The organism is Blastomonas ursincola, from assembly GCF_013607875.1.
Lineage (GTDB): Bacteria > Pseudomonadota > Alphaproteobacteria > Sphingomonadales > Sphingomonadaceae > Blastomonas > Blastomonas ursincola.
This window is the reverse complement of record NZ_VDES01000001.1, coordinates 111781-225099: the sequence shown is the minus strand read 5'-3', so window position 1 is coordinate 225099 and position 113319 is coordinate 111781. Positions and strand designations below refer to the sequence as shown.

The following is a 113319-nucleotide window of genomic DNA, read 5'->3' as shown; positions in this document are numbered from 1 at the left end:
TTGATCCCGCGGTCCGCTGCTTCGGGGTTCTGATAGACCAGCAGTTCCATGCCGCTTTCGCGCGCCATGGTGTCGCGGAGCTTGTACATGTCCTGGAACTTCCAGGTCGTATCGACATGCAGCAGCGGGAAGGGCGGGGGCGACGGGAAGAAGGCCTTGCGCGCGAGATGCAGCATCACCGCGCTGTCTTTGCCCACCGAATAAAGCATCACCGGCTTTTCCGCCTGCGTCACCACTTCGCGCATGATGTGGATCGCTTCGGCCTCGAGGCGCTCGATATGGGTGAGGGTGCGGGTCATCGGGATAGCTCCGTCTTGGGATGCAGCGCACATGGCATAACGGACAATGGCTTGAACCTCCCAAATGGGAGGGTATAGCAGATCCATGCGTTTCGACCCCGGCCTGCTCGAATCCCTGCACGAGGGCATGTTCCAGACACCTTTGTGGGACGACTTTCTTCGACGGCTGCGCGCCAGCACCGGTTCGGCCATGACGTTGCTCGCCATCCGCCCCAAGGGACAGAGCGATGTCGCGGAGTTGGTGGCAGGCGATGGTCCTGCGGGCGCTGCCCGGCGATTGCTCGTCGGCGGACAGATGCGCGAGGGGCGCGGCTATGCTCTCGAGGAGCTTATCGAACACGCGGCTGCGGCCGATCATGAGGCGCTGGCGGATGCCCCGATCAGGGCCCTGCGCGCGGTGCGCGTCACCGAGCCGAGCGGGGTGGATGGCTGGCTTGCCTGCGCCGGGGGTTCTGCGCTCGGCTCTTCGACAGGTGCGCTCATCCTGGCGCTTGCACCGCATCTGCGTATCGCGCTGCGCAGCTTTGCGGCGCTCGAACGCGAACGCTTCCGCTCGGCTGTCACGGGCGAGGCTTTCAACCGCCTCAATATCGGCTGGCTGACGCTCGACACGCAGGGCCGCATCGTCGAAGCCAGCGAAAATGCCGGGCTGATGTTCCAATGGGGCAGCCTGCTGAGGCGCGGGCGTTATGACCGGCTGGTGCCTGCCGACCCGGCGGTGGACCGTCAGCTTGCCGGCTTTCTCAAGCAGGTCGCCGCCGGGCGGTCCGTGCGTCCGCTGGCGATCAATCTCAGCCGGGACCCGTGGCTCGACATGCTGGTGGCACCGCTGCAGGGCGACACGATCTCGGGCCATCGCTCGGCCAGCGTGATCGTCTATGTCAGCGGGGACCGGCGCAGCCAGGCCGATCGCTGCGAACAGTTGGTCGACATGTTCGGCCTATTGCCCAGCGAGGCGCGGCTGGCCTGGCTGCTCGCCCAGGCGACCAGCATCAGGGACGCGGCCGCGACGCTCGGGCTGAGCGAGGAAACCGCGCGCAACTATTCGAAGAAGATCTATGCCAAGACCGGCGCCAGGGGCCATGCAGAGCTGGTGCGCGTGATCATGACCAGCGTGCTGGCGCTGAGCTGAATGCCAGCCTTGCCGTGAGCGTTACATTTCATCGCAAATCGAAGCGCCGGGGCATTGACCACCATGCAATAGTATCACATGCAAGCAGCCTGATCGTTCAGGGGCGATAACGCCCTGAAAAGGGGGTTGTCTTGCGCCGTTTTTCCGCCGTTTCCGCTTCGCTGCTCGTGCTCGCCATCGGTGCGGCTTCTACAGCTGCCATTGCCAGCCCGGTCGAGCAGACCAAGGGCAGCTACGAGGACAAGTTCCGCCAGCTCGAGGGCGAGGAATGGCCGACTCCGACCGATTATCGCAACGCTTCGGGCGCGCCGGGCTATCGCTACTGGCAGCAGAAGGTCGATTATGACGTCCAGGCGCGGCTCGACGAGGCGAAGCGCACGGTCAGCGGCAGCCAGACGGTGCGCTATGTCAACAATTCGCCCGATGCGTTGCCTTATCTCTGGCTGCTGCTCGACCAGAACCAGTACAAGCGCGATTCGATCGAGGCGATGACCGAAACGGTCTCGGGCGACAAGATCAGCCTCGCCGAAGTCCGCCGGCTCAAGCGCCTGAAGGAATGGGAGGGCGGCTTTACCATCACCGCCGTGCGCGATGCCAGCGGCAAGGCGCTGCCCTTCACCGTGGTCGACAGCCTGCTGCGTATCGATATGTCCCAGGCGGTCGCGCCCAATGGCGGCGAGACCAGCTTTGCGATCGAATGGTCGTTCCCGATGGCCGAGAACAAGGTCGTTGGGGGGCGATCGGGCTATGAGTGCTTCACCCAGCCGGGCGAGGACGGCAACTGCATCTTCGAAGGCGCGCAATGGTTCCCGCGGCTTGCGGTCTATTCGGACTATGAGGGCTGGCACAACAAGGCGTTTCTCGGCTCGGGCGAGTTCACGCTCGAATTCGGCGACTATCGCGTCGCGCTGACCGTGCCCGCCGACCATGTGGTGGCGGCGACCGGCGTGCTGCAGAACCCCGACCAGGCGCTGAGCGCGGCACAGCGCCAGCGGCTCGAACAGGCCAAGTCGGCCACCAGCCCGGTCTATGTCGTCACTCCCGAAGAGGCGGTGGCGGCCGAGCGCGGCAAGGCTTCGGGCGAGAAGACCTGGGTGTTTTCCGCCACCAATGTCCGCGATTTCGGCTGGGCGAGTTCGCGCAAGTTCGCCTGGGACGCGATGGGCGTGAAACAGGATTATGCCGAGCAGCCGCTGGTCATGGCGATGAGCTTCTTCCCCAAGGAAGCCCGGCCGCTCTGGGATGCTTATTCGACCAAAGCGATCGCGCACACCATCGACGTCTATGGCAAGTTCGCCTTCCCCTATCCCTATCCGGTGGCGCAGTCGGTCAACGGGCCGGTCGGCGGGATGGAATATCCGATGATCACCTTCAACGGCCCGCGCCCGGTGAAGGACAAGAAGACCGGCAACCTCACCTATACCGAGCGCGCCAAATACGGGCTGATCGGCGTGGTGATCCACGAGATCGGCCACAACTGGTTCCCGATGATCGTCAATTCGGACGAGCGGCAATGGACCTGGATGGATGAGGGGCTGAACACCTTCCTGCAGTTCCAGGCCGAGCGGTTGTGGGACAAGGACTATCCGGCGCGGCGCGGCGAGCCCAAGGATATCGCCGAGTACATGCTGTCGACCAACCAGATGCCGCTGATGACGCAGTCGGATTCGGTGCTGCAATTCGGTGCCAACGGGTACGGCAAGCCGGCCACCGCGCTGACGATCCTGCGCGAGACGGTGCTGGGCCGCGAACTGTTCGACCGCGCCTTCCGCGAATATGCCAACCGCTGGCGGTTCAAGCACCCGACGCCGTACGACTTCTTCCGCACGATGGAGGAAAGCTCGGGCGTCGATCTCGACTGGTTCTGGCGCGGCTGGTTCTATTCGACCGACCATGTCAATATCGCGCTCGACAAGGTGGTGCGCGCGACGCTCGAACCTGCCGATGCGACTGCCGCTGCGGCCGAGCGCAAGAAGCGGCGCGATGCCGAGCCGGGATCGCTCACCGCCGCGCGCAATGCCGGGCAGCAGACGGTGGTCGAGCGCGATCCTTCCACCCGCGATTTCTATGACAGCATCGACCCGCTCGACGCCACCGCCGCCGACAAGCGCAAGGCGGCGGAGGCCTTTGCCGACCTGACCGCGGAGGAAAAGGCGGCACGCCAGGTGACCGACAATTTCTATCGCTTCAGCTTCTCCAATCGCGGTGGCCTCGTCATGCCGGTGATCCTCAAGATGGATTTTTCCGACGGCACCAGCGAGACCGCGCGCATCCCGGCAGAGGTCTGGCGCTACAACCAGAAGGCAGTGACCTGGCAGTTCGTGACCCCCAAGACGCTGACCCGCGCCGAGATCGATCCGCTCTGGGAAACCGCCGATGCCGACCGGTCGAACAATGTCTATACCGGCCAGATCGATCCCAAGACGCTGGGCATCGAGACGCCCGAGGAAACCAAGAACCGGATGAAGGATTCGGACGTCAAGGTGCAGCCCGATTCGCTGCGCACCTTCGGCGCGCCGAAATGATGCGACGGGTTCTGGCCATCGCGGTGGCGGCGGCGGGCCTGGTGCTCGCACCGCAGGCAGGCGCGCATCGCGGGCACGATGCGATGAGCGTCGTCACGCTCGAACCCGATGGCAAGGTCATGGTCTCGCACCGGTTCGAGGCGCATGACCTCGAACCGGCGCTCGCCGAAATCGCGCCGAACGCGCAGACGAGCCTCGACGATCCCGATGCGATTGCTGAGCTCAAGACCTATCTGCTCGCGCATTTCAAGCTGCGCGCCGATGGGGCGGAGGTTCCGCTGGCGGTGTCGTCCGTCGATATCGGCGTACGTGAGGTGCGAATGAACTATGCGGGTCAGGTGAAGGGCCGTCCCAAGGCGGTGGCGATCCAGACCACCATCCTGCGCGACATCTATCCGCGCCAGGTCAACCAGGTCGAGGTCAAGCGCGGTACATTCGCGCGGACGCTGCGCTTCGGTGGCGACGAGGTCCAGACGGTCGCGCTGCCCTGACAGGTCATGCCCCGGTGACCACAGGACCACCGGGGAGGACATGACCTGCTATTGGAGCGGGCGGCTCATCCGCGCTCGGGCGTGCGGCCCTTGGGGTCGTGCCAGCGCAGCGCCGGATCGTTCATGAAATCCTCGAGCGGCGTGTGGGTGAGGTGGTTGGTATAGTTGCTGATCACCTTCGTCGCGATGATCGTCACCACCTCGAGCACCTGCGCCTTGCTGAACCCGGCGGCGAGAAACGCGTCGACCGCGGCATCGCCGGCAAAGCCGCGCTGCTCGGCCACCATCTCGGCGAAGACGCGCAACGCCTGCAGCCGGGGATCGGCGATCGGCCGGAGGGTGCGGATCGCCTGGATCACGTCCTCGGGCACGCCGGCCTTGCGCGACAGGAAGGTGTGGCCCGAAGCGCAATATTCGCAGCCGTGGAAGACGTTGATCGCCTGATAGACCACCTGCTGTTCGGCGGGGCTCAGCGTCGCTTCGGCAGCGATCAGGCCGAACAGGTCGTCATAGGCCTTCAGTGCCACCGGGCTCTCGGCGAGCGTCGCCTGCAGCTTGGGGATGAAGCCCCAGCCTTTCTTGACCGCAGCCATGCGGTCCTTCGATCCTTCGGGGGCGGTGTCGATGCTGTGAATGGTGAACGTGGTCATGTCCCTGTCTCCTTTTGGCCGGGCCGTCGGTGGCTGCGGTCGAAAGAGGAATTAGGCCATTCCTGATTCTTGCAGTAGATAGGTATGGGAGCTAACATCCATTCCTGAAGGGAATGAGTGATGGACCGGCTTCAGGCGATGCGCCATTTCGTGACGGTGGTCGATTGCGGCTCGTTCTCGGCCGCCGCGCGCCAGTTGCGCATCGGCCAGCCTGCGCTGTCCAAGTCGGTCGCGCTGCTGGAAGACCGGCTCGGCATAAGGCTGATCGTGCGCAGCACCCGAAGCCACAGCCTCACCGAAGCCGGCCAGCGTTTCTATGACGGCGCTCGCCTGGCGCTCGACGAAGCCGATGCCGCCGAAGCCGCTGCGCGCGACGAGGCTGGATCGCTGAGCGGAAGCCTGCGCATCGCCGCCCCGCCGGTCTATGCCAGCCAAGTGATGATCCCACTGCTGCCCGCCTTTCACGCGCTGCACCCCGACATCCGCATCGAGCTGATCCTTGATGACCGCCGCATCGATCTGGTCGAGGAGGGGGTCGACCTGGCGCTGCGCACCGGCGTGCTGGGCGACAGCAGCCTGCTCGCGCGCCGGATCGACAGCGCAAGCCGGATGCTGGTAGCGACGCCGGGCTATCTGGCCGCGCACGGCATGCCCGGCCATCCCACCGATCTGGTGCGGCACCGGATCATCAGCTTCACGTCTTTCGACAATCGCGAGGCCTGGACCTTCGAAAAGGTTGGCGAGCGCTGCTCGGCCTATCCCGCCGATCCGATCCTGCGGGTAAACTCTGCCGAAGGACTGCGCGCAGCGGTGCTGGCGGGGATGGGGATCGCGATGGTCACCAACCGCATGGTGGGGGCCAGTCTGGCGATGGGCGAACTGGTCCCGCTGCTGCCCGGCTGGACCTTGGGGGGCAACGATATCTGGGTGATCTTTCCCGAGGGCAGGCGGGTGCGTCCGCGCGCGCGGCTGTTTGCGGACTGGCTGGCCGGCGCGGTTGCCGGGCTCGGCTAATCCCCCAGCGCCGTGAAGCGGAAGTCGCGGAACTTCGCCTCGCCGGGGCCGGCGGCATAGAGCCCTGGGCGGAGCATCAGGAAGCCGCCGCGGACATTGTGGTGATAGCCCGAGACTTCCATGCCCCGGTCGAATTTCAGCCAGGTCCTGCCGTCATCGCCCGAGGTGTGGAAGCTCACGATATGCTTCCGGTTGGTCACCCGGATGCGCATGCGGCGGCCGTGCGGGTTGGCGGGACGCCCGCGCTCGATGCCGTACTGGTGAGTCACGAAGCGCTCGGCATCGAAGCCGAGCCCCGCATAGAGCTTGTCGTCATAGAACAGCACCAGTCCCGCCGTGCCGCCCGGGGCAAGCTCGATATCGCATTCGAACCGGTACGAAGTGTCGCCCGCGATCACCAGCAGCGGTGATCCGGTAGAGGGGGCGAGGCCCTTGCCCTTGAGAAACAGCGTGTTGTCCGCGACGCGGGCGCGGCTGCTCTCGTCCGGGTCGGGGCGGAAGAACGACCATTTGGTGCCGAGCGCGAGCGTGCCGAAATCGTCAGACAGCGCCATGCCGTGCGGCAGCGCCGAGCCACCCCCGGGCTTGGCGATCGGTGCGGACAGGTCACCGCCGGTCATGCGGAACCAGCCGTCGGGGGTGAATTCGACCGGATCGAGCAGGCATTGCCGCCCCAGGGTCCAATAGCCGTTCTCGAACCCGTGATAGAGGCTCCACCAGCTCTTGTCAGGTGCCTGGACCAGGCTGGCATGGCCACGCGACCACCAGGCCTCGCGTGCGCTTTCGGTCCGCACCAGCGGGTTGCCGGGGTGCTGCTCCCACGGGCCGTGGATCGAACGCGAGCGGGCTGCGATGACCATATGGCCCGTGGGAGGCCCCGCTGTCCCTCCGACAGCGGTAATCATGTAGAACCAATTGCCAATATGGTGAATCTTCGGTCCCTCGGGTGCGAAGCCCTCGACATCCCATTCCTCGGGATAGCGCCATGGATCGTAGACATGCTCGACCTCGCCGATAACGCGCATACCGTCATCGGATAGCCGCACCCGGTCGCCGCCCGAGAGGAACAGCCAGCGCGATCCGTCCTCGCCCACCGCATGGCAGGGGTCGATATGCTTGTGCAGACCCAGCGGCACGGGATCGGACCACGGGCCGTCGATATGGTCGGCCCAGATCACGTAGATGTCGTTCTGCGGGCTGGCCTTGACCGGGATGTAGAGGAAGTAGCGGCCCTTGTGCTTTTCCAGGCTGACCGCCCAGACCGATCCGATATTGCGGGTCAGCGCCGGCTTTCGGGGTTGCCAGTTCACCAGATCGCGCGAATGCCAGATCAGCAGGCCGGGATAGGATTCGAAGCTGGAAAAGGTGAGATAGTAATCCTCGCCGTCCTTGAGGATGGCAGGGTCGGGCCGGTCGCCCGAAAGCACCGGGTTGAGAAAGCGGCCATCGCCCAGATCGGCAATGCGCTGATGGTCCAGACCCCGGCGCCAGCCTGGGGAGGGTTTCGGCGCCGGGGAAGGGCTTGCGGGCAGAGATGTTGCAAGCCCCAATGTCGAAAGCGCACCCGCGGCCATAACGCTGCGGCGGCTGAATTTCGGCGAGCGGCGGGTCATAGCGCCAAGCCCGTAGTCCGTGCCCAGGCGCGCCACAATTCGGGCCAGGCCTCGACCGGCTTGCCGATGGACTTGCGCAGCCCGAAGCCGTGCCCGCCATGTTCGAACAGATGCGTCTCGACGCGCACGCGCTTGTCCTTCAGCGCGGCGCGCAGCAGCAATGCGTTGTTGACGGGCACCACCTCGTCATCCTCGGCATGCAGCAGGAAGAAGGGCGGGGCGTTGGTCGGCACGTTGCGATGCGGCGAATGCGCGGCTTCGAGCGCTGGCGTCGGCGTCTTGCCGAGCAGCAGGTCGCGCGAGCCGGGATGTGCATCGGGCGGGGTCATCGAGATCACCGGATAGATCGGTGCGGCGCTGTGCGGCCTGGCCGAAAGCGTGTCGGCAGCATCGACGGGTTCATAGGCTTTCGCATCGAAGCGCGTGGAGAGGTCCGCGCACAGATGCCCGCCGGCGGAAAAGCCCATCGCCGAAACGCGTTCCGGATCGATCGCAAAATCGCGGGCACGGTGGCGGATAAGCCGCATCGCCCGCTGCGCATCGGCCAGCGCGACATTGGGTCCCGTGGCCCAGCCTTCCCCGGGTAGCCGGTAGAACAGCACGAAGGCGGTAAAGCCGCGTGCTGCCAGCCAGCGGCCCATTTCATAGCCTTCCTTGTCGACCACCACCCAGCGATAGCCGCCGCCTGGCGTGATCAGCACCGCTGCGCCATTGGGCCGGTCGGGCCGGAACACGGCCATGCGGGGTCTGGAAATACCGAACACCGCGCGGTCGGTGACCAACCGGTCGGTCGAGCGTTCCTGCACGGTTTCGACGAGCGGTTTCGCGGGAGAACCCGGCGCGCCGCCGGGCCACAGATCGATGGTCTCGGACGGCTGGGGCAGACCGGGGGGCAGCGAACCGCCTGGAACCTGAGGTACCGGCGTCTGTGCTTTCGCGAGGCTGGCGAGGCCCAATGCAAGCGGAGCCGCCATGAGGGATCGGCGATCGATCGGCATGGCGGCTCCTTTGCGTCGGCAGTGCGGGCAGCGGCGAACCGCTGCCCCGGTTGTGATCAGTATTTGAAGCGCGCACCAAGGAAGAAGGTGCGGCCGAAATGGTTGTTCTCGTAGTTCCGGTCCGCATCGAAATCGGTAAAGCGATAGCGATAGGTGTCGGTCAGGTTGTTGCCTTCCAGCGAGACTTCGAGCCATTCGGTGAACTTGTACCGGATCGAGGCGTCGAGGTTGAACTGGCTGCCAAAGCCCTCGAGAATGTTTCCGGTGCCGCTCGCGCCTTCGTGCCAGCGGCTGCGATAGGTGCCCATCACGCGCGCCGAGAACTTGCCGTCGTCATAATAGAAGGTACCGTTGTAGGAACGCTTCGAAACGTTGGCGAGCGCTGCCCTGCGGGTCACGTTGACCAGCGCGCCACCGGGCGTGGTGGCCGGACCCTGCACGATGAAATCGGCATTGCTGTCGATGAACGTCGCGTTGGCAAGGATCCCGAAATTGCCGAAGAACCCGTCGGTAAAGGCGCTGAACGGGATCTGCGCGGCGATTTCCACGCCCTTGAGCTTCGCACCGGTGCCGTTGACCGGAGTGGTCAGCGTCCAGATCGGCTGCGTCAGCAGCGCCGGGTTGAGAGCGGCAGGCGAGGAGGGGTTGAGCACCGAAACCGGCAGGCCGGTCTGCGCGAAGGTTGCCTCGGTGATCGCCGCTGTCTGGGTGAAGCTGTCCACGTTCTTGATGAACCCGGCGATCGAGAGCAGCGCCTGAGGTGCGAAATACCATTCGATCGCGAGGTCATAGTTCGTCGCGCGGAACGGCTCGAGGAACGGGTTGCCGCTGTTGACGCGGAAGTTGAAGCCGTCAGCCGAACCGCCGGGAGTCAGCGAGCCGAGCGTCGGGCGGGTGATCACCTCTGCCGCAGCAGCACGGATGATCAGGTTCTGCGTCGGGAAGAAGGCGATATTGGCCGAGGGCAGCCAGTCGTCATAGCTGCGCTCGATCGTCGCTTCCACCGCGCCGACCAGGCCGTAGGACGACTGTTCGGTCTTCACATAGCGGATGCCGCCGTTGAACGCATATTCCAGTCCGAAAATGTCGCCCTTGGCGTCGAACTGCAGATAGCCGCCCTTGGTGGTTTCCTGCACGCCGCGATTGTTGCCCGCGTCCAGCGCCAGCGGGCGGCTGTACAGCTTGGTGAATTCGGTGGTCGCATCGAGATTGGGGACCAGCCAGCTGTTCGTATTGCCCGCCGGTTGACCGGCATTGCCCAGTTGGAACAGCTCGGAAAGCTGCGCCGTCACCGGGAAGCCATAGACGGCGGTCGGGCCGAACAGGCTGGTGGGCGAGCAGGTGATCGTGCCCAGCACTCGGTCCAGGCCGCCATTGCCGCAGACCGCGGTATCGCGGGTGAACGCCACGGTGTCGAATTCGAACCGGCGCCACATCACGCCCGCCTTGACCGTGAAGTCTTCGGTGACGTCCCATTCGGTGCGCAGCTGCGCGGTCTTGAACTGGTTGACGATCTCGGAGGGACGGTCGCGGATTTCGGCGAGCTGGAACACGGCCGGATCGGTGACGCTGGTGCCGAAGGTCAGCTTCGGACGCTTCATGTCGGTATAGTCGTAGCTATAGCCCTGCGCATCGCGGTCATCGAACACGATGGTCGTTTCCACCGGGATGTCGGCGGTCGATTTCGAGATGCCGCCCAGCAGCGTGAAGCGGAAGCTGTCCGACAGGTCCTGATCCCAGGTGCCGCCGACCTGATAGAATTCGGTGGTGCTTTCGCGCAGATAGTGTTCGGTGCGGACCCAGGCATCGTTGAACGTGCCGCTGATCATGTTGTTGTTGGCGTCGTACACCGGGTTGATGACGTCGATCGAGCGCTCGTTCGAGCGGAACAGCACCTCACCCCAGCGCTCGCGCCGGTCGCTGTTGAAGCGCGAGAACAGACCGTCGATGGAGAACTTGGTCATGTCGGTCGGCGCGAACTGGATCGATCCGGTAATGCCCAGACGCTCGCGATCGTGCTTCACCTCGCCATAGCGCGGGATGCGCGGGTGGAAGGACAACGCCGCCTGGTCGCAAGCCGCGTTGCGGCCATTCACATAGACGCCTCCAGCGTTGCGGACCGGGGTCGTGTTCGTCGCACTCTGCTGGAAGCAGGGGGTGCCGTTGACCGAGTCGAAGCGCGCCTGCGCCCAGCGCACGGTGTTGTTGCCGAGCTCGAGCACCTGGGTCTTCTGATAGGCCGCGGAAAGCGACACGCCGAAGGTGCCGGCATCGTTACGCCAGCTCAGCAGCCCTGCGAGGCGCGGGCCGGCATATTCGGACAGGTCGTTATAGCTGACCACAGCCGAGCCCACCGCCGTAAAGCCCGCCTTGGCCGCAAGCGGGTTGCCGGTGTTGAGATCGACCACCGCACCCAGCGAGCCTTCGTCGAGGCTCGCCTCGGCGGTCTTGTGCACAACGATCGAGCTGAACAGCTCCGAGGCGAACACGTTGAAGTCGAACGCGCGGTCGCGGTTGGCCGAAGCGCCATCGGTCGATGTCGCGACGGTTTCGAGGCCGTTGACGCGGACGCGGGTGAACTGGCTCGACAGACCGCGCACGGTGATCGCGCGGCCTTCGCCGGCGTCACGGGTGATCGAGATGCCGGGGATGCGCTGCAGCGATTCCGCGAGGTTCTGGTCGGGGAACTTGGCGATATCCTCGGCGACGATCGCGTCGATCGCGCCGACCGAGGTCCGCTTCAGGTTGATCGCGGCTTCGAGCGACTGGCGAAAGCCGGTGACGACGATCTCGTCCGCAGCCGGAGCTTCGTCCTCGACGGTGGTCGGTTGTTCGCCCTCGGCGACCTGCGCCTGCGCGGTGCTGGTCGCGGCCAGCGCGCACCCTGCGAGCAGTGCCGCCTTGAAAATGGAATGGCCGGTTGCCCGGTGCGTGTTCTGACGGCGCATGTCTGTCCCCTCCTGATCGCCTTATTTCAGGCAATTGCTACCGGTGTCAAAGGAGAAGATGCAGCATGCATCCGATACGCCCTGACACCCTGACTCCCGACTTCCGAGGCCTCGCCGGAGCGGGCATCGCTGTTCTTTCCGATGATCCATGGAGCGTGCCAGTGAGGCTGACCGTCCAAGGTAACCGGTGTCATTATGTATTGCCCTCTCGCTGCGGCTCTGTCAATAACCATGGCAACGGGAGAGAAACCATGCGCAAGACCTTGCATAAAGCCGCGATAATCGGGGCTTTTGCCCTGGCCAGCCTGAGCCACGCCGCCGCCGAGCCGCACCCGGGCGATCCAACGAAAGGCGGGGCAGGGGGGCGAATCATCCGCGTCACCACACTCGCCAAATCGGGTCCGGGATCGCTGGCCGAGGCACTCGCCGCCAAGGGGCCGCGCACCGTCGTGTTCGAGGTCGGCGGGGTGATCGACCTCGGGCGCAGCACGCTGGAGATCAGCGAGCCCTATCTCACTATCGCCGGCCAGACCGCGCCTTCGCCGGGCATCACGATCATCAAGGGTGGCATTGATTTGCGCACGCACGACGTCGTCGTCTCGCACATCCGCGTGATGACCGGCGCGGATGGTCAGGCGCGCATGTCGGGCTGGGAGGCCGATTCCTTCTCCACGGTCGCCGCGCACAATGTCGTGGTCGAGCATTGCAGCTTTCTCTGGGGCGTGGACGAGAACATGTCCGCTTCGGGCCCGCGTTTCACCGGCGACACGGTCGAGCAATGGCGCGCGGGCACCAGCCACCATATCGTGTTCCGCGACAATCTGGCGGCGGAGGGCCTGGCCGTTTCGAGCCACCCCAAGGGCGAGCACAGCAAGGGCTCGCTGATCCACGATAATGCAACGAATATAATATTTTACCGCAATGTCTGGGCGCACAATGTCGAGCGCTCGCCGCTGGTCAAGGGCGGCGCGCAGGTGGCGATGATCAACAACCTGATCTACAATCCCGGCCACCGCGCGGTGCACTACAACCTGATGAATCTCGAATGGCAGGGGCATGAATATGTCACCGGCGAGATCACCGCCATCGGCAATGTCATGCGTGGCGGCAACGACACCAATGAAGGCCTCCCGTTCCTGATGCTCGGCGGCGACGGGGACCTGGCCTATTTCGGCAAGGACAATCGCGCGGTCGATCGCCACGGCAATCCGCTGCCCCAGTTCGGCCGCTATGGCGAGACGCGCGCAAAGCTGATCACCGCCAAGGCGCCGCTTGCGCGGATCGATGCCTATGCCGTGCTGCCCTCGGGCGAGGTCGAGACATCGCTGCTGCAGACCGCAGGGGCGCGTCCCTGGGACCGCGCGCCCGATGACATCCGCGTGCTGTTCTTCGTCGCGGAAGGCCGCGGCGACATCATCGACGACGAGAGCGAGGTCGGCGGCTATCCCGCGCCGGTGGCGACCTTCGCCCCGTTCAGCGAGGCCGATTGGGATCTCGAGACGATGACGCCGAAATCGGGTCGCTATCCCGGCCAGAAGGGCGGGGCGCAGGAGCGTCTTTCGACACGCGATCAGCAGATGCGGACGACCCAGCCATGAGCGCGCTCATCGCCCTGCTGCTCGCTGCTGCGCCGCCCATGGCGATCGTCGACGAGCTCGATACGGTCAAGCGCGAGCCGCCGCCGCATGGCGCGATCGGGATGAGCACCGCCTGGCGGATCAGCGACCATGTGCCGCAGCCGCGCCGCATGGAATTCCGCCGCCGCACGCTCGATATCGGTGCGGCGATCGGCGAACATCCTATCGCGCATGACGAGGTCTATTATGTGCTCGACGGCGAGGGCGAGGTGGTCTCGGACGGCCAGCGCGCGACGCTCAGGCCCGGCATGACCGCCTATCTCTACGATGGCGCGGTGGTCGGCATCTGGCAGCGGGGCGACAGGCCGCTCGCGCTGGTCATCGCCTATCCGGTCAAGGAACCGGTCAGCTGCCCGGCTGAATGTACGGCCCCGTCGCCCACAGCTCCCGCTCGAACCGACGGGGATCGTTGACGAGCGCCGCCGCGCCATCGCCGACAACCAGGGTCGCGCGGTCGGGCAGGGTGTAGGGAGACCAGCTCTCCAGCCCAGGTTTGCCGGTCTTGGCGAGGCCAGTGAAGGCCTTCATTATCAGGTCGCGCGTCGCCTGCGCGCGCGCGTCGGTGCCGCTATAGCTGCCCGGCGCATCCAATGTGCCGAAGACATAGGGAATGTCGTCGGTATGCGCCGCACCGCGCGCAGGATCGATCGGCGAGGGGCGGTCGAGCTGGTAGACCCATGTCGCTTTCGCGCCTGCCTTGGCACGCTCATCCGCCTCGATGACCTGGCCGGGCCAGGACCGGCCCGCCGTAGTCGCCGCGTAGAACAGTCGCTCGGGCGACCAATCGGGGAACTGCGTGCGATAGCGGGCGACGACCCATTCGGGGTCGAGATCGATCTTCACCTCGGCAGCGATGCGCGGTGCGATGTTGCTCCAGTCGAGCCCCTCGAGCTTCGGCCCCTTTGGGTCGATGAACGCGCGCGTTTCCTGAGCGGTGTTGCCGAGGATCATCGGGATGGCGAGCGATTGCGGCGCGGCAACGGGCCAGAACGGGTGGCGCGGCAGGTTGGTCATGTCGAGCACCGGCCCGAAATAGACTGGCCCGCCGATCACCGGATCGGTGGCCGTGAGCGCGTCGACGATGGCCCTGGCAGGCGCGGTGCGCAGCCCCTCGACGTCATCGGGCGCGAGCTTCATCGCCGCCATCAGCGCTTGCGTCCGTTTCCAGGCATTGCCGGGGCCGCTCGCGGTGACCTGCTGCCCGCTCATCGTCGCTGCGCTATGGAACAGGCCGCGTGCCGCCGGCATCGCCATCAATGTCGCGATCTTCGCTCCGCCACCCGACTGGCCGAACACCATCACCCGCGCCGGATCGCCGCCGAAACTGGCGATGTGATCCCGCACCCATTGCAGCGCGAGGATCAGGTCGAGCTGGCCCAGATTGCCGCTATCGGCAAAGCGCGGACCAAAGGGCTTTAGCCAGGCATAGCCGAAGGCGTTGAGCCGCTGATTGACCGTGACCACCACGACATCGCCCTGCGGCGCGAGCCGGTGGCCATGCGTCAGTGGATCGGTGACGGTGCCGTTGCTGTACGCGCCGCCATGGAAATAGACCATCACCGCGCGCTTGGCCTTTGGGTTCGCCTCGGGCGTCCAGACGTTGAGCAACAGGCAGTCTTCTGATTGGGGAAGGTCGGGATTGCCGCGCTGCGGGGCGATCGGCCCGAATTGCTGCGCGCGAAGGGCGGGGCCGTCCCAGGGCTCGGGCGATGGCGGCGCAAAGCGTTCGGCGCGGCCATAGCGGATGCCCTTGAACGCAAGCACGCCATTCTCGCGCAGGCCAGTATAGCGACCGACGCGCGGGTCGGCAGAGCGGGCGAGGCCAGGGGCCGCGATCAGCGCCGCGCCGCTTCCGATCAGCGCGCGGCGCGTCAGTTCAACGCCGTACATCGCCGCCTTGCGCCGAGAAAGCGGCAAGCTCGGCGGGTCCGATCAGGCAGAAATCGCCGGGCAGGCTGTGCTTGAGCGCGGCGAGCGCCAGCCCGCATTCGGCCATGGCTTGCGCGTTGCCGCCGTGCAGATACTGGTGCAGCACACCCGCCGCAAAGGCATCGCCGGTGCCGATGCGGTCGACGATGCCGGTCACCTCGATCTCGGCGGTCTGGTGCTTGGATGCGCGGGTGTCGACGCGCGCGGCGATGCGGTGATGATCGCTGCTGACGACATGGCGCGCGGTCGATGCGACTAGCTCGAGATTCGGAAAGGCATCGAACGCGGCCTCGACCGCCTCGCGCCGCCGTTCCGCGCCGTCGCCGGAAAAGGTCTTGCCGAGCAGCAGCGAGATGTCGCGATGGTTGCCGATGAGCACCTTGGCCGAGCCCACCAGCCGGGTCAGGATCGCGCGCGGATCGCTGTCCCACGCGTCCCAGAGCAATGCGCGGTAATTGCCGTCGAAACAGATCGGCACGCCCGCCTCCTGCGCGGCGGTCACCGCAGCCTCGGCCAGCGCGACGCCGCCAGGGCCGAGCGCGGGCGTAATGCCCGACATGTGGAGCAGCGCGGCACCTTCGAGCGCGCCCTTCAGGTTCAGCGCCTCGGGCCCGGCCAGCGCAAAGGCCGAGCCTGCGCGGTCATAGGTGATCGAGGAGGGGCGCAGGCCCGCGCCGGGCTCGAGGAAATAGAGGCCCATGCGACCGGGTGCGCGCCCGATGAAGCGCGTGTCCACGCCCGCCGCGCCAAGCTCGGCCTTGGCCTTGTCGCCCAGCGGCGAGCTGGGCAACAGCGTCACCATCCGCGTCTCGTGGCCGAGCGCGGCGAGCGCGGCGGCGACATTGGCCTCCGCGCCGCCCACCACCATGTCGAGGCTCTGCGACTGCACCATCATCCGCACGCCGGGCGGCGAGAGGCGCAGCAGCATCTCGCCGAAGCAGACGACCGGCCCCGTCACCGCGCGAGCCATCCGCCATCGACCGCGAGCACATGGCCCTGGACATAGTCTGCAGCGCTGCTCGCCAGGAACACCGCCGCGCCGCCGATATCGGCAGGATCGCCCCAGCGGCCTTCGGGAATGCGCTCCATGATCTGGCGGTTGCGCGTCTCGTCGGCCTGCAGAGCGGCGGTGTTGTTGGTGGCGATATAGCCGGGCGCGATCGCGTTGACGTTCACGCCCTTGGCCGCCCATTCGCAGGCGAGCAGCTTGGTAAGCCCGGCAACGCCGCTCTTGCTCGCGGTATAGCTCGGCACGCGGATGCCGCCCTGGAAGCTCAGCATCGAGGCGATGTTGATGATCTTGCCGCGCCGCCCCGTTGCCTCGCGCTGAGCGATCATGTGACGGCCTGCCGCTTGGCTGAGGAAGAACACCGACTTGAGGTTGGTGTCGACCACCGCGTCCCAATCTTCCGCGGTAAAGTCGACCGCATCGGCACGGCGGATGATGCCGGCATTGTTGACCAGGATATCGAGCCCGCCCAGCGCTTCGAGCACCTGGTCGACCACGGCCTGGACCGGAGCGATGGTGCCGAGATCCGCCGAGACAAGCTCGCACCGGCGGCCCAGCGCGCGCACCTTGGCGGCGGTCTCCTCGGCAGGCGTGCGGCCGACAGCGGCGATGTCTGCGCCCGCCTCGGCCAGTGCCAGTGCGATGCCCTGGCCGATGCCGGTATTGGCGCCGGTTACCACCGCGACGCGGCCCGAAAGGTCGAATAGGCTCATGGTTCCGCTCCCCTGTCGGCCGGGTCGATCAGGCCGAAAGGCCGCGCAGATAGTCGGCGATCGCCTCGTCCTGGCAATTGGCATAGAACAGTTCGGCGAACTTCTCACCAGCGATCGCCGCCTTGAGCAGATCCTGGTCGACCGTCTTCAGCACCGTGAGCATGTCATGGCAGCTCGCGGCCTTGAGGTCCTTCAGGATGCCGCGGTTCTTGGCCATGATCGCGGCGCGCTCCTTGGGATAGCCCAGACCGCGCTCGCCGTCGAACAGCTTGGCATAGCAATCGCGCAGATTGAGCTCCGCCGCCCAGCCAAAGCCCTTGGCATAGGGCATCGAGATCGCGTTGCCGTCGTTGATCTGGCCGAACAGGAACGCATCGGTCGGGTCGATCACCAGCCCGCAGAACACGCCGGGCATCGCGTTGCACGCCAGCATCGATCCCATGCCGGTGCCGCAGCCGGTGACGACGAAATCCGCCGCGCCCGAATTGAGCAGGATGCCTGCGAGCAGGCCGTTCATGACATAGGTCAGCGAGGCCGAATCCTCGGCGGTGTACATGCCGTAGTTGAACACCTCGTGCCCCAGCGGCAGCGCGATATCGGTCAGCGCCTCGTGGATGATGCCGTTCTTGGCGGCCTGGCTGTTCTCGGTGATCAGGGCGATCTTCATCATGTCTCTCCTGTCCGGGCGGCGGTGCTCGGCGAGTCCGGCCCGATTGGGTTCGGGGGAATATTGGCTCGCTTGGTAACCGGTGTCATTGATCGGTGCAAGCTCTATTGCGGGGTGGTTGGATTGGTTCAGAGCGGTGCGACGGAGGCGCGCTCGATCAGGTCGGACAGGAAATGGGATGGCTGATCGCGCGCCTCGACCGGATCGATCAGCTTGATCGCAGCGGCCTTGGCCATCGCCTGGATCGGCCAGCGCACCGTGGTCAGCGGTGGCCAGATGTGCGCGGCGATCGCCGTATCGTCGAAGCCGATGATCGACAGGTCCTCGGGCACCGACATGCCGATGCTGCGCGCGGCGTGCAGCACACCGGCGGCCATCTCGTCGTTGCTGGCGAAAATTGCGCTGGGGCGAGGCGAGGCGGCGAGCAGCTTTTCTCCCGCGGCGATCCCGGTCTCGAAAGTATAGTTGCCCTCGGCCATGATCGTCTCGTCGATGGCAACGCCTGCGCTATCGAGCGCGTCGCGATAGCCCAGCGCGCGCTCTGCGGCAGAACGGAAGCCTTCGGGGCCTGCGACGAATCCGATGCGACGATGCCCCTGGCCGATCAGATAGCCCACGGCCTTGGCGACGGCCTCGCGGTCGTTCGACGCGACCATGTGCACGTCCTCGTCCAGCCGCACCGACCCCATCCGGACATAGGTGACGCCTAGTTCGTCGCACAGTTGGGCGAGCGCGTCATTTTCCGAAATCGGCGGGAGGAGCAGCACGCCGAACAGCCGCTGCTGGTCCAGAAACGTGCGCACATCGTCGAGCATGTCGGGCGAGCGGCGGTTGACCGGGCGGACGACCAGCGCGAATTCGGTATCGCGGATCGCCGACAATATGCCCTCCTGTACGCCCAGCACCATCTGCGCATTGGGGTTGTCGTGGATCAGCCCGATCAGGAAATTGCGGCGCAGCGCCAGCGCGCGCGCCTGCGGATTGGGCACATAGCCGAGTTCAGCAATCACCGCCTCGACCTTTTCGCGCGTTTGCGCATTCAGCAGCGGGGAACGGTTGATGACGCGGCTCACCGTCTTCTTCGACACTCCGGCCAGACGGGCCACATCGTTGATTGTCGGCTTGCCGTCCTTTGCCCTGGCCACGTCCGTCTTGCCCCCATTCGCGATGCTACACCGGTGTCAGTGCAAGGCACTTCCTAGCCACATGTTTGCGTCAAACGCAATCCCGGCGGGATTGACACCGGTTACCATAGCGCTATGCCTATCCGGAACGACCGTTCCAGAGTCGTGACGCGAGGGGAAACACCACATGTCCGATGCGATGCAGGTGCACGCCGCAGACACGGTGGCAGTGGCATTGCGTCCGTTACGTGCGGGCGAACAGGTGGCTCTGGCGGGGGCCAGTCATGTACTCGCCCAGGACATTCCCCAAGGGCACAAATTTTCGCTCAAGGCCCATCGGGCAGGCGACCGCGTGGTGAAATACGGCCTGCCGATCGGCCGTGCCTCAGCCGCGATCGCACCGGGCGAGCATGTCCATAGCCACAATCTGGTGACCGCGCTTGTGGGCGAGGAGCAGTATGTGCCAGGCCGGGCTTCGCTTTCGACCGGGGCCGCAACCTTTGACGAAGAGCCGGTCTGGCAGGGCTATCGCCGCGCGGATGGCCGTGCAGCCACGCGCAACGAGATCTGGATATTGCCGACGGTAGGCTGTGTCGCTTTGACGGCCGAGCAGATCGCGCGATCGGCGGAGCAGCGTCATGCCGCGCTGATCAGCGCCGGGAAGATCGACGGCATCATTGCCTATCCGCATCCGCACGGCTGTTCGCAGCTCGGCGACGACCTGGCGGGCACGCGCGCGCTGCTGGCAGGGCTGGCGGCGCATCCCAATGCGGCGGGCGTGCTTCTGCTGGGACTGGGCTGCGAATCGAACCAGCTCGCGGCGCTGATCGACGCGATCCCGCTGTCCGCACGAGCCAAGGTGCGCAGCCTGTCGTCGCAGGCGGCGGGGGACGAGCTGGCCGAAGCGGGCGCGATCATCGATGCGATGGTGGCCGAGGCAGCGCAGGCGCAGCGCGAACCGCTGCCGCTGGGTGCATTGGTCGTGGGGCTCAAATGCGGCGGGTCCGACGGCTTTTCCGGGCTTACCGCCAATCCATTGCTCGGCCGGTTCAGTGAGACGCTCGCTGCGGCGGGCGGTACGCCGATTTTGACCGAGATCCCCGAGATTTTCGGCGCAGAGCAGGCGCTGCTCGACCGCGCGGTCGACGCACAGGTCTTCGGTGCCGCCGCGACGCTCGTGAACCGCTTCAAGCGCTATTATCTGGACCAGGGCCTGCCCGTCTCAGAAAATCCCTCACCCGGCAATATCGCAGGCGGCATCACCACGCTCGAGGAAAAGTCGGCGGGCGCAGTGCAGAAGGCCGGGACCGCGCCGCTCACCAGCGTGATCGCCTATGGAGCGCAAGCTGACCGGCCCGGACTCGCGCTGCTCGAAGCGCCGGGCAACGACGCAGTGTCGTCGACCGCGCTGACCGCCGCAGGGGCGACGCTGGTGCTGTTCACTACCGGACGCGGGACGCCGCTCGGTTTTCCCGCGCCGACGGTCAAGATCGCCTCGAACCGGGCGCTCGCGACCAGCAAGCAACACTGGATTGATTTCGACGCCTCGGCCGCGCTCGAAGGCACTGTCGAGACGGTCGATCGCGCGTTTATGAACAGGTTGATCGCGATCGCCAGCGGCGAACGGACGGCGGCAGAGCGGGCAGGGCAGCGAGCGATTGCGATCTGGAAAAAGGGTGTGACGCTCTAGAGGAGCGGGCGGCAAACACGCCGCCCCTTGCGGATGACACCGGTTTCCTCTAGGCATCGGAATTGAGAGAAGGACGACAGGATGGGGATGGAATTGCAGGTCAGTGCACAGGTGGACGCGGTGGCGCAGGCCTTTGTCAGCGCGCGGCGCGAAGCGAGGGCGCTGAGCGATTATCCGGGCGTCGCCCCCGCCGCGCTGGACACAGCTTATTCCATTCAGGATCGTGCCATCCATTTCGATGGCCGCGCGGTGGCGGGCTGGAAGGTCGGGCGGATCAATCCGCCGCTCGACGGCACGCTGGGCGCAAACCGTCTTTCAGGGCCCATTTTTGCGGACAGCATCGTCGATGCCGCCTCGGGCGCCGAGCCCGAGATGCCAGTGTTCGAAGGCGGCTTTGCGGCAGGCGAGGCGGAAATCCTGCTGCATGTCGCGCCCGGATTTGCCGGCCCGGTCCCAACCGATGATGATGGCACCCGCGCAATCCTCGACGATGTGCGGCTCGGCATCGAGATTGCCAGCTCGCCTTATGCGCGGATCAATCTGGATGGCCCGGCGGTCACTGTGTCCGATTTCGGCAACAATGCCGGCGTGGTGCTCGGTGCAGAGCTGACCGGTTGGCGCGAGGTAGATCTGTGCGCCATTCTGGTGCGCAGCGAGATCGACGGCGCAGAGGTTGGCCAGGCGACCGCGGCGACCATGCTCGATGGGCCTTATGGCGCGGTGCGCTTTCTGCTGGCGAACCTTATCCAGCGCGGATTTGACGTTTCGCAGGGGCTATGGGTTTCGACCGGTGCGATCACCGGCGTGCACGAGATTGCGGTCGGGCAGAGTTTCCGCGCCGAATTTGTCGGACATGGCGATGTGCGCTGCCGCGTGGTGGCGGCGCAACCACGCTGACGGGACAGAACGGAGGCGGATCGGTAAAGGCCGGGCGCTGCTTTGGGAGAGCTGAACATGGTTGAATCCGCCGCAACTGCGACACGGCCCCAGGCGCTCGACGCCGCTGCGGGCAGGGCAGGGCGCTATCGCTGGGTGATTGTCGGCCTGCTGTTCGCGGCCACCGCGATCAACTATATCGACCGCCAGATGATCGGCGTGCTCAAGCCGACTTTGGTCGCCGAATTCGGCTGGACCGAGACCGACTTTGCCGCGATCGTCTTCTGGTTCCAGGTTGCCTATGCGATCGGCTATATCGGCTTCGGCCGCATTGTCGACGTGATCGGGGCGCGGTTGGGCTATGCGGTCGCGATCGTCATCTGGACCGCCGGGCATATGGCGCACGGGCTCGCCACCGGCGTCACCAGCTTCGCCGCCGCGCGCTTCGGCCTCGGCATCGGCGAGAGCGGCAACTTCCCCGCCGGCATCAAGGCGGTGACCGACTGGTTCCCGCAGCGCGAGCGCGCCTTTGCCATCGGGCTGTTCAATGCCGGGGCCAATGTCGGCGCGATCATCACCCCGTTGCTCGTGCCTGCGCTGGTCCTGTGGTTCGGTTGGCGCGAGGCCTTTTATATAACCGGCATCTTTGGCCTGGTCTGGCTGGCCGCGTGGTGGGCGATCTATCGCCACCCGACCGAGCACAAGAGCGTTTCGGCGGGGGAACTCGCCTGGATCCAGCAGGACCCGGCAGACCCGGTCGAGAAGATCGGCTGGGCCAAGTTGCTCACCGTGCGCGAGACCTGGGCCTATGCGCTGGGCAAGTTCCTGATCGACCCCATCTGGTGGTTCTTCCTGTTCTGGCTGCCCGGCTATCTGTTCGAGCGCTATGATATGGACCTGAAAACCTTCGGCCTGCCGCTCGCCGCGATCTATCTGATCTCGGACGGTGGCTCCATCTTCGGCGGCTGGATGTCCTCGCGGCTGATCAAGGCGGGCAAGACCCCCAATTTCGCGCGCAAGTCGACGATGCTGGTCTGCGCGCTTGCCGTCACGCCGATCTGGTTCGCGCAAGGAATTGACAGCGTCTGGGGTGCGGTGCTGATCATCGGCCTGGCCACGGCAGCGCATCAGGCTTTCTCGGCGAACCTTTATACCCTGCCGTCGGACGTGTTCCCGCGTGGTGCGGTGGGCTCGGTCGTGGGCATCGGCGGTACCGTGGGCGCGCTCGGCGGGATGGGGATGGCGCTGTTCACCGGTTATATTCTCGACAGCACCGGCAGCTATGAAATCCTGTTCGCAATCTGCGCCAGCGCCTATCTGGCGGCGCTGCTGGTGGTGCACCTGCTCAGCCCCAGGCTGGCTCCGGCCAAGGTCTGATCGTTCAGCAGGCCAGCGCCTTGGTCCATTGGCCGAGGCGCTGGTCGCGGGCTGCGCTGTCCATTCGCGGGTCGAACGTCTGGATGGGCGATACCATCGCGCGCGCCTCTTCGAGCGAGCCATAATGGCCTGAACCGATCGCCGCGAGGATCGCCGCCCCGCGTGCCGTCGTCTCGACATCGCTGGGGCGTTCGCACGGGATATTCAGCACATCGGCAATATCCTGCGCGATCCAGTCGTTCGCGCTCATCCCACCATCCAGCCGCAGCACCGACCACGGCGCGCCATCGGCACCAAAGGCGCGGCCGAGATCGTGGAACACATTGGCGACCGATTCGAGCGAGGCGCGGACGATATGCGCGCGCGTCGTCGCGAACGAGAGCCCGGTGATCGAACCACGTGCATCAGGCAGCCAATAGGGCGCACCAAGCCCGGACAGGGCAGGGACTACGACCACGCCGCCGCTGTCCGGAACGGAACGCGCCAGCGCCTCGCTCTCTGCCGCATTTCCGAGCAGGCCGATGCTGTCGCGCAGCCATTTGACCAGGCTGCCCGCGACGAATACCGATCCTTCGAGCGCGAAGCTGCGCGTGCCGTTCACCTCGCACAATACGGTACCGAGCAGCCGGTGCTCGGATCGCGGCGGGTTCTGGCCCATGTTCGCCAGGATAAAAGCGCCGGTGCCGAGCGTCGCCTTTGTCTGGCCGACATCGAAACAGCCCTGGCCGATGGTCGCCGATTGCTGGTCACCCGCCAGACCCGTGATCGGGATCGGGCCGCCGAACAGTTCTGGCTTCGTCGTTCCGAACGCGCCGGTGCTGGCCACGACTTCCGGCAGCGCCGCGCGCGGCACGCCGAACAGGTCGCACAGGCCATCGTCCCAGCTCTGCCCGGTCAGCGCGAGCAGGCTCGTGCGGCTGGCGTTGGAAACGTCGGAAATGTGCAGCCCGCCGGTGAGGTTCCACACCAGCCAGCTTTCGATCGTGCCGAAGGCGAGCCGGTCGCCCAGTGCGTCCGCACCCTCGATGTTGCGCAGCATCCACGCCATCTTGGTCGCCGAAAAATAGGGGTCGAGCAGCAGCCCGGTGGCCGATTGCACCGCCGCCTCATGGCCGCCCGCGCGCAATTGCTGGCACTGTTCGTCGGTCCGCCGGTCCTGCCAGACGATCGCCTTGCCCAGCGGCTGGCCGGTCGCCTTGTCCCACGCAACCACGGTCTCGCGCTGGTTGGTGACGCCGATCGCGGCGATCCGCTCGGCCCCTCCGGCGCGCGCGACCATGGCCTGCGCACAGGCAAGCGTGCGTTCCCAGATTTCGGTCGCATCATGTTCGACCCAGCCGGGCTGCGGATAATATTGCGTGATGTCGTGCTGCTCGGTCGCGATCCATTCGCCCGCCAGCGTATAGAGCATCGCGCGGGTCGAGGTCGTGCCTTCGTCGAGCACCAAGATCAGCTTGTCAGCCATGCGCGGCCTCCGTGCCTGCATCCTCGCCGAGCAGATCGCCGATATCCGCGATCTCGAGCTCGAAGCGTTCGACCAGATCGGCAATGTCGCCGGGGCGCGCCATCTCGCCATCGTCGCGCATGATCGAGCAGATGACTGCCGCATCGCCGCAACCCGCGCGGCGCGTCAGTTCGATCGCGGCTTCGGCAGCCGCCGCGCGTTCCTGCACGCCGCCGGGCGAGCAGATCAGCGGGAAAATATGGCCGGGCGAGACGATGTCATCCGCGGTCGCCTCGGGCGCGACTGCAACCTTCACGGTCTGCGCACGGTCGGCGGCGGAAATGCCGGTGGTGACGCCCTCGGCCGCCTCGATCGAGCGGCCCAAAGGCCTGCCCGATTGCCGGTCCTTGCCCGGGTTCATCAGCCCGATGCCCAGCCGCATCGCGCGGTCCTGCTGCATGGCCAGGCAAATCAGCCCGCGCCCGTGCGTCGCCATGAAGTTGATCGCTTCGGCGGTCGCATGCTGCGCGGCGACGGCGAAATCCATGTCGCCCCGGCGGAAGCGGTCGCCGGTGATGATGATGACCTTGCCCTGTTTGAGGGCCTCCACCGCGCCTGCGATGCTCATGCGGCGGGCCTCGCCATCGCGCTGAGGCTGGTCGCGCCCTGCACGACCTGCTGCCCGACCATGTCGAGCTGCATCCGCGCGCGATCATCAAGACACTCGCCATCGGGCGAGAACAGGCCGGGATAGGTGCGGATCGTCGCGCCCATCGGCGTCGGCCAGCCGCGCAGCGCATGGACGATGCTGCGCAGCGTCTGCATCGTGCTCATGGTTGCCTGGTCGCCATAAGCCGTGGCGATCAGCCCGACCGCCCGGCCGTCGAGATAGGGGCGCGTGTCCTTCGACAGGTCCTCGAGATAATCAAGCGCATTCTTGACCAGCCCCGAAATCGTGCCGTGATAGCCGGGAGCTGCGAGCAGCACGCCATCGGCGGCGCGGACAGCCTCGACCATTTCGCGGCCTTCGGCTCCAGCATGGGCGCTGCTGCGGTAATGCGGGAGCGCGGCGAGATAGGCCCCGTCGAACAGCTGCACCTCGGCCCCGTGCGCGGCGGCGCTGGCCATCGCGGTGCGCAGCGCCAGCTCGGTGGTGCTGCCGATGGATACGGTGCCGCCAATCGCGACGATGCGGGGTGTCATGCTACGGGTTCCTTCTGGAAAAAGCGTTCAAGGGCGGCCTGCTGATCGGCCGAGAGATGCAGGCCCAGCTTGGTGCGGCGCCACAATATGTCCTCGGCGGTCATGGCCCATTCGTTCTCGATAAGGTGCCGCACTTCTGCCTCGGTCAGGCCATGGCCGAAATGCTCGCCGCAATCGGCGAGCGTCCTGGCATCGCCCAGAAAGCGCGCTGCCATGGTGCCATAGGTGCGGATCAGCCGCTCGGCCCAGGCTGCTTCGAGGAAGGAATAACGCGCCCGCAGACCAGCGATTTGCTGCGCAACATCGTGCACGCCGAATTCGCCACCAGGCAGCGGCTTGGAATGCGTCCAATGGTCACCGCGCAAGGCCGGGACGCGGCTGGCGAGCTTGTCGACCGCTTCCTGGCTCAAGGTACGGAACGTGGTGATCTTGCCCCCGAAGACCGAGAGCATCGGCGCGCCCTCATGCTCCTCCGTCAGGTCGAAGCGATAGCCGCGCGTCGCCGCTTCGGGCTTGCCCGACCCGTCATCGACCAGGGGGCGCACGCCCGAATAGGTCCACACGACATCGGCGGGTGTCACTGGCTTCGCAAAGAAGCGGCTCGCGCCCTCGCACAGATAGGTGATTTCCTCCTCGCTCGCGACGATCGGTTCGTCCGGCTGCTGGTCGCGATCGGTGGTGCCGATCAACGTGAAATCCTGTTCATAGGGGATGGCGAAGAAGATCCGGCCATCGGGCAGCTGGAAGAAATAAGGGTGCGGGTGATCGAACAGCTTGCGCACCACGATATGCGATCCGCGCACCAGGCGGATCGACTGTTTGGGCTGCTCGCCCGACTTGCCGAGGATGCCGAGCACCGAGGGGCCGGCGGCGTTGATGATCGAGCGCGCAGTGAAATCGCCTTGCGGCGTCTCGATGTGCCAGTGATCGCCGACGCGCTCCAGCTTCGTCACCGGGCAGCGCGTATGCACCTCGGCGCCACGATCGGCGGCATCTCGGGCGTTGAGCACGACGAGCCGCGCATCATCGACCCAGCCGTCGGAATAGACGAAGCCATGCACGAATTCGGGCTTGAGTGGGTTGCCCGCAGGGTGCCGGTCGAGCCGAATCGTCTCGGTCGCGGGCAGCAGCTTGCGCGCGCCGATATGGTCGTAGAGGAACAGCCCGAGCCGAAGCAGCCAGCGCGGCCGCAGACCCTTGACCCAGGGGAGCACGAACCGCATCGGCCAGATGATGTGCGGCGCGATGCCCCAGAGGATCTCGCGCTCGCCCAGCGCCTCGCGCACCAGGCCGAACTCGTAATGCTCCAGATAGCGGAGGCCACCATGGATCAGCTTGCTCGAATTGGACGAGGTGCCGCTCGCCAGATCCTGCGCCTCGAGCAGCAGCACCCGTGCGCCGCGCCCGGCGGCATCGCGCGCAATGCCGGTGCCGTTGACGCCGCCGCCGATCACGGCGACGTCGAACAGATCGGCGTCAGGATGCGGCGTCTGGTCCATCAAATCTCGAGCGGCCCGTGCTGGATGTGCGGCAATACGTAGCGGGCGAACATATCGGCTTCCTGCACATGCGGATAGCCTGAGAGGATGAACGCCTCGATGCCTTCGGCCTGATAGGCGCGCAGCTTGGCGAGAACCTGATCGGGCGTGCCGACGATCGCAGCGCCGCAGCCCGAACGGGCGCGACCGATGCCGGTCCACAGATTCTCCTCGACAAAGCCGTCGCCATCGGCCGCGCCGCGCAGTTCCTGCTGGCGCTGCACGCCGTAGTTCTTCGCATCGAGCGACTTTTCGCGGATCGCCTTGCCGGCTTCGTCATCGAGCTTGGAGAGCAGCCGGTCGGCATAGGCGCGTGCCTCGTCCTCGGTTTCGCGGACGATGACGTGCACGCGATAGCCGAACTTGAGCGTGCGGCCGTATTTGGCGGCGCGCGCCTTCAGGTCGGCGATGTTCTCGCGCACCTTGTCCATCGTGTCGGGCCACATCAGATAGACGTCGCACGCCTCGGCGGCGCATTCGCGTGCCTCGTGGCTGAGGCCGCCGAAATAGAAGGCGGGGCATTTGCCGGACAATGTGGTTATCCGCGGCGGATCGAGCTTCAGCTTGAAGAAATCGCCCTGGAAGTCGAGCGCCTCGCCGTTGAGCAGGGTGCGGACGATCTTCATGATCTCGGTCGCCCGGGCATAGCGGGGGCCGGATTCGATCTTCTCGCCCGGCATGTCGGACGAGATGATGTTGACGTTCAGCCGTCCGCCGGTACCCGAAGCGTTGGGACCGAGAATGCGGTCGAGCGTCGCGATGCGGCGGGCGAGCTGCGGCGGCCAGTCCTCGCCCATGCGCGTCGCCCAGAGCAGCTTGATGCGGCGGACCTGGGTGGCGACAGCCGCGGCGAACGCGGTGGTATCGAGCCCGAGCGAGTAGCCCGACGGCAGCAGGATGTTGTCGAACCCACCTTCCTCGGCGCGCAGCACGATGTTGCGGCAATGCTCCCAGCTCGACTGCAGATAGGGGTCGGGAACGCCCAGGAACTCATAGTCATCGTCGCACAGCGCCGAAAACCAGGCGATTTCGCAATTCTGTTCAGCCATCTTGGCTCTCCTTCACAGCGGCGGCCCGCAAGGCCGGCCGCGTCAATTCCTCGTGTCAGCGATCAGGGCAGGGGCTCGCCGCGCGCTGCCACCAGCACCGCGTACCAGTCCTGCCGGGTCCAGCGCACCTTGAGCGCCGCTGCGCCCTCGGCGATGCGTTCGGCCTGCTGCGATCCGATGATCGGGATGATCCCCGCCGGGTGCGCCATCAGCCAGCTATAGGCCGCGACACTGCGCGACACGCCCTGCGCCTCGGCCACGGCATCGAGCGCCGCGGCCACCAGCCGGTCGCGCGCGGTCTCTGCCGCTGCCAGGCGTCCACCGCCCAGCGGCGACCAGGCCATCGGCGTCAGGCCCATCATCATCGCCTGATCCAGCTCGCCATTCTCGAAACAGGTGATGCGCAGCGGGCTGATCTCGGGCTGGGTGGTGACCAGCTTGCTCGCCAGGAAGTGATCGAGCGCCGCGATCTGGTGCACGGTGAAGTTCGACACGCCAATCGACCGAATCTTGCCCGCGCTCACTGCATCGTCGAGCGCGCGCGCGACCTCCTGCGGGTGCGCAAGGATATCGGGGCGGTGGATCTGCCACAGATCGACCATATCGACCTTCAGGCGGCGCAGCGAATTGTCGATCGCGGTGCGCAGATAGTCGGCGCTCTGGTCATAGGGCAGGGGGGGCAGGATGCCCCCCTTGGTCGCCAGCACCATGCGGCTGCGCAGGGCCGGGTCGGCAGTGAGCACCTCGCCCAGCAGCGCCTCGGCATCGCCAAAGCCGCCCGAACCATCAAAGCCGTAAATGTCCGCCGTATCGAGGAAATTGATCCCGGCATCGAGCGCGGCATGGACCAGACGCGCCGCCTCGGCAGCGGTGCGGCCATTTTCGGCCAGGCGCCACATGCCCCAGGCGATCGGGGAAACCATGATGTCACTTCCGCCAAGGGCGCGAAAGGCGGGAGGCAGGGGCAGTTCGCTCATGAAAAGGTCCTGTTTGGGGGCGCTACCGAGGCGCGTTCGACAAGTTGATGGGGAAGGCGGCGATGGGTGATGTCGCCGCCTGCAATGAGAATCTCGGTCGCGGTCCGCGCCAGCTCCGCCATGGGCTGGTGGATCGTGGTGAGCGGCGGCCAGACGGTGCGCGCGAGCGTGGTGTCGTCGAACCCTGCGACCGACAGTTCGGCGGGAACGTCCATGCCGCGATCGTGCGCCACAGCCAGCACGCCGGCGGCCATGTCGTCGTTCGAGGCGAAGATCGCGCTCGGCCGCTGCGGCAGATCGAGCAGCGCACGTCCGCCGCGCACGCCCGAATCGAAATCGAACTCGCCATCGCAGACCAGCACCGGATCATAAGGCAGGCCGGCGCGGTCGAGCGCGCGGCGATAGCCGAACAAGCGGTCGTCCGATGCCATGTGATTGGGATGCCCCTTGATGAAACCGATGCGGCGGTGCCCGGCATTGATCAGATGCGTGGTCATGTCGTCGGCGGCCTGGGCATCGTCCATGAACACCGAACTCGTCAGCGCATGGTTGGTGCCCGGCGAGATGCGCACGAACGGCACGTCGAGCGCCTCGAGCGCGCGCAGCACCGGGTCGCAATCGGTGACCGGCGAGGAGAGGATGATGCCATCGACATGCGTTTCGGTGACCAGCCCACGCACCTGTTCGCCCACCTGCGGGTCGGCGACATCGACCGGCTGCGCGAGCAGACGGATGCGGTTGGCGCGGCAGAAATCCCAGCAGCCGGTCTGGATCTGGAACATGTAATAGGGGCTGTGATTGTCATAGATCAGCGCGATCTGGTTCGACTTGCCGCCCGACAGGATGCGCGCCGCGACGCTTGGGCGAAAATCAAGGTCGCGCATCGCCTCTTCCACCCGATCGCGCGTCGCCTGGCTGACATAGGGATGGCCGTTCAGCACCCGGCTCACGGTCTTGACTGCCACACCCGCCTTGGCCGCGACATCGCGGATATTCGCCCGTTCGCTCATCGCTACAGCACCCCGTTCAGGCCCGCGAACAGCGCCGCAAAGGCGCTGTCGGGGCGATAGAAGACCGGTGGCTGGCCGATCGGCGCAGCGATGCGGTGCGTGCCGGGCGCATAATCCACGCCGCTCCACACGTGCCGCCACACGCCTGCTCCAGGGAGGATCACGTCGCGCGCATCTGCACCCTGTTCGACCACCGGGGCCACCAGCATGTCGGCACCGTAGAGAAACTGGTCCTGCACCGTAAAGAGGGCGGGATCGTGCGGGAAATGCAGGAACAGCGGGCGCTGCGCGGGAAGGCCCTGCGCGCTCGCTTCGCCGCACAGGTGGCGGACATAGGGCGCGAGATGCGCGTGCACCCGGCTCCAGCGCGCAAAGCAGGCCATCAGTTCGGGCGTCGAATCAAATTGCAGATTGTCGTCGGGTCGGTTGCCTTCATGGCTGCGCATGACCGGCGCGAAGGCGGCGAGTTCGCACCAGCGCCGCATCAGCTCTTCGGTGCGGACATTGCCGTGCAGCGAGGTATAGCCGCCACAGTCCGAATGGCTGTAGGCATTGCCGACCAGGCCCGCAGACAGCGCGCCGGTGATCACCGTGCCGATGCCATCGTGCCGCGTGAAATCGACCGACTGGTCGCCCGCCCAGAGCAAGGGGCAATGCGCCTGCACCCCGGAAAAGCCGGCGCGCATGAAGAACACCGCATCGCCGGTTCGGCCCCGGCTTTCGACCGCGCGCGCGTTGACCTGGGCCCAGAGCACCGGCCAGCGATTATGCGCCTCCATCGGGTCGGAGCCGTCCGCGAGGCGCAGGTCGGTGGGCAGATACTCGCCGAAATCGGCCATCCAGCCGTCGATGCCGATATCCAGCATTTCGCGGCCCAGCACGCGCTCGGCGAACCAGGCGCGCGTTTCGGCGCGAGTGAAATCGACCACGCCACAGTCGAACTCGCCGAAATCGACGAGATGCACGTCGTCGCTGTCGGTACGCAGACAAAAATGGCCGCCGCCTGCCGCTTCGGCGAACAGGTCGCCATCCACGGCAATATAAGGATTGGCATAGGCCATGAACCGGATGCCGCGCCGATGCAGGTCTGCAATGCGCGACTTCAGGTCCGGATAGCGCTGGGCACTGCGCTCTCCGTTATGCCAATCCCAGAACAGGCGACGGCCAAAGCTGGTTTCGCGGATTCCCGCCCAGTCCTCGCACCAGAGGGCGGAGACGGAGGTGCCCGCGTCGATAAAGCGTTCGAGCCTCTCGAAGCTCGATGCGCCCGATTTCAGCCCGACGATCGCGCCGCCGATCGCCCAGTCGGGCAATTCGGGCTGGCGACCGAAGCGCTTCGACAGCGCGGAGACGAGTTCGATCGGGCCATCGGCGGCGAAAAGTTCGAAGTTCGCGGTGTCGCTCCACACGTCCACCGCGTGGAAGCCGGGATCGGTAAAGTCGAGCACGCTGTAGCAACTTGCGTCGAGGTGCACCGCGATCCAGCGCGACGTGAGGAAGGTGGGCTGCGGGTAATTGGTGTTCCAATAGTCGCCGCCCGCCATGCCCTCGGAGTCCATGATGCGGGTGAGTTCGGTCGACTTGTCGCGGCCCACCCCGGGCTCGCTGGTCCAGATCGGGAAAGCGCGGCCATTCAGCGCCAGATAGCTCATCTGCTCGCCGCCGCCCCAGACGCATTCGCCCGGCTCAGCATGAAAGCGCACGCGAAGGCGATCATAGCCGGGAAGCAGTGCGTTGATCGTTAGCTCATGGCCCTTGGTCGAAAGGCGCGCGACCGGCACGCCATCGTGCAGCCATTCGATGCCGCCATCGGCCATGCGCCATTCTGCCGGAGCGATCTCGTCGGCAGGCGAGTCGGAAATGCGGAAATTGCCGCGAAACATCGTGATATCGGGGTTGCCCCGCGCCATGACCACCGCAGGACAGGGGATGTGGTGACGCAGCACGATCCGGTCTCCGAAAAGGAGATCGAACCCGTCATTCTGGGCGTGCACCCGCAGTTTCAACGCGATTTTCCTCACCCTTGCTCGCACTGTGGCGAAATGGCCGCAGCCATCGTCCGTTTTTCTGACACCGCTTGACATATCGAGCCAGTCATAGCAGATCAAGCGCCAATCGCGGCGACCATACCAAGGGGCAGCAAGCCCCCGCTACGACCGCATTCTCGCAGGGAGAGGGTATCATGAAGCTTTCCAATCTATTGTCCGTCCGTGCCGCCGCGCTGTCCGCGACCGCGCTTTCGCTCGCGTTCGCGATGCCCGCACACGCGCAGGACGCTGCCGCCGATGACGATCAGGGCGGCATCACCGAAATCGTCGTGACCGCGCAGAAGGTCGCCGAGAACGTGCAGGATGTTCCGATCGCGATCACCGCGATCACCTCCGAACGGCTCGAGACCACCGGTGTCACCAGCCTCGAAGGCCTGACCCAGCTCGTCCCGTCGGTCTCGTTCCGCAAGGGAACGACCAGCGCCAACAGTGCCATCGTGATGCGCGGCGTCGGCACCATCACCTTCTCGATCGCAGCCGAGCCCAGCGTCTCGACCGTGGTCGACGGCGTGGTGCTCAGCCGCTCGGGCCAGGCGTTCATGGATCTGGTCGATGCCGAGCGTCTCGAAGTGCTGCGCGGCCCGCAGGGCACGCTGTTCGGCAAGAACGCGTCGGCCGGCCTCGTGAATATCGTCTCGAAGGGCGGCACTGATACGCTGCAGGCCGAAGCGCGGCTCGAAGCGTTCGACGATGACGAATATCGCCTGCGCGGCGCAATCTCCGGACCGCTCGCCGAAAACCTGACCGGCCGCATCACCGCCTTCTACGGCAGCTATGACGGCAACATCACCAATATCAACGGCGGTCGGCGCAACCGCATCAACGGCTACGAGCATTACGGCGCGCGCGGCATTCTCGATTACAACAACGGCGGCACGCGCTTCCGCTTCATCGCCGATTATTTCGAAGCCGATGACGATTGCTGCGCCGATGTCACCGGCGTCAGCCGCGGCGCTGTGCTCGATGCCGAACTGGGGCTGCCCGGCGGCGTGGCGCGCGGCGTCAACCAGCGCTTCGTCAACCACAACCTGGTCACGCGCACGCTCGACAAGCAGTGGAGCCTGACCGCGAGCGCCGATTTCGACGTGCTGACCGACCATGTGCTGAGCGCGATCGTCGGCTATCGCAACTGGGAAAATACCGAAATCCGCGAAGGCGACTTCCTGCCGCGCGCGATCGTCGGTACCGGCGAACTGCACGACAATGGTCAGGTGCGTACCGAGCAGCTGTCGCTCGAGGTGCGGCTCGCGTCGGACCAGAGCAAGCCCTTCTTCTACCAGGTCGGTGGCTTTATCTGGGGCTCCGACAACGAGCAGGACTTCACCCGCCGCAACATCACCTGCGCCACCTCGACCCTGCCGATCGATCCGATCACCGGCGGCCGTCCGTGCAACGTGAACGATCGCACCAACACGCTGTTCCCGACCGCGACCTCGTTCAGCGCGGTGGAATCGCGCAACTATGCGATCTTCGGCCAGGCAACCTATCGCCTGAGCGACATGTTCGCGCTGACCGGCGGCCTGCGCTACACCTGGGATGACCTGAGCTTCATCCACACCCGCGCGCCGGGCGTGAATGCCACGACCGGCCTTCCGGCGACCGGACCCGGCGTCTCGGGCGCGCCTGCGGGGGGCACGATCGCCTCGGGCGGCAACGGCACCAACACCTCGCGCGGCGACAGCTCGAACGGCAACCTTTCGGGCCGCGCGGTGCTGCAGTTCACGCCCAGCGAGGACGTGATGCTCTATGGCAGCTATACCCGCGGCTACAAGGGCCCGGCGTTCAACGTGTTCTTCAACCACACCGCGCCGACCAACGCGATCCCGATCGACGAGGAAACCTCCGACGCGTTCGAAATCGGCCTGAAATCGCAGTTCCTCGACAACCGCGTGCAGTTCAACCTGTCCGCCTTCACGGTCACCTATGACGGCTTCCAGGCGAACAATTTCGTGCTGCTCAACGGCGCGGTTGTCTCGAACCTGACCAACGCCGGTTCGGTGAAGAGCGAAGGCTTCGAAGTCGATCTGCTCGCGGTGCCAGTCGACGGCTGGACGCTGCGCGCGAGCGGCGCCTATGCCGATGCTACGGTCAAGCGGTTCAACCCGAATCCCGCGACCAACGCTCCGGACGCCCGCAACGGCACCCAGCTGCCGCTGGCGCCCAAGTTCACCTGGACCATCGGCACCAGCTACGAACGCGATCTGGGCGGCTTCAAGATGTATCTGGATACCGATTTCCGCCATGTCAGCCGCCAGTTCTCCGATCTCGGCGAACAGGGCCCGATCGCGGCCTATGGCATCTGGAACGGCAGCATCGGCTTCTCCGATCCGGACGACAATTATCGCGTGAGCTTCCTGGCGCGCAACATCACCGACAAAGCCTATGCGCTGCTCAACGTGAGCGCCGGCCAGCGCCTGCAGATCCCGCGCGATGCGGACCGCTATTTCGGCATCAGCCTGCGCGCACGCCTGCGCTGATCGATCGGCAAGTTAAACAAGAAGGCCTCGGACGCAAGTTCGGGGCCTTTTTGCGTGCAGCGCATGGTCGGGCTTCAAGTGGAGCAGGCCGTCGCTGCCCATTGTCCCGCAACTGAGGAGATGAGATGGTGAACGGGTGGAGCGACTCGTTGACCATGCTATGCGGCTGGCGGTTCCCATCGAACGCCTGAAGCCTGCCATCACATTGGTGGGCTGGGTGGGCTTTGCGCTGGTAACCGCCGATTATGCCGGTTTTATCGATCTTCCGGTGCTCATCCAGATACCACTCTGGCTGGCGATCGTGACGAGCATCTGTCGCTGGGCTTTATGGGAGGGGTTGATCAAGCCGAAGCTCACGGCTCCGCCCGAGAAGGCCTTGGCTCCTGACGAGCTGAAAACCTCTCGCGACGATGAGTGCTGAAGCGCAGCGCGTTTCTCCGCCGCGCGACGCAGCGCTTGAAGCTCTGGCTTTTGACCTTTGCCCGACAAGGATGGGATGCTAGCCCTGCTTCAATGAAGACCCTTGTGCACCGCCATCTGATGACCCTGCAACTCGAGGTCGATTTCGGCCGCACCCGGCGCATCGGTGCCATTGCTTCCGGCTATCGCGGCATCGCGCAGGTGACCGGCGGGTCGTTCACCGGTGAGCGGCTCAGCGGCAAGGTCGAATCCGGCGCTGACTGGTATGTCATCCAGCCCGATGGCACGCTGCTGATCGATGTCCGGCTGAACCTGAACGGCGAGGATGGGGTGCCGATCTATCTGACTTATCAGGGGGCCATGCGGGGCAGGGGCGATGCTATGGCACGCTTTGCCAAGGGGGCACTGCTCGACCCGGACGAGTATAGCATCGTCGTCAACGCGCGGCTGGAGAGCGGCGATGCGCGCTATGCGTGGCTCAACGCGCTGACCCTGGTCGGCACCGGGACGCAGACGCTGTCCGGGCCGATCTACGAGATTTTCGAGATCGGCGAGAGCTTGACTTAACGGGCGTCTGCTTCCTCTGCGAGCCTGAGCCGCGGGATCATCAGGTGGATGAAGGCCAGCGCGACCAGATAGGCGCTGCCGCAGATCGCGAAGAGCGGCACATAGCCCATGCCGCTGCCCAGCGAATAGCCGGCAAATTCGATGATCGCCGTGCCTGAAAGGTTGCCTGCGACCGCGCCCAGCGCGATCACGCTCGCGACGCGGGTGGCGGGGATGATGTCGGCGGTCATGCCGAAGACATTGGTCGAAAAGCCCTGATGCGCGAACAGGCCGAGGCCGATCAGCACCGCCGCGATCCAGGGGTTTCCGGTCTGCAGCGAGAGCGGCATGGCGAGCACGACCAGCGCATAGAACAGCATCGACGTCTTGCGCGCGCCGTTCACGCTCATGCCCCGGCTGAGCAGGATCGGATAGAGCCCGCCAGAGGTGATCGCGCCCAGCGCGGCGAGGGTGAAGATGATCGCGATCGGCCAGCCGAGCTCGCCCTGCGAAAGGCCGAACTGGCGGTTGAAGAAATCGGGCATCCAGAACAGCACGAACCACCAGACCGCATCGATGCAGAATTTCGCGCCGATCACGGTCCAGGTCTTGCGGTCGGCCAGCAGCGTGCCCCAGGGTACGCGGGCGCGCTCGGGAATGTCGCCCAGCGGCTTCAGATTGCGGGTGCCCCACCACCATCCGGCGAGCCAGACGAAGCCGAGCGCACCGGTCACCCAGAAGGCCGCCTGCCAGCCGAAGGCGAGAGCAAAGGGCGGAATCAGCAGCGGGGTGAGGATCGCACCGATATTGGGCGCGGTATTGATCAGGCCGATGGCGATGCTGCGCTGCTTCACCGGCAGATAGGTCGCCGCCGCCTTGAGCCCTGCCGGCGTGCTGACCGATTCGCCCGCAGCCAGAATGACGCGCGCGGCGACGAATTGCTGCACCGTCTGCGCCAGCGCATGCGCCATGCCCGCGGCGCTCCACACCGTCACTGCGATGGCATAGGCGACGCGCACGCCCAGCCGGTCGACGAACCAGCCGACGAACAGCAAAGTGCCTGCCGCCGCGATCTGGAAGGAAGAGCCGAGATGCGCGTAATCGGCGTCGGACCACCCGAATTCGGCCTCCAGCGTGGGCTTGAGCAGCGCCAGCACCTGGCGATCGACATAATTGAGCGCATTGCCCAGGAAGAGCAGGACGACGAGCGCGATCGCCGCGCCGCGTGCCATGCCCTGTTGCCGTGCCTCGTCCATTGCCGATCCTCCCGCTGCCACGCGCCTGTCTACGACGCTTCGGGCTTGCACGATAGCCGCTCGCACGCGTAAGGAAAGGGGAATATGACACCGAAGGACATATCTCGGGGGCGAGGGGAGCGGCGATGAACGGCAAGCGGCAGGAAATCGACTGGGACTCGCTTCCCGCAGCGGGCGACCTGTTCGGCGAGATGTATCTGGCCGAGGCCGCGCCCAAAGCCGATGCCGCCAAGCCGCGGGACACGATCTTCCAGGGGCTCGCGATCTGCGCGATTGCCGCCGGGGCTGCGGCCTGGTTGTCCGAACATTATAATTTCCCGATCATCCTGCTCGGCCTGCTGATCGGGCTGTCGCTCAGCTTCGTCGCGCGCGATCCGCGCAGCCACAAGGGGCTCGATTTCGCCTCGCGCACCTGCCTGCGCTTCGGTGTCGTGCTGCTGGGGCTGCAGGTGACGTTCGAGCAGATCGGCTCGCTGGGCGTGCAGCCCTTTGCCGCGCTCGCGGCGATCATGACCGTCACGTTCCTGGCAGGTATCCTCGGCGCGCGGCTGGTTGGCCAGTCCAACTATACCGGCATCCTGGCGGGCGGAGCGACCGCGATCTGCGGCGCGAGCGCGGCGATGGCGCTCTACGGCATTATCGGGCGCGAGCGATTGAACCAGTCGCAATTCGCGATCACCCTGGTCGTGGTCTCGCTGTTCAGCGCGCTGGCCATGTCGCTCTATCCGATCCTTGCCGAATATCTGCAGCTGACCGACCAGCAGGCCGGGTTCCTGATCGGCGCGTCGATCCATGACGTCGCGCAGGCGATCGGGGGCGGCTATGCGTTTTCCGAAAGCGCGGGAAGCTATGCCGCGATCGTCAAGCTTTCGCGCGTCGCGATGCTCGCCCCCGTCGTCATCATCACCGGCCTTGCCATCGGCAATGCCGATCAGGCCGAGGGCAGCCCCTTGTGGAAGCGTTTGGCGCTGCCCTGGTTCATCGTCGCGTTCTTCGGCGTGGTGCTGGTCAATTCGCTGGTGGCCATGCCCGATCCGGTGCGCGACTCGGCGCTCAGCCTGTCCAAGGGGCTGCTGCTGATCGCGGTGATCGCGACCGCGATGCGCAGCCGCATGGACTTGTTGATGGAAACCGGAATCCGCCCCGCGATACCGGTGCTGATCGCGACTTTGACCAGCCTTGCGGCCTCGTTCGCCGTGGTGATCCTTCTCTTCTAGCCGAACCGTTCAGCGAGCAGCTTGGCGATCGCTTCGGCATCGCCCGGCGCGACCGGCGCGCCATAGACCTTGACCATCTTGGTCACCTCGTCGTGCCAGAATTTCTCGCCCATGCCGCGCGGCTGGGTGGTGACATATTCCAGGCTGTGGCACGCGGTGCAGTTGTTGACGACGATCTCGGCACCGGCGTCGGACAACTCGGCGGGAATTGCCTCTTCGGGCAGCTGAAAGCTGACCGGCTCCATCCGCGCGGCGACGATATCCGGCCCTGCGTCGCGATCCATCAGCGCCCAGGTCGCGCCGCCAGCGGTTACCGCAAGCAGGCCAATTCCGATGATCACTCCCTTGGCGTTCATCACACGGCCTCCACGTTGGTCGTCTCGACGACATTGCGCATATAGCCCGCAGGCTGCCAGCGCGGCTCCATCGGCTGGGTCTCGCCGCCTGCCGTCTCGGCGCGAATGCGCAAGGCATGCCGACCTGACGCAAGCTTCAGCCCCAGCTTCCATTCGCGGAACGAATAGCGGCCCAGATCCTCACCCAGTTTTGCCTCCTGCCAGTTCCTGCCGTTATCGGGCGAAACGAGCACGCGCTTGATCGGATCGCCGCCGCTGAAGGCGATACCGCGCAGCTCAGTCGTCTGGCCTGCACTGACCTTCGCGCCATCCTGATGGCTGGTCAGGAACGAACGGACGTTGAACCGGGAGATCGGTACGGTCTTGTCGGGCTTGGTGCCCGGCTCGACGCAGCGGCAGTCATTGTCGGGAATGCGATAGGCGGTCTTCATCCAGTAGCCGTCGAACTCCTTGTCGACGACGGTGATCTCGCTGAGATGCTTGACCCAATAGGTGCCGAAATGGCCCGGCACGACCAGGCGCAGAGGATAACCGTTGAGGAAAGGCAGTTCCTCGCCGTTCATCGCGAACGCGACCATCACCTCGCCATCGAGCGCATGATCGATATCGAGCGCCTTGACGAAATCGGCCACGCCATCGGCAGGCGGATTATCGAGTCCGTTGAAGGTGACCTGCGCAGCGCCCGCGCGCACTCCGGCCTTGGCGAGCAGATGCTTCAGCGCCACGCCCTGCCAGCGCGCATTGCCCATCGCGCCATTGCCCAGCTGGCCGCCCGCGACACGCGGCGTCACGAAGCCGCGGCTATTGCCCGAACACTGGTTGACCGCAACGATGTCGCTCACCGGAAAATCGCGGCGCAGCGAATCGAGCGTCAGTTGCAGCGGCGTTTCGACATGCCCGCCGATGGCGAGGCGGAAGCTGCGTGGATCGATTTCGGTGGGAAGGCCGGACAGGTGATATCGCACGAAAAACGCGTCATTGGGCGTGAGCAGGCCCTGGTCGAAAACGGAAAACGGCGTTTCCAGCTGCGGCGGGCGGCTGGTCAAAAGGATCATCTCGCGCTTGCCGGGCAGCGTCACCAGCGGACGCTTGCCATTGGCGAAGGGCAGGGTGAGCGTTCCACCCGAAGACTTGCCCACCGCGCCCAGCAGGGCCGCGCCTGCACCTGCCACGAAAAACCTCCGGTCGATGCCGCTCATCTCCGCTCCCCCGATCCATGGCGCCAGCGCCTATCGCCGCGCCATCGTGTCTCTATGTCCACCGTTAGTCAGAAACCTGTGATCACGCAAGAAAGGCAGCATATTGGGTCCGCCAGGCCGCCACTTCTGCTGCAAGCTCGGGTGGTGGCTCATCGCCCGACAGAACCAGCTCTGCCACATCGGCTTCGGGGTGCATCAGCATCTTGCGCTTGCCGTCGCTGAACCAGACCGCCACCGGCCGATCGCAAATGGCGTCGAGCACCCGTGCCGCCATGCCGCTGGCGATCGCATCGCTGCCGGGCAATGCCAGCACGGTGAGGGCAATGGCTTCGAATGGATGGCGCGCCTCGCGGTGAAAACTGACCGAGACGATCAGGCCCGAGCGATCGGGGCGTGCTTCATCGGGCAAGGCGGCGAGCCTGCGCCAGGCGCAGAACCAGGTCCGGCAGATCGTCGGTCGCACCGCATGAATGCTGCACCCGTTGGCGGTCAGCTGCGGGCAGGGCGTGCCGGCAGCCTTTGCTAGATCGGGCGTGTCGACCTTGAGCGTCACGCAGCACGCCGTGCAGCCACCGCATTCGCGGTTCGCCAGCACCGGGCCCAGCAACAGGGTCTCAAGATCCGTGGGGTCCGCCATATGCAAAGCTGTGACGGTCGGCGGGGATGATTGCAAGCGGCCCGGCGATCAGCGCCAGTGAATCCACTCGCCATAGGGATGGCAGGTCGCGAGGAACCGCTGCTCACCGCTTGGCCAGCACGTCAGCGACAGCCGCACCTCGCTGCGATCGGGCGTCCATTCGAGGCTGATCCACGCTAGCGGCTTACGCTCGGTCGCGAACTGGCCCGACTGCACGATGATCTCCGCGAGGCGTGCGCGCTGCGGCTCGGGCAGATACTGGCGGAACATCGAATGGAAGACGACACGGCAGGTGTCGGCCGATTGCGGTGCCGCCAGCTTCTGCGCGATCCAGTCGAGAGCCTCGGCTTCCTCGATTTGGGGCGGGTGCGCGCGGGCGATATCGAGCGCATGCTCGAGCCGCGCGATGCGGTGGTGTTGGTCCGCCCAGATGAACGCCAGTAGCCTTTCGCAGCTATCCGCATCGCGGGCGTTGAGCGGGTGCAGATCGGCCCCGCTGGCCGACAGGATGCTGACCGGCGCGGCGACCGGTTGCGGGCCGCGCCACTCGGGGGCGATTTGCAGCGCCGACGCAGGGTCGCCCGCCTTCACTCCGCCCAGATCAAAACCATAACGGCCAAGATTGAGGTTGAGGCCGCAACTGGTCCCCAATTCGAGCAATTCGAACGGCAGGCCATAACGGTCTGCGGCCACCATCAGCGCTGCCATGAGGGCGGCGGAGCGGCCGACTTCGTTGGTCTGGGTCGGATCGCGCAGCCATTGCAGAATGAATGCGTCGGAATGCGCCAGCCCAATCGCCAGGGCGCGATCGAAATCGGCATGTTCGCCCCGGTACAATGCGCTGAGCTCGGGGACGGTGCCGCGCCGGGCCACAGCGTGGAGCGCGCCGTTCAGCCGCATGGCGAGCGCCGCTGCGGCGCGGTCGCCCGGCCAGGTCGCGATGACCGCTTCGGTCATCGGGGCATGGGAAAGCTGGCGTTCGGCGGCCTCGAGAACGCGGGCGACGAAGTCCGACCCTAGGCTCCGGCAGACGGCAGCCTGACGCGACAGCTCTGCATGTACGGGTGCCAGTGCCAAGGGCGCGATAGGTGTTATCGGAGATGCCTTGGCCCGCGGCGGGTGCGTCGTTCCGGCGATATTCTCTTTGGAAATGAGTGCAGACATGATTCTCGCCAACGAACAAGTCGGCAAACACTCCCGACCCCCGTCCAACTGGCTAGGTAATCAGCGTAAACAAGTGGTTAACAAAGTCGGGATGGCGCGTCACGACTTGACCTGTTCGGCATAATGCGAATCGTTGATTGGCTGGTCGAGGCCCGGCGAATCGGAGCGCGGTCAGCAGGGCAAGGGCATCGAGACCGATAAGGCGGCGCCAAATTGCCCATTCTTGCTAATTTTGCAATCATGATCGCAATAATTGCAAATATCGAAAAATCAACACGTTATATTTTATGCAAAGGTTCGCATACAAACATTGCGGGGCGAGCGATCAGAGGGTCAGTATCGGGCGAACCGTTGGATTTGAGCCACTTTCCCCCCATTTCTGGGCTATGTTTCAAGCTTAAAAAGAGGGAAAGGGCAAGTATTCGCTGAGCGCAGTGCGTTTAACTTTGCTTTAAGCATGCAAACCTAACCGCTGGCCCATCCAATAGTTTTGGGGGGCTCAAAGTGAAATCTCTTACTACTGCAATCTATAGCTGTGCATCGACTGTCGCGATCGTTGCTGCGTTTGCAGCGCCGGTGGCGGCGCAGGAAGACAAGCCGCAAACTGCCTGGGAGGCCAGCCGCACGGTCGATGAAGGCGATGTCGTTACCACGGGCGTGGCGCGCGGCCGCGACCGTCTGAACAGCGCCACGTCGACCAGCGCGATCAAGGAGAACGACATCGTTCGCCTGGCGCCGCGGTCGCTGGCCGAGCTTTTCCGCAACATTCCGGGGATCCGCGTCGAGGCTGCGGCCGGCGAGGCGCAGAACAACTATACCGTCCGCGGGCTGCCGATGGTCAATGGTGCCAGCAAGTACATCCAGATCCAGGAAGATGGCCTTCCGGTGATGGAATTCGGCGATCTGATGCGCCTGACGCCCGATATCTTCGTCCGCGCCGATTTCAATGTCGGCCAGGTCGAATCGATCCGCGGCGGATCGGCCTCGACCTTCGCCTCGAACGCGCCGGGCGGCGTCATCAACCTCATCTCGAAGACCGGAGAGGTCGAAGGCGGGTCGGTGATGGCGACGGTGGGTGTCGACTTCGAAAGCTATCGCACCGATTTCGACTATGGTGGCCAGCTGGGCGATGGCTGGCGCTTCCATGTCGGCGGTTTTTACCGTGAGGGCGAGGGAATCCGTGAAACCGGTTTCAACGCCGCGCGCGGCGGTCAGGTGAAGTTCAACGTCACCAAGCAGTTCGATGGCGGCTATATCCGCGTTTATGGCAAGCTGCTCGACGACCGCGTACCGACCTTTACCGGCACCCCGCTGCTGGTGACCGGCACCAATGCCGATCCTTCGTTCCGCGATCCTGCCGGGGTCAGCAGCCGCACCGATTCGCTGCTTTCGCCGACGCTGCCGGTCGTGCTGACGCTCGGCTCGTCGGGTCAGGTCCGTCGCCGCAATTTCACCAACGGTGTCGAGGCGAATGCCAAGACGCTCGGCTTCGAAGCGCAGTTCAGCCTGGGTGACTGGACCGTCACCAACCGCTTCCGTTACGCCGATCAATCGACGCGCAACACCACGCTTGTCGTCTCTTCGGCAGCGCCGGCTGCGCAGTTTGCCTCGCGCTTTGGCGGCGCTGGCGGAGCGTTCCGCTATGCATCCGGACCGCGTGCCGGGCAGCCGTTCAGCGCTGCGGGCGGCAATGGCCTGGTCGCCCTGTCGTTTTTCTCCGACAATGACGCGCCTGATGTCAGCAACATGACCAACGATCTGCGCATCAGCCGGGTCTGGCCCGTCGCTGGTGGCGATCTGACGACCACCGCGGGCCTGTATCGTTCGAACCAGAAGTTCATCTCCGAAATCGGCTTTGCCACGTTCTTCCAGGACGTTGTGGGGGGAGGCCAGGCGGTGCCGCTCGACCTCGTCACTGCGGCAGGCGCTCTGGTCACCGATGGCGGCTATCGCAATTTCGGTGGCCCGGGCGCTGCGGGCAACATCCGCGACAATGCCGTGACCTATCAGACCACTGCACCCTTTGCCTCGGTCAACTTTGCCAAGGGCAAGATCGCTATCGGTGCCTCGGTGCGCTGGGATAACAGCCGGGCGCGGGGCAATGCGATGAACGACAGCGGTGTCCGCACCTTCGACATGAACGGCAACGGCGTCATTTCGGCACCCGAGCGCCTGGTGTCTTTCGTCCCTGTTGGCGTGACCCAGCCGGTCCGTTACAGCCACGACTATCTGTCTTATTCGGTCAGCGTGAACTATCGCATCGCCGAGCCTTTTGCGATGTTTGCCCGTTACAGCCTGGGTGGCCGCGCGGCTGCGGACAAGATCCTGTTTACCTCGGCCATCAGCCCGACAACCGGCGGGCTGCTGAACCCGGCGGCAGGCGATGACAGTGTGCGTCAGGCGGAGATCGGGCTGAAATACCGCAAGGATGGCCTGGTCCTCAATCTGACGGGCTTCCACGCCAAGACCGACGATACCAACTCGCAGATCCTGACCAATCCCGCCACGGGCCAGCTCGAGCTGCTCTCGGTCACGCGCGGCTACGAGGCCTATGGTCTCGAATTCGAGGGCGGTTTCCGCCGCGGTCCGTTCAGCATCACGGCGCACGCGACCTATACCGAAGCGGAAATCAAGAGCGCCGAGAATCCGGCCCTGGTGGGCAACATCCCGCGCAACCAGCCCAAGCTGCTGTTCGGGGTTACGCCGCAATTCGACACCGACCTGTTCACTGTCGGTGCCAACATCATCGGGGTGACCGACAGCTTCAGCCAGGACGTCAACCAGCTGCGCATGCCGGGCTACACCACGGTTGGCCTGTTCGCTCAGGTCCGTCCGATGGAGCGGCTGGAGCTCAGCATCAACGCCAACAACGTGCTGAACGAGCGCGCGATCACCGGAATTTCCGAAGGAGCGATCCCGGCATCCGGCGTGGTGATGGCGCGGCCGCTTTTCGGCCGTTCGATCTCCGCATCGGCGCGCTTCTTCTTCTGATCGGTGCGCTGACGGCTCGTCCCTTGTCTGCTGGCAAGTCGCCAGCGGCAGGGGGCAGCCGGCGACAAGTTTGTGGCGCTCGCGGGGCTGTTAAGCGTCGCGGGCGCCGCGCTGTGTCAGGCGCGCAAGGGGCTCGCGGAAACCCCTGATTTTCGGGCGTTTCGCGTCAGACAACATTTCCCGGCAACTTGGTCAATCGGCGTTAACCACGCTTTAATTGGAATCAAATAGGCCGGTTGGGAAAGTGTTTTACAGCAGGGGCAATTCATGAATTTCTTCAAATATCACGGTTCGACTTGCACGGCCGCCGTCGCCATCGCGATGGTCGCCATGGCCACGCCGGCCCTGGCCCAGGAAGACAAGCCGATGACGGCCTGGGAGGCGAGCCGCACCGTCGATGAAGGCGATATGGTCACTACCGGCGTGGCACGTGGCCGTGACCGTCTGAACAGCGCGACCTCGACCAGCGCGATCAAGGAAAACGACATCATCTCCATCGCGCCGCGATCGCTGGCCGAACTGTTCCGCAACATTCCCGGCATCCGCGTCAACGCTGCGACGGGCGAGGGCGGAAACAGCTATACCGTGCGCGGCCTGCCGCTCGTCAACGATGGCGCCAAGTACATCCAGCTGCAGGAAGACGGCCTGCCGGTCCTCGAATTCGGTGACCTGCTCACCCTCACGCCGGACATCTTCATCCGCGCCGACCTCAATGTCGCGCAGGTGGAATCGATCCGTGGCGGATCGGCATCGACCTTCGCCTCGAATGCTCCGGGTGGCGTGATCAACCTGATCTCCAAGACCGGAGAGGTCGAAGGCGGATCGGTGATGGGCACGGTCGGCATCGATTTCGAAAGCTATCGCACCGATTTCGATTATGGCGCGCGTCTCGGCGATGGCTGGCGCTTCCATGTCGGCGGTTTCTATCGCGAAGGTGAAGGTCCGCGCGAAACCGGCATGAACTCGATGCGCGGCGGCCAGGTCAAGTTCAACGTCACCAAGCAGTTCGATGGCGGTTATATCCGCGTCTATGCCAAGCTGCTCGACGATCGGGCACCCAGCTTCATCAACACGCCGCTGCGCGTCACCGGCACCAATGCCGATCCGTCCTATTCGGACGTCGCCGGTCTCGACACCCGCACCGACTCGCTGGTCTCGCCGCTGCTGCCCAACTCGCTGCGTCTGGGCACCTCGGGCACGCCGACGCGCCAGACCCTGGCAGAAGGCACGCACTCCAAGTCCAAGTCGCTGGGCTTCGATGCGCAGTTCAGCCTGGGCGAATGGTCGGTCACCAACCGCTTCCGCTATGCCGACCAGTCGCTGCGCAGCCTGATCCTGTTCCCCTCGGCAGCGGCACCGGCGGCAGCATTTGCTACCCGCTTCGCCGGCCCGGGTGCGACCGCCAGCTATGCGGCGGGTCCGCGCGCCGGCCAGCCCTTCGACCCGTCGGGCAACGGCCTGCTCAACGTCTCGTTCATCGTCGACTCCGATGTTCCCGATGTCAGCAACATGACCAACGACCTGCGCGTCAGCCGGGTGTGGAATGTCGGCGGCGGTGATCTGACCACGACGGCGGGCCTGTACCGTTCGAGCCAGGAATATGTCTCGGAAATCGGCTTCACCACCTTCCTGCAGGACATTGTGGGCGGCGGTCGGTCGGTCGCGGTCAACCTGCGCACCGCCACCGGCATCCCCGTCACCGACGGCGGCATTCTGGTCTATGGCAGCGCGGGCGGCGCCGGCAACTCGAAGAACACCGATCTCACCTATCAGGTGACCGCGCCGTTCGGTTCGTTCAACTTCGCCAAGGGCAAGATTGCCATCGGCGGTTCGATCCGCTGGGACAATGTCCGCGTCCGCGGCAACATCATCAACGATACCGGAACGCGTCCGTTCGACATGAACGGCAATGGCGTGATTTCCGTGCCGGAAAGCCGCGTTGCGTTCATCCCCAACAACGTGACCTTCCCGGTCAACTACAACCATGATTATGTCTCGTACTCGCTGAGCACCAACTATCGCGTGTCCGAGCCGTTCTCGATCTTCGCGCGCTACAGCCGCGGCGGTCGCGCAGGGGCGGACAAGATCCTGTTCACGCCGGCGGTCAGCACCGTGACGGGCGCGCTCGTCAACAGCGTTGCGGGGCATGACGTGCTGCGCCAGGCAGAACTGGGCCTGAAATATCGCAAGGACGGCATCTTCCTCAACCTGACCGGCTTCTATGCGCTGACCGACGAGACCAACTCGCAGCTGCGCACGAATGCCACGACCGGTCTGGCTGAACTCGCCACGGTCGCGCGTTCGTACAAGGCCTATGGTCTGGAGTTCGAGGGCGGCATCCGCCGCGGTCCGTTCAGCGTTACGGCGCACGCCACCTATACCGAGGCGGAGATCGATGCTGCAGAAACCCCGACGATCGTCGGTAACATTCCGCGCGGTCAGCCCAAGCTGCTCTACGGAATCCGTCCGCAATTCGACAGCGACATGTTCTCGGTCGGATTCAACGTGATCGGACAGACCGGCAGCTTTGCGCAGGACGTCAACCTGCTCCGTCTGCCTGCCTTCACCACGGTAGGCGCGTTTGCCCAGTTCCGTCCGATGGAGCGGCTGGAATTCAGCGTGAACGCCAGCAACCTGTTGAACGAGCGCGCGATTACCGGCGTGTCCGAAGGCGCCATTCCGGCAGCGGGGGTCGTGATGGGACGCACCATGTACGGCCGCACCGTGTCGGCATCTGCAAGGTTCTTCTTCTGATGCGCGGCCTGCCTCGGGACATCGCACCAGCCGCATTCCGGCTGTTCCGGCGCCCCGGGGCGGGCGCCCATACCACCTGGACCACAAAGGCTTGATCATGCTGAACAAACTGAACATTCCACGGAAGCTCAGCCTGTCCTTCCTGATGATCTGCAGCTCGGCTGCGCTGATGATGATCGTCTTCGCCGTCAATCTGTGGATGATCCAGTCATCGACGGAGCAGAACAATCATTCGCAGCTCATCTACGGCAAGGTCCAGGTGCTTGAGACCTCGCTGCTCCGGCAGAACAGCCAGTTTCGCGGCTATCTGGTGACGGGTGACGAGAGCTATCTGAAATCCTATTACGAGGGCCGCGACGAGTATGACGCCGCCGCCAAGGAACTGGAAACGCTGATCGTCAACCCGGCGCATCTGAAGCTGCTGGAAGAGGCGCGCAGCGAAACGCTGGCCTGGCGCAAGAACTGGGGCGACAAGCTCATCAAGTGGACCCAGCAGGGCCGCGGCGAGGCTGCGGTCGAAGCGGTGCGCAACGCCGGCAAGGCCGTGCTGGTGAGCAAGGCGGTGCTGCCGCTGCGCGACATTCGCGACGCCGAGCTGGCTTCGATCGAGCGGAACTCCGCGCGGCAGGATTCGGCGCTGACCTCAGCAACCGTCGCGCTGGTCATCGGGGGTATCGCGCTGATCGGTATCGCTATTGGTCTTGCGGTTGCGCTGAGCCGCGCCATCGCGCTGCCGATCACCCGTCTTACCGACGCCATGGCGAGCCTGGCGGCGGGCAAGAACGCCATCGATGTCGACGTGAACCGTTCGGACGAGCTGGGCGACATGGCCCGTGCCGTCGTGGTGTTCCGCGATGCCGCCGTCGCCAAGGCGCGCGCCGACCAGGATCAGGCCAATGTCGTCACCGCGCTCGGCAAGGGCCTGGAGGCGCTCGCTTCGGGCGACATGACCTATCAGATCACCGAGCCTTTTGCGGCCAATTATGACGGTCTGCGCATGACCTTCAACCGCACGGTCGAGGGGCTGGAAACCAGCCTGTCGAGCGTCGCCAGCTCGGCGCAGAGCGTGCACAACGGCGCCGGCGAAATCCGTGCGGCGTCCGAGGATCTGTCGCAGCGCACCGAGCAGCAGGCGGCCAGCCTCGAAGGTGCGGCCAGCGCGATGGACAAGGTGACCGGCATGGTCAGCGAGTCCGCCAGCAGCGCCAAGACGGCACGGATCGAGATCGACACCGTGCACAAGGATGCCAATGAAGGCGGCCAGGTCGTCGACAAGGCGGTGAGCGCGATGGATGCGATCGAGCGCAGTTCGCAGGAGATCGGCCAGATCATCAACGTCATCGACAGCATCGCTTTCCAGACCAATCTGCTGGCGCTCAATGCCGGGGTCGAGGCTGCGCGTGCGGGTGAATCGGGCAAGGGCTTTGCGGTCGTCGCCAACGAGGTTCGCAGCCTCGCCCAGCGCTCCGCCGATGCCGCCAAGGACATCAAGGCGCTGATCACCGCCTCGAGCGAGCAGGTGCAGGAAGGCGTCAGCCTGGTCGCGGAGACCGGCAAGATGTTCGACCGCATCATGGGCCGCATCGGCGATGTGAGCCGCATGGTCGCAGAAATTGCCGAAGGCGCGGAAACCCAGTCGTCGAACCTGCGCAGCGTCAACACGTCGGTCGGCGACATGGACAAGATGACGCAGCAGAACGCCGCGATGGTGGAGGAAACCACCGCAGCTGCGCGCACGCTGGCATCGGAAGCCGACGAGCTCGCCTCGCTGGTCGGCCGCTTCCGCCTGAAGACCACGCACGGCCGTGCGGCGGCGCCGGCAAGCTCGGGTGGCTTCAGCCGACCGGTCGCCAAGCCGCGCCCGATTCCGCGCACGAGCGGCAATCTGGCGCTCAGCCCTGCGGTCGATGACGACGACTGGAGCGAGTTCTGACGAACCGCTGATATGCGCATGAAACGGGAGGAGGGGCCGGGCTTGCAAAAGTCCGGCCCCTTTTTTGCGTAGGCATATCAATCCGTGACGCCGGTAAGTGGCTTGACCAATGATCATGACCGCAGTGCCTGGTCTGCAACATCGGGTGGCTACGAGCGGGTGAAACCGCGCCGAGATCGGTCCTATCACAGCGCCCTGATTCCTGAGGAAACGCCTGATCGATCCTGATTGATCGAGCGAGGATGGGGTGGCGCGATTCAGGCGGTCCCGATAGCGAGCATGGCACAAATGCGGGCAAAAAAGGTCCTGTCCCGGCTCTTCACTCAACCGGTGTAGTGCAGCATCCATCAAGTGGATTGATGGGATTCGATGCAACATTTGGATTTGCATGGCCTGGCCAGCTATGCAAATTGGCAATACCAATGAAAAACAGGGAGGATTTCTGATGTCTGCAGCAAGGCCGTTTGGCATCCACGCATCGCGCGCCGCCATCGCTCTCATGTCCGTGGCGATTGCCTTTTCCTCGAGCAGCTACGCGCAGGACGCCGACGCGACCGAAGAAGCGAGTAGCGATGACAATGTCATCATCGTCAGCGCGCAGAAACGCGATCAGAATATCCTTGATGTGCCGGCGGCCATTTCCGCTGTCGGGCAGGACGTTCTTCAGGCGGCCCAGGTCGACCGGTTTACCGAATTGACCGCGATCTCTCCGTCATTGACCATCACCACCAGTGGCAATCGCAACCAGAACCCGATCTTCCTGCGTGGCATCGGCACGTTCAGCTTTTCGACCGCTGCCGAGCCCGCCGTGCTGGTGATGATCGATGACGTTCCGCTGCTTCTCCCCGGACAGGCGCTCAGCAACTTTGCCGATGTTGCGCGGATCGAGGTGCTGCGCGGTCCGCAGGGCACCCTGTTCGGCAAGAGTGCATCGGCCGGCGTGATCAGCATCGTCTCGCAGGCGCCTGCGAATGAACTGACCGGCTTTGTCGAGGCCTCGCTCACCGATGATGAGGAGTTCCGTGTCCAAGGCGTCATCTCGGGGCCGGTTGATGAAAATGGCGGCTTCCGTATTTCCAGCTTCTATAACAATTTCGACGGCTTTCTGCGCAACACCTTCACCGGCAACATGATCGGGCAGGAGGAATCCTGGGGGCTGCGCGGTCGGTTCGATTACGAGGTCGGCCGGGCCCAGATTCAGCTCACTGCGGATTACAGTGAATTCTTCGACAATGGTGGCGACAATACCTTTCGTCAGGTTACCCGGACGCGCGCCGATGGAACACCGGCGAACCGCCAGCTGGACCTTACCGGCATCACGCCTGGTCCGACCAATCGCAGGCTTCGCATCAACGACGAGGCGGTCAACGATTCCAAGCAGTTGCTTCTGTCGAGCCGGTTCAGCCTCGATCTCGACTTTGCCACGCTCACCTCGATAACCAGCTATCAGTCCTGGAAATATCGGGCGCAGAATGACCAGGATCTTCAGCCGATCCGGGACAGTTTCCAGGATTCCGTCTACGATACCCGCACCGTCACGCAGGAGCTGCGGCTGACCTCGCCGACCGATGGCGATTTCGACTATATTCTGGGGGTCTATATTGCGGATGGTGATACCGACAGGAGCTTTGTCCGCCTTGCCCCGAATACCCCGCCGCTGCGTCAGAATTGGGATTCCAACGCGTCGGTCCGCAACTATGCTGCCTTTGCCCAGCTGGGCTATGACATCTCGCCCAAGACTTTGGTGTCGCTGGGCGCGCGCCTGAACTACGAGAAGATCGACGTCTTCTTCCAGGACAATCGGACGGCGATACCAGGCATTTTCCGGGGATCGGATTCGGACACGGCCTTTACCGGAAAGCTGTCGCTCCAGCACTTTTTCGACAGCGGGATCATGGCCTTCGCTTCGGTCGCGACCGGATACAAGGGGCAGGCCTATGACATTTCTTCGGGCTTCAACCAGCGCCGTGCCGACAATCCGATCCGGTCGGAAAGCAGCGTCGCCTATGAAATAGGCCTCAAGGGCGATGCGCTTGACGGCAAGGCGCAGTTTCAGCTGGTCGGCTTCTGGGTCGATTACGATGATTTCCAGGCGCAGGGCATCAACAACGAGCTGATCGTTCCGCAGTTCGAGTTGGTCAATGTCGGCAAGCTGCGCACCCGGGGTATCGAGCTGGAAAGCTCGATCCGGCCGACCGATGGCCTCACCGTGTTTGCGTCGGGCGCCTATGTCGATGCGCAGATCAAGGAATTTTCCGGCGCGAACTGCTATTTTGGCCAGACCGTGGCACAAGGATGCGTCCGCAATCCGGCAAGCGGCCTGTTCTCGCAGGACCTGGCGGGCAAGCAGCTCAACAATTCGCCCGACTTCAAGTTCAATGTCGGCCTGATCTACGAAAAGCCGATTTTCGGGGATGTCGAGCTGGTGCTCAACGGCAATTACACCTGGCAGAGCGGTGTCAATTTCGACATCGGCAACAATCCGCGGACGAAGCAGCCGGCTTATGGTCTCGCCAATGCCTCGATCGGTCTGCAGGGCGATGACAAGAACTGGCAGGTCAGCCTGTTCGTCAATAATCTGTTCGATCAGGATTACGTGACGCAGATCATCGACGATACCTCGACGCGCGTCGATCCATTCATCCTGCTGCAGCAGATTCCGCGCAACGCCAGCCGCTTCTTCGGCATCCGCGCCCGCTTCGGCTTCTGATCGGCCAGAGGAAAAGGGCCGCCAACCGTTGAACGGCTGGCGGCCCTCTCTGTCTATTGGCGCAGTTGCTTGCTGAGATATTCCAGATCCGTAGCCGCCGCTTGCCAGGTCGCAGTGAACATCCCATTCGCGCCGAACAGCGCCTCGGCAATGCCTTCCCTGCCATGCGCCTGCCATAGCGCCCCCAGAGCCTGTGCCTGCGGATCGTCCACCGCGCGTCGATCGCCGCGCACATGGCGTATCCAGGCTGCCAGCGCCTGCAACGTGGCCGGACTCGAACGTCCCGCCGCCTGGCTGGTCGCCAGCGGTTCGAGCCAGCGCTGCGGAATCTTTTGTGATCCATCCATCGCGATCTGCATCAATTTGTGCTGGAGCGCGCTGTTGGCGAAACGGTCTAGCAGGCTGCCCGCATAGGCGACCGTGTCGATGCCGCTCGCCGGTTCGAGCGTCGCGGCTGCTTCTTCGCGCATGATCGTCTCGATCACCGGGCGGATCGCCAGGTCTGCGACGGCCTGGTGGACGAATTCATGCCCCGCATCGAGCCCCAGATAGGCGAGCGCGGAATGCGCGCCGTTGAGCATGCGCAGCTTCGCCGCCTCATAGGGACGAACGTCATCGACCAGCTGCGCGCCGACAGCCTCCCAGCGCGGGCGCGGGCCGGCGAAATCGTCCTCGATCACCCATTGGGTGAACGGCTCGGTGATGATCGCGCCCTCGTCCTCGAGACCGATCTCTCCGGCGACCCAGGCGCGGTCCTCCATCGTCATCGCGGGCACGATCCGGTCGATCATCGTCGCGGGGCAGCGGCAATGTGCGTTGAACCAGTCGGCCAGCGTTGGATCGGTCGCCTCGAGATAGGCGCGCATCAACAGCCTGAGCTGGCGGCCATTGTCGGCGAGATTGTCGCAGCTGAGCAGCGTCAGCCCCGGAAGGCCCGCTGCCCTGCGCCGGGCAAGACCTGCGGCGAGAAAGCCGTAGATCGTGCGTGGCACGGCGCCGGACAGATCGGATGCCAGAGCGGAATTGTCGGTATCGAGCGACCCGTCGGCGCGGCGGACATAGCCTTTCTCGGTCACGGTGAAGCTGACGATATGCGTGTCCGGGCTCGCGATCGCGGCGATGACGTCATCCGGCGCTTCGGGCGCGACGATGACCCGGGCGACCGAGCCGATCAGCCGCATCGCCACCGCATCGGATGACCGCTCGACCAGCGTGTAAAGCCCGTCCTGCGGGTTGAGCTGTGCTGCCACATCGCCCGAGCGCAGCGACACGCCGATAATGCGCCAGTCGCGATCGCCTGCCGCCATCGCCGCGTCGGTATAGGCAGCCTGATGCGCCCGGTGGAATGCGCCGATTCCGAAATGGACGATGCCGCATTTCTGCGCTGCCGGGTCATAGCCGGGGCGCTCGACACTCGCGGCCAGCTGCGCCGCCGTCTCGCGGCCCAGCCTCACAGCTTGTAGGCCTTTTTGGCGAGATTGTAGCTGAGCTCCTGGGCCAGCTCCGCCGCCTCCCATTCCTCGATGCGGTGCTCCGCGACCAGCTGTGCCAGGAAGCCGCAATCGATCCGCCGCGCGACATCGTGCCGCGCCGGGATCGAGAGGAACGCGCGGGTATCGTCGTTGAAACCGACAGTGTTGTAGAAGCCGGCGGTCTCGGTCATCGCATGGCGGAAACGGCGCATGCCCTCGGGGCTGTCGTGGAACCACCAGGCCGGGCCCAGCTTGAGCGCCGGATAATGGCCCGCCAGCGGTGCCAGCTCGCGTGCATAGACCGATTCGTCGAGCGTGAAGAGAATGATGGTCAGGTCCGGATTGTTGCCGTGCCGCGCCAGCAACGGGCGCAATGCGTTCACGTAATCGGTGCGGCTGGGCATGTCGGCGCCCTTGTCGCGCCCGAAGCGCGCGAATACCGCCGGATTGTGGTTGCGGAAGGCGCCGGGATGGATCTGCATCACGAGGCCATCCTCGGCGCTCATCGTCGCCATTTCGGTGAGCATCTGCGCGCGGAACAGCTCGGCTTCGCCGGGGGTCACATCCGGGCGGATCACGCGTGCGAACAGCGCCTCGGCCTCGTCGCGCGGCAGGTCCGCCGTCTGTGCGGTCGGGTGGCCGTGGTCGGTCGAGGTCGCGCCATGCTGCGCGAAGAACGCGCGGCGCTTGCGGTGCGCGGCGAGATAGCCCGACCAGCTGAACACGTCCTCGCCGGTCAGTTCGCCGAAGCGTGCCAGATTGTCCGCAAAGCCCTCGAACTCGGGATCGACCACCGGGTCGGGACGATAGGCAGTGAGTACTCGGCCCTGCCAACCGCTCGCTGCAATGGCCTGGTGATGCTCGAGCGTGTCGATCGGCGACTCGGTCGTCGTGATGACCTCGATCCGGTACCGCTCGAACAGTGCGCGCGGGCGAAAGGCCGGGGTGGCGAGCTGTCCGGTAATATGGTCGTAATAGTGATCCGCCGTTTCGGCATCGAGCTGGACATCCAGGCCGAAGGCCTCGGCAAACACCCAGTCGAGCCAGATGCGTGAAGGCGTGCCGCGGAACAGGTGATAGTGGCTGGCAAGGATGCGCCATGCCTCGCGCGGATCGACTGCAGGGGCATCGGGTTTAGACACCGGTGTCAGCCCAAGAGACTCCAAATCGATCCCCTGGCTGTAAAGCATGCGGAAGACATAATGGTCGGGCTGCAGCAGCAGCGCGGTCGCGTTCTCGAATGGCGCGTCGCTGGCGAACCAGGCCGGGTCGGTATGGCCGTGCGGGCTGATGATCGGCAGATCGCGCACGCTTTCGTAAAGCCGCCGGGTGATGCTGCGGACATCGGGATCGACCGGAAAGAGGCGGTCGGGGTGAAGCTGTAACGGTCGTTGTGTCATGTCAGAGTTGCGCTGCCCTTGCATAGCGTTCGCGGGTCGAGGCGACATTGCGCCGCGCGGCTTCAATAGCCTCTTCCTCGGTCGCGAACAGCAGGTGATTGATAACGGCGGACATATGGCCGCGCATTGCCGCCCGCGCCGCTGCAGGATCGCGCGCGCGCAGGGCATCCAACACCGCCTTGTGCTCTTCGACCACCGGCTGGACATTGGCGGTGCGTGCCTTTTCGAGCAGCAGCGCGCAATTGGGCGAGGTCGACCGCAACCGCCACATTTCCTCGATCTGGTTGCGGATCACCGCATTGCGCGTCGCGGTGGCGATCAGCATGTGAAAGGCCTGGTCGGCATGCGTGCTGCCGCCGGGCATAAGGTTCTCGCGCTCGATCTCGGCGACCAGGCGTTCGAGCTCGTCCAGTTCGTCTTCGCGAATGTGCACCGCGGCAAGCGCCGCCGCTTCGCCCTCGATCAGCAGCCGCGCCTCCATCAGCTCGAACGCGGTCACGGTGAAGCCCGGTGCGTCGGTTTCGCCCGGCAGCTTGCGCACATAGGCGCCCGAACCGATGCGCACTTCGATCAGCCCCTGGACTTCGAGCGCGATCATCGCTTCCCGAACAGCGGGACGCGAGACATTGTACTGGACCGAAAGCTCGCGCTCGGCGGGCAGGCGGTCACCCACGGCATAGCGGCCCGCGACCAGATCGGAAAAGAGATCCTTGGCCAGCTTCTGGTAGAGCCGCTCGGGCGGCGGCACCGCCTCGATCGCGGGGGCGTTCTTCCTGGGTCGCGCCATGTGCAGCAGCTCCTGATCAAAGGCCTGACCAATTGGATGCAATCGGCCACGGAATTCCCATGCCACAGCCGCCAAGCCCACGACAAGGCCTAAAGCATGGTCCGGCGCTCGCATCATCTCCCCTGTTAGGCAGCGTTTTGGAGCGTTAGGCGCCAGGATCGGGCTGGTTTCAGACACATTCTGGAAAATAGGTATTACCAATTGTGTTGCATTTGATGCGTCGGGCGTTACCAATGGCGGCAGACGAGTTTCAGCAGGGGAGAGGCGTATCTCATGAAGATACAATCGGCCAAAGTGATCGTGACATGTCCCGGACGCAATTTCGTGACGCTCAAGATCGAGACCGATCAGGGCGTGTACGGCATTGGCGATGCGACGCTGAACGGGCGAGAGCTGTCCGTCGTCTCCTATCTCGAGGATCATGTCATCCCCTGTCTGATCGGCATGGACCCGCAGCGGATCGAGGATATCTGGCAATATCTCTATCGCGGTGCCTATTGGCGGCGCGGCCCGGTGACGATGCGCGCGATCGCGGCGGTCGACATGGCGCTGTGGGACATCAAGGCGAAGATGGCGGGCATGCCGCTTTACCAGCTGCTCGGCGGACGCAGCCGCGACGGCGTGCTGGTCTATGGCCATGCCAATGGCAGCGACATTGCCGAGACGGTCGAGGCGGTCGGCCATTATATCGACATGGGCTACAAGGCGATCCGCGCGCAGACCGGCGTTCCCGGTATCAAGGACGCCTATGGGGTAGGCCGCGGCAAGCTCTATTACGAGCCGGCGGATGCCAGCCTGCCCTCTGTCACCGGCTGGGACACGCGCAAGGCGCTGAACTATGTGCCGAAGCTGTTCGAGGAGCTGCGCAAGACCTATGGTTTCGACCAACATCTGCTGCACGATGGGCATCATCGTTACACCCCGCAGGAAGCGGCGAATCTCGGTAAGATGCTCGAGCCCTATCAGCTGTTCTGGCTCGAGGATTGCACTCCCGCGGAGAACCAAGAGGCGTTCCGGCTGGTGCGCCAGCACACGGTCACCCCGCTGGCGGTGGGCGAGATCTTCAACACCATCTGGGATTGCAAGGACCTGATCCAGAACCAGTTGATCGACTATATCCGCGCCACCGTCGTGGGGGCAGGGGGGCTCACGCATCTGCGCCGGATTGCAGATCTCGCCAGCCTGTACCAGGTGCGCACCGGCTGCCACGGGGCGACCGACCTGTCGCCGGTCACCATGGGCTGCGCACTGCATTTCGACAGCTGGGTGCCCAATTTCGGCATCCAGGAATATATGCGGCACACCGAAGCCACTGACGCCGTCTTCCCGCACGATTACCGGTTCGAGGCGGGATTGATGTATTGCGGCGAGACGCCTGGCCATGGCGTCGACATCGATGAGGCGCTGGCGGCGAAATATCCCTACAAGCCCGCCTATCTGCCCGTTGCGCGGCTCGAGGACGGGACGATGTGGAACTGGTGAGCGCTGCTACTCACGCTGCTGAAGGCACTTTCTGACCGGAGTCCTTCAGCAGCGTCCACAGCACCACGGCCGCGACCAGATCGAGCCCGGCGAGCGCGGCGAACAGCGGATCATAGCCGAACGTGTCCGCGCTCTGCCCGATCAGCAGCGTGAACAGCATGCCGCCGATCCAGGCCGATGTCCCCGCCATGCCGCTCGCGGTGCCGACGGTCTTCTTGTCGAACACATCGGCGCACAAGGTGATCAGCGCGCCATTGAGCATCTGGTGCGCAAAGCCGCCGATGCAGAACAGCGCAATGGCCATGCCGGGCGAGGTCGCAAGCCCGATGCAGGCCGGGCCGGCCATGCACAGCGCGCCGATCGTCATCGTGATCTTGCGGCTGGCGATCAGCCCCGTCCCGCGTTTCATCAGCCAGCCGGGCAGCACCCCTGCGGCCAGACTGCCGAAATCGGCCGCGAGAAAGGGCAGCCAGGCCCAGAGCGCGATCGCCTTGAGATCGAGATTCCACGCCGAGACCAGATAGAGCGGGATGAAAAAATTGAACGTCTGCCACGCCGGTTCGGACAGGAAACGCGGTGTCGCGATCGCCCAGAACGAACGGCTGCGCAGCACGTCGCGCTTGGTCGCCGGCTTGGCGGCGACATCCTCGGCGCGCCCCGCCTCGATCAGGTCGCGCTCCCGTTGCGAGAGCCGGGGATGCTCGGCTGGATCGCGATAGCCGAACCACCACAGCCCTGCCCAGACCAGGCTGAGCACCCCGGTGACGACGAACGCCGCCTCCCAGTTCCAGGCGAGAATGCAGAAGGCGACCAAAGGCGGCGCGATCATGTTGCCCACGCTGGTGCCCATCTGGAACAGGCTGGTGGCGAGCGAGCGTTCGCGCGGCGGGAACCAGGTCGCGACGGTCTTGGCCCCGGCTGGGATCGCCGCCGCCTCAGTCGCGCCAAGCAATGTGCGGAAAAAGGCCAGGCTGGCCCATCCGGTGGCAAAGGCGTGCGCCATGTTCGAAAGTGCCCAGCCGATCGCGAACAGGAAGAAGCCGAGCCGCGTGCCCAGCGCATCGAGCACCGTGCCTGCGACGGTCTGCATCACCGTATAGCTCGCCTGAAACGCGAGCACGACCCAGCTATATTGCTCGGTCGTCATCGCGAATTCGGTCTTCAGCGTGGGGGCGGCGACCGAGAGCGTCGAGCGCGCGAGATAGTTCAGGATCGTCCCCAGGGTCACCAGACCGATGATCCACCAGCGCAAGCGCCCGGTCCGAATTGCGTTCATCGGTCTGCCTTCACGGAAAAAGGGGCCGGGCGCGTGGCCCGGCCAAGGGGAGTAGAAACTGCCTCTCAGCGCGCCGGGATTACCGAGATGGCCGAGACCACCGCACCGCTGTCGCCACCGTTGAAATCGAGCTTCAGCCCGCCTTGCGATGCCAGGTCGAAGCTGCGCGTTACCGCCTTGAGCGATCCGCCAGCAGCCTTGGCAGGGTTGAAGCCGGTCAGCACGGGCTTGCCATTGGCGAGCACGGTGATGCTGCGCGCAGCCGCCTTGGCGGTATCGGCTTCGGGTTCGAACATGTGCAAGGTCACCGTCCAGCGGCCGTCGGGCAGTGGCAGGTCGTAACTGAACGCGCCCTGGCGATAGGAGGCGTAAAGCTCGGGGTCGCCGGTCCCGGTGACGTTGCTGGGTGCGACCCTGGTGCGGCCTGCCATGCGCAATTCGGGTGCCTGGCCGCCGGTGAAGAAATTGTCCGACCCGAAGCGGAGCCCAGCCGACGTCGTCAGGCCGGTGAGATGCCCGGCACGCACATGCAGCCCCTTCGTGGCATCGGGCGCGGTCCAGCTGACGCTGTCGGTCAGCACCTTGCCGTCGCGCTCGGCCGAGGCGGCGACCTGATTATTCCCTGCGCGCAACCGCACGCCGGGCCAGACGCAGATGCGATCGGGGCAGTCCACCGTGCCGATGGCCTGGCCGTTCACCGTCAGGCTGGCGCGCGGCGCGTTGCTATAGGCGCGCACATCGACCACCGGATAGGCGCGGTCGATATAACGCCTGCCGGTCAGATACAGCACCGGCTCGTCGGACCATTGCGCCTTGTAGAAATAGAAGGCGTCCTTGCGCGTCTTGCGGTCATGGCTGACCAGGCCCTTGTCGTTGAGGTCATAGGCCTCGCCTTCCTCCCGCGCGGTCGAGGCGAAGTCGAACATGTTCCAGATCCAGCTTGCCGAGAGGAACGGGGCCTTTTGCAGGGCCTTCCAGTTTTCCTCGTGCACCCAGGCCTGGAATTCCTCGGGATGCGGGCGGCCATTGGCGTTGACCGGTCCGCCCAATGGATTGTCGGTATGCTGGGTGAAGGCCCCGCCTGCGCCATATTCGGTGACGGTCATCGCCCGGCCCGGATAGCGCGCGTGCAAGGCGTCGAGCGCGCGCGACAGATCCTGCGGCTGGCCGTAATACCAACCGAAATAGCGGTTGAGCCCGACCACATCGGTGACGTCGTTCAGCACCTGCGCGCCCGGACGCGACAGGGGCGATGGTATGCCTTCGCAGCAATCGGCATAGAGCGTCGGGCGGCTCGGATCTTCGCGCTTCGCCAGCGCATTGAGTTCGACCAGCATGTCGCGCGACTTGGCGGGCGCACCCTTGCCGCCCTTCATCAGTGCCATGATCGCCGCGCCGATATCGATCTCGTTGCCCACCGACCACAGCATGATCGAGGGATGGTTGTAATTCTGCCGGATCAGCTCGGTGAGCTGCGCGCGCGCATTGGCGACGAGCTCGGGGGCGGGCAGCGATTCGTCGAACGCAGACTGGTGGACGAAAGGCAGTTCGGCCTTCACCACCATACCGCTCTGATCGGCAAGGTCGCTCCATTCCTGGGCGTGCTGGTAATGCGCGTGGCGCACGGTGTTGACGCCCATTTCGGCCATGATCGCCATGTCGGTGGCATGATCCTCCGGGCTCAGTGCCCAGCCTTTGCCTTGCCAGTCCTGATGCCGCGAAGCGCCGTGCAGCCGCATCGGCTTGTCGTTGAGGATGAAGCCCTTGTCGGCATCCCAGGCGAAGCTGCGCACACCAAGCGGTTCGGTGACGCTGTCGATCACGCGGGCACCCTCGCGAAGCTCGACCGTGACCGAATAGAGATAGGGGTCGGCGCGGCCCTGCCACAGCCTTGGATTGGTGAGGACGAGCGACGTGGTCAATTCGTGCGTCTCGCCTGCGCCAAGCTGCCGGGCGGGCACGGTCGCGTTGGCGACAGTCCGGCCATCGGCATCGGCGATGTGCGCGACCACGGCGAGCTTGCGCGGCTTGGCCCCGGAATTGCGCAGTCGGGTCAGCACGGAAACTTCGGCTCGTTCGGCAGTGACCGAGGGCGTCGAGACATAGATGCCGGGCCCGCCATGATCCATCAGGTCGATCGAAGCGGCATCGGTCTCGATCAGCGACACGCCGCGGTACAGCCCGCCATGGATGAAGAAGTCGCCGCCCAGCGGGATGACATGCTCGGTAGTGCTGCCTGGCTCGGGCTTGCTGTTGTCCGCGCGCACGACGATGATGTTGGGTAGACCCGGCTTGAGAAAATCCGTGATATCGAACCGGAAGCGCGAGAACGCGCCCTTGTGCTGGCCGACATGCTGGCCATTGACCCAGAGATCCGCGATTGCCCCGACGCCGTCAAACTGCAGGATCGCGCGCTTGCCCTTGGCAGGCACAGGCTTGTCTAGCCGCAGCCGATACCAGCCGGTGCCTTGACGCACGTCCGTGCTCTCGGCGCGCTGGGCAGTGTAATTGCCCATGCGGTTCCAGCTGTGCGGAAGGCTCACGGGCTGCCACTCACGGTCATCGAAGTCCGCGCCGGTCACGCCATCTGGTGCCTCGCCGAACAGGAAGCGCCAGCCATCACTGAGCGGCGTCACCGATCGGGCGGTACTCGCAGCCGCGCGAACAGGATGGGGCATGGCGCCAGTAGGGGCTGAGCCTTGTGCGAGGGAAGGGGCGGGCATGCACATTGCCGCCATACCCAGTGCTGCGCCAGCCACGCGATGCATCGCGCACGCTCGCATGCGGTGTTCCCTAGTCATAGCACCACTCCCTGATTATTGGTTAGACCAAATACGATCGCTGCGAAGGTGTCAACCTGAAAAGCGGATGCGCAGGCGATCGTAGCCATGCGATAGTGCTGGCAGCCGCGAACCCGTTCAATACACAGGATTATCAAAGCGAAGCGCCGAATTAGCCGATTGTGCGGTATGTGCTCATGGTCGTCGCGTGCAGCAAGCCGTCGGTACTGCTGCCAGTGGCAAGCCTTTGTTGGCTTCGGAATTGGTCAGGTCACATCAGTCGCCAGGCACGGAATTCATGTTCCTCCTGACGGTGACTTTGTCCGGTCCGGTGCAGAAAGTTCAGAAGATCGGGCTGGGCCTTGCGGAAACCAGCATCGTGCAGCGCAATGCCGCCAAAGGCGCGCGACCGGGAAGGCGGGAACCCGCCAATTGTGAAGCAATTGTATAGTGGCGCGGCCCCCGAGCCCGTAGTCGGGGAGGCCTGTCTGCTTGTGAAGCTTGGGAAGGTTTGGTGGACGCACTAGGGCTCGAACCTAGGACCCGCTGATTAAGAGTCAGCTGCTCTACCAACTGAGCTATGCGTCCATCCATCCTTGGCAGGTCCGCTCGAATCAGCGACCGCCGGGAGAGCGCTGCCTATATAGGATCGGGCGGGGATGGGAAGAGCTTTTTTGGCTTTTTTGCAGAATTTTGTGGTGGGCACAGCGGCGCCTCGAAAGCCTGGGAAGCAGTACCCTTTCTTCGTCGCTCAAGGGAGCAGGCGACCCCCGCCGCCGCCCTGCCTGGTGTTGCGCTCGATGCCCATCAGCAGGCCGATACAGATCATGATCGTCATCATCGACGACCCGCCATAGCTCAGGAACGGGAGGGGGATACCGACGACCGGGGCAAGGCCCATCACCATCAGCATGTTGATGGCGATATAGAAGAAGATGACCATGGTGAGCCCGCCACCTGCCAGCTTGCCGAAGCGGCTGGGCGCGTTGAGCGAAACGACGGTCGACCAGCGCAGCAGCAGGGCGAACATCACGATCACGAACAATCCGCCGATCAAGCCCCATTCCTCTGCCATCGTCGCGAAGACGAAATCGGTATGGCCTTCGGGCAGATAGTCGAGATGGCTCTGCGATCCCTGCAAATAGCCCTTGCCGCCGATGCCGCCCGATCCGATCGCGATCTTCGACTGGCTGATATGATAACCGGTACCCAGCGGATCGCTTTCCGGATCGAGGAAGATCAGCACGCGGTTCTGCTGATATTCCTTGAGCAGGAAGAAGAAGGCGAAGGGAACGAAGGCCGCGCCGGCGAGGCCCGCACCGATGAAAAGGCGCAAGGGGACGCCCGCGAGGAACATCACGGTGACACCCCCGGTCATCACCGCGATCGAGGTGCCGAGATCGGGCTGGGTCATGACGAGGAACCAGGGCACGCCGATCAGCACCAGCGGTGGCCAGATCGCCGACCAGCTGCGCGCCTGCCCAATGGGCAGCATCTCGTAGAAGCGCGCAATGGCGAGCACCACCAGCGGTTTCATGAATTCGGACGGTTGCAGCCGGATGAAACCCAGTTCGATCCAGCGCTGGCTGCCGCCTTTCACCGCGCCTGCGAGCTCGACGAGCAGCAGCAATACCGCAAACACTGCATAAGCGGGGAAGGTGCCCCATTTGACGAAATTCTCGCTGAACAGCCGGATCACCAGCGCCATTGCAAGGAACACGACGAAGCGCAGCGCATGAATGCCTGCCCAGGGCGAGACGCTGCCCCCGGCGGCCGAATAGAGTACGATGACGCCGAACCCGGCGATGGCGACGGTAATGAAGATGATCTGCCACGGCAGCTCCGCCACCGGGCGGGGAACGAAGGCCAGCATCAGTCGGCGGCCTCTTGCGGCGGAGGCTCGGCCACGCGGCCCTCGGCGCGTGCGCGGAACGACGCGAATTCGGAGGCCATCCGTTCCTGGATGTTGCCGCCCCAGCCAGCTTCCATCGCGAGCAGGCTGTCCATCGCCTTTTGCGGGTCGAACATATAGGTCATGAAATCCTTGGCGACAGGGGCTGCCGCGCGCGAACCGCCAAGGCCATGCTCGATGACCACGGCAGCGGCATAAAGCGGCTGCTCGACTGGCGCAAAGCAGACGAACAGGCCGTGGTCGCGATATTTCCACGGCACGCCCGCGCCGCCCCGGCTGCCCGATCCGAGCCCGCGCACCTGCGCGGTGCCGGTCTTGCCGGCCATGGCGATGCCCTCGAGCGGCAATTTGGAGCGCGCCGCCGTACCCTGGCTCACCACCTGCGCCATGCCCTGATGCGCGATCGCGAGATGCTCGGGAGGATAGGGGAGGGTGGGGGCGACCCTGTTGTCCGGGATGAGATGCGGATAGAGCTTTCGACCCGAGGCCAGCCGCGCGACCATGACCGCCAGTTGCAGCGGATTGCAGATCACATAGCCCTGGCCAATGACCGCATTGAGCGAGTCCGACGCGGTCCATGCCTGCTTGAACTTGCGCATCTTCCATTCGCTGTCGGGAATGGTGCCATAGCGCTGATTGAGCCCGGCAAGGTTGAAATCCTCGCCCAGACCCATTTCGCGCGCGACCATCGCGATCTTGTCGTACCCAAGCCGGTGCGCTTGCGCATAGAAATAGGTGTTGCAGCTCTTCTCGATCGCACGGACCATGTTGACCGGGCCGTGACGCCCCAGGCACTGGTAGAAGCGGTTGCCGAGGCGATAGCCACCGGGGCAGTTGATCGTCTCTTCGGGATCGACGCCATGCTGCAGGCAGGCGACCGCGGCCATGGGCTTGAGCGTCGATCCGGGCGGATAGAGCCCGCGCGTCGCCTTGTTGAGCAGCGGCACACGCTCGTCCTGCGACAGCATCGCATATTCCAAACGCCCGATGCCGTCGGAAAAGCTGTTGGGGTCGAAGCAGGGCATCGACGAGAAGGCGAGGATGCCGCCGGTCTGGCAGTCGATCACCACCGCAGCGCCCGACTCGCGGCCCATGCGGCGCGCGACGAACTCCTGCAGCCCGCCATCGATGGTGAGCTTGAGCGGCTTGCCGGGCACGTCTTCCTGCACGCCCAGTTCGCGGACGATCTTGCCGCGGGCGGTCACCTCGACCTTGCGCGCACCCGGCTTGCCCTGAAGCTGCGGCTCGAAATATTTCTCCAGCCCATCCTTGCCGATCTTGAAGCCCGGCGTGATCAGCAGCGGGTTCTTGTTTTCTTCATATTCCTCGGCATTGGCGATGCCGACATAGCCGAGCAGATGGCCGACCGCCGCGCCGGTGGGATATTGGCGCGAAAAGCCGCGCTGCGGCGCGACACCGGGCAGATCGGGCAGGCGGACCGAAAGCGCGGCAAAATCCTCGTAGCTCAGCCCCGCCGCGACCGGCACCGGCTGCAGCCCGCGCGCGTCCTTCATCGCCGCACGCAGATCGTCGACCTTGTCCGGCGTCATCTTCAGGATGGTCGCCAGCTGGTCGATCGTGCCGTCGACATCGCGCACGCGCTGCGGAATGAGGTCGACGCGGAAATCGGCCTTGTTGTTGGCGAGCGGCTTGCCATTGCGGTCGATGATCCAGCCCCGGCGCGGCGGGATGAGCGTCAGGTTGACCCGGTTGCTCTCCGACAGCATCTTGTAGCGCTCGTTCTCGACCACCGAGATATAGGCCATGCGCGCGGCCAGGATCGCGCCGACCAGCCCCTGCGCCCCGCCGATCAGCATGGTGCGGCGATTGAACGTGATGTTCAGCGAATTGCGGGTGATCAGCTTGCCCGGGCGTATCATCGGTCAGCCGTCCCTCAGCGCTTGAGGCGGATATGGTCGAGCCGCGCGACAAGGCGCAGCACCAGCGGATAGGTGAAGATCGCCAGGATCATCTGGGGGTACAGCACCGAAAGGCGCGTGTCGCTGACAAGAAAATTGTTGATCGCAAGGCCTCCTGCCAGCCCGAATATAAGGCACAGCGCGGCGATGAACCAGTCCTGCCAGTAATTGCGCCAGATATAGCGCTGCTCGATCAGGTCGAGCGCGATGAGGATGATCGACCAGAGCAGCACCGCGCTGCCTACCGGCTGGCCGCTCATGATGTCATCGAACATGCCGAACGGGACGCCCGCCCAGACCGGCCAGATGCCGGGGCGCAGCAACTGCCAGCAGATCAGCACGACCAGCCCGAAGGGCGGCAGCACTGGCGCGGAAGCGACGATCGGCAGCAGCGGGGTCATCGACCCGATCAGCACCGACGCGATCGGCACGGCGGCCTTGCGAAAGGCGGAGGGCTCACGGTTCAGCCGGGCGCGATAGGGCGCGTTCATGGCTGGGCCTGGCCTGTGGGCGGCGCTTGCGGCGCGGACGCGGCAGGGGCGGGCGCGGCTGCCGGAGCAGTCGATGCCGGTGCCCTGGTTGCGGGCTTTTTCGCAGGCTCGCTCTTGCGCGGCGCAGACAGCGGCGCGGCGGCTTCGGCATTGGCGGGGGGCAGGCCGCTCGCTTCGGGATCGACCAGTTCGGGCTCGTACATTTCCTGGACGATCACGAAATCGGTGCCAGCCGGATTGGCGAGCAGCTTACCGATCGCGCCGTCGCCGGTCAGCTTCTCGATGATCGCCACCGGAACATTGGGCGGATAGATGCCGCCATTGCCCGATGTCACCATCACGTCACCGACCTTGAACGGGTTGATGCCGATATCGATCAGCTTGATATCCACCCGGCCATCGCCACGGCCTTGCGAAAATGCAACGATGCCGTCGCGCGCACGGCGGACGGGCACGACATTCTCGGCATCGCTGAGCAGCAGAACGCGCGAGGTATTGGGCCCGGTCTCGAGCACGCGGCCAATCAGCCCGCGCTGCGCGCGCACCGGCTGGCCGCGCTGCACGCCCTGGCGCGATCCGACATCGAGCGTGGCGAAGCGGCGGCTGCTCGAGGCGCTCGAATTGATCAGGCGTGCAGTGGCAACCGGGCGGCCCTCCTGCTTGATCAGCCCGAGTAGACGGCGAAGCTCGCGGTTTTCCTGCTTGAGCGCGCGCGCCTCGATCAGGCGGATGCGGTTGCGCTCGACCTCGCGCTGGAGTTCGGCATTCTTGGATCCCGCGTTGAAATAGGCGGCGACCTCGCGCCAGCCGTCCTGCACGCCTACGCGCATGCCGGTGAACAGCCGCGCGGGCGGCGCGCCAAGTTCTGCTGCGACCGAACGCACGGCCGAAAAGGCAGCGGGATCGAAATGCGACAGCGCAAGCAGCAGCAAGCCGGCAAATGCCCCCGTGAAGGCGAGCAAATACCCGGTGAAAATCTGCAGCTGCGCCTTGCGGGAGAACCCGGGGCGCCGATTGCGGGGCGGCGCCATGCTTTAGTCGCCCGTCAGGCGGTCATCAGCACGCCGCGGAAGATGGGGTCTTCCATGGCGCGACCGGTGCCGATGGCAACGCAGGTCAAGGGATCCTCCGCCACCGAAACCGGCAGACCGGTCTCTTCGCGCAGATGCGCATCGAGCCCAGCGATCAGCGCGCCCCCGCCGGTGAGCACGATGCCCTGGTCGACGATATCTGCGGCCAGTTCTGGCGCGGTGTTTTCGAGCGCGATGCGCACGCCCTCGACGATGGTGCTGATCGGTTCTGACAGGGCTTCGGCGATCTGGCCCTGGTTGATCGAGATTTCCTTGGGCACGCCGTTGACGAGATCGCGCCCCTTGATCTGGATCGTGTGGCCGATGCCGTCGGGTGGAGCGACCGCTATGCCGAAATCCTTCTTGATCCGCTCGGCGGTGGTTTCACCGATCAGCAGGTTATGGTGACGACGGACATAGGAGACGATCGCTTCGTCCATCTTGTCGCCGCCGGTGCGCACCGAAGTGGTATAGGCAAGACCACGCAGCGAGAGCACCGCGACTTCGGTGGTGCCGCCGCCGATATCGACGACCATCGATCCGACCGGCTCGGTCACGGGCATGTCGGCACCGATCGCGGCGGCCATCGGCTCGACGATCAGCATCACCTGGCTCGCGCCCGCGTTCGACGCGGCATCGCGGATCGCGCGGCGCTCGACCGAGGTGGAGCCCGAGGGCACGCAGATCACGATTTCGGGATAGCTGAACATGCTGCGCTTGCCGTGCACCTTCTGGATGAAGTGCTTGATCATGTGCTCGGCGACTTCGATGTCGGCGATCACGCCGTCACGAAGCGGGCGGATCGCCTCGATCGAATCGGGAGTCTTGCCCATCATCATCTTGGCATCGACGCCCACGGCCTTGACCCGCTTGATTCCGTTCAGCGTCTCCAGCGCCACCACCGAAGGCTCATTCAGCACGATGCCCTGATCCTGGACATAGACAAGCGTATTCGCGGTGCCCAGATCGATCGCCATGTTGTGCGAACCGAACCGGAAGAGTTTGGAGATGAACGACATGCAGACTTTCCAGAACTAGATGGAGGGAGCGGCTGACGGACCGTGATGTGTGCAGATATCCCGGGGCGGAGGCTAACCCGTGCGCCCGGCCAGACCAAGGCAGAAAAATGCTGGGAACTCGGGAGTCGCGTCCAAGCCGCGCTTGGGCTAGAGGCGTGTCCATGTCAATACGAAGGCTGCCAAACGCCCTGATAAACCGGATCGCAGCAGGCGAAGTGGTGGAAAGACCGGCCAGTGCGTTGAAGGAGCTGGTCGAGAACGCGATCGACGCCGGTGCAGACCGTATCAGCATCGCGCTGACCGATGGCGGGCTTGCCGGAATCGAGGTCATCGACAATGGCTGCGGCATGGCGGCGGACGAGATCGCGCTGGCGCTTGAACGGCATGCCACGTCGAAGCTGCCCGATGATGCGATCGAGCTCGTGACCACGATGGGGTTCCGCGGCGAGGCGCTGCCCAGCATCGCCAGCGTCGCGCGTCTCTCGATCGCCAGCCGTACCGTCACCGGCGATGGTTGGCGGCGCGTGGTCGACCATGGCGACGTGGTCGAGGACGGCCCCGCCTCGTTGCCGCCTGGCACGCGCATCCGGGTCGACAGCCTGTTCGCGCGCGTGCCCGCGCGGCGCAAGTTCCTGCGTTCGCCGCGCAGTGAATATGCCGCCTGCAGCGATGTGGTGAAGCGGCTGGCCATGGCGCGGCCCGATATCGCTTTCACGCTCGAATCGGATGGGCGGCGGGTATTCTCGGTCCAGCCGGGCGAGGCACGGCTGACCCGCATCGCTTCGCTGACCGCGCGCACGCTGGCCGACAATGCGGTGTTGCTTGATTTCGAGCGCGAAGGCGTCAGGCTCACCGGCGTTGCGGGGCTGCCGACCTATAATCGCGGCGTCGCCGATCACCAGTTCCTGTTCGTCAACGCGCGGCCCGTGCGCGACCGGCTGCTCATCGGCGCGGTGCGCGCGGCCTATGCCGAGATGCTGGCGCGCGACCGGCATCCGGTGGTGGCGCTGTTCCTCAAGGTCGCCCCGCAGGACGTCGATGTCAACGTGCATCCAGCCAAGACCGAAGTGCGCTTTCGCGATGCGGCGATGGTGCGCGGGATGATCGTCTCGGGGCTGAGGCGCGCGCTCGACGAGGGCGGCTTCCGCGCGGTGCAGCGTCCGGCCGAGGGCGCACTGGCGCGCTGGCAGAGCGAGCCGGTCGCGCCGCCGCCGCTGCGCGATCCGGACATGTTCAGCGCGCCTGCGCCCGTGATGGCGACTGCCCCGCAGCAGGAACCCGCCTGGCTCGCGGCATCGGGCGTCGCCGAGCGCAGCCAGCCGTTCATCGCCGCCGCGCCGATGGGCCGCGCCGAGCCCGCCGCGCAGCCGGTGCCGATGGCAGAGCGCTATCCGCTGGGTATCGCGCGCGGGCAGATCGCCAAGACCTATATCGTCGCCGAGGCCGAGGATGGGCTCGTGATCGTCGACCAGCATGCCGCGCACGAGCGGCTGGTGCTCGAACGGATGCGCAAGGCGGCGGACGGGGTCAGGGTGGCGGCGCAGGCGCTGCTGATCCCCGAGGTCGTCGAGATGGACGAGACTGCCTGCGACCGGATCGAGGAGCGCGCCGCCGAGCTTGCCGAATTCGGGCTAGAGGTCGAGCGTTTCGGCCCCGGCGCGGTGCTCGTGCGCGCCACACCCGCGCTGCTGGGCGGCGGCGATGTGCACGGCCTGGTGCAGGATGTGGCCGACGAACTCGCGAGCTTCGATGCTGCGCTGTCGCTCAAGGAACGGCTCGATCTCGTCGCCTCGACCATGGCGTGTCACGGATCGGTGCGCGCCGGGCGCGTGCTATCGGTAGCCGAGATGAACGCGCTGCTGCGCGAGATGGAGGTGACTCCGCATTCGGGCCAGTGCAACCATGGCCGCCCGACCTGGGTCAAGCTGGCGCATGGCGATATCGAACGGCTTTTCGGCCGCAAATAGCCCTTAACGGCGCCCGAACGGCGGCGGGCTGCCGCCCAGCTGCTCGACCATCTGGTTGAATTCGTTCAAGCGGATCACGCGTTCGAGCTGGAAGCCTGCACGACCGCCGAGCGACCAGATGAGGTGCGCTTCGATCCGCCCGATCACGGGCAGGCGGACGGTAATGCGCTCGCCCTTGGCCAGCGGCATCTCGCCTTCGGTCATGAAACCGTTCGCGGAAATGTTGACGATATGCGTCTTGATATCGCCCAGATGCCGATGCTCCGCGATCGTCGGATGACTGACGACATGACGCGCCGCCTGGCGTTTTTCGACGACGGCTAGTTTCGCACCCCTGGACATATTTTCCACCCGTTGAAGCATGTTTGCTGAAGGTCACCTTCGAGCAAATTTACCAACAAAGTGTAAATGGTGCCACCGGTTACTTGGGGGCCAGCATGTCAATCCTCGGCCAGCACAAGTCCATGCTTCTTCTGGCCCAGGCTCACCTTGTCACCGGCTTTAACCATGAATTCAAAGGATTGCACCTTCTCGCCATTAACCCTGACGGCGCCTTCCTCGATCTTGCGCTTGGCTTCCTTGTTCGATGCGGTGAAGCCCAGCGCGGTGTTCGCCTGGACGATCGACATCCCTTCGGCGGGAACGCGGATGCTGGGCAGATCGCCGCCTGCCTGGCCCTGTTCGAAGGTCGCGCGTGCGGTTTCCGCCGCAGCTTGCGCAGCTTCGGTGCCGCGGCACATGGCGGTCGCCGCGTCCGCCAGCACTTTCTTGGCCTCGTTGATTTCCGAACCCTGCAGCGCTTCGAGCCTTGCGATCTCGTCGAGCGGCAGGTCGGTGAACAGGCGCAGGAACCTGCCGACATCGGCATCCTGGGTGTTGCGCCAGAACTGCCAGTAATCATAAGCGGGCAGCGCATCCTCGTTCAGCCAGACCGCGCCTTTTTCGGTCTTGCCCATCTTGCCGCCGTCGGCGAGCGTAATCAGCGGCGTGGTGACGCCATAGACCTCGGTTCCATCGACACGGCGTGCCAGCTCGATGCCGTTAACGATATTTCCCCATTGATCCGACCCACCCATCTGCAGCCGGCAACCGACGCGGCGCGACAGTTCGAGAAAATCATAGGCCTGGAGTATCATGTAGTTGAACTCGAGAAAGCTCAGCGACTGTTCGCGGTCGAGCCTGAGCTTCACCGAATCGAAGCTCAGCATCCGGTTGATCGAGAAATGCTGGCCGATGTCGCGCAGGAACGGGATATATTCCAGCTTGTCGAGCCATTCGGCATTGTCGACCATGATCGCATCGGTGGGGCCGTCCCCGAAGGTCAGGAAGCGCTCGAACACGCGCTTGATCGAGGCGACATTCGACGCGATCGTGTCGGTGGTCAGCAGCCGCCGCGCCTCGTCCTTGAAGCTGGGGTCGCCGATCTTGCCGGTGCCGCCGCCCATGACGACGATCGGCTTGTGCCCGGTCTGCTGCAGGCGGCGCAGCAGCATGATCTGCACCAGCGACCCGACATGCAGCGACGGCGCGGTCGGATCGAAGCCGATATAGCCGGGTACGACCTGCTTCGTCGCCAGCGCGTCGAGCGCGGCCGCATCGGTCAGCTGGTGGATATAGCCGCGCGCATCGAGCAGGCGGAGCAGATCGGAGGAATATTGGCTCATGATGGCGGCGCGCTTAGCATCGATGGCGGCGCGGGAAAAGCGGGTCTGTCACGCCTGAACAGGGTCGCAGCGCGCATCGTCGCACGGGATGATCTCGAACGTGCAATGCGAGAGCAGCGGCATCTCGCCGAGCAGCGCGCGATAATGCGCGGGCGGACGCGGGAAATGCGTGGCTAGCGAGACAATCAGCGCAAGATGCCCCGTTCCCACCTGCCAGAGGTGAAGATCGACGACACGATTGTCGGCATCCGCCTCTATCCGCTGGCGGATCTGCTTGGCAATGGCCGGGTTGGCTTCCATGTCGAGCAGCACGCGCGACGACTGGCGCACCAGCCCTGCCGCCCACCACAGGATGACGACCGCGCCGACGATCCCCATCAGCGGATCGAGCCAGGCCAGGCCCAGCCACAAGCCGCCGCCCAGCGCGACCAGCGCCAGCACCGATGTCAGCGCATCGGTGAGAACATGCACATAGGCGGCACGCAGATTGTGGTCATGATGATGGGCGTGATGCGCATGATCGTGGTGGTCGTGATCGTGGCCGTCATGCCCGTACTCGTGGCCATGATGGTGCTCGTGCCCGCCGAGCAGGAAGGCGCTCGCCACATTGACCGCGAGGCCGATCACCGTGACGACGATGGCGGCGCGATAGTCGATCGCTACCGGATCGAGCAGCCGATGCCCCGATTCCCAGACCATAAGCAGCGCAACGACGCCGAGCAGCAGTGCGCTGCCGAATGCGGTGAGCGATCCAACCTTGCCGGTGCCCATCGAGAAGCGCCGGTCATCGGCATGGGTGCGCGCAAAATGATAGGCAAATCCTGCAAGACCCAGCGCCGCGACATGGCTGCCCATGTGCCAGCCATCGGCAAGCAGCGCCATCGATCCGGTCCACCAGCCGCCGACAATCTCCGCGACCATCGTGACCGCCGTCAGCGCGACGACATACCAGGTGCGACGCTCGCTCTCGTCGGCGCGGGCCCCGGCAAAGACATGATCGTGCGTCAGTTTCTCGAGCGCGGCATCGTGATGCATGGCGACAGTTCCGCAGATGACAGGGGTTTGGCCGGATATGCTTTCCGGCTTGTCTGCTCAAAGTGTCAGCAGCGGGCGCTCAGCGCAAGAGCGATGCAGTCAATCCTCGGCCAGAGCCTTGAGAAGCGCGCGTTCGAGCGGGTCGAGCGCGCCGTCGGCCTCGACCATCGCCTGCAGCCAGCTGTCCTCTTCCGCGCTGATGCCTTCGACTGTGACCGGCAATGGCGTCGCTGCCGCGGGCCGGGCAGGGGCATCGCCCAGCGACTGGAACATGCGTCCGAAAAAGCTGCCCATGCCGGCCTTGGTGTCGGCCATGAACGCATGCAGGCGCACCGCATCCTCCCGGCTCAGCGCACGGAAGCGCTGGTCGGTCATCAGATGCAGCCGCATCGCCTGGACGAACAGCGTCTGCCATTCGGGCGCGTTCTGGCCGGCAAGCGTGGCATCCTTGATCGCAAACAGCAGTTCGGCCTCTTCGCGGCTGATATGCGCAGGCGCCTGGCCTCCGGTCGCGTAGAGCACGCGGCGGAGCAGCCGCACCTCGGTGGTGCCGATGCTGCCCGGCGTCAGACCGCCGCCGCATCGCGTTGGGCCTTCGCCGTTCAGAACGGCGGAGCGGATCTGGTCGAGCGCATAGCGCTTCAGGCGTTCGGGCGCGTTCTCGGCCTTTTCCACCACCTTCACCAGCAGTTCGAGCTCGGCTAGCGTGTCGACCCGGCCGTCCTGATCGATCGCCGCGATCAGCCAGTCGGCATTCTCGTCGCTGACATAGCCGCGCGGCTCGGCCTGCTCGACGACATAGGCGGTGATGGCCTCGACGAAGAAGTCGACCCATTCGCTGCTCGGCGCGCTGCTGGCACGGTTGAGTTCGAACAGGATGGCGGCCTCGTTCGCGCTGATCCGGCCATCGGGCCACACGACGCGGCGCAGGGCGAGCGTCTCGTCCGGCCCGAGCGCGCGGCTTTGGGCGATCATCGCGGATACATCGTCGAGCGGTTTGGTCATGGGTCTTGCGCTGCCTGCTGCCTTGATTGGCAACAGGATTAGCCCACAAGCCTTAAGACCGGGTAATCATCGGTCGGCGGCGATTAGTGCTGGCGCGGCGGCAGCGGGAAGAAGGATGAGGTGCGCGCGATATAGTCGGCATAATCGGGGCGCGTCTTCTTCAAACCGCGTTCCAGCATCGCGGCGCCGCTCCATTTGACCAGGGTGAAATTGAGGAACAGCGGCCCGACCAGGCTGGCGAGCGCCACGTCCCAGCCGGTCGAGGCAGCGACCAGCCAGATGCCCCACCAGGTGCACGCGTCGCCGAAATAATTGGGATGGCGGGTATAACGCCACAGGCCGGTATTGAGCACCTTGCCCTTGTTGGCCGGGTTCGCACGGAATGTCTCGAGCTGCGCATCGCCAATGGTCTCGAATGCGATTCCGATCACCGCGACAATCGCGCCGACAAGGGCGAGCGCGCTTATCTCTCCTCCGCGCCAGATGCCGGCCTGCGCGGGCAGGCAGACCATGAACAGCAGCGGTCCCTGAAGCAGGAAGACCTGCAGCAGCGCGGTCTTGGCAAAGCTCCAGCCCTTTTTGTCCTTCGCCGAAGCGATGATCTTGGCATAGCGCGGATCCACGCCATTGCGCCGCCAGCGCACGAACAGGTGAAGCCCCAGCCGCAGTCCCCAGATCGCGGTCAGGGCAAGCAGCATCACCGCCACGGGCGAGGCCGCGCCGCTCAGCCAGAAGGTGGCGGCGGCCAGCAGCACCATGCCCATCGGCCAGACCGCGTCGATGAACGATACGTCCTTGATCGCCACGGCGACGCCCCACAGCACGATCATGACGCCGAAGATCAGTACCAGATTGTGCAGCAACAGGGGGATGGCGTCGGTCACGGGGCTCACAGGCGGCTGTCCTTGATGATGTCGGTGCCCGCGCGGTCGGGGTGGCGCGGGGTCACGCTCTTGTAGAATTCCATGATCTTCTTCATGTCCTCGGCATAATCGCCGGTGGGCATGATCGCGGGGCCCAGTCCGCCGACCTTGCGGCCATAGTCCATGAGCCCGCAGACCAGCGGCACGCGCGCGGCGAGCGCGATCTGGTAGAAGCCGGTGCGCCACTGGCGGACGCTCCCGCGCGTGCCTTCGGGCGCTATGGTCAGCATGAACTCGTCGCGCCGCGCAAATTCCTCGACCATTTGCTGCACCTGGCCGCGATTGTAGCTGCGCTCGACCGGCACGCCGCCCATGTCGCGCATGAACCGCCCCAGCGGCCAGCGGAACAGCGAGGTCTTGGCCATGAAATGCGCCTTGATGCCGAGATCGCCGGTCAGGCCGAGGAAGTAGAGGAAATCCCAGTTGCTGGTGTGCGGCGCGGCGATGATGACGAAGCGGCGCGGCTCGGGCACCACGCCCTCGGCGCGCCAGCCGTGGCTGCGATAGAGCAGCAGCAGCAACCGGCGCACGATGCGGGAAAGAAGCGTAGGCGGACGGTCATCGGTGCGCGGTGGCCAAGCGTCGTGCTGGATGTCCATGATCGTATGTGCCTGCCCCCAGTGCTGAACCTGTGCCAGCTACGGGGCAAACACTGCATAAGATGCGGCAGGCTGGCAAATGTTATTGCGCCGATCTGGCGGGGTTATCCGTCAATCAAGCTCTCCAATCGCGCAATCAGCCTGGCACTGTCGCCTCGCACGACCAATTGCTTGGCGCGGCCGGTAGCGCCGGATTGCACCGTCACGTCGCGTTTGCGAACTTGCAAAGCCGTGCTGATCAGCGCGATCAGTTCTGCATTGGCGGCTCCGTCGACAGGCGGCGCAGCGATCCGAAGATGCAAGACCGGCCGCCCATCTGCGTCCTGACCGACGCCCGCCACCATGCTGCGGCTGGCGCGCGGCGTCGCTCGCACGAACAGCAAGACCCCGCCCGGCACGGTGCGCCAGGGCGGGGTCTTGTGATCTTGCGAAGCTTTGGACGCAGACAGGGGTGTCAACCCTTGGTTGCGGCGATCCAGCGGTTGATCTTCGCTTCCAGCACGCTCATCGGCAGCGCGCCAGTGTTCAGAACCTGGTCGTGGAACTCGCGCGGGTCGAATTTCGGGCCCAGTTCCTTTTCGGCCTTGGCCTTCAGCCGCTGGATCGTGAGCGCGCCGATCTTGTAGGCCAGTGCCTGGCTGGGGATCGCGATATAGCGTTCGACCTCGGCGGTCGCGTCGGTCTCGCCCATCGACGAATTGTCGAGCATGTACTTGATCGCCTGTTCGCGGGTCCATCCCTTCGAATGGATGCCGCTGTCGACCACCAGCCGCATCGCACGCAGCATCTCGTCGTCGAGATGACCGAAGCGCTGGTACGGGTCCTTGAACAGGCCCATGGGGTAGCCGAGCTTTTCGGCATAAAGCGCCCAGCCTTCGGCATAGGCGGTGTTGCCGCCGAAGCGCATGAATGCCGGGAGAGCCTCGTTTTCCTGTGCCAGGCTGATCTGGAAATGATGGCCCGGCGCGCCCTCGTGCAGATACAAGGTGGTCATTCCGGGGGTGGTACGGCTCGGGAGGTCATAGGCGTTGAAATAGAAGATCCCCGGACGCGAACCATCAGGATTGCCCGACTGATAGCTGCCACCCGCCTCGAACTTCTCGCGGAATTCCTCATAGGGGCGGATTTCGAGCGGGGTCTTGGGCAGCACCTTGAACTGGGTCGAAATGACCGCATCGACCTTCTTGCCGATATCGTAATAGCCCTGGGTCAGCGCCTCGCGCGTCGGCATCTTGAACTTCGGATCGGTGCGCAGATAGTTGAAGAATTCCGGCAGCGTGCCCTTGAAGCCGACCTCGGTCTTGATCGCCTCCATCTCGGTCAGGATGCGTGCGACTTCGCTCAGCCCCAGATTGTGCACCTCGTCCGCAGTCAGGGGCAGGGTGGTGGTCTGCTCGATCAGATAGGCATATAGCTTGTCGCCGCCCTTCATGTACTTGAGGCCCACGCCCTCGCGCGCATCCTTGAGATAGTCATTGGCGAGATAATCGCGCAGCCGCTTGTAGGCTGGGTAGATCTCGTCGGTGATCGTCTTGGCGTAGGCTTCGGTAAAACGTGCCTTGTCGGCCTCGCTGAAATCGGCCGGGAACTGCTTGGTCGGGCCGAAATACGGCGATTCCTCGGGCTTCTGCGCCAGCTGGGTATCCAGCTGCTCGATCACGTTGCGGATCGTCAGCTTGGTTTCGACCACGCCCGATGCCTGGCCCTGCTTGAAACGCTCGATCGAACGGTCGAGGAGAATCACGAACTCCTTGTGACGCTTCAGATTGTTCTCGTAGTCGGTGACCGTCTTGAACGGCGCAGTCCCCGTGCCCGATGCGAAATTCGGGTAGAAGGTGTGGAAGCCGAAAAAGTGGTTGATCGGCCGGACTACCGTCAGCGGCAGATAGTCGGCGGACAGACCCTTGATCGTATCCTTCTGGTTGCGCTCGAAAATGTCATAGGCCAGCTGATTGGTTGCGGTCAGCTTGGCCCGATCAATCTTCGCCAGCGCCGCCAGATTGTCCTCGGCCGCCTTGCGCTCGCCATCGAAATAGGCGTCGGTGACATAGTCTCCGAGCCGATCGGCATAGCGCGTATCGCCGCGGAACAGCCCGTTGAGCGGGTTGCGCTTCAGGCTCGCTTCGTCGTCGGCGGCGAACAGTGCGGTCAGCCGCGCATCCTCCGATTGCGGGGCAGCCTGGGTCGCGTTTTGCGCGAGCACGGGCGTGGTTGCGAGCGGCGCGGCAAGCGCGGCGCTGGCCAGCAGCAGCATGGTCTGGCGGAAGGATGGCATGTGAAGGAATTCCCCGTTTGAATGAGCGCGCCATTCGTCCCTGACTTGGGACGCGAGCGTATACGATGCCGCTAACATGCGATTAATCGTGCGGCAATCGTGCCGTTATCCGCTGGTCGAACCGGGGCTGGCGTTCGTGGAAAGCCAGCACGGAAAAGCGCGATGAATTGATGCGATCGATTAACATGGATCAACTTATCGATGAAACTTTATGCCAGGCCAATGGTTTGATGTCCCAGAAGCCGACCTCATTGGCCCGGCCCCCAAGAAGATGACAACGCTATCACCATGACTGCCCGTATCCTCATCATTGAAGACGAATTCCTCGTCGCGCTCGACATGCAGGTCGGGCTGGAGGATGCTGGATACGAGGTTATCGGCGTCGGCGATGACTGGAAGTCGGCGATGCGCTTGGCTGAGCGGGCGCCCACCATCGCCCTGGTCGATATCAACCTGTGCGATGGTGCCACCGGCCCGTCGATCGGCGCCTGGCTCGGCAAGGAGATTGGCTGCACGGTCATCTTCGTGACGGCCAACCCGCGCCAGATCGACGTCCCGATCCCCGGCGCGCTCGGCGTGATGATCAAGCCCGCAGACAGCCGACAGGTCGTTGAAGCCGTGGATTTTGCGCTCGCCGCGCGCGATGGCGGGCCGACGCCGACGCCGCCTGCGGGACTGACGCTGCTTTCTCACTGATATCCGTCGGCGGCGGCGCCCCAGGCGTCGCAGCTCAGACCGGCGCTCCCTCGGCGCGCTTCAGCCTGCCAGCCGAAACGCGCATGTCGACGCGCAGCCCCTGGGGCAGCCAGTGACGCTCGATCGATCCGGCAAGCTGCTGCGTGATCGCAAGCTGGACGAGGCGCGTTCCAAACCCGGTCGCTTCCGGCCCGCCCGCCACTGTTGGCCCATCCGTCTCGATCCAGCTGATCGAGACCATATCGTCTTCCTGCGCGACCTGGATCGCTACCGAACCTGTGACCGATGACAAGGCACCATATTTCGCGGAATTGGTCGCCAGCTCATGAAATACCAGCGCTATGGGAGTGGCGCTCCGGTCGTCGATTTCAGGGTCGTCGCCGCGGATTGTCAGCCGTCCTTCGCCCAGAGCGGGATAGGCCGCCAGGATTTCGGTGAGCAAGCCGCTGAGCGAGGATTCGATGGTGACAGGGCGCGACTGTTCGCTGTGCGGGCGGGCGAATTCGTGCGCGCGCCCCAGCGCGGCGATCCGATCCTGCAATTCTGAAGCCATCGGCCGCATTTCCGGATTCTGCCGCGCCGACATGCCGATCAGCCCGTTGATGACCGCAAAGATATTCTTGATCCGGTGGCTCAGTTCCCGGCTGAGCACCTCGTTTTCCTCGGCGATCATCTTGGATTGATGGATATCGGTGCAGGTTCCGATCCAGCGGACGATCTCGCCCTTGGCATTGCGCAACGGGAGCGCGCGGCCCAGCGTCCAGCGATATTCGCCGCTATGGTGGCGCAGCCTATAGTTCACCTCATAGGGTTCGCCGGTGGCCAGCGAATGCCGCCAGATGCTCCACGCATGGTCCTGGTCGTCGGGATGGAACATGCCGTTCCAGCCCTCGCCGTCGGTCGATCCGGCGGGAACGCCGGTGAACTCGTACCAGCGTGCATTGTAATAGTCGTGATAGCCATCGGGCAGGGTCGACCACACCATCTGCGGCATCGCGTCTGTGAGGATGCGGAACGCGGAGTTCATCCGTTGCAGCGTGTCGCGCGCATCGACGACCCCGTTCTCGCCGTCGTCAGCGCCGTTGGCGCGTGTAACCTTGAAGGCCTGGGCGAGAAAGTCGAGTTCAGACATCGATCAGCTTTCTAGCGGACCGACCCGCCAAAGTGCAATTTGGGCGCCTCGACTATCCTCGAGGCGATGGGAACCAGCTGGAATCGAGCGCACTAAAGCGATCTACGAACCGTGCGAGCTCGATCAGCTTCGGCTCGTCAACCAATGTGACGGTGCTCCGGTTCCGCGTGATCAGTTTTTCTTCGGTCATCTGCCGGATCAGCCGATTGACGTGCACCTGGGTGAGTCCGACGGCATCGCCGAGGTCGCTCTGGGTCAGGGGAATGCGGATCACCGGATTGTGCTGCCCGCTGACCGCGCGCATCCGCGCGGCGATCGACAGGAACAGGTTGGCAAGCCGTGCCTTGCCCTCGCTGCGACCCAGGGCGCGCAACCGGTCGTACAGGTCGATGCTTTCCATCTGGCTGATCGAGAAGAACAAGGCGGCAAGGCGCGGATGCTCGGTGAATGTCTCGCCCAGCGCGCGGCGCGGGAAGCGGCATACCACCATGTCGGTCGCCGCGACGATGCTCGAGGGCGCATCGCGAAACGCGATGCCCGATGCGCCGATCATGTCGCCCGAAAAATGAAAGCGCAGGATCTGGCGCTTGCCCGTCGGCAAACGGCTTTCCGACAGTGCCCAGCCCTGATGCACGATCAGCAGCTCGGAAAGATCATCGCCTTCCTGCCACAGCATGCTGCCCGACGGATAGTCGCGAGGCTCGCGCTCGAGGCTGGCGACGGCCTTTTTCTCGGTGGGGGTAAGATCAAGATAACGGTTCAGCCGGACAACGAAACAACTGTCTGACATGGTCGGGCTCCTGCAGATAGGGGCGTCCAGCCGACCCGCCGAACCGCCCCGTCAATTCCACCTGGTCTCATACTCGGCACGCGTGCTTTTAGGCGTGCAGCAACAAATATCCAGCAAAATCAATTTATTAACATATGTTATATTTGCTATGACTCCCGCAAAGACCAGTTACGCGCCAGCGGGGCAAATGATCCTGCAAATCAGCCATTGCGTGTCGCGATCAATTCCATAGACTTGACGCAAACGTAAATTCACAAACGAGAGGATCGCTTGCCCATGCTCACCGAGAGCCCGACCAGCCCCGTCGCCGCCAGCCACAGCTGGAGCGCGCCGGAAGGCTGGCCCGCCCTGTCGCTGAAACAGATCGAGGCGATGCTGTGCGCGCCGGGACAGCCATTCGAGATGGAAACGGTCGAGGTCGAGGGCGTGTCGACGCGTTGCTGGAAGAACGCTCCGCCAAGCCTGGCCGCGTTGGCCCAGATCGCGCGCAGCCATGGCGATAAGACCTTCCTGATCTATGAGGGCGAGCGGGTCAGCTACGATGCCTGGTTCCGTGCCACCGCGACGCTGGCGCAGCATCTCACCGCCGCGGGCATCGGCAAGGGCGATCGCGTGGCGCTGGCGATGCGCAACCTGCCCGAATGGCCGGTGGCGTTCTTTGCGATCGTCAGCATCGGCGCGATCGCGGTGCCGCTCAACGCCTGGTGGACCGGGCAGGAGCTGGCGTACGGCCTCAAGGACTCGGGCGCGAAGCTGCTGATCGCCGATGCCGAGCGGCTGGACCGGATCGCACCGCATCTCGGCGAACTGGACGCGCTCGAAGCCATGCTGATCAGCCGCAGCCTGGGCGAACTGGCACATGGGGCCAAGGCGCTGGAAGATGTCATCGGCGCGCCGCCCGCTTATGCCGAGCTGGCCCCCGCCGAGCTTCCGCCTGTCGAAATCGCGCCCGACGATGCGGCGACGATCTTCTACACATCGGGCACCACCGGCAATCCCAAGGGTGCGCTCGGCAGCCATCGCAACATGACGACCAATATCCTCACTACCGCCTATGCCGGGGTGCGTTCATCGCTGCGCCGGGGCGAGGCGCCGCCCGCGCCCGAACCGGCGGTGCTGCTCACCGTCATCCCGCTGTTCCATGTCACCGCGTGCAGCGCGGGCATGACCGGGGTGATGTTCGCCGGATCAACGCTGGTGTTCATGCACAAATGGGATGCAACGCGTGCGCTGGAAATCATCGAACGCGAGAAAGTGACGGCGACCGGCGGTGTGCCGACCATCGCCTGGCAGTTGATCGAGCACCCGGACCGCGACAAGTACGACCTCAGCTCGCTCAAGTCGATTTCCTATGGCGGCGCGCCGTCCGCGCCCGAACTCGTGCGCAAGATCCGTGAAGTCTTCGGCGCGCTGCCCGGCAATGGCTGGGGCATGACCGAGACGATGGCGACGGTTACTAGCCATACGGCCGAGGACTATCTCAACCGTCCCGACAGCTGCGGCCCCGCCGTGCCGGTGAGCGACCTCAGGATCATGGACGCCGATGGCCAGACCGAACTGCCGGTGGGGCAGGTTGGCGAGCTATGGGCGCGCGGGCCACAGATCGTGAAGGGTTACTGGAACAAGCCCGAGGCGACCGCGGCGACCTTTGTCGATGGCTGGGTGCGCACAGGTGACCTCGCGCGGCTCGACGAGGAGGGCTTCTGCTATATCGTAGATCGCGCCAAGGACATGATCATCCGCGGCGGCGAGAATATCTATTCGTCCGAGGTCGAGAACGTGCTCTACGATCACCCCGCCGTCACCGACGCAGCGCTCATCGGCCTTCCGCACCGCACCCTGGGCGAGGAGCCGGCGGCGGTGGTGCATCTGGCTCCCGGCGCCGAGGCCAGCGAGGCTGAGCTTCAGGCCTGGGTGCGCGAACGCCTCGCCGCGTTCAAGGTGCCGGTGCGGATCGTGTTCTGTGCGGAGACGCTGCCGCGCAATGCCAATGGCAAGATCCTCAAGAAGGACCTCGCGGGGCTGTTCGGCTGACCCGGCACGCGGCGCGCCGGGTCCGTTCGGCGCGCCAGCGGCTCAGGCGAACACGTCGGCCAACTCGTCGGTGCTCGCCCCCTCCTTGACCGCGCGCAGCTCGATATAGGCCGATGCCACCAACGCCGAGGCGAAGGCGATGTTGATCGCGCTGCTGAGCACAGTGGCGATCATCTCCACGACCGGCCCGAACTGGGCGATCAGCCCCAGCGGCAGCGATACCGCGATGTTGAAGAAAAAGAGAATGATGATGAGCAGCAGCAGCCGAAGCCGCGAACCTGCGGTGAGCCTGCGGCTGCGTCCAAGCGCCGCGAACACCCCTATCGGCTCGACGACCTTGGCTGGAATGGCAACCATCCACATCAGGGAAAGGTAGGTGAACGCGATCATGCCGATTAGGACGAGTCCGAGCATGGTGAAGAACATGGAGGTTGCGCCAGCGAAATTCTGATCACTGACGAGTTTCAAACTGAACCCGAATACCGGCATGGTAATCACGCCAGCAATCAGAATGAAGCTGGCAATGACGACAAAGCCCAAGCCAAACAATCCGGGCAATTTGCGGACAGCCTGAGCTATGCAATTTGCCAGCGAACTGGGCTGCCTGGCGAGATCCTGCGCGGCGACAAGCATCAACAGAGCTTGCAGGAACCCGTAAACGGCAAGCATTGCCAGCGCATAGCCGAACACGATGGCATAAGCGGTCGACGTACCGTTAAAATTGCCGAAATCGGTCTCGAGACCGAAAAGCGATCTGATCGCCACACTCGGCACGCCGAACAGCAGGAGGGGAAAACCGAAGAAAACCAGCGCATGACGCCCGAGCAGACCAAAACTGTTGGTGATGACGTTGGCGATACTGATCTTCTCTGCGGTTCCTGCCATATGCCCCGTTTCCGTTTCTGGTCGTTTCGCCCCCGACCGATTCCCGGTCAAGTCAAGGCCACCGTAACAGCCGCGATGCCAAGGTCCATAGCCTGCGGGCCATTGAAATCATCTTGCCCCCATGACCCGCTTCTGCGATCAAACCGGCGTGAGCGCTGGCCCTGTCCTTACTGCACCCCGCCGCGAGGGTTTCGATGCGGCCTATGAGCAGGTGCGCGGCGATGGCGGCATCCAGTTCACGCCGAAATTCGCCAAGCCTGTCGACCCGCCGCCCGACTGGCTGACCCAGTTCCAGAAATGGCTGGCTGAAATACTGGGGCCAGTCGCCAGGTTTCTCGACGCGATCTGGCCGTGGCTGGAAAAGCTGCTGCTCGTGGCGCTGCTGGCGGGCGTGCTGGTGCTGCTCTGGGTGATCCTGGCCCCCTATATTGCCGACTGGCGCGAGCGGCAGGGTGAGCCGGGCGAACAATGGGTGCCCGATCGCGAGAAGGCGCGCGCGCTGCTCGAGGAGGCCGACCGGCTGGCTGCAGAAGGCCGCTTCGACGAGGCCGCGCATCTGCTGCTCTACCGTTCGATCGAGGATATTGCCGAGAAACGGCCCGACCTGCTGCGCCCTTCGACCACTACACGCGAGATCGGCGCGTTCGATGCGCTGTCGCAGCGCGCCCGCCAGGCGTTTGGTGTGATCGCGGGCCATGTCGAGGCGAGCTTCTTTGCGCGGCGTCCGCTCGATCGCAGCGCGTGGGACAGCTCGCGCGAGGCCTATCGCTCCTTTGCGCTGGATGGCGGCTGAGATGGCGGCGGAAACCAGCCCGAACCCGTTTGCCCGCGGCGCAGTGCTGCTGATGTTCGCCATCGGTTTTGCAGCATTCATCGCGCTGCTCTACGCGCTCGGCGCGGGGGGTGCGCTCAGATCGGCCAATAACGGCCAGGCGCATGGCGCATCGTCGAGCCTGGTCGGCTATTCGGCGCTGGCGCATCTGCTCGAAAAGACCGGCACCAGGGTCAGCTATGGCCGCAACCCTGCCGCGCTGTCGCAGCAGGATCTGCTGATCGTCACGCCGCAACTGGGCAGCGATCCGGAAGAATTGCAGGCCATGGTGGAACAGCGCGCGTTCACCGGGCCGACGATCATCATCCTGCCCAAATGGCAGGTAACCCCGCTCCAGGGGCTGGAACAGGGCTGGGTGCAGCTCGAATCCCCGTATCTGGCGCTACAGGCACCGCAGATTCTCTCGCGGCTGGTCACCGCCAAGACGCGGCTGGAGGGCGTCGACAACCGTTTCGCATCGATGCTGTTCGAACAGCCTGAAAATGCCGATCAGAAAAAGGCCATGCTCAAACAGGCGCTGAAATCGCGCGTGACGATCAGCGGTGACAGACTGACGACCGTGCTGGCCGACAGCCGCACCGGCGCGGCGCGCGTGGCGCTGATCCAGGATGGCGGCTGGTATCCCTCGCTCGATCCCGATGCGCCCGATGAAGCGCCGCAAGCGCCCGGCGTCCAGCAGGGGCGCTATCCGGTGGTCATCGTCGCCGATGCGGACCTGATGAACAATCTGGGCCTCGCCAACCGCAAGACGGCCGAGCTGGCGCTGAACATCATCGATTCGGCCTGGTCCGGCGGTGGGGAGGGCGTGGTGTTCGACCTGACCCAGAACGGGCTGGGCGCCTCGGAAAACCTGCTGTCGGTGGCGTTTCGTCCGCCCTTTGTCGGCGCGGTGGCGAGCCTGGTGCTGGCAGCGATCGCCTTTGCCTGGATGGCGTTCTTCCGCTTCGGCCCGCCGCTCTCCGAAGAACGGCCGTTCGGCTTCGGCAAGTCCGCGCTCGTCAAGGGCAGCGCCGGGCTGGTGCGGCGCCTGGGGCGCGAGCATCTGATCGGGCCCGCCTATGCCGACCTGCTGCGTGATCGGGCGGCGCGCGCGCTCGGCCTGCCGCCGTCGCTGCCGGTCGATGAGATCGACGCGCGGCTCGCTTTGGTGCCCGCCGATGAGAGCGGGCGCAGCTATGATGCGCTGCTGAACGACATGCGCAGCGCGCGCGACCGCCCCGCCATCGCGGCGGCGGCGCGCGCGCTGCATGGATGGAAAAAGGAACGGATGGGATGAACTTGGCCGAAATCAACGCATTGGGGGACCGCATCCGCGCCGAAATGGCCAAGGCGATCATCGGGCAGGACGAGATCGTCGACCATTTGCTGATCGCATTGTTCTCTAACGGCCATGTGCTGCTCGAAGGGCCTCCGGGCACGGCCAAGACCTTCATGGCGCAGTGCTTTGCCGCGTGCCTGTCGCTCGATTACGGGCGCATCCAGTTCACGCCCGATCTGATGCCGGGCGATATTGTAGGTTCCAACCTGTTCAACTTCCAGACCAGTCAGTTCACGCTGACGCGCGGGCCGATCTTCACCGATCTGCTGCTGGCCGACGAGATCAACCGCACCCCGCCCAAGACGCAGGCCGCGCTGCTGGAAGCGATGCAGGAACGCAGCGTCACGCTCGATGGCACGCGCCATGCGCTGTCCTCGCACTTCATGGTGGTGGCAACGCAAAACCCGATCGAGCAGCAGGGGGTGTACCCGCTGCCCGAGGCGCAGCTCGACCGCTTCCTGTTCAAGCTGCTGGTCGGTTATCCCGATGCGGACGAAGAGGCGCGCATCGTCGCCGAATATGGCAAGCGCAGCGGCGCCCAGCGGCCCGCAGCCTTCGCGATCCAGCCGCAGGTCACGCCCGACGAGCTGAGCGCCGCGCGTGCGGCGGTCAACGAGGTCAAGCTGGTCGACGAGGTGGTCGCCTATATCGTGCGGCTCGTCCGGGCGACGCGCGAGACTGCCGATTTCGAAAGCGGGGCTTCCCCTCGCGCGGCGATCATGCTCGCCAATGCCGCCCGCGCGCGCGCGGCGCTGCAGGGGCGCGACTATGTGATCCCCGATGACGTCAAGCAGCTGGCCGCTTCGGTGCTGCGTCATCGCACCTTGCTGTCGCCCGCCGCCGAGATTGAAGGTCGCCGCGTCGAGACGATCGTCGCCGATCTGGTCGAACGCACCGAGGCGCCGCGTTGATCGGAGCCTATCCCACCCTGCGCGCGGGCCTGCTGATCGCGGGCGGGGCGCCGCTGGCGATTCTGCTGGCGGCGTTCGCGCCCGGGTTGTGGGCGCTCGGCCCGGCCTGGTCGGGCGCGGTGCTGCTGCTCGCGCTGCTCGATGCGCTGATCGCGGGCAAGGCACGGCATGTGGAACTGATCGTGCCGGCGAGCAGCGAACTGGGTAGCGATGTGCGCATCGCGATCGAAGCGGAGCTGGCCGCGCAGGTGCCGATCGCGCGCGCCGAGGCGAGCCTGGCGGTCACAAGCCGCATCGTTCCGGTCGGCAGGAGCGTTGCAAGTTTGCAAAGATCGGGTCCGGAGGCTGCTCTGCGCGGCGAATTCGCACTGTCGCCGGTGCGTCGCGGCGCGCTGGAGATCGAGCGGCTGTGGCTGCGCTGGCAAGGGCCGCTGGGCCTTGGCTGGCGGCAGGACATGCGGCAGAGCGGCGAGAGCATCGCCATCCTGCCCAACATCGCGGCGGTGCGCGCGCCGGCTTTGCAAGTTTTCATCAAGGAGGCGATCTACGGCATCCTGGGGCGCCAGATCCGCGGCGAGGGCAGCGAGTTCGAGGCGCTGGTCGAATATCAGCCCGGCTTCGATCGCCGCACGATCGACTGGAAGAGCTCGGCGCGCCATTCCAAGCTGCTGGCGCGCGAATATGATACCGAGCGTAACAACCAGATCGTCTTTGCGCTCGATAGCGGGTCGGACATGTGCGAGCCGGTTGCGGGCCTGCCACGCATCGACCGCGCGGTTTCGGCGGCGCTGCTGACCAGCTATGTCGCATTGAAAGCGGGCGATCAGGTGCGGTTGTTTTCCTTCGCCGCGCGGCCCGAGCGCGCCACACCCTTCGTTTCGGGCAGCCGCAATTTCTTCCGGCTCCAGTCCGAGGCGGCGGGGATCGATTATCGCTTCGAGGAGAGCAACTACACGCTGGCGCTCTCGACCCTGGCCGCGCAACTGCAGCGGCGCTCGCTGATCGTGGTGTTCACCGATTTCACCGATCCGACCAGCGCGGAACTGATGCTCGAATCGGTCGGGCGGCTGATCGACCGGCACCTGCTGCTGTTCGTCGCGATGGAGGACGAGGAGCTGCTTTCGATCGTCGATCAGGCTCCCGCGACCAGCGAGAAGGTGGGTGAGAGCGTCGCCGCCGCCAGCCTGTTGGCGCAGCGGCGCCTGGTCATCACGCGGCTGCGGCACATGGGCATCGAGGTGATCGAGGGGCGGCATGACGAGATCGGTACGCGGCTGATGAACGCCTATCTCAAGATCAAGCGCCGGGGGCAGCTATGAGCGAGGCGGTATTGCAGTCCTCCGGCGAACAGGCGGTGGCCGCCGCCGTGCTGCGCAGCGACCGCTTCCGGCTGGAACGCGAGGGCGACTGGCAGAGGCTCGATGCGATGGTCACGGCGATGGAAAAGGGCAAGCTCCGCAAGCTGTCCGACGACGACGTCCTGGCGCTGCCAGTGCTCTACCGCAACCTGCTGTCCAGCCTGTCGATCGCGCGCGAAAGCTCGCTCGACGCCGGGCTGATCGCCTATCTCGAATCGCTGACGCTGCGTGCCTATTTCATGGTCTATGGCACCCGCACCAGCCTTGGCGGTTGGTGCCGCAGCTTCTTCGGTGGTGGGCTCAGCCGCGCTGTGCGAGCCATCTGGCCAGACCTGCTGGTTGCACTGGCAGCGATGGTGGCAGGTGCCGTGCTCGGCTTCTTCCTCGTCGATGCCGATACCGACTGGTATTTCCGGCTTGTCCCGGCACAGTTCAGCGATGTCCGCGTGCCTGGAGCATCGCGCGAGGCGCTGCTGAGCACGCTGTTCGGTGAGACCGATGGCGATGGCCTGGGGGTGTTTGCCGCCTATCTGTTCAGCAATAACGCGCAGGTGGCCATCATGGCCTTCGCGCTAGGGTTCGCGTTCGGCGTGCCGTCGATCCTCTTGCTCGTCTACAACATGGTCGGGCTCGGCGCGATGGTCTGGCTGTTCGCCTCGCGCGGGCTTGCGGTCGAGTTCATCGGCTGGCTGTCGATCCATGGCACGACCGAATTGCTGGCGATCCTGCTCGCCGGGGCGGCGGGGCTGCATATCGGCCGTGCTCTCGGATTTCCCGGGCAGCGCAGCCATATGGCGGCGCTCAGCCAGGCGGGGCGTACTGCTGCGCAAGTCATGGCGGGTGTCGTGGTGATGCTGATCTGCGCCGGTTTGCTCGAGGGCTTTGGCCGCCAGCTGATCCAGTCGACGGCAATCCGCTATGCCATCGGCTATGGTATCCTGGCGCTGTGGCTCGCCTATTTCTTCGCATTCCGCCCGAGGCGGTCCTGATGGTGCGCGCTGCCGATCTGGGCCGGACGCGGGGCAGGGATGCGAGGCTTCAGCGCACCCTGATCACGCCCGAGGGCGTCGCGCTCGATGTCCAGGTGGCATCGGCGAGCGCGCGTGCGGGGGCGCTGTTGATCGATCTGGCCGCTCTGTTCGGGATGTATATCGCCTTCATCCTGGCACTGGTGCTGACTGTCTGGATGTTCGAACGCGCCAATCTGCCATCCATACCCGACAGCATCGGCGGTTTTCTCGTGGTGCTGTTCATCATCGGCACGTTTTTGGCGCGCAACGCCTATTTCCTGTATTTCGAACTGGGCCAGCGCGCGGCGACCTGGGGCAAGCGCGCACTGGGCATTCGCGTCGCTGTGCGCGATGGCGGGCGGCTGACGGCAGAGGCGGTGATCGCGCGCAACCTGCTCCGCGATATCGAGCTGTTCCTGCCGGTGATGTTCATGACGTCGAGCGGAATTCAGGGCTCGCTTAGCGAGTTCGCGGCCTGGGCGGGGCTGTTCTGGGTCGGCAGTTTCGCGCTGTTCCCGCTGCTCAACAAGGATCGGCTGCGCTGCGGCGACCTGATCGCGGGAACCTGGGTGGTGCAGGCGCCAAAGGCGCAGCTGGCGGGGCTGGTGGCGACAGGGGTGCCCGAAAATGACCTGATCGCAGCGCTACCTTCTGATCGCTATCGGTTCACCGAAGCCGAGCTTGCGGTTTATGGCGAATATGAGCTGCAGACGCTGGAGCAGGTGCTGCGGACGGCCAATGCCGAGTCGATGCAGGCGGTTGCGGCGACGATTTGCGGCAAGATCGGCTGGACCCGGCCGATAGGCGACGAGCGCGCTTTTCTGGAGGCCTATTACACGCAATTGCGCGCCCGGCTGGAACGCGGCATGCGTTTCGGCCGAAGGCGCGCGGACAAGAACAGCTGATGCAGTGCGGGCGTCAGGCGGCGCCAAGCAGCCCGGTGACCTGCTCTGCCGTGGGCGGGCGCAAGGTCCGCATCGCCTGTTCGGGATCACCCAGCATCGACTTGGCGACCTGACGTGCGAAATCGTCAAGCTTTTGCGGGAGCTCGGCAGCCGCTGCGGCCTTGGCAAGGCTCTCCATCGCGCCGCTGGGCGCGGTGGGGCGGTTGATCAGATTGATGACGCCGTCGTTCACCGGCCGTGCGGGGGCAGGGTCGGTGTTGCGCGGCGCGACATCATTCGCCTGATAGTTCGGACGGATGTAGACCGTTCGCATCGTCGGCGAGCCTGGGGGGTCTGAATTGTTGATCATGGCACGGGGGTCCTGATAGTTTTTCAGGCTGAAGATGCCATGGCCGGCGTTAAGGCGGGCTTGAAGAAACTGGCATGCGCCGCGTTAAGCATATCGCAAAGCCTGGGGGCTATGCCCGACCCGCCGAGAGTCTTGCCCAGGCAAGGTCCGCGAACTCGCACAATAACGGCCGCGTGTCGCGCGGATCAATGATATCCTCAATAGAAAAATGCTCGGCGCTGCGGAACGGGCTGCGCACCTTGTTGAGCCGGGCGCGGATCGCCGCAAGATGCGCCTGCGGATCGGCGCTCGCTTCAAGCTCGGACTTGTAGGCGACCTCGACCCCGCCCTCGATCGGCAGCGATCCCCAGTCGCCGCTGGGCCAGGCAAAGCGATACTGGAAGCGTTCGGCATTCGACATGGCCGAACCCGCGATGCCATAGGCACGGCGGACGATGACCGAGGCGAGCGGCACCCGCGCACGATAAATGGCGTTCATCGCGTTGACGCCATAACGGATCGTCCCCGCGCGCTCGGCATCGGCACCGATCATGAAGCCGGGATTGTCGACCAGATGGACGATCGGCAGGCGGAACTGATCGGCCAGCTTGACGAAACGTTCGGCCTTTTCGCTGGTCCTGGCCTCCCAGGAACCGCCCAGATAGCTGGGATCGCTTGCCAGCACCGCGACCGGCCAGCCATTGAGGCGCGCAAACGCGGTGATGACCGCGCGGCCCCAGCGGCGGCCCATTTCGAACACGCTGCCGTGGTCGAACACCTGCGCCAGCACGCGGCGCATCGCATAGACCTGGCCCGGATCGCGTGGAACGGCGGAGAGCAGCGCCTCTTCGCGCCGATCGACCGGATCGGCGCACGGCATGCGCGCTGCCAGGCGGTCGATCGAGGAAGGAAGATAGCTGAGGAAACGCCGCGCGACGGCAAAGGCTTCGGCCTCGTTCGCCACCTCCTCGTCGACCACGCCGTTGCGGCAATGGATCTCCGTGCCGCCCAGCTGCTCCTTGTCGACCGTCTCGCCGATCGCGGCAGCGACCGCCGGACCAGCGGCGAAGAGCTGGGACAGACCCTTGACCATCACCGAATAATGGCTGGCTACCGTCCGCGCCGCGCCCAAGCCAGCGGTCGGGCCGAGCGCCAGTGCGACCACCGGCACCGTTTCCAGATTGGTGACGATATGCTCCCAACCCGGCACCATCGGCACATAGGTGTAACCCATGGTCTCGAGCGTCTTGACCGATCCGCCGCCGCCGGTGCCGTCGATCATGCGCACCAGCGGCAGGCGCAGTTCGTGCGCCATGGCCTCGCACTGGACGAACTTGCGGTGCAGCGCCGCATCGGCAGCTCCGCCGCGCACGGTAAAGTCGTCGGCGCTGGCGACAATCGCGCGGCCATCGATATCGCCGCGCCCGAAGATGAAATTGGAAGGGGCAAGGTCGATCAGGTCGCCATTTTCGTCGTAACTGCCGCGCCCGGCGATCTTGCCGATCTCGCGAAAACTGCCCGGATCGAGCAGCGCGTCTATCCGCGCGCGCGCATCCATCTTGCCGCGCGCGTGCTGCCGCGCGACCTTGTCTTCCCCGCCCATTTTCTCGGCCAGCGCACGGCGCCGGGCAAGCTCGTCGATCTCTTCCTGCCAACTCATGGGGGGAACGCTAGCGCGCCAACCCCCGCCGGTCACGCACGAATATCAGCCCTTTTTCTTGGCCATCGACTGGACTGCGCCGAGCGTCAGCTTGACATGATCGCGATAGTCCATGTCGTCGTGGACGAAGGTCACGCGGCCGTTGGGAGCAACGACCATGCTGGTGCGTCCGGTCATGTTCGGACGCCCGGCAAGACCGACGCCATAGGCCTGGATCATCGCGGGCGTGGCTTGGGCGACGGTGAACTTGCTCTGACAGGCCTCGGTCGAGAATTTCTTGAGCTCTTCGATGCCATCCGCCGACAGGCCGATCACGGTTGCGCCCGCCTTCCTGAAATCGTCCATGCGGGTTGCGAACTCATGCGCTTCGGCGGTGCAGCCGCTGGTGAACGCCTTAGGAAAGAAATACAGGACAACCGGGCCCTTTTTCAGCTCGCTGGCGAGGCTCAGCTTGTAGGCCTTGCCCGCCTTGGCACCGGTGGTTGTGAACATCGGGGCCTTGCCGCCGATGGCGATCTTGCCTGCATCCGCGGCCAGGGCAGGGGCTTCGGCCAGCAGGGCGACCGGGCCAGCGGCGAGAGCGAGGGCGGAAAGCGAGAGTGCAAATGCGCGCATGTCGAAAAACCCTTTTGATCGTGATGGCGGCAACTTAGGGAGCATGTGCCGAGTTTCCACCCGGTCAGGAAAATTCGCGTGCAATATCCTCGGGACCCGGGCCGGCGAGCTTGCGATAGATGCCGGCATAGACGCACACCATCAGCACGGTCAGCAGCATACTGATCACCGCGTCGACCAGGGTAACCAGCGTTCCGGCAATTTCGCCGTCGAGCGCCAGCCGGATGACGATGCCGAACACCGTTACGCTGGTGATATAGACGAAGAATGCTGTGACCGCGACGACCAGCAGGAAGATCAGGATGCGCCCGCTATTGTTCTTGGTGAGCGCCCAGGACCGGCGCATCGGCGCTATGATCGTGTGAGCGCGCTCGGCCACCATCACCGGTCCTGCGACGATCAGCTTCACGAAGATGTAGATGCCCGGCAGAATGAATGCCAGCGAGCCCAGAAACGTCAGCACGCCGCTCAGCACGCCCATCGCATAATAAGGCAAGATGATCGAAAATGCCCGCCGCATCGCCTCGCTGACGCTGGGGCGACTGGGATCGAGCATCAGCACGAGCATGACGATGGTGGCAAAGCCGTTCAACAGCCCGATCAGGATGATCCAGCCGAAATTCCCCTGGTAGAAGCTTTGCATGTTCGCATAGATCGTCGTCAGATCCGCATCGGGCGGGCTTTGCGGCGGCGGCACGAACATGGCAAAAGCCAGGCCGGGCAGCAGGATGAACACGCCCGCCACGCTGAGCAGCAGTTCGCGATGCGTGCGGAAAAGCTGCATCACGTCGTTCCAGCACCCGGAAAGATCGAGTTTGCGTGTCATGGCGGGATTGGCCTCACTGGCTAAAGCGACTGGATTGCGCTGACATTTGGCTGAAACGTCAGCGCAATCCATAAAATTCTTGGTCGCATGATTGTCGGACAAAAACCGGTTCCCACTTTTTGTCATCATGCTTTACAGGCCTGCGCTAAACGCCGCACGGGTGCTGCGCAAGGCATTTGCCGCACCATCCGTCGCGTCAATGGGCAGGACATATGGCACCAGGCTTGAGCGATATCGAAACCGGGGCGATCGCAGCCCCCGAATGGCGCGTGTCGTCCGGCCTCACGCCCTATCCCGAGGCACTGGCGGCAATGGAGGCGCGCAACAGCGCCATCGAACGACGCGAGGCGGGCGAGCTGCTCTGGCTGCTCGAGCATCCGCCGCTCTACACGGCGGGGACCAGCGCCGATCCGGCCGAGCTGCTGAGCCGGCAATTCCCGGTCTTCGATACCGGGCGTGGTGGTCGCTATACCTATCACGGGCCCGGCCAGCGCGTCGGCTATGTGCTGCTTGATCTGCGCCAGCGCGGCAAGGACGTGCGCTGTTTCGTCCATGCGGTCGAGGGCTGGGTGATCGCGGCGCTGGCGGATCTGGGCGTGTCGGCGCGCCGGGCCGAGGGGCGCGTAGGAATCTGGACCGACAACCGCTTGGGGCAGGAAGCCAAGATCGGCGCGATCGGCGTGCGCGTGCGGCGCTGGGTGACAATGCATGGCTTTGCGGTCAACGTGAACCCGGATCTTGCGCATTTCGGCGGCATCGTACCGTGCGGAATCGCCGAATATCCGGTCACCAGCCTGGCCGATCTGGGCGTCGATGCCTCGATGGCCGATCTCGACGCCGCGCTCGCGCGCCACACAGAGGCGTTCCTTGCAGGACTGGGCGGCGCGTGCCAAAGCGGTGCCGAAGGAAGGGGTAAGGAATGACGCTGAAGCCTGCAATCATCGGTATCGTGCTGGCAGCGCTGGCGCTGACGGCCTGCGACCAGAAAGCGGCCGACAAGACGGCTGTTGCGCAGGGCAGCACGCCCGAAGGTACGATCAGCGACGAGCTGCCCGATCTGGATCTGCTGCCCAATGACGCGCCGCTCGCCGATCCTTCGGATGTGCCACCGGTTCCGGGTGTTGTCTCGCCGGTCGCACCGGCAGCGGTGGATGCGGAAGCTGAGCCTGCCGAGACACCCAGGCCAGCGCCACCGGCGCCCAGGCCTGCCGAACCGGAGCTCGAAGGCTCGATCGCGGAGTAAATCAGCAGCTTTTTGCCGTCACCCCCGCGCAGGCTGGGGTCCCGCTCCCTGTTTCAGCGACTGCGCAAAAGCAGGATTCCCGCGTGCGCGGGAATGACGGTGCTTCAAGCCGCGTACACGGTTCCGTCAGTCAGCCCGGCATCGGCAAAGCCCTGCTTGCGCAGGCGGCAACTGTCGCACAAGCCGCACGCGCGGCCATCGGGCAGCGGGTCGTAGCACGACCAGCTCATCGCCGGATCGAGACCCAGCCGCACCGCTTCGGCCGCGATCTCGGCCTTGCCCAGATATTGCAGCGGCGCATGGATGGTGAAGGGCTCGCCCTGATCGCCCGCCTTGGTGGCCAGGTCCGCGAGCCGCTCGAACCCCTGGATGAACTCCGGACGGCAATCGGGATAACCCGAATAGTCGAGCGCGTTGACCCCGATGAAGATGTCGCGCGCGCCCAGCGCCTCGGCCCAGCCGAGCGTCAGCGACAGGAAGATGAGGTTGCGCGCGGGCACGTAGGTCACCGGAATGTCCTGGCCCACGCCCGTCTTTGGCACGTCGATATCGTCGGTGAGCGCCGATCCGCCGAACTGGCGCAGGTCGAGTGGCAGCACGATATGCCGCACCGCGCCGATATGCGCCGCAATCGTGCGCGCAGCCTCGATTTCCACCCGATGACGCTGGTTGTAATCGATGGTCAGCGCAGCGACGTCAAAGCCCTGCTCTTTCGCTCGGGCGGCAGAGACCATGGAGTCCAGGCCGCCGGAAAGCAGCACGACAGCGGTTTTTCGCAGATCAGTCATGCCTCGCGCATATTGCGCCGCCGCGATGCGGGCAATTCAAAAAAATCGGGCCGCGCGGACAGGTCCGGCGGCCCAGTGAGGTCTCACGACCTGAATGGAGGAAAGCGTACCGAGTCCGGCACGCGACGGTCATAACCCGGCGATGGTTAAGAAATGGTGCAGCCGCGCTAACGATCAGCCGTCACAGGCGCCGGCATAACGGCCTTCGATGGCGAAGGCGAAGGGCGAGTTCTGCGCAATACCCTGTGAGTCGATCTGGATCAGCCCGCGGCCTTCATATTTGATCGTGGTGCGGCCCGATCCGCCGCCGGGGCAGCGATAGGTCACGGTTACCTCATCGGGAAGGTCCGAAACGACGAAGCGGCTGCACTGCTGGTCGCGGTGCCGCAACTGCAGCAGCTTGCGCAGATCGCGCACGCACAGCTTGTCGCTGGCGTCGGCGCTGCCGCGTTCCTTCAGGTTCCACAGGCCCGGTTGCAGCTTGCCGAGCATCGCCAGTTCGGGCGCTTCGGCGCGCGTGGCGACCGAGGCAAGCCCCAGTGCGATGGCGGGCACGACAAGCAGTTTGAAAAGGGTGGGGGAAGCATTCATTCGGGTAAACCCTATCGTTGGCTCCTGCCGTTCAGCGCGGCAGGCACAGTCAATGGCGTGCGACCCGATTCAGGTTTCTTGCCCCAGGCAATATCGCAGCCCTAGCGTGAGATGATGGCAAAATCATCCGGTAATTGTGGCGGGTTTGCGACGCAGATCGTGCGTCGATCAGCCTGCAGGCGTGACCGGCTCGATATGGAAAATGCGCGAACAGAAGGCGCAATCGACCGCGATCGTGCCGCTTTCACCCACCATCTCGGCCTGTTCTTCTGCGGGAAAGCGGCCGATGACATCGCGGATATGGTCGATATTGCAGCGGCAACCCTTGACCAGCGGCGCGCCATCCACGGTGCGCACCTCGTCCTCCTCGTGGAACAGCCGCCACAGGATGTCGCGCCCGCTCAGGGCCGGATCGAGCATCTCGCCATGGCTGAGCGTGCCCGCAAGGATGGAAACATGCTCCCATTGCGGATGGTCGAGCCGAACATGCAGTCGCTCGCGGCCTTCCTCGCCTTCGGGCAGGTGCTGCACCAGAAAGCCGGCGCTGCGGCAGCCGGTGGCATCGCTCTCGATCGCGATGCGGATCATCGTCGGCACCTGTTCGGACTGGGTGAAATAGCTTTCGCACGCCTGGGCGAGCGAATCCCCGTCGAGAGGGACGATGCCCTGATAGCGGCCCTTGCCGAAGCTCTGGTCGAAGGTGAGGGCAAGATAGCCCTTGCCGAACAGCGCGAACAGCGAAGGGTTCGCGCCCAACCGTGCCAGCCGCTCGGCATCGAACCGCACATGCCCGCGCAGCTCTCCGCCGCGATAATCGACGACCAGCAGCTCGACGATGCCGCCCTCGGTCTGCGCCTGGATGGTGACCTGGCCGCCATCCTGCTTCATCAGCGACCCGATCAGCGCGCAGATGGTGATCGCCTCGGCGAGGACGAGCTTGATGCAGGTGGGGTAATCGTGCGCAGCGAGGATTTCGCGCAACACGCTGTCCAGCCGCACGAACCGCCCGCGCGCATCCTGGCCGGGAAGAGTGAAATGGACGGGCGGAGTGTCGAAGGCGGTGCTCATGGGTGGCTATATGGTGTCGAGATGTCGAAGCGTCAAACGGCACCCGGCCCCAACCCGTCATCCTGAACTTGTTTCATGATCCATCTTGCCCCATTCGCCGAAGCTCCAAGACGATCAATGGACCCTCAAACACGTCCAGGTTGACGAAAGGGGCAGGCCACAGGCTAACCCGTATAACGTCCCGCCGTCTCGCGGATCAGTGCGATCATGTTGGGAATGCCCTGCGTCCGGTTCGACGAGAGCTGGTTTTTCAGATCGAACGGGGCGAGCGCGGCTTCGATGTCCGCGCTAGCGACGGCATCCGGTGCTTGGTCCTGCACGGTGAGCAGGACGAGCGCGATGATCCCCTTGGTGATCGCGGCGTTGCTGTCGGCAAGGAAATGCAGCCGGCCGTCGTCGAGCCGGGTGGGATAGACCCAGACCGAGGCCGAGCACCCCCGGACCAGCGTCGCGTCGGTCTTGAGCGCATCGGGCATCGGATCGAGCGTGCGGCCGAGATCGATGATCAGCCGATAGCGGTCATCCGCATCGAGAAATTCATATTCTTCCGCCAGATCGGCAATGCTTGCAGGTGCGCTCGTCATGGCGGCGCAGATAGCGACGCGGCAGGGCAAAGTCACCCCGCCGCGCGCAAATTACAGCTCCACCCCGGCGGCGATGGCTTCGAGCTTGCGGATGCGTTCCTTGAGATCGGCGATCTCGATCCGCGAATGGGTGGAAGGCGACCCGCCGTCATGGCGCGGCGCGTGCGCCTCCATTTCGTGGCGCTTGAACGCCAGCCATTCGCGCCAACCGCGCAGCATGGTCGATGAAACCAGGGCAACCCCAAGCAAGGCCGACATTGCCACGGTCATGTACAGATAGGCGCTTTCCATCTTCTTCCCTTTACGGCCCCCGCCGCCCGGTTGGTGATGTGCGTGTCCGCCTCAGCGGTCGCGCAGCTTCTCGATTTCAAGGCTCAGATCGCTGGTCTGACGCTGATCGGTAATCACGCGCTCCAGCACCTGAACGCGCTCCTTCAGAGCGCGGACGTCTTCGCGCAGCCGCTGCGTTTCGGCATTGTCCGCAAGGGTGGTGCGCTTCTGGTTGCCCATCGCGTCCTCGACGATGCCGTGCTGCGCCTTGTACCGGGCTTTCAGCACGTTTGCGATCATGACGATGAAGACGATCGCGACGACCATGGAGAAAGGATTGTCGAACATTCTGTATTTCCCTGCTGTCAGCTCAGCTGCTTGGCGCGAAGATTTTCGATCTGCTGGGCCAGATCGTCACGGCCCCGGCCATCGGTGATGATCCGCTCGAGCGTGCGCAGGCGCTGCTCTGTCCGGTCATCGACAGCCGGTCGGACGGCGGCCTGTGCCTTGGCCAGTTCGATCTGCAATTCCAATGTCTTGCGCTGATGCTTGGTCCAGATCGCAAGCCCGCCCAGCATGAACGGAGCCAGCGGGATGAGGACCAGCAGCGCATCGAGATCGAACATTTCAAATACCCCCGTATATTCTGTCAGTTCAGCGGCGCGTCGCGCAGATCCTCGATCTGCTGGGCAAGGTCGCTGCGGCCATCGGTGATGATCCGTTCGAGCGTCCGCACCCGTTGCTCCAGCCGTTCGGTCTGGGCCGCATAGCGTGCGGCCTTTTCCGCGGTTTCCTTGTTGAACGCCTCAAGCTGCTTTTCCTTGAACTTGAGGTGCCGCCTGTACGCGTCGCCCATCGTGCCCACCAGAACGGGAAGGCCGACCACAATCATGAAGAACAAGATCCAATCTGGCATGGTAATCCCCTGGCTGCGCCGCGCGAAGCGATCGCTCGGTTATCAGTTGGCCCGCTTGTCGCGCAGCGCCTCGATCTCGTGGGTCAGGCGGTGCGCATCATCGGTGACGATGCGCTCGACATTGCCAAGGCGGTCCTTGATCGAACCCAGTTCGGCGCGCAGCTGGGCGTTTTCCTGGCTCAGCAACTTGATCCGCTCGACCGATTCCAGGTCCGCCTTGGGATAGATCGGCTTGCCCCAGCTGCTTTCGAGCGGATAGCCGTTCTTGATCCGCAGCCAGGTATTGGCGACCCATCCGGCGGTGCCGATGGCGACCACGATCGAAATGATCGGGCCCAGCGTCTGGAACAACATCATCTTCTCGGTCATGCGGGGTCCTTCTCGATGCGCAGGCGTTCGATTTCATCGGCCAGGCGGACGCTGGAACTGTTGGCGTCGGTGGCGATGCGTTCCAGCACCGCGATCCGCTCTTCCAGCCGCCCGATCTTGCCGACCAGTTGCTCGTTTTCGTTGGTGAGCAGCGATATTTTTCGATCAGCGTCAGGATCGGTTCGTTCAATGACTTTACCGGTCCACTGGTCCTCGAGCGGATAGCCATGCTTGGCGCGGATCCAGGTGGTGATGACCCAGGCTCCCATGGACAGCATGATGATCGTAAGGACGAAACCCGGTCCACCCCAGCTCATGATATTCTCCTGATACCTTTTAGTTGTGCCCGGCCCTGATCAGCGCAGGCTTTCGATCTCGTCGGCCAGACGCGTGTTCTTGGCGGTATAGAAAAGCTCGACATCGGCGAGGCGGCGGTCGATCTCGCGGAACCGGGCCTTGACGTCGCGGGCGGTGCGGGTCGGCGACTGGCGCACGCCCTGCCAGAACTTCTGGTCCTGATCGTCGAGATACAGGTGTGAAGGCTTCTTCTCGGCCAGAAAGCCCATGGCAAGATAGCCCATCAGCGCCCAGCCGGTCATGAGGGTCAGCAGGACAGCAGCAACGCGGATCCAGATGACATCGACCCCGGTATAGTCGGCAATCCCGGCGCACACGCCCATGAACTTGCCGTTCTGCTTGTCGCGGTAGAACTTGGTCTTGCGCGGAGCGGGGGCGTCATACTTATACTTGTCCAGCCGGCTCATTTCCTCACCCTTTCCTTCAGCAGGCGCTCGACCTGTTCCAGGCCGTAATCGTCTTGGTCGTCCGAGCTGGTCAGCCGCGCCGGGCGCCAGTCGGGATTGTCCGCGGAGATGATCCGCTCGACGGTGTCCATGCGATCGTCGAGGCGGCGCGCCATCGCATGCAGTTCTTCCAGCAAGCTTTCATCTGACGTCGTCAGCGTCGCAGCGGTTTTCCACTTGGTTATATAATGGAAGATGATGATCGGCAGGGCGACGAACAGGCCGCCGATCACAATGAGTGCAGTAAGTGCCTCTTCCATCGTCTCAGCCCTCCTTCTTCAGCGCGCGCTTCATGGCTTCGAGCTCCTCGTCGACCTTGTCGCTATCGGCGAGCGCGGCAAACTCGTCGTCGAGGTTGCGCTGGCCCAGCACCTTGCGCTCGTCCTCGGCCATGCCCAGCGCATCGGCGCGGCCCTCGGCCATGTCGACGCGGCGCTCGAGCAGGTCAAAGCGGCTGAATGCTTCGCGGACCTTGTCGCCATTGTACATGGTGCGCAGCTTGACGCGGTTCTCGGCGCTTTCCAGGCGGCTCATGATGTTGTTCTGGCGCATCCGGGCCTCGCGCAGCTTGGCCTGCAGCTTGGCGATATCCTGTTCCGAAGCGCGCAGGGCGTCATCGAGCACCGCGATTTCGACGTTGAGCTGATCGGCCATGTCGGCAGCCTTCTTCTTCTCGAGCAGCGCGGCGCGGGCCAGGTCCTCACGGTCCTTGGACAGCGCGAGTTCCGCCTTGTCGGTCCAGTCGGCCTGCAGCTGCTCCAGCTTGTTGACGTGCCGCTTCATTTCCTTCTGATCGGCAATGGTGCGGGCAGCCGAGGCGCGGACCTCTACCAGCGTCTCTTCCATCTCCAGGATGATCATGCGGATCATCTTTGCCGGGTCTTCGGCCTTGTCGAGCAGTTCGGTAACGTTCGCTGCGATGATATCGCGGGTGCGAGAGAAAATTCCCATGGCCAAAACTCCGTTTCGTAAATTCAGGCGGACCGGATCCAAGTCTACCTTACCCCCTTTTGCAGTGCAGTGGAAAGTGATTGGCCGGGACGGGGCAAGGGGGGGTAAGCGTCCCGGCCAAATCCGTCAGGCAAGGTACCGGACGGAAACGAGTGCGCGGGCATCTCCGTTATGATGGACGGGCGAGGCGGCAGCCTCGATGCTCGCAAAGGCGGTGAGAAACAGCGTGGTGATCAGCGCCAGTGCGGCGACCGTGGTGATCAGCGTGGACTTGAGGACATTGTCCTGATCCTGGCTGTTCGCGTTCGAAGCATGGGTGGTTTTCACTGTCTTTCTCCCTTGGACCGCTTTGTGTCGGTGTTGCCAGAAGCATTGCAGAGAGCGTGCCAAACAGAAAAAGTGTTCAATATCAACATCTTGAAATTTTAGCTGAACGAAGCTGTTGGTTAGGATTGCCACGAGTTGGGATTTTGCACTATCTCTTGGCGCATGGAACGGGGCAGTCAGTTCATCGGGGAATCGGGGGCGTTTCTGGACGCGGTCGAACGCGCCAGCCGCGCGGCCATGCTCAACCGCCCTGTGCTCGTCATCGGAGAGCGCGGCACGGGCAAGGAACTGATTGCCGAGCGTCTCCACCGCCTGTCCTCGCGCTGGGACGGCCCACTGATCACGCTGAACTGCGCCGCGCTTCCCGAAACGCTGATCGAGGCCGAGCTGTTCGGGCACGAGGCCGGTGCGTTCACCGGTGCGACCCGCGCGCGTCAGGGCCGGTTCGAGGAGGCCGACGGCGGCACATTGTTCCTCGACGAGCTTGCTACGCTCAGCATGGGCGCGCAGGAGCGGCTGCTGCGCGCGGTCGAATATGGCGAGGTGACGCGGATTGGCTCGTCGCGCTCGATCAAGGTCGATGTGCGCATCGTCGCGGCGACCAACGAGCATTTGCCCGAACTGGTCGACAAGGGCCGCTTCCGCGCTGATTTGCTCGACCGGCTGTCGTTCGAGGTGGTGACCCTGCCGCCGCTGCGCGCGCGCGAGGGCGATGTGATGGTGCTCGCCGATTTTTTCGGGCGGCGCATGGCGGCCGAGCTCGACTGGGACCGGTGGCCCGGCTTCGGCCCGATGGCGACCGAGGCGATGCAGCGGCACGACTGGCCGGGCAATGTTCGCGAACTGCGCAATGTCGTCGAGCGCGCGGTCTATCGCTGGGACGATTTCGAGAGGCCGGTCGACCATATCGTGTTCGATCCGTTCGAATCGCCGTGGAAGCCCAAGCCAATGACGCGCTCGGGCGGCCCTGCGGGCGCTGAATCGCCCTGCGACGAGGTGATCGACGCCGCGCTGTCCGATCCCGGCGTGCGCGCGACGATGGACCAGACGCTCAATTTTGACGCGATCGACGATCTGCGCGGCGCGGTCGATGCGCACGAGAAGCGAATCCTGCAGGCGGCGCTCGCCCGCCACCGCTACAACCAGCGCCAGACCGCCAAGGCGCTCGGACTGAGCTACGACCAGCTGCGGCATTGCCTGAAAAAGCACGACCTGCTGGGGTGAAATAGCTGGACGTCGGTGCGCAGCGCTGAAATGGGAAGCGCATGAAACTTGCCCGCTTCGATCCTGCCGCTTTTCTCGCCACGCACTGGCAGCGTGCGCCATTGCTGATTTGCAATCCCTGGGACGACTGGGAATGCCCGATCGATCCGGACGAGCTGGCGGGGCTGGCGTGCGAGCCCGAGGTGGAATCGCGGCTGATGGTGCAGCAGGGCCCGGAAAACTGGGCGCTCGAGCAGGGGCCGTTCGATGCCGAGCGCTTCGCGGACCTGGGCGCGCTGCCCTGGACGCTGCTGGTGCAGGCGGTCGATCATCACGTTCCCGAAGTCGCGGCGCTGCTTTCGCAATTTCGCTTCGTGCCCGATTGGCGGATCGACGATGTGATGATCAGCTTCGCGACGACCGGTGGCGGGGTCGGGCCGCATTTCGACCAATATGACGTTTTCCTGATCCAGGGCCGGGGGCGGAGGCGCTGGCGGATCGGGCAGCGGTGCGACGACGCGACGCCTTTGCGAGAACATCAGGACCTGCGGCTATTGGCGGAGTTCGACGAGCAGGCGGTTTACGATCTCGGACCCGGCGATGTCCTCTATGTCCCGCCAGGCGTCGCGCATGATGGCATTGCGCTCGACGATGACTGCATGACGCTGTCGATCGGTTTTCGCGCGCCGTCGCGGGCCGAGCTGATCACCGGCTGGAGCGACCATGTGCTCGACGGGCTGGGTGAGGACGATCGCTATTCCGATCCCATGTTACCGTTACAATTGCACCCGGGCGAGATCACGGCAGACGCGCTGGAGCGATTGCAGGCGATGGTGCTCGAAAGGCTCGCCGATCGCAGCGAATTTGCCCGCTGGTTCGGCCAGTTCAACAGCGCCCCCAAATATCCGGACATGGATTGGAGCCCGGAAGCCCCATTGACCATGGCCGAGGTGCGCCGCGCGACCGAGGACGGCCGGGTGCTTCGCAACTTTGCAAGCCGGTTCGTTTTCGTCCGCGAGACCGAGGGGTTGGTGCTGTTCGTCGATGGCGAATCCTATCCCTGCACCGGCTCGGCTGCACGCTTTGCCGAGGCCTTGTGCGCTGCGCATGAGATTGAGATCGACGAGCCCGATGAGGCGGTGCTGGCGCTGCTGCTGGACCTCGCCAATCGCGGTGCGATCGCCTTTGAAGAGGACGACTGAGCCGCCGCTCAGCGGACGTCGAGCGCCCGCCACGCGCCGGGCGCAAGGCTTTCGAGCGTCCAGTCGCCCACCTGCCAGCGCACCAGCCGCAGCGTCGGAAAGCCGACTGCCGCCGTCATCCGCCGCACCTGTCGGTTCTTGCCCTCGCGCAGCGTGAGCGCGATCCAGCCATCGGGCACGGTCTTGCGAAAGCGCACCGGCGGGTCGCGCGGCCACAGATCGGGCGGATCGAGCCGCTGGGCGAGGGCAGGGCGCGTTATGCCGTCCTTGAGTGCCACGCCGCTTCGCAATTTCGCAAGTGCTTCGTCACTGATCGCCCCTTCGACCTGGACCCAATAGGTCTTGGCGAGCTTGTGGCGGGGATCGGCGATCCTCGCCTGCAAGCGCCCGTCATCGGTGAGCAGGACCAGTCCCTCGCTGTCCTGATCGAGCCTTCCGGCGGGATAGACGCCTGGCACATCGATGAAATCGGCCAGAGTCGGCCGCGATCCATCGCCACTGAATTGGCAGATCACGCCATAGGGTTTGTTGAACAGGATCAGCCGGGGCAAGGAAAAGGAACTTTCTGCGCGTGATGGGTGGCTTTGTCGGCCAAGGCTTGGCACATGGGAGCATCCCACAACAACCCCTTTAGAGAGAGGCCGTGCCATGACGCTTCCGTCAACCTACAAGCAGATGATCTCGACCGTCAGCGCCGAGGGCGAGCTGACCATGGAGCTGGTCGACAAGCCCATGCCCGAACTGGGCGAGGACGAGGTGCTGATCCGCGTCGAGGCGACGCCGATCAATCCGTCGGACCAGGGCGTGATGTTCGGATGGGCCAGCATGGCCAAGGCGACGAGCAGCGGCAGCGGCAAGGAAACGAAGCTGACCGCGCCGGTCTCGCCCCAGGGCATGGGCGTGATGAAGGCGCGCATCGGCCAGGCGCTCACCGTCGGCAATGAGGGCGCCGGCACCGTGGTCGCCGCAGGATCGGGCGATTATGCGCAAAGCCTGATCGGCAAGGTCGTCGCGGTCATGGGTGGCGGCATGTATGCCGAATATCGCAAGGCTTCCGCCATGATGTGCCTGGTGCTGCAGGACGGCCACACCGCGCGCGACGGCGCGTCGTGCTTCGTCAACCCGCTCACCGCGCTGTCGATGATCGAGACGATGCGGATGGAAGGCCATAGCGCGCTGGTCCACACTGCGGCGGCCTCCAACCTCGGCCAGATGCTCAACCGCATCTGCCAGGCCGACGGCGTCGAGCTCGTCAACGTGGTGCGCAAGCCCGAACAGGCCGAGCTACTGCGCGACATGGGCGCGAAGCATATCGTCGATTCGAGCAGCGAAAGCTTCATGGCGGATCTCACCGACGCGATCCATGCGACCGGCGCGACCCTGGCGTTCGATGCGACTGGCGGCGGCAATCTCGCCTCGAACATCCTGACCGCGATGGAGGGCGCAGCGGCGCGGACACCCGGCGCTTACAGCATCTACGGTTCGGTGCATCACAAGCAGGTCTATCTGTACGGCGGGCTCGACACGTCGCCGACGGTGCTCAGCCGCGGCTATGGCATGGCCTGGGGCGTCGGTGGCTGGCTGCTTCCCAATTTCCTCGCCAAGGCAGGTGTCGAGGTCGCCATGCGGCTTCGCGCGCGCGTCGCCGAGGAGCTGAAGACCACCTTTGCGAGCCATTATACCGATGAGCTTTCGCTGGAAGAGGCTCTGCAGGCGGATGTGGTGGCGCGCTATTATGCCAAGGCGACCGGCGAGAAATTCCTGATCTGCCCGCAGAAGTGATCGGGTGGGGCGAGGGATGGTCATATCCCTCGCCCTCCTCGTCATTCCCGCGAACGCGGGAATCCCGCTTTTGCGCGTGTCTTGCCATGTAAAGCGAGACGCCCGCCTTCGCGGGAGTGACGATATGGGGCGTCGTGCCCATATGATGTCCACCGCCAAGTCCTTCATCAAAACCTGCTGCCAGATGAACAGCCTTCCCACGGTCCGTTCAGTTTTGCTCCCTTAAATATGAACACAACGGATGGCGAATCGGCGCTGTCCCGGTCTCAAGGGAGACAGATCATGAAGAAGTTCATTCTTGCTGCTGCCGCCGCCGGTGCAGTCACCATTTCGGCCGCCCCTGCCATGGCAGCGCCGGTCGCCAGCTACGCGCCCAGCGCTTCGCAGGCTTATGGCGTCGATTTTCGTGCGCCGGTTGCCCATCAGTGGCGCGGTTATGACGATGACTGGAACCGTCGTGGCTATGACCGCGGCTATGGCCGCAACGATCGCTGGGACGACCGCTATGACCGTCGTTTCGACCGCCGCCAGGCGCGTGGATGGAACGGCCAGGCCTGGCGCGGAAATGACGGCCGCTACTATTGCCGTCGCGACAACGGCACCACCGGCCTGCTGATCGGTGGCGCAGCGGGCGCGCTGGCCGGTAGCGAGATTGCAGGCCGTGGTGACCGCACCACCGGCGCGCTGATCGGCGGTATCGCAGGCGCGCTGCTGGGTCGCACCATCGACCGCAACGACGGCAATCGTTACAGCTGCCGCTAAATTCGCCTGATCCGCAGCGGCAACGCGGACATGTATCCTGAGCCCCTCCCTGCATCGCTGCGGGGAGGGGTTTTTCGTTCTGGCCGCGATGCTTGCCAAGCCATGCGCCCCTGCCTATCCCATGCGCCTGTCAGAAAAGGGGAGCAGCGCGATGATCAACGGACCGATATTGGTAACGCAACGCCTGATCCTTCGCCCGCCGGGTCCGGAGGATTTCGAGCGCTGGGCCGAATTTTGCGCGGACGAGAAGACCATGCGCTTTCTGGGCGGGGTTCAGCCGCGCGCGGTCGCTTGGCGCGGACTGTGCTCTATGGCAGGCGCCTGGCACATCCGTGGATATGCGATGTTCTCGCTGATCACGCGCGACACTGGCGAATGGATCGGCCGTGTCGGCCCCTGGTATCCCGATGGCTGGCCGGGTGAGGAGGTCGGCTGGGGCGTTCTGCGCAGCCACGCCGGCAAGGGCTATGCGCTGGAGGCCGCCGTGGCCACGATCGATTACGCCTTCGATCTGCTGGGCTGGGACAGCGTCATTCACACGATCGATCCCGACAACAAGGCTTCGATCGCGCTTGCTGAACGTCTGGGCTCGTACAATCAGGGGCCAACCCGATTGCCGGAGCCGTATCAGGACCATCCGGTCGATAGCTATGGTCAGACCAAGGCTGAGTGGCAGGAAAACCGGAAGAAATTTGTCCGGTTTTGAAACGACTTAACGGTGAATCCCGATTTGGGACGGTCTGGCATGCCAAAGCGTGCGGGTTAACCCTCTTTGCGCGGGACAGTTTCGCACGCCGCAAGGCATGGCTAACGTAACGCTAACGCCTTCTCTGGCATGGAGAGGCATGAAGCCGATCTTGTACAGGATATCAGCCATGGCCCGACTTTCCTTCGCGACGACGCGCAACCTGCTGGCGCTGGGCGCTGCTGCGCTGGCGCTGGCTGCGTGCCAGAATGCCGGTGACAAGGCGGCGGAAAACGAGGACGCAGCGCTGCTGGCCGATGCCGCCGACCCGGCGATGAAGGGCGCGCTGGAAGACCAGATCTTGGTGGACCCCGATCTGGTCGACAAATCCAATCGCAATGCCGTGCTCGGCGAAGGCAGCGATGGTTCGGTTCCGTCGGCAGGGGCGGCCAAGGGCCAGCTCGCGGCGACCGAAAAGGCTGTCGCAGCGGCTATCGGCCCGCGCGGGCTTATCAAGGCGCCGGAACCGACAAAGGTTGCCGCCGAAGACTGCAAGGATTGCAACCAGGGCAGCACGCTGGGTGCCAAGGCCGCGCAGCAGAATGGCGTTTGTCAGGGCAAGCTCGATTACGCGATGACCTGGGCGAGCCGCATGCCCGCCGATTTCGCGGTCTATCCGCGCGCCAACGTCAAGGAAGCCGCCGGCGTCGCCAACGGCCAGTGCAACATCCGGGTGGTCAATTTCACCACGCCTGCGGCTCTGAAGAACGTGGTCGACTTCTATTGGACCAAGGCGAAGCGCGGTGGCTATTCTGCGGAATATCAACTGCGCGGCAGCGACCATGTTCTCGGAGGGACCAAGGGCAATGCAGCTTATGTGCTATTCCTCAAGCCCATGGCCAATGGCGGAACCGAAGTCGATATCGTCGCCAGCGGCGGCCGCTGATCGCGATCAGAATCCATAGACCAGCGTCAGCCGGCTCGTCGTATCGGTGGGCGCGCGGCCCAGCGCCGGGTTCGATTCATACTGGATGGTGTAGGATAGCCGCGCCTTGAGCTTGCCGATCAGCTGCGAATCGAGCGCGGCGACCGAAAAGAGCGTGCTGCGCTCCTCGTCGACATAGGCGCTGGCGGCTTCGGTCAGTTGGATGGTCGGTGTCAGCTTGAGCTTGATATCGACGGAAGCCAGACCCGCCAGCACCGATTCATCCATTCCGGTAACCAGCCGCGTGAAGCGCCAGGCCGGGCCAGCCTTCACGCTCAGCTGCGCATTCTCGCCGGTCAGGATGCTGTAACCGACGCCACCGGACAGGCTGTAGCGCGCGTGAAAGCCCTGGAAGCGATCCTGCTCGTACTGGCCGAGGCCATAAACGTAACCGCGCTGGTTGAACTTGTAATTGGGCTCGGCGCTCACGCGATATTGCTCGCGCACAACGACGTTGCTGGTTTCCTGGTAATCGGCGCGACCGAGCAGCCCCAGCCGCCAATCCTCACCCTCGGCCACCAGCTTGAGCCCCGCCGCCAGCCCGATTCCCGGGGCGTTGCCGGTGGTGGTGAACGCGCCGAGCTCGCCTTCGCCCGAATATTTGACGGCGGCTGCCTGCTCGACCTTGGCTTGTTCGGTCTTCGGCTCCGCTGCGGCGGTCACAACGGGCGCGGGGGCTGGAGCCGGCGCGGGGGCCGCATTGGCGGCGCGAAAGGCGGCCACCTGGGCATCGATCGCCTCGGCAGACTGGGGATAGGCCTGCTTGGCATAGCGCACGACCGCGTCCAGCCCTGCGGCATCGCCCGATTGCAATGCGGTATCGATCAGCCTTGCAACCGGCTCCGGCGTTTGCGCCGCCAGGGGGAGTGCTGCGCAGGCGCACAGCACGAAAGCGCTGGTCAGGGCGCTGCGCAACAGCATCTGTCTGGGGCCTCCCGTCGCTAGAACGAGCCGCGAGCCTAGATCAGCGGACGGAACTCTTCCACCACCGCGCGATACAACCGTCGCTTGAAAGGCACGATCAGTCCCTCAAGGCTGTCCGGATCGGCCCAGCGCCAGCTGCGGAATTCCTGGTGCGACGTTTCAATATTGATGTCCGCGTCGGTCCCCATGAAGCGCATCAGGAACCACATCTGCCGCTGGCCGCGATATTTTCCGCCCCAGATCTTGCCCATCAGCTCGGGTGGGAGATCATACAGATGCTCGTCGCGCGAGCGGGCAATGATCTCGGCAAGATGCGGGGCAATGCCGGTTTCCTCGCCGAGTTCGCGATAGGCGGCTGCTTCCGGCTCTTCCCCGGGATCGATCCCGCCCTGCGGCATCTGCCAGGCCTCGACCGTGCTGTCGAGCCGCTGGCCGACGAACACCTTGCCGCCCTGGTTCACCAGCATGATGCCCGCGCACGGGCGATAGGGAAGGCTGTCAAATTCGCTCATGCCTGCTGCCTTAGCTGTCAGCGGGCGGAAAAGGCAATGGAGCAATCGCCGCTGATCGCCTTGCTGCGGCAAAATGCGATGGAGCGAAAGCGGCTCATCAATGCCTCGACCGCAGCATCGCCGATCGGCGGCTTGTCGGCGTCAAATCCAGCGCCGCGCTCGGCATACTGGAGTACGGCGACGTTCTGATCGTCACGCAGCAACAGCGCGATGAATTGCTCGCCACGCCCCGATACGGCACCGGGATAGCCGCCGGCGGCAGTCGAGCCGCAGCCATTGCTGGAAAGATTGTATTCGGTGCCATTGGCCAGCCTGCCGCTGGCGATCACGCGCGAGAAGTTCGCAACTTCGCAACCCTGGCCGGTATTGAAGAAGCGCTGCTGCATCTCCGCGGTGGAAACCGGCGCGCTGCCAGGACCCTTGAACGCTGAAAAGGTGATCATCCGGGTCCAAGTCTGCACCGTTTCGCCCTTGGGCACGAATTCCAAAATCATCTGCTGGTCGTTCTTCGCCTCATACGCGGGCTCGAACGTATCGAAGACGTGAAATTGCACCTCGCGCCCGAACACGGAGGCCGAATAGGTGCAGCAGCCTTCCGGATCGGTTGTCCGCTGCGCGCGATAGGCACCGATGATGTCTGCAAGGTCAGGCGCGTTGCGAACTTGTGGGGCGGTTTGCGAAATTGCGGAATCCGGCAAGGCAAAGGGCAAAGTGAGCAGCGCGATCGCCGCGAGGAGTGTCCTTCCGGCCATCGCGCCCTCCTGTTTCACCGGTTCAGCATCGCCTTCATGCCCCGGAAGATGGCATCGCAATCGTCCTGCGCCGAGGGAATGCCCTTGCGCAGGCAGATGAAGCCATGGATCGTCCCGCGCATCTCCATATAGGTGACATCGACGCCCGCCTTGACGCAGCGTGCGGCGAAATCGCGGCCCTGATCGCGCAGCGGATCGAGCCCGGCGGTGACCAGCAGCGTCGGCGGGAGGGTCGCCAGATCGCCCAGGATGCAGTCGTTGCGGACATCGCCCGGGGTGGCGGCATAATTGTCGTTGAACCAGTTCATCGCATCGGCGGTGAGCAGATAGCCTTCCGCAAATTCGGTGAACGATCCGCCGGTCTGGCTTGAATCCACCACAGGATAGAGCGGGGCCTGGGCGATCACCGGGACCGCGGCCGGGTTGGCAATCAGCGCCTGCGTGACAACGATCGTCAGATTTCCGCCCGCGCTGTCGCCAGTGAACACCAGGCCGGTGATGTCGAGGCCCAGTTCCTTGCCATTTTCCGCCAGCCAGCGCGCGGCGGCCTCGCAATCCTCGGGTGCGGCGGGGAAGGGGTGCTCGGGCGCGAGCCGGTAATCCACCGCGATGACCGGCAGATCGAGCTTCGCCGCGAGCTCGGTGCAATAGGGGTGGTGCGTTTCCAGATCGCCGATGACGAAGCCGCCACCATGGAAGAACATGATCGCCGGCCCCGCCTCGCGGTTTTCGCGCGCGTCGTAATAGCGCAGGGGAATGTCGCCTTTCGGCCCAGGGCAGGTCAGGTCGCGGATGATGGCGAGCGGCGTGGGATCGGCATCGCCCATGAACCGCATCATGCGATAGGCTTCGCGCGCGTCGGCAGGGGCCATCTCGTTCATCGGCGGCGCGCCTGCCGCCGACATCATGGCCAGCATCATCGCCACATCCGGGCGGACAAAGGGCGCATCTGCATTCGTGGTTTCGCGCTCGATCTCTGCGGCTTCGGTCATTCTGGCAAATCCCTCTCGGTTCTGTTTAACCGCGAAGTTAACCGGCGATACGCAGCGGGTCCATCGCCAATTCCGCCTGCTGCTGCATTGGTCGCAAATCAGCTCATTTGCGAGAATATGCGGTTGAAATAGATGTCCCTGGTCGGCTTGCCGTCCTTGTCGAGCGAAGGCGCAAATCGGGCCCGTCGCTTGATCACTTCGCAGCTGTACGGCCCAATCGTGGGTGGCGTGGTCGATCCCAATACGAAGCAATCGGAGACCAACCGATCTCGTCGATCGCCAGGCGGAAATCGACGATGGCGGACGCGCCGCGAGTCTGAATGGCGCTGGGATAATCTTTGGGTCGTGCCCAGCGGGCAGGGCTGGTCACAGGCCGTGCCCGACTTTGCCATTTTGCAATCTCGGCAGGGTCGTAGCCCCATGATCGAACCAGATCGTCGGTGCAGGGCCGCATGGCGGCCATCAGCGCGCCCATCGACACGAGATCGAGCGTGAGCGGAACCCGGGCTGACAGCTTGACATACAAGGCATTTATCGCGTTCGCGCTGGCGGGGGGAATATCGGGCAGCTCGGTCAACCCTGAATTCTGTCGGGCTCGATTGTCCAGCCGCATCAAGTCAGAAAAAGCCGCCGAAATCCAGGCGTTGTTGGGGGCAACGCTGCCATTGGTGACATAGGGGAGCGCGGCTTTCTCCATCGCCGGGCGAAACTCAAGCTGCGCCCATGTTCGCATTCACTCTGATAACCAAGATGCGCGCCGATCAGCGTGACGCGAAAGCCGTCCTGCGGCGCGACTCGGATAATTGCGCCTGTACCTCGGATTTGCCCTGATCAAATGTCGCCGAGAAGTGGCGGGCATTGGTGGTATAATCCATTTTCCACGGCCTGTTCTGCTGCAGAACGTTTCCATTGTTCCCCGTTGCGGCCCTACAGACGATCGCGATCAGCGGCAGCAGGATATGACGCTGCACTGCCTTGATTGCATTCCTGCCTGTCATTTCGTCCTGTCGCGCCATGTTCCTTTCCTCGAAAATCTCACTGCACCGCATGGCAGCAGCTGTTTTCTGCAAATCTTTGAATATGAGTGCCGCCCATTATTCATCCAAAGTGAACATGAATTGTGTTTGAAGCGCGATAATCCAGTGTTAGTTTATCTATGTGATGGATCTGCGATCTCGGGTAAAAGTATCGGTCAGTTGTCGTGCGTGACCGGATGATTGAACGAGGAGCCGTTTTATGAATTGCGGAAAATTGCTTGCGGGCCTGGCATTGGGGGCATTGCTGGCCAGTCCGGTGGCGGCCCAAACCCGAGCGAGCGAAGACGAGACGATCGTTGTCACTGGTACGCGCATGACTCGCGGTGAGGCGTTCGAAATGGCGCGGCGCTATACGCGCGCCGTTCTGGCCATTCCTCAGGCAGACCAGAATGCCCGCTGGGCGGATCCGCTGTGCATCGGCGCCATTGGACTTCGACCGGAAGTGGCCACGCCGTTGATCGATCGGATCGAAGCGACGGCTCGCAATGTGGGGGCCACGGTGGCCCGCGGCGAGTGCGCGCCTAATGTGCTGCTGCTGTTCGTTCTGGACAGCGATTCGGTCTATGCCGAAGTCGAACTGAAGCGTTCCGATCTGCTGCAGACTTCGACCAAGGAGCAGCGCCGGACTCTGTCGCAACCCGGCTTGCCGGTGCGATGGTTCTATGGACAAGTGATCGAGGGGCTTGGTGGGCGCGGGCTCACCCAGAACGCACCGGCTCTTGGGCAGAATCCGGCTGCGCTGCTGGATCTGCCCGTGATCAACGAGGGTGCACTCAGCCGTCTCAACAGTCCTGCCCAACTGAGCATCAAGGGCGTCACCGTTCTGGTCGATGTGCCGCGCGTGTCGAATGTCTCGTTCGATGCGCTCAGCGACTACCTCGCGTTCGGGATCCTGTCACGAACGCGCCTCGATGCATCGCCGGACGCCAGCAGCATCGTCTCCCTGTTTCAGGCGGATCCGCAGGACAGGCCGTCAGGAATGAGCGATCTCGATCGCGCAATGCTTAAGGCACTCTACAAGATCCCCGTCAACCGCAGCGCGGCCGTCCACCGCAACCAGATGGCGAGCGAAATGGTGAAGGAAATTGCTGCAATCCAGTAATTGTCCGCCACCGCTGCAAAGGGCCGGGGAGGGTTTACGTCCGCCCCGGCCTTTGTCCAATCAATCCTCGACCGGGCTCGACTGAAGCTGGATGTAATTTTGGATGCCCATGCGTTCGATCAGGTCGAACTGCGCCTCGATCGTGTCGACATGCTCTTCCTCGCTCTTGAGGATATAGGCGAGCAGGTCGCGCGTGCCGTAATCACGGACGCTCTCGCAATAGGCGATGCCTTCCTTGAGCAGCGGGATCGCCTCGTTCTCGAGCGCGAGATCGGCCTTCAGGATTTCCTCCACCGTCTCGCCGATCTTGAGGCGGCCGAGCAACTGGAAATTGGGCAGGCCATCGAGGAACAGGATGCGGTCCGCCAGCTTGTCGGCGTGCTTCATCTCGTCGATCGATTCCTCATACTCGTATTTGGCGAGCTTGTTGATGCCCCAGTTGGCCAGCATCTTCGAATGCAGGAAATACTGGTTGATCGCCGTCAGCTCGTTCTTGAGCGCGTCGTTGAGAAATTCGATGACCTTGGGGTCGCCCTTCATGATGATGCTCCTGTAACCTGCTGGCTCGTCCAGGGCCATGCAGGTGCGATGATTTCAGGAGCGCACAATAGCGCCGTTATTTACGGAAGGGAAGCCGCTGCAGCGCGGGAAATACTTGAATTTCAAACGGATTTTGGCGGGCTATTGCTAGGCGGTCGCAGTTTCCCGGCTGATAATGCTTTGCGCAAACGAGAGGCACTGGCCGCACTTTGGACGCCGACCGAGCCGGGCGTAAACCTCTGCCGGACGGGCCGCGCCATCGCGCAGGGCGTCCTTCAGATCCTGTTCTCGAATCGCATTGCAGATGCAAACAACCATGCGTCTCTCCTGTGGTCGCCGAGATAGCGATATTGAGAACGCATCGCAACAGTCTTTTTGCGATTCTATCGCAAACGCATCGGCTGGAGCTTGCGGCGCGCGAGCGAGCGCCACAGCCATTCGGCCGGGCCGAAGCGGTAGCGCTCCAGCCAGGGCTTGGACCAGGTCAGCATGATTCCCCAGGCGGCGAAGACGAACAGCATCGCCGTCGCGCGGTCGATCCGGCCGAAAAGGCCAAGACCCCAGCCGTAGAAGATGAAGGTCATCACCACGCTGGTGCCGAGATAGTTGCTGAACGCTGCGCGTCCTGCAGCCGCGATACGGGCGATCAACGGGCTGTCGCGGTGCGTCACAACAAACCAGAGCAGGCCTGCGGCCCATCCCACGGTCATCACGACGCGGAAAGGGAAGGAGAGGCTGAAGAAAGCGGCAAAGGTGATGACGGTATCATAGCCGCTGAGCATCACCCAGACGGCGAGCGCGATCATCGGCGGGATGCCGATGGCAAACGCGCGCAGGGCTATCTTCTTGTAGAGCGCAGGCAGCCAGAGGCCCAGGATGAAGCCGCTCTTGAGCATCGCCATGCCCAGCAGCATCATGGCCAGCGTATCCATCG

108 protein-coding genes, 1 tRNA gene and 1 pseudogene (2 of these 110 cut by a window edge) are annotated in these 113319 nt (G+C 64.4%); 37 read left to right on the top strand and 73 right to left on the bottom strand.

Annotated elements, in window-relative coordinates; genetic code table 11:
- On the bottom strand, window positions 1-332 hold the start of the coding sequence (gene cysD / locus FG486_RS01120; protein ID WP_181266119.1) for a sulfate adenylyltransferase subunit CysD. The gene continues 616 nt to the left of window position 1, outside the view; only the first 332 of its 948 coding nucleotides appear in the window; its start codon is at window positions 330-332; the stop codon falls past the left edge of the window.
- 52 nt (window positions 333-384) lie between these two features.
- Between cysD and FG486_RS01115 the strand changes: the two genes are divergently transcribed.
- The 3 genes from FG486_RS01115 (at window position 385) to FG486_RS01105 (ending at window position 4447) form a co-directional block, all read left to right on the top strand.
- Window positions 385-1431 carry a helix-turn-helix transcriptional regulator gene (locus tag FG486_RS01115; RefSeq protein ID WP_181266118.1) on the top strand — a complete coding sequence of 349 codons (1047 nt, stop codon included), beginning with the start codon at window positions 385-387 and terminating at the stop codon, window positions 1429-1431.
- Between the two features lie 131 nt (window positions 1432-1562).
- Window positions 1563-3956, top strand: a complete 2394-nt coding sequence (locus FG486_RS01110; protein WP_241695546.1) for a M1 family metallopeptidase — start codon at window positions 1563-1565, stop codon at window positions 3954-3956.
- The gene (locus FG486_RS01105) at window positions 3953-4447 is read left to right on the top strand and encodes a DUF6702 family protein (RefSeq protein ID WP_181266117.1); all 495 of its coding nucleotides are present in this window, start codon (window positions 3953-3955) and stop codon (window positions 4445-4447) included. The genes FG486_RS01110 and FG486_RS01105 overlap by 4 nt, the downstream gene beginning before the upstream one ends.
- Before the next feature lie 65 nt (window positions 4448-4512).
- Here FG486_RS01105 and FG486_RS01100 read toward each other — a convergent pair whose 3' ends face one another.
- Window positions 4513-5097: a carboxymuconolactone decarboxylase family protein gene (locus tag FG486_RS01100; protein ID WP_181266116.1), complete on the bottom strand. Its 585-nt coding sequence runs from the start codon at window positions 5095-5097 to the stop codon at window positions 4513-4515.
- 120 nt (window positions 5098-5217) lie between these two features.
- On the opposite strand from FG486_RS01100, the gene FG486_RS01095 reads away from it, so the two are divergent.
- On the top strand, window positions 5218-6111 hold the full coding sequence (locus FG486_RS01095; RefSeq protein ID WP_181266115.1) for a LysR family transcriptional regulator: 894 nt from the start codon (window positions 5218-5220) through the stop codon (window positions 6109-6111).
- Here the strand turns inward: FG486_RS01095 and FG486_RS01090 are convergent.
- From FG486_RS01090 to FG486_RS01080, 3 genes are read right to left on the bottom strand one after another with little or no spacing between them, the layout of a single operon-like run.
- Window positions 6108-7724 carry a family 43 glycosylhydrolase gene (locus tag FG486_RS01090; protein WP_181266114.1) on the bottom strand — a complete coding sequence of 539 codons (1617 nt, stop codon included), beginning with the start codon at window positions 7722-7724 and terminating at the stop codon, window positions 6108-6110. The genes FG486_RS01095 and FG486_RS01090 overlap by 4 nt on opposite strands.
- The gene (locus FG486_RS01085) at window positions 7721-8722 is read right to left on the bottom strand and encodes an alpha/beta hydrolase (protein WP_181266113.1); all 1002 of its coding nucleotides are present in this window, start codon (window positions 8720-8722) and stop codon (window positions 7721-7723) included. The genes FG486_RS01090 and FG486_RS01085 overlap by 4 nt, the downstream gene beginning before the upstream one ends.
- 56 nt (window positions 8723-8778) lie before the next feature.
- A complete protein-coding gene (locus FG486_RS01080; RefSeq protein ID WP_082750996.1) occupies window positions 8779-11670 on the bottom strand; it encodes a TonB-dependent receptor in 2892 nt (963 codons plus the stop codon).
- A 251-nt stretch (window positions 11671-11921) separates the two neighbouring features.
- Here FG486_RS01080 and FG486_RS01075 point away from each other — a divergent pair, with 251 nt between their 5' ends.
- A complete protein-coding gene (locus FG486_RS01075; protein WP_181266112.1) occupies window positions 11922-13268 on the top strand; it encodes a pectate lyase family protein in 1347 nt (448 codons plus the stop codon).
- The gene (locus FG486_RS01070) at window positions 13265-13720 is read left to right on the top strand and encodes a cupin domain-containing protein (protein WP_181266111.1); all 456 of its coding nucleotides are present in this window, start codon (window positions 13265-13267) and stop codon (window positions 13718-13720) included. Before FG486_RS01075 ends, FG486_RS01070 begins: the two co-directional genes overlap by 4 nt.
- On the opposite strand, the gene FG486_RS01065 is transcribed toward FG486_RS01070, so the two are convergent.
- From FG486_RS01065 to FG486_RS01045, 5 genes are all read right to left on the bottom strand, one after another.
- Window positions 13653-15197 (bottom strand): carboxylesterase/lipase family protein, encoded by a 1545-nt coding sequence (locus tag FG486_RS01065; protein ID WP_181266110.1) that lies wholly within the window; start codon window positions 15195-15197, stop codon window positions 13653-13655. The two genes, FG486_RS01070 and FG486_RS01065, sit on opposite strands and share 68 nt — an antisense overlap.
- On the bottom strand, window positions 15184-16206 hold the full coding sequence (locus FG486_RS01060; RefSeq protein WP_181266109.1) for a sugar kinase: 1023 nt from the start codon (window positions 16204-16206) through the stop codon (window positions 15184-15186). Before FG486_RS01060 ends, FG486_RS01065 begins: the two co-directional genes overlap by 14 nt.
- Entirely contained in the window at window positions 16191-16958 is a 768-nt protein-coding gene (gene kduD, locus FG486_RS01055) for a 2-dehydro-3-deoxy-D-gluconate 5-dehydrogenase KduD (protein WP_181266108.1), read from the bottom strand. The genes FG486_RS01060 and kduD overlap by 16 nt, the downstream gene beginning before the upstream one ends.
- A 28-nt stretch (window positions 16959-16986) precedes the next feature.
- Window positions 16987-17625 carry an RpiB/LacA/LacB family sugar-phosphate isomerase gene (locus FG486_RS01050; protein WP_181266810.1) on the bottom strand — a complete coding sequence of 213 codons (639 nt, stop codon included), beginning with the start codon at window positions 17623-17625 and terminating at the stop codon, window positions 16987-16989.
- Between the two features lie 128 nt (window positions 17626-17753).
- Window positions 17754-18770 (bottom strand): LacI family DNA-binding transcriptional regulator, encoded by a 1017-nt coding sequence (locus FG486_RS01045; protein ID WP_181266107.1) that lies wholly within the window; start codon window positions 18768-18770, stop codon window positions 17754-17756.
- 166 nt (window positions 18771-18936) lie between these two features.
- On the opposite strand from FG486_RS01045, the gene FG486_RS01040 reads away from it, so the two are divergent.
- The 3 genes from FG486_RS01040 to FG486_RS01030 all read left to right on the top strand — a co-directional run bounded on the left by FG486_RS01040 (window position 18937) and on the right by FG486_RS01030 (window position 22692).
- On the top strand, window positions 18937-20439 hold the full coding sequence (locus FG486_RS01040; RefSeq protein ID WP_206678352.1) for a UxaA family hydrolase: 1503 nt from the start codon (window positions 18937-18939) through the stop codon (window positions 20437-20439).
- An 81-nt stretch (window positions 20440-20520) separates the two neighbouring features.
- A complete protein-coding gene (locus FG486_RS01035; protein ID WP_181266106.1) occupies window positions 20521-21336 on the top strand; it encodes a 2-keto-4-pentenoate hydratase in 816 nt (271 codons plus the stop codon).
- A gap of 57 nt (window positions 21337-21393) precedes the next feature.
- Window positions 21394-22692, top strand: coding sequence for an MFS transporter (locus FG486_RS01030; protein ID WP_181266105.1), 1299 nt, complete (start codon window positions 21394-21396; stop codon window positions 22690-22692).
- Between the two features lie 4 nt (window positions 22693-22696).
- Here FG486_RS01030 and FG486_RS01025 read toward each other — a convergent pair whose 3' ends face one another.
- From FG486_RS01025 to FG486_RS00990, 8 genes are all read right to left on the bottom strand, one after another.
- Window positions 22697-24157: a glycerol kinase gene (locus tag FG486_RS01025; protein ID WP_181266104.1), complete on the bottom strand. Its 1461-nt coding sequence runs from the start codon at window positions 24155-24157 to the stop codon at window positions 22697-22699.
- Window positions 24150-24764 carry a 3,4-dihydroxy-2-butanone-4-phosphate synthase gene (locus FG486_RS01020; RefSeq protein WP_181266103.1) on the bottom strand — a complete coding sequence of 205 codons (615 nt, stop codon included), beginning with the start codon at window positions 24762-24764 and terminating at the stop codon, window positions 24150-24152. Before FG486_RS01020 ends, FG486_RS01025 begins: the two co-directional genes overlap by 8 nt.
- Complete coding sequence (locus FG486_RS01015; RefSeq protein ID WP_066282473.1) at window positions 24761-25339, bottom strand: NADPH-dependent FMN reductase; 579 nt, start codon at window positions 25337-25339, stop codon at window positions 24761-24763. The genes FG486_RS01020 and FG486_RS01015 overlap by 4 nt, the downstream gene beginning before the upstream one ends.
- Window positions 25336-26838 carry a glycerol-3-phosphate dehydrogenase gene (glpD, locus tag FG486_RS01010; protein WP_181266102.1) on the bottom strand — a complete coding sequence of 501 codons (1503 nt, stop codon included), beginning with the start codon at window positions 26836-26838 and terminating at the stop codon, window positions 25336-25338. The genes FG486_RS01015 and glpD overlap by 4 nt, the downstream gene beginning before the upstream one ends.
- Window positions 26838-27926: an LLM class flavin-dependent oxidoreductase gene (locus FG486_RS01005; RefSeq protein WP_181266101.1), complete on the bottom strand. Its 1089-nt coding sequence runs from the start codon at window positions 27924-27926 to the stop codon at window positions 26838-26840. Before FG486_RS01005 ends, glpD begins: the two co-directional genes overlap by 1 nt.
- A gap of 62 nt (window positions 27927-27988) precedes the next feature.
- Window positions 27989-28903, bottom strand: coding sequence for an aldo/keto reductase (locus FG486_RS01000; RefSeq protein ID WP_181266100.1), 915 nt, complete (start codon window positions 28901-28903; stop codon window positions 27989-27991).
- Entirely contained in the window at window positions 28900-29913 is a 1014-nt protein-coding gene (locus FG486_RS00995; protein WP_023837423.1) for a LacI family DNA-binding transcriptional regulator, read from the bottom strand. Before FG486_RS00995 ends, FG486_RS01000 begins: the two co-directional genes overlap by 4 nt.
- A gap of 2 nt (window positions 29914-29915) precedes the next feature.
- The gene (locus FG486_RS00990; protein WP_241695545.1) at window positions 29916-31919 is read right to left on the bottom strand and encodes an alpha-glucosidase; all 2004 of its coding nucleotides are present in this window, start codon (window positions 31917-31919) and stop codon (window positions 29916-29918) included.
- A gap of 176 nt (window positions 31920-32095) precedes the next feature.
- Between FG486_RS00990 and FG486_RS00985 the strand changes: the two genes are divergently transcribed.
- The 3 genes from FG486_RS00985 to FG486_RS00975 all read left to right on the top strand — a co-directional run bounded on the left by FG486_RS00985 (window position 32096) and on the right by FG486_RS00975 (window position 35425).
- On the top strand, window positions 32096-34438 hold the full coding sequence (locus FG486_RS00985; protein WP_181266098.1) for a TonB-dependent receptor: 2343 nt from the start codon (window positions 32096-32098) through the stop codon (window positions 34436-34438).
- Window positions 34439-34598: 160 nt separating this feature from the next.
- Window positions 34599-34859 carry a hypothetical protein gene (locus tag FG486_RS00980; protein ID WP_181266097.1) on the top strand — a complete coding sequence of 87 codons (261 nt, stop codon included), beginning with the start codon at window positions 34599-34601 and terminating at the stop codon, window positions 34857-34859.
- A gap of 92 nt (window positions 34860-34951) precedes the next feature.
- Entirely contained in the window at window positions 34952-35425 is a 474-nt protein-coding gene (locus FG486_RS00975) for a DUF3237 domain-containing protein (RefSeq protein WP_181266096.1), read from the top strand.
- Here FG486_RS00975 and FG486_RS00970 read toward each other — a convergent pair.
- Window positions 35422-36660, bottom strand: coding sequence for an MFS transporter (locus tag FG486_RS00970; protein WP_181266095.1), 1239 nt, complete (start codon window positions 36658-36660; stop codon window positions 35422-35424). The two genes, FG486_RS00975 and FG486_RS00970, sit on opposite strands and share 4 nt — an antisense overlap.
- A gap of 125 nt (window positions 36661-36785) precedes the next feature.
- On the opposite strand from FG486_RS00970, the gene FG486_RS00965 reads away from it, so the two are divergent.
- Window positions 36786-37877 carry a YeiH family protein gene (locus tag FG486_RS00965; RefSeq protein ID WP_181266094.1) on the top strand — a complete coding sequence of 364 codons (1092 nt, stop codon included), beginning with the start codon at window positions 36786-36788 and terminating at the stop codon, window positions 37875-37877.
- Here the strand turns inward: FG486_RS00965 and sorB are convergent.
- From sorB to FG486_RS00945, 4 genes are all read right to left on the bottom strand, one after another.
- The gene (sorB, locus tag FG486_RS00960; protein WP_181266093.1) at window positions 37874-38233 is read right to left on the bottom strand and encodes a SorB family sulfite dehydrogenase c-type cytochrome subunit; all 360 of its coding nucleotides are present in this window, start codon (window positions 38231-38233) and stop codon (window positions 37874-37876) included. The genes FG486_RS00965 and sorB overlap by 4 nt on opposite strands.
- Window positions 38233-39432, bottom strand: a complete 1200-nt coding sequence (gene sorA, locus FG486_RS00955) for a SorA family sulfite dehydrogenase catalytic subunit (RefSeq protein ID WP_181266092.1) — start codon at window positions 39430-39432, stop codon at window positions 38233-38235. The genes sorB and sorA overlap by 1 nt, the downstream gene beginning before the upstream one ends.
- 82 nt (window positions 39433-39514) lie before the next feature.
- Entirely contained in the window at window positions 39515-40069 is a 555-nt protein-coding gene (locus FG486_RS00950; protein WP_181266091.1) for a YkgJ family cysteine cluster protein, read from the bottom strand.
- Window positions 40070-40117: 48 nt separating this feature from the next.
- Complete coding sequence (locus FG486_RS00945; protein WP_082751277.1) at window positions 40118-41233, bottom strand: DUF2332 domain-containing protein; 1116 nt, start codon at window positions 41231-41233, stop codon at window positions 40118-40120.
- A 504-nt stretch (window positions 41234-41737) separates the two neighbouring features.
- Between FG486_RS00945 and FG486_RS00940 the strand changes: the two genes are divergently transcribed.
- The 4 genes from FG486_RS00940 to FG486_RS00925 all read left to right on the top strand — a co-directional run bounded on the left by FG486_RS00940 (window position 41738) and on the right by FG486_RS00925 (window position 51621).
- Complete coding sequence (locus tag FG486_RS00940) at window positions 41738-44224, top strand: TonB-dependent receptor domain-containing protein (RefSeq protein WP_338401565.1); 2487 nt, start codon at window positions 41738-41740, stop codon at window positions 44222-44224.
- A 267-nt stretch (window positions 44225-44491) separates the two neighbouring features.
- Window positions 44492-46978, top strand: coding sequence for a TonB-dependent receptor domain-containing protein (locus FG486_RS00935; protein ID WP_338401564.1), 2487 nt, complete (start codon window positions 44492-44494; stop codon window positions 46976-46978).
- A gap of 97 nt (window positions 46979-47075) precedes the next feature.
- Window positions 47076-48911 (top strand): methyl-accepting chemotaxis protein, encoded by a 1836-nt coding sequence (locus FG486_RS00930; protein WP_181266090.1) that lies wholly within the window; start codon window positions 47076-47078, stop codon window positions 48909-48911.
- Window positions 48912-49356: 445 nt separating this feature from the next.
- The gene (locus tag FG486_RS00925) at window positions 49357-51621 is read left to right on the top strand and encodes a TonB-dependent receptor (RefSeq protein WP_241695544.1); all 2265 of its coding nucleotides are present in this window, start codon (window positions 49357-49359) and stop codon (window positions 51619-51621) included.
- Between the two features lie 53 nt (window positions 51622-51674).
- Here the strand turns inward: FG486_RS00925 and FG486_RS00920 are convergent, their stop codons facing one another.
- Genes FG486_RS00920 through FG486_RS00910 form a run of 3 tightly spaced genes read right to left on the bottom strand, consistent with a single transcriptional unit; the run spans window position 51675 to window position 55280 of the window.
- The gene (locus FG486_RS00920) at window positions 51675-53075 is read right to left on the bottom strand and encodes a mannitol dehydrogenase family protein (RefSeq protein WP_338401563.1); all 1401 of its coding nucleotides are present in this window, start codon (window positions 53073-53075) and stop codon (window positions 51675-51677) included.
- Window positions 53072-54493: a glucuronate isomerase gene (gene uxaC, locus FG486_RS00915; RefSeq protein WP_181266088.1), complete on the bottom strand. Its 1422-nt coding sequence runs from the start codon at window positions 54491-54493 to the stop codon at window positions 53072-53074. Before uxaC ends, FG486_RS00920 begins: the two co-directional genes overlap by 4 nt.
- A 1-nt stretch (window position 54494) precedes the next feature.
- Window positions 54495-55280, bottom strand: coding sequence for a FadR/GntR family transcriptional regulator (locus FG486_RS00910; RefSeq protein ID WP_181266087.1), 786 nt, complete (start codon window positions 55278-55280; stop codon window positions 54495-54497).
- Window positions 55281-55553: 273 nt separating this feature from the next.
- Here FG486_RS00910 and manD point away from each other — a divergent pair, with 273 nt between their 5' ends.
- Window positions 55554-56762 carry a D-mannonate dehydratase ManD gene (manD, locus tag FG486_RS00905; RefSeq protein WP_181266086.1) on the top strand — a complete coding sequence of 403 codons (1209 nt, stop codon included), beginning with the start codon at window positions 55554-55556 and terminating at the stop codon, window positions 56760-56762.
- Window positions 56763-56772: 10 nt separating this feature from the next.
- Here the strand turns inward: manD and FG486_RS00900 are convergent, their stop codons facing one another.
- Window positions 56773-58038 carry an MFS transporter gene (locus tag FG486_RS00900; RefSeq protein ID WP_181266085.1) on the bottom strand — a complete coding sequence of 422 codons (1266 nt, stop codon included), beginning with the start codon at window positions 58036-58038 and terminating at the stop codon, window positions 56773-56775.
- A gap of 65 nt (window positions 58039-58103) precedes the next feature.
- On the bottom strand, window positions 58104-60716 hold the full coding sequence (locus tag FG486_RS00895; protein ID WP_181266084.1) for a glycoside hydrolase family 2 TIM barrel-domain containing protein: 2613 nt from the start codon (window positions 60714-60716) through the stop codon (window positions 58104-58106).
- 310 nt (window positions 60717-61026) lie between these two features.
- Here FG486_RS00895 and FG486_RS00890 point away from each other — a divergent pair, with 310 nt between their 5' ends.
- Window positions 61027-61269, top strand: a complete 243-nt coding sequence (locus FG486_RS00890) for a hypothetical protein (RefSeq protein ID WP_181266083.1) — start codon at window positions 61027-61029, stop codon at window positions 61267-61269.
- 61 nt (window positions 61270-61330) lie between these two features.
- On the opposite strand, the gene FG486_RS00885 is transcribed toward FG486_RS00890, so the two are convergent.
- The 6 genes from FG486_RS00885 to FG486_RS00860 form a co-directional block, all read right to left on the bottom strand.
- Window positions 61331-61406, bottom strand: a tRNA-Lys gene (locus tag FG486_RS00885).
- 163 nt (window positions 61407-61569) lie between these two features.
- The gene (gene rodA / locus FG486_RS00880) at window positions 61570-62688 is read right to left on the bottom strand and encodes a rod shape-determining protein RodA (RefSeq protein WP_066275570.1); all 1119 of its coding nucleotides are present in this window, start codon (window positions 62686-62688) and stop codon (window positions 61570-61572) included.
- A gap of 2 nt (window positions 62689-62690) precedes the next feature.
- Window positions 62691-64610, bottom strand: coding sequence for a penicillin-binding protein 2 (gene mrdA, locus FG486_RS00875; protein WP_181266082.1), 1920 nt, complete (start codon window positions 64608-64610; stop codon window positions 62691-62693).
- Window positions 64611-64624: 14 nt separating this feature from the next.
- Window positions 64625-65140 (bottom strand): rod shape-determining protein MreD, encoded by a 516-nt coding sequence (gene mreD, locus FG486_RS00870; RefSeq protein ID WP_137775488.1) that lies wholly within the window; start codon window positions 65138-65140, stop codon window positions 64625-64627.
- Complete coding sequence (gene mreC / locus FG486_RS00865; RefSeq protein WP_241695543.1) at window positions 65137-66171, bottom strand: rod shape-determining protein MreC; 1035 nt, start codon at window positions 66169-66171, stop codon at window positions 65137-65139. The genes mreD and mreC overlap by 4 nt, the downstream gene beginning before the upstream one ends.
- A 14-nt stretch (window positions 66172-66185) precedes the next feature.
- Window positions 66186-67229, bottom strand: coding sequence for a rod shape-determining protein (locus FG486_RS00860; RefSeq protein ID WP_023837440.1), 1044 nt, complete (start codon window positions 67227-67229; stop codon window positions 66186-66188).
- A gap of 161 nt (window positions 67230-67390) precedes the next feature.
- Between FG486_RS00860 and mutL the strand changes: the two genes are divergently transcribed.
- Complete coding sequence (gene mutL / locus FG486_RS00855) at window positions 67391-69196, top strand: DNA mismatch repair endonuclease MutL (protein ID WP_181266081.1); 1806 nt, start codon at window positions 67391-67393, stop codon at window positions 69194-69196.
- Between the two features lie 3 nt (window positions 69197-69199).
- Here the strand turns inward: mutL and FG486_RS00850 are convergent, their stop codons facing one another.
- From FG486_RS00850 to FG486_RS00815, 8 genes are all read right to left on the bottom strand, one after another.
- Window positions 69200-69538, bottom strand: a complete 339-nt coding sequence (locus FG486_RS00850; RefSeq protein WP_060978220.1) for a PilZ domain-containing protein — start codon at window positions 69536-69538, stop codon at window positions 69200-69202.
- Between the two features lie 98 nt (window positions 69539-69636).
- Window positions 69637-70860: a tyrosine--tRNA ligase gene (gene tyrS / locus FG486_RS00845; protein WP_181266080.1), complete on the bottom strand. Its 1224-nt coding sequence runs from the start codon at window positions 70858-70860 to the stop codon at window positions 69637-69639.
- A gap of 48 nt (window positions 70861-70908) precedes the next feature.
- Complete coding sequence (gene dmeF, locus FG486_RS00840) at window positions 70909-71895, bottom strand: CDF family Co(II)/Ni(II) efflux transporter DmeF (protein ID WP_181266079.1); 987 nt, start codon at window positions 71893-71895, stop codon at window positions 70909-70911.
- Between the two features lie 99 nt (window positions 71896-71994).
- Window positions 71995-72900 (bottom strand): hypothetical protein, encoded by a 906-nt coding sequence (locus FG486_RS00835; RefSeq protein ID WP_181266078.1) that lies wholly within the window; start codon window positions 72898-72900, stop codon window positions 71995-71997.
- 83 nt (window positions 72901-72983) lie between these two features.
- Window positions 72984-73793 carry a DUF1295 domain-containing protein gene (locus tag FG486_RS00830; RefSeq protein ID WP_338401562.1) on the bottom strand — a complete coding sequence of 270 codons (810 nt, stop codon included), beginning with the start codon at window positions 73791-73793 and terminating at the stop codon, window positions 72984-72986.
- Complete coding sequence (locus FG486_RS00825; RefSeq protein WP_066275510.1) at window positions 73790-74422, bottom strand: lysophospholipid acyltransferase family protein; 633 nt, start codon at window positions 74420-74422, stop codon at window positions 73790-73792. The genes FG486_RS00830 and FG486_RS00825 overlap by 4 nt, the downstream gene beginning before the upstream one ends.
- A 104-nt stretch (window positions 74423-74526) precedes the next feature.
- A complete protein-coding gene (locus FG486_RS00820) occupies window positions 74527-74805 on the bottom strand; it encodes a DUF167 domain-containing protein (protein ID WP_241695542.1) in 279 nt (92 codons plus the stop codon).
- A gap of 71 nt (window positions 74806-74876) precedes the next feature.
- Complete coding sequence (locus FG486_RS00815) at window positions 74877-76697, bottom strand: DUF885 domain-containing protein (RefSeq protein ID WP_181266077.1); 1821 nt, start codon at window positions 76695-76697, stop codon at window positions 74877-74879.
- A gap of 288 nt (window positions 76698-76985) precedes the next feature.
- On the opposite strand from FG486_RS00815, the gene FG486_RS00810 reads away from it, so the two are divergent.
- Complete coding sequence (locus FG486_RS00810; RefSeq protein WP_066275519.1) at window positions 76986-77393, top strand: response regulator; 408 nt, start codon at window positions 76986-76988, stop codon at window positions 77391-77393.
- 34 nt (window positions 77394-77427) lie between these two features.
- Here the strand turns inward: FG486_RS00810 and FG486_RS00805 are convergent.
- Window positions 77428-78408: pseudogene (locus tag FG486_RS00805) on the bottom strand (sensor histidine kinase); the annotation flags it as partial.
- Between the two features lie 169 nt (window positions 78409-78577).
- The gene (locus FG486_RS00800) at window positions 78578-79315 is read right to left on the bottom strand and encodes a Crp/Fnr family transcriptional regulator (protein ID WP_066275528.1); all 738 of its coding nucleotides are present in this window, start codon (window positions 79313-79315) and stop codon (window positions 78578-78580) included.
- 276 nt (window positions 79316-79591) lie between these two features.
- On the opposite strand from FG486_RS00800, the gene FG486_RS00795 reads away from it, so the two are divergent.
- Window positions 79592-81349: a class I adenylate-forming enzyme family protein gene (locus FG486_RS00795; protein ID WP_181266804.1), complete on the top strand. Its 1758-nt coding sequence runs from the start codon at window positions 79592-79594 to the stop codon at window positions 81347-81349.
- Window positions 81350-81391: 42 nt separating this feature from the next.
- Here the strand turns inward: FG486_RS00795 and FG486_RS00790 are convergent, their stop codons facing one another.
- Window positions 81392-82234 carry a hypothetical protein gene (locus FG486_RS00790; RefSeq protein ID WP_181266075.1) on the bottom strand — a complete coding sequence of 281 codons (843 nt, stop codon included), beginning with the start codon at window positions 82232-82234 and terminating at the stop codon, window positions 81392-81394.
- A 148-nt stretch (window positions 82235-82382) separates the two neighbouring features.
- Here FG486_RS00790 and FG486_RS00785 point away from each other — a divergent pair, with 148 nt between their 5' ends.
- Genes FG486_RS00785 through FG486_RS00760 form a run of 6 tightly spaced genes read left to right on the top strand, consistent with a single transcriptional unit; the run spans window position 82383 to window position 88568 of the window.
- Window positions 82383-83027 (top strand): hypothetical protein, encoded by a 645-nt coding sequence (locus FG486_RS00785; RefSeq protein ID WP_181266074.1) that lies wholly within the window; start codon window positions 82383-82385, stop codon window positions 83025-83027.
- Window position 83028: 1 nt separating this feature from the next.
- The gene (locus FG486_RS00780) at window positions 83029-84342 is read left to right on the top strand and encodes a DUF4350 domain-containing protein (protein ID WP_181266073.1); all 1314 of its coding nucleotides are present in this window, start codon (window positions 83029-83031) and stop codon (window positions 84340-84342) included.
- Window positions 84339-85295: an AAA family ATPase gene (locus FG486_RS00775; RefSeq protein ID WP_181266072.1), complete on the top strand. Its 957-nt coding sequence runs from the start codon at window positions 84339-84341 to the stop codon at window positions 85293-85295. Before FG486_RS00780 ends, FG486_RS00775 begins: the two co-directional genes overlap by 4 nt.
- Complete coding sequence (locus tag FG486_RS00770) at window positions 85292-86614, top strand: DUF58 domain-containing protein (RefSeq protein WP_181266071.1); 1323 nt, start codon at window positions 85292-85294, stop codon at window positions 86612-86614. Before FG486_RS00775 ends, FG486_RS00770 begins: the two co-directional genes overlap by 4 nt.
- Entirely contained in the window at window positions 86611-87642 is a 1032-nt protein-coding gene (locus FG486_RS00765) for a stage II sporulation protein M (RefSeq protein ID WP_181266070.1), read from the top strand. Before FG486_RS00770 ends, FG486_RS00765 begins: the two co-directional genes overlap by 4 nt.
- Complete coding sequence (locus tag FG486_RS00760; protein WP_181266069.1) at window positions 87642-88568, top strand: RDD family protein; 927 nt, start codon at window positions 87642-87644, stop codon at window positions 88566-88568. Before FG486_RS00765 ends, FG486_RS00760 begins: the two co-directional genes overlap by 1 nt.
- A gap of 13 nt (window positions 88569-88581) precedes the next feature.
- On the opposite strand, the gene FG486_RS00755 is transcribed toward FG486_RS00760, so the two are convergent.
- The 4 genes from FG486_RS00755 to FG486_RS00740 form a co-directional block, all read right to left on the bottom strand.
- Window positions 88582-88881, bottom strand: coding sequence for a hypothetical protein (locus tag FG486_RS00755; RefSeq protein ID WP_206678350.1), 300 nt, complete (start codon window positions 88879-88881; stop codon window positions 88582-88584).
- 145 nt (window positions 88882-89026) lie between these two features.
- Entirely contained in the window at window positions 89027-90556 is a 1530-nt protein-coding gene (locus FG486_RS00750; protein WP_181266068.1) for an acyl-CoA carboxylase subunit beta, read from the bottom strand.
- A gap of 45 nt (window positions 90557-90601) precedes the next feature.
- Window positions 90602-91171, bottom strand: a complete 570-nt coding sequence (locus FG486_RS00745) for a peroxiredoxin (protein ID WP_066281724.1) — start codon at window positions 91169-91171, stop codon at window positions 90602-90604.
- A gap of 64 nt (window positions 91172-91235) precedes the next feature.
- On the bottom strand, window positions 91236-91997 hold the full coding sequence (locus FG486_RS00740) for a glycerophosphoryl diester phosphodiesterase membrane domain-containing protein (RefSeq protein ID WP_181266067.1): 762 nt from the start codon (window positions 91995-91997) through the stop codon (window positions 91236-91238).
- A gap of 212 nt (window positions 91998-92209) precedes the next feature.
- Between FG486_RS00740 and lipB the strand changes: the two genes are divergently transcribed.
- Together lipB and FG486_RS00730 are read left to right on the top strand one after the other, a co-directional pair.
- Window positions 92210-92920 (top strand): lipoyl(octanoyl) transferase LipB, encoded by a 711-nt coding sequence (lipB, locus tag FG486_RS00735; RefSeq protein WP_181266066.1) that lies wholly within the window; start codon window positions 92210-92212, stop codon window positions 92918-92920.
- On the top strand, window positions 92917-93240 hold the full coding sequence (locus FG486_RS00730) for a hypothetical protein (RefSeq protein WP_181266065.1): 324 nt from the start codon (window positions 92917-92919) through the stop codon (window positions 93238-93240). The genes lipB and FG486_RS00730 overlap by 4 nt, the downstream gene beginning before the upstream one ends.
- A 104-nt stretch (window positions 93241-93344) precedes the next feature.
- Here the strand turns inward: FG486_RS00730 and queC are convergent, their stop codons facing one another.
- The 14 genes from queC to FG486_RS00660 form a co-directional block, all read right to left on the bottom strand.
- On the bottom strand, window positions 93345-94028 hold the full coding sequence (gene queC / locus FG486_RS00725) for a 7-cyano-7-deazaguanine synthase QueC (RefSeq protein ID WP_060978243.1): 684 nt from the start codon (window positions 94026-94028) through the stop codon (window positions 93345-93347).
- 174 nt (window positions 94029-94202) lie between these two features.
- Window positions 94203-94619, bottom strand: a complete 417-nt coding sequence (locus FG486_RS00720; protein ID WP_181266064.1) for a DUF3617 domain-containing protein — start codon at window positions 94617-94619, stop codon at window positions 94203-94205.
- A gap of 168 nt (window positions 94620-94787) precedes the next feature.
- Complete coding sequence (hslO, locus tag FG486_RS00715) at window positions 94788-95687, bottom strand: Hsp33 family molecular chaperone HslO (RefSeq protein WP_066281704.1); 900 nt, start codon at window positions 95685-95687, stop codon at window positions 94788-94790.
- 164 nt (window positions 95688-95851) lie between these two features.
- Window positions 95852-96271 carry a SufE family protein gene (locus tag FG486_RS00710; protein WP_181266063.1) on the bottom strand — a complete coding sequence of 140 codons (420 nt, stop codon included), beginning with the start codon at window positions 96269-96271 and terminating at the stop codon, window positions 95852-95854.
- A 51-nt stretch (window positions 96272-96322) separates the two neighbouring features.
- Window positions 96323-96562, bottom strand: a complete 240-nt coding sequence (locus FG486_RS00705) for a hypothetical protein (protein WP_060978247.1) — start codon at window positions 96560-96562, stop codon at window positions 96323-96325.
- 51 nt (window positions 96563-96613) lie between these two features.
- Window positions 96614-96889, bottom strand: a complete 276-nt coding sequence (locus tag FG486_RS00700; RefSeq protein ID WP_066281698.1) for a hypothetical protein — start codon at window positions 96887-96889, stop codon at window positions 96614-96616.
- A 17-nt stretch (window positions 96890-96906) separates the two neighbouring features.
- Window positions 96907-97167 (bottom strand): hypothetical protein, encoded by a 261-nt coding sequence (locus tag FG486_RS00695; protein ID WP_066281693.1) that lies wholly within the window; start codon window positions 97165-97167, stop codon window positions 96907-96909.
- A gap of 23 nt (window positions 97168-97190) precedes the next feature.
- Entirely contained in the window at window positions 97191-97457 is a 267-nt protein-coding gene (locus tag FG486_RS00690) for a hypothetical protein (RefSeq protein WP_181266062.1), read from the bottom strand.
- Window positions 97458-97499: 42 nt separating this feature from the next.
- Complete coding sequence (locus FG486_RS00685) at window positions 97500-97826, bottom strand: hypothetical protein (protein WP_208597918.1); 327 nt, start codon at window positions 97824-97826, stop codon at window positions 97500-97502.
- Window positions 97823-98143 (bottom strand): hypothetical protein, encoded by a 321-nt coding sequence (locus FG486_RS00680; protein WP_066281681.1) that lies wholly within the window; start codon window positions 98141-98143, stop codon window positions 97823-97825. The genes FG486_RS00685 and FG486_RS00680 overlap by 4 nt, the downstream gene beginning before the upstream one ends.
- Before the next feature lie 39 nt (window positions 98144-98182).
- Window positions 98183-98590, bottom strand: a complete 408-nt coding sequence (gene pspC / locus FG486_RS00675) for an envelope stress response membrane protein PspC (protein ID WP_181266061.1) — start codon at window positions 98588-98590, stop codon at window positions 98183-98185.
- Window positions 98587-98889, bottom strand: coding sequence for an envelope stress response membrane protein PspB (gene pspB, locus FG486_RS00670; protein ID WP_181266060.1), 303 nt, complete (start codon window positions 98887-98889; stop codon window positions 98587-98589). The genes pspC and pspB overlap by 4 nt, the downstream gene beginning before the upstream one ends.
- A gap of 4 nt (window positions 98890-98893) precedes the next feature.
- The gene (pspA, locus tag FG486_RS00665; protein WP_181266059.1) at window positions 98894-99580 is read right to left on the bottom strand and encodes a phage shock protein PspA; all 687 of its coding nucleotides are present in this window, start codon (window positions 99578-99580) and stop codon (window positions 98894-98896) included.
- A gap of 126 nt (window positions 99581-99706) precedes the next feature.
- Window positions 99707-99907 carry a hypothetical protein gene (locus FG486_RS00660; RefSeq protein ID WP_066281672.1) on the bottom strand — a complete coding sequence of 67 codons (201 nt, stop codon included), beginning with the start codon at window positions 99905-99907 and terminating at the stop codon, window positions 99707-99709.
- 162 nt (window positions 99908-100069) lie between these two features.
- Here FG486_RS00660 and pspF point away from each other — a divergent pair, with 162 nt between their 5' ends.
- Entirely contained in the window at window positions 100070-101131 is a 1062-nt protein-coding gene (gene pspF, locus FG486_RS00655; protein ID WP_066281663.1) for a phage shock protein operon transcriptional activator, read from the top strand.
- A gap of 41 nt (window positions 101132-101172) precedes the next feature.
- Entirely contained in the window at window positions 101173-102312 is a 1140-nt protein-coding gene (locus FG486_RS00650; protein ID WP_181266058.1) for a JmjC domain-containing protein, read from the top strand.
- Window positions 102313-102320: 8 nt separating this feature from the next.
- On the opposite strand, the gene FG486_RS00645 is transcribed toward FG486_RS00650, so the two are convergent.
- Window positions 102321-102863 (bottom strand): pseudouridine synthase, encoded by a 543-nt coding sequence (locus FG486_RS00645; RefSeq protein WP_206678349.1) that lies wholly within the window; start codon window positions 102861-102863, stop codon window positions 102321-102323.
- Between the two features lie 97 nt (window positions 102864-102960).
- Between FG486_RS00645 and FG486_RS00640 the strand changes: the two genes are divergently transcribed.
- The 4 genes from FG486_RS00640 (at window position 102961) to FG486_RS00625 (ending at window position 106487) form a co-directional block, all read left to right on the top strand.
- Window positions 102961-104094 carry a zinc-binding dehydrogenase gene (locus tag FG486_RS00640; protein ID WP_181266056.1) on the top strand — a complete coding sequence of 378 codons (1134 nt, stop codon included), beginning with the start codon at window positions 102961-102963 and terminating at the stop codon, window positions 104092-104094.
- A 282-nt stretch (window positions 104095-104376) separates the two neighbouring features.
- Window positions 104377-104856 (top strand): glycine zipper 2TM domain-containing protein, encoded by a 480-nt coding sequence (locus tag FG486_RS00635; protein ID WP_181266055.1) that lies wholly within the window; start codon window positions 104377-104379, stop codon window positions 104854-104856.
- Window positions 104857-105007: 151 nt separating this feature from the next.
- On the top strand, window positions 105008-105562 hold the full coding sequence (locus FG486_RS00630) for a GNAT family N-acetyltransferase (RefSeq protein WP_181266054.1): 555 nt from the start codon (window positions 105008-105010) through the stop codon (window positions 105560-105562).
- A gap of 169 nt (window positions 105563-105731) precedes the next feature.
- A complete protein-coding gene (locus tag FG486_RS00625) occupies window positions 105732-106487 on the top strand; it encodes a hypothetical protein (protein ID WP_181266053.1) in 756 nt (251 codons plus the stop codon).
- Window positions 106488-106493: 6 nt separating this feature from the next.
- On the opposite strand, the gene FG486_RS00620 is transcribed toward FG486_RS00625, so the two are convergent.
- From FG486_RS00620 to FG486_RS00595, 6 genes are all read right to left on the bottom strand, one after another.
- A complete protein-coding gene (locus FG486_RS00620) occupies window positions 106494-107447 on the bottom strand; it encodes a DUF481 domain-containing protein (protein WP_241695540.1) in 954 nt (317 codons plus the stop codon).
- A 38-nt stretch (window positions 107448-107485) separates the two neighbouring features.
- Complete coding sequence (locus FG486_RS00615) at window positions 107486-107962, bottom strand: RNA pyrophosphohydrolase (protein ID WP_066284447.1); 477 nt, start codon at window positions 107960-107962, stop codon at window positions 107486-107488.
- Between the two features lie 17 nt (window positions 107963-107979).
- Window positions 107980-108531 carry a hypothetical protein gene (locus FG486_RS00610; protein ID WP_181266052.1) on the bottom strand — a complete coding sequence of 184 codons (552 nt, stop codon included), beginning with the start codon at window positions 108529-108531 and terminating at the stop codon, window positions 107980-107982.
- Window positions 108532-108728: 197 nt separating this feature from the next.
- Window positions 108729-109706 (bottom strand): alpha/beta hydrolase, encoded by a 978-nt coding sequence (locus FG486_RS00605; RefSeq protein WP_137775495.1) that lies wholly within the window; start codon window positions 109704-109706, stop codon window positions 108729-108731.
- A 193-nt stretch (window positions 109707-109899) separates the two neighbouring features.
- Window positions 109900-110439 carry a hypothetical protein gene (locus FG486_RS00600; RefSeq protein WP_181266051.1) on the bottom strand — a complete coding sequence of 180 codons (540 nt, stop codon included), beginning with the start codon at window positions 110437-110439 and terminating at the stop codon, window positions 109900-109902.
- Window positions 110440-110467: 28 nt separating this feature from the next.
- Window positions 110468-110722, bottom strand: a complete 255-nt coding sequence (locus FG486_RS00595; protein ID WP_181266050.1) for a hypothetical protein — start codon at window positions 110720-110722, stop codon at window positions 110468-110470.
- Between the two features lie 220 nt (window positions 110723-110942).
- On the opposite strand from FG486_RS00595, the gene FG486_RS00590 reads away from it, so the two are divergent.
- Window positions 110943-111845, top strand: coding sequence for a hypothetical protein (locus FG486_RS00590; RefSeq protein ID WP_137775498.1), 903 nt, complete (start codon window positions 110943-110945; stop codon window positions 111843-111845).
- A 60-nt stretch (window positions 111846-111905) separates the two neighbouring features.
- Here FG486_RS00590 and bfr read toward each other — a convergent pair whose 3' ends face one another.
- From bfr to FG486_RS00575, 3 genes are all read right to left on the bottom strand, one after another.
- Window positions 111906-112385: a bacterioferritin gene (bfr, locus tag FG486_RS00585; RefSeq protein ID WP_181266049.1), complete on the bottom strand. Its 480-nt coding sequence runs from the start codon at window positions 112383-112385 to the stop codon at window positions 111906-111908.
- A 147-nt stretch (window positions 112386-112532) separates the two neighbouring features.
- Window positions 112533-112703, bottom strand: coding sequence for a (2Fe-2S)-binding protein (locus tag FG486_RS00580; protein ID WP_066271165.1), 171 nt, complete (start codon window positions 112701-112703; stop codon window positions 112533-112535).
- Window positions 112704-112768: 65 nt separating this feature from the next.
- Window positions 112769-113319, bottom strand: the end of a protein-coding gene (locus FG486_RS00575) for a DUF418 domain-containing protein (protein ID WP_181266048.1). 688 nt of this gene lie beyond the right edge of the window; the window shows 551 of its 1239 coding nt (coding positions 689-1239); the start codon falls outside the window, past its right edge; its stop codon occupies window positions 112769-112771.

Bases quoted from the DNA above. Each gene is read 5' to 3' on its own strand.
- FG486_RS00860 (WP_023837440.1), bottom strand. From the start codon at position 67,229: ATGTCGTTCATCTCCAAACTCTTCCGGTTCGGTTCGCACAACATGGCG.
- FG486_RS00605 (WP_137775495.1), bottom strand. From the start codon at position 109,706: ATGACCGAAGCCGCAGAGATCGAGCGCGAAACCACGAATGCAGATGCG.
- FG486_RS01000 (WP_181266100.1), bottom strand. From the start codon at position 28,903: ATGAGCGAACTGCCCCTGCCTCCCGCCTTTCGCGCCCTTGGCGGAAGT.
- FG486_RS00950 (WP_181266091.1), bottom strand. From the start codon at position 40,069: ATGGCGGACCCCACGGATCTTGAGACCCTGTTGCTGGGCCCGGTGCTG.
- FG486_RS00985 (WP_181266098.1), top strand. From the start codon at position 32,096: ATGAAGCTTTCCAATCTATTGTCCGTCCGTGCCGCCGCGCTGTCCGCG.
- pspC (WP_181266061.1), bottom strand. From the start codon at position 98,590: ATGAGCCGGCTGGACAAGTATAAGTATGACGCCCCCGCTCCGCGCAAG.
- pspB (WP_181266060.1), bottom strand. From the start codon at position 98,889: ATGGAAGAGGCACTTACTGCACTCATTGTGATCGGCGGCCTGTTCGTC.
- kduD (WP_181266108.1), bottom strand. From the start codon at position 16,958: ATGAGCCTATTCGACCTTTCGGGCCGCGTCGCGGTGGTAACCGGCGCC.
- bfr (WP_181266049.1), bottom strand. From the start codon at position 112,385: ATGAAGGGCGACCCCAAGGTCATCGAATTTCTCAACGACGCGCTCAAG.
- dmeF (WP_181266079.1), bottom strand. From the start codon at position 71,895: ATGCATCACGATGCCGCGCTCGAGAAACTGACGCACGATCATGTCTTT.
- FG486_RS00895 (WP_181266084.1), bottom strand. From the start codon at position 60,716: ATGCCCCATCCTGTTCGCGCGGCTGCGAGTACCGCCCGATCGGTGACG.
- FG486_RS00780 (WP_181266073.1), top strand. From the start codon at position 83,029: ATGGCGGCGGAAACCAGCCCGAACCCGTTTGCCCGCGGCGCAGTGCTG.
- FG486_RS00965 (WP_181266094.1), top strand. From the start codon at position 36,786: ATGAACGGCAAGCGGCAGGAAATCGACTGGGACTCGCTTCCCGCAGCG.
- FG486_RS00930 (WP_181266090.1), top strand. From the start codon at position 47,076: ATGCTGAACAAACTGAACATTCCACGGAAGCTCAGCCTGTCCTTCCTG.
- FG486_RS00935 (WP_338401564.1), top strand. From the start codon at position 44,492: ATGAATTTCTTCAAATATCACGGTTCGACTTGCACGGCCGCCGTCGCC.
- FG486_RS00640 (WP_181266056.1), top strand. From the start codon at position 102,961: ATGACGCTTCCGTCAACCTACAAGCAGATGATCTCGACCGTCAGCGCC.
- FG486_RS00825 (WP_066275510.1), bottom strand. From the start codon at position 74,422: ATGGACATCCAGCACGACGCTTGGCCACCGCGCACCGATGACCGTCCG.
- FG486_RS00580 (WP_066271165.1), bottom strand. From the start codon at position 112,703: ATGGTTGTTTGCATCTGCAATGCGATTCGAGAACAGGATCTGAAGGAC.
- FG486_RS01065 (WP_181266110.1), bottom strand. From the start codon at position 15,197: ATGTACGGCGTTGAACTGACGCGCCGCGCGCTGATCGGAAGCGGCGCG.
- FG486_RS00790 (WP_181266075.1), bottom strand. From the start codon at position 82,234: ATGGCAGGAACCGCAGAGAAGATCAGTATCGCCAACGTCATCACCAAC.
- FG486_RS00650 (WP_181266058.1), top strand. From the start codon at position 101,173: ATGAAACTTGCCCGCTTCGATCCTGCCGCTTTTCTCGCCACGCACTGG.
- FG486_RS00980 (WP_181266097.1), top strand. From the start codon at position 34,599: ATGCGGCTGGCGGTTCCCATCGAACGCCTGAAGCCTGCCATCACATTG.
- FG486_RS00635 (WP_181266055.1), top strand. From the start codon at position 104,377: ATGAAGAAGTTCATTCTTGCTGCTGCCGCCGCCGGTGCAGTCACCATT.
- FG486_RS01085 (WP_181266113.1), bottom strand. From the start codon at position 8,722: ATGCCGATCGATCGCCGATCCCTCATGGCGGCTCCGCTTGCATTGGGC.
- pspF (WP_066281663.1), top strand. From the start codon at position 100,070: ATGGAACGGGGCAGTCAGTTCATCGGGGAATCGGGGGCGTTTCTGGAC.
- FG486_RS00755 (WP_206678350.1), bottom strand. From the start codon at position 88,881: ATGCGAACGGTCTACATCCGTCCGAACTATCAGGCGAATGATGTCGCG.
- sorB (WP_181266093.1), bottom strand. From the start codon at position 38,233: ATGAACGCCAAGGGAGTGATCATCGGAATTGGCCTGCTTGCGGTAACC.
- FG486_RS00850 (WP_060978220.1), bottom strand. From the start codon at position 69,538: ATGTCCAGGGGTGCGAAACTAGCCGTCGTCGAAAAACGCCAGGCGGCG.
- FG486_RS00975 (WP_181266096.1), top strand. From the start codon at position 34,952: ATGAAGACCCTTGTGCACCGCCATCTGATGACCCTGCAACTCGAGGTC.
- FG486_RS01115 (WP_181266118.1), top strand. From the start codon at position 385: ATGCGTTTCGACCCCGGCCTGCTCGAATCCCTGCACGAGGGCATGTTC.
- FG486_RS00600 (WP_181266051.1), bottom strand. From the start codon at position 110,439: ATGCGAACATGGGCGCAGCTTGAGTTTCGCCCGGCGATGGAGAAAGCC.
- FG486_RS01075 (WP_181266112.1), top strand. From the start codon at position 11,922: ATGCGCAAGACCTTGCATAAAGCCGCGATAATCGGGGCTTTTGCCCTG.
- FG486_RS00690 (WP_181266062.1), bottom strand. From the start codon at position 97,457: ATGCCAGATTGGATCTTGTTCTTCATGATTGTGGTCGGCCTTCCCGTT.
- FG486_RS00710 (WP_181266063.1), bottom strand. From the start codon at position 96,271: ATGACGAGCGCACCTGCAAGCATTGCCGATCTGGCGGAAGAATATGAA.
- FG486_RS00620 (WP_241695540.1), bottom strand. From the start codon at position 107,447: ATGCTGTTGCGCAGCGCCCTGACCAGCGCTTTCGTGCTGTGCGCCTGC.
- FG486_RS00625 (WP_181266053.1), top strand. From the start codon at position 105,732: ATGGCCCGACTTTCCTTCGCGACGACGCGCAACCTGCTGGCGCTGGGC.
- FG486_RS01020 (WP_181266103.1), bottom strand. From the start codon at position 24,764: ATGAGCATCGCAGGCGCGGTGGAGGCCCTCAAACAGGGCAAGGTCATC.
- FG486_RS00745 (WP_066281724.1), bottom strand. From the start codon at position 91,171: ATGCGCGCATTTGCACTCTCGCTTTCCGCCCTCGCTCTCGCCGCTGGC.
- FG486_RS00835 (WP_181266078.1), bottom strand. From the start codon at position 72,900: ATGACCAAACCGCTCGACGATGTATCCGCGATGATCGCCCAAAGCCGC.
- mrdA (WP_181266082.1), bottom strand. From the start codon at position 64,610: ATGATACGCCCGGGCAAGCTGATCACCCGCAATTCGCTGAACATCACG.
- FG486_RS01070 (WP_181266111.1), top strand. From the start codon at position 13,265: ATGAGCGCGCTCATCGCCCTGCTGCTCGCTGCTGCGCCGCCCATGGCG.
- FG486_RS01100 (WP_181266116.1), bottom strand. From the start codon at position 5,097: ATGACCACGTTCACCATTCACAGCATCGACACCGCCCCCGAAGGATCG.
- FG486_RS00740 (WP_181266067.1), bottom strand. From the start codon at position 91,997: ATGACACGCAAACTCGATCTTTCCGGGTGCTGGAACGACGTGATGCAG.
- FG486_RS00995 (WP_023837423.1), bottom strand. From the start codon at position 29,913: ATGAGCGAACGGGCGAATATCCGCGATGTCGCGGCCAAGGCGGGTGTG.
- FG486_RS01050 (WP_181266810.1), bottom strand. From the start codon at position 17,625: ATGAAGATCGCCCTGATCACCGAGAACAGCCAGGCCGCCAAGAACGGC.
- FG486_RS00700 (WP_066281698.1), bottom strand. From the start codon at position 96,889: ATGTTCGACAATCCTTTCTCCATGGTCGTCGCGATCGTCTTCATCGTC.
- FG486_RS01095 (WP_181266115.1), top strand. From the start codon at position 5,218: ATGGACCGGCTTCAGGCGATGCGCCATTTCGTGACGGTGGTCGATTGC.
- FG486_RS00800 (WP_066275528.1), bottom strand. From the start codon at position 79,315: ATGTCAGACAGTTGTTTCGTTGTCCGGCTGAACCGTTATCTTGATCTT.
- glpD (WP_181266102.1), bottom strand. From the start codon at position 26,838: ATGGACCAGACGCCGCATCCTGACGCCGATCTGTTCGACGTCGCCGTG.
- FG486_RS01025 (WP_181266104.1), bottom strand. From the start codon at position 24,157: ATGGCTGACAAGCTGATCTTGGTGCTCGACGAAGGCACGACCTCGACC.
- FG486_RS00595 (WP_181266050.1), bottom strand. From the start codon at position 110,722: ATGGCGCGACAGGACGAAATGACAGGCAGGAATGCAATCAAGGCAGTG.
- FG486_RS00750 (WP_181266068.1), bottom strand. From the start codon at position 90,556: ATGAGTTGGCAGGAAGAGATCGACGAGCTTGCCCGGCGCCGTGCGCTG.
- FG486_RS00760 (WP_181266069.1), top strand. From the start codon at position 87,642: ATGGTGCGCGCTGCCGATCTGGGCCGGACGCGGGGCAGGGATGCGAGG.
- FG486_RS01005 (WP_181266101.1), bottom strand. From the start codon at position 27,926: ATGGCTGAACAGAATTGCGAAATCGCCTGGTTTTCGGCGCTGTGCGAC.
- FG486_RS00685 (WP_208597918.1), bottom strand. From the start codon at position 97,826: ATGACCGAGAAGATGATGTTGTTCCAGACGCTGGGCCCGATCATTTCG.
- queC (WP_060978243.1), bottom strand. From the start codon at position 94,028: ATGACTGATCTGCGAAAAACCGCTGTCGTGCTGCTTTCCGGCGGCCTG.
- FG486_RS00705 (WP_060978247.1), bottom strand. From the start codon at position 96,562: ATGGAAAGCGCCTATCTGTACATGACCGTGGCAATGTCGGCCTTGCTT.
- FG486_RS01015 (WP_066282473.1), bottom strand. From the start codon at position 25,339: ATGACACCCCGCATCGTCGCGATTGGCGGCACCGTATCCATCGGCAGC.
- hslO (WP_066281704.1), bottom strand. From the start codon at position 95,687: ATGAGCACCGCCTTCGACACTCCGCCCGTCCATTTCACTCTTCCCGGC.
- FG486_RS01040 (WP_206678352.1), top strand. From the start codon at position 18,937: ATGTCCGATGCGATGCAGGTGCACGCCGCAGACACGGTGGCAGTGGCA.
- mutL (WP_181266081.1), top strand. From the start codon at position 67,391: ATGTCAATACGAAGGCTGCCAAACGCCCTGATAAACCGGATCGCAGCA.
- FG486_RS01080 (WP_082750996.1), bottom strand. From the start codon at position 11,670: ATGCGCCGTCAGAACACGCACCGGGCAACCGGCCATTCCATTTTCAAG.
- FG486_RS01030 (WP_181266105.1), top strand. From the start codon at position 21,394: ATGGTTGAATCCGCCGCAACTGCGACACGGCCCCAGGCGCTCGACGCC.
- FG486_RS00925 (WP_241695544.1), top strand. From the start codon at position 49,357: ATGTCTGCAGCAAGGCCGTTTGGCATCCACGCATCGCGCGCCGCCATC.
- FG486_RS00630 (WP_181266054.1), top strand. From the start codon at position 105,008: ATGATCAACGGACCGATATTGGTAACGCAACGCCTGATCCTTCGCCCG.
- FG486_RS00775 (WP_181266072.1), top strand. From the start codon at position 84,339: ATGAACTTGGCCGAAATCAACGCATTGGGGGACCGCATCCGCGCCGAA.
- FG486_RS01105 (WP_181266117.1), top strand. From the start codon at position 3,953: ATGATGCGACGGGTTCTGGCCATCGCGGTGGCGGCGGCGGGCCTGGTG.
- FG486_RS00815 (WP_181266077.1), bottom strand. From the start codon at position 76,697: ATGCCATCCTTCCGCCAGACCATGCTGCTGCTGGCCAGCGCCGCGCTT.
- sorA (WP_181266092.1), bottom strand. From the start codon at position 39,432: ATGAGCGGCATCGACCGGAGGTTTTTCGTGGCAGGTGCAGGCGCGGCC.
- FG486_RS01060 (WP_181266109.1), bottom strand. From the start codon at position 16,206: ATGGCTCGCGCGGTGACGGGGCCGGTCGTCTGCTTCGGCGAGATGCTG.
- FG486_RS00590 (WP_137775498.1), top strand. From the start codon at position 110,943: ATGAATTGCGGAAAATTGCTTGCGGGCCTGGCATTGGGGGCATTGCTG.
- mreD (WP_137775488.1), bottom strand. From the start codon at position 65,140: ATGAACGCGCCCTATCGCGCCCGGCTGAACCGTGAGCCCTCCGCCTTT.
- lipB (WP_181266066.1), top strand. From the start codon at position 92,210: ATGGCACCAGGCTTGAGCGATATCGAAACCGGGGCGATCGCAGCCCCC.
- mreC (WP_241695543.1), bottom strand. From the start codon at position 66,171: ATGGCGCCGCCCCGCAATCGGCGCCCCGGGTTCTCCCGCAAGGCGCAG.
- FG486_RS00680 (WP_066281681.1), bottom strand. From the start codon at position 98,143: ATGAGCTGGGGTGGACCGGGTTTCGTCCTTACGATCATCATGCTGTCC.
- pspA (WP_181266059.1), bottom strand. From the start codon at position 99,580: ATGGGAATTTTCTCTCGCACCCGCGATATCATCGCAGCGAACGTTACC.
- FG486_RS00945 (WP_082751277.1), bottom strand. From the start codon at position 41,233: ATGTCTGCACTCATTTCCAAAGAGAATATCGCCGGAACGACGCACCCG.
- FG486_RS00795 (WP_181266804.1), top strand. From the start codon at position 79,592: ATGCTCACCGAGAGCCCGACCAGCCCCGTCGCCGCCAGCCACAGCTGG.
- FG486_RS00720 (WP_181266064.1), bottom strand. From the start codon at position 94,619: ATGAATGCTTCCCCCACCCTTTTCAAACTGCTTGTCGTGCCCGCCATC.
- tyrS (WP_181266080.1), bottom strand. From the start codon at position 70,860: ATGAGCCAATATTCCTCCGATCTGCTCCGCCTGCTCGATGCGCGCGGC.
- FG486_RS01090 (WP_181266114.1), bottom strand. From the start codon at position 7,724: ATGACCCGCCGCTCGCCGAAATTCAGCCGCCGCAGCGTTATGGCCGCG.
- FG486_RS00910 (WP_181266087.1), bottom strand. From the start codon at position 55,280: ATGGCGCGACCCAGGAAGAACGCCCCCGCGATCGAGGCGGTGCCGCCG.
- FG486_RS00900 (WP_181266085.1), bottom strand. From the start codon at position 58,038: ATGAACGCAATTCGGACCGGGCGCTTGCGCTGGTGGATCATCGGTCTG.
- FG486_RS00765 (WP_181266070.1), top strand. From the start codon at position 86,611: ATGAGCGAGGCGGTATTGCAGTCCTCCGGCGAACAGGCGGTGGCCGCC.
- FG486_RS00730 (WP_181266065.1), top strand. From the start codon at position 92,917: ATGACGCTGAAGCCTGCAATCATCGGTATCGTGCTGGCAGCGCTGGCG.
- manD (WP_181266086.1), top strand. From the start codon at position 55,554: ATGAAGATACAATCGGCCAAAGTGATCGTGACATGTCCCGGACGCAAT.
- FG486_RS01035 (WP_181266106.1), top strand. From the start codon at position 20,521: ATGGGGATGGAATTGCAGGTCAGTGCACAGGTGGACGCGGTGGCGCAG.
- FG486_RS00810 (WP_066275519.1), top strand. From the start codon at position 76,986: ATGACTGCCCGTATCCTCATCATTGAAGACGAATTCCTCGTCGCGCTC.
- FG486_RS00615 (WP_066284447.1), bottom strand. From the start codon at position 107,962: ATGAGCGAATTTGACAGCCTTCCCTATCGCCCGTGCGCGGGCATCATG.
- FG486_RS00695 (WP_066281693.1), bottom strand. From the start codon at position 97,167: ATGTTCGATCTCGATGCGCTGCTGGTCCTCATCCCGCTGGCTCCGTTC.
- FG486_RS00970 (WP_181266095.1), bottom strand. From the start codon at position 36,660: ATGGACGAGGCACGGCAACAGGGCATGGCACGCGGCGCGGCGATCGCG.
- uxaC (WP_181266088.1), bottom strand. From the start codon at position 54,493: ATGACACAACGACCGTTACAGCTTCACCCCGACCGCCTCTTTCCGGTC.